Source organism: Gottfriedia luciferensis (assembly GCF_001712755.1).
Lineage (GTDB): Bacteria > Bacillota > Bacilli > Bacillales > Bacillaceae_G > Gottfriedia > Gottfriedia luciferensis_B.
The window spans coordinates 173,015-287,011 of sequence record NZ_MDKC01000035.1 but is presented as its reverse complement, the minus strand read 5'-3'; the positions used below and the strand labels follow the sequence as shown (position 1 = coordinate 287,011).

The window sequence follows — 113,997 nt, the reverse complement described above, 5'->3', positions numbered from 1 at the left end:
GCTCAGGTCTCGCCCCATGGAAAGCGAGCATCCTGTAGTGGAAATCAACATCACTCTACTCCTTTTACGAAAATTTGTAATATAATTGACAAGGTTGTTTTTCAACAACGTGAAAATCCTCTATTTTTATAATAGAGGATTTTTTTTATTTAACCAATATAACTAAAAATGATTGACTTTATTTTCTGGGAAATATGACGAAATTTGCAAAAACATACTTCATAAAATTTTTTTTATAGGATAAATCCAGGAAATAGCGAACTTATATGAAGGATGTCTTTTCAGTTATTTAGTCTTAATAAAATACATAGTTATGATAAGAGGTGATGCAGTTGGATAATCAGAATCAAGATCTTCAAAAAAAGGTAGAAAAGCTTGAAGAAGAAGTCAAAGAAATGAAGAAACAAATTGAATTTCTCTTAATCACGAAAGAAACTTCAAACGAAATTAAACAAATAAGTCAAACTAAAGTAAATAATCCTAAACCACAAAAAACAGCTAGTCGACAGGTTAAAGTAACAGTTGAAAATGAAAAGGTTGACTATGAAGCACTTATTTTCCAAAAGTGGTTACCTAGATTTTTTATATTTATTTTCATTCTTGGCGTAATGTGGGGATTTAAAGCAGCATCAGATTATGGGGTATTAAATAAGTATGCAAAAGTAGGAATTGGATTTGTTATAGCCATTGCTTTATTCTGGTACGGTAATCGTCAAATGAAAGCTAAACGATCAACACTTGGCCAATCATTAATTGGTGGTGTGTTACCTGTATTGTTTTTAACTACGTTTGCCATGCACCATCTATATCACATGGTTGGATCAACGCTTGCATTTACCCTTTTAACAATTTGGGTATGTTTTGGCTTTTATTCTATGAATAGATACAAATCAGAAGTAATTGGATTAATAAGTATAATAGGAGCCGTTTTTGTACCATTTCTAGTTAAAAGTAATTCGCCAAACTATCTATTTTTCTCTATCTATGAAACAGTGATTTACTTATGCTTTATGTATTATGCAGCATTTGAAAAATATAAATTTATCTATCTTTCGTCTGCAATATTATTGCATTTATCATATTTAATTGTTGCTTTAGTTAATTTTAATACGAATGGAATTAAATATTTCGCACTAAGTATTATCGTGCAACATATTAGTTTGCTAGCTATATTGATTAAATCTAAGCTTGCTATTAAAAAGCAAGTATTAATTCTTCACACTAGTTTTATTTTAACAATTGGTTGGATCTTTAGTGCATTTGAAGATCAGATTAGAACAATGTTTTTAATCTTTTTATGTGCAGGATATTTATTCCTTACTTTTTATTATAAAAAGAAATCGGATTTTTTCTTTGGATTTTCGACTAATTTTATATTGGCCATTTCATTCCTTTGTTTAGATAGTGTTTCAGAAAACTTATTATGTACTGTATTAATAATTCAAGCGGTATCAACTTATTTATTTTATTTAAGATATCGAGATTTACTGAAATTAATTATAGCTGCCCTTACATTTATTCCTGTAGGGATATCCATTTTATCAGTTGGAATAGATTCTTTTTGGTCATTTGAAACGATGAATTGGTTTATGTTAATTCTAGCTCTAATTACGATTGCAATTTTGGCTTATAAGAATGAAGATGAAAAACAATTTATCTTACTAAGCAGTTCTTTATTAATTACGGTTATTTTGATTGCTTTTATAACACAAATTGTTCAAATACTTGCAGTAGATCAGTCTGACAATATGATTCGATTATTAATTAATATAAGTTGGATCTTGCTTTCAATTTTAACTATGATACTTGGTAACATTAAGAAGTTCAAAGTTTGGACATATACTGGGATAGGTTTATTATTACTGACACTAGGAAAACTTGTGTTAATAGATTTACCAAATATTACATTGATGGTTAGAGCTGGTTTATTTATACTGCTTGGCTTGATTGGATTAGTGATTTCTAGAATCTTTTTTAAGGGAAGTAGTAGTCAAAAAAATTATAAAATTTAATATACAGGAGTCAGTTAATGCTAATCACTGAAACTAAAAACTTACTATTAATGACTTTTACAGCAGAAGCGATGGTTTCTGTTTTAAGTGGAAATAAAGAGTTAGAATTTGAAAATGAATTTTATAGTTTCGCTCAAGGGTGGCCAATTCTAGTATATAAAAATCTTTTCCCTTATAAGATTTCTCGTTTTCAAACGCATCCTGCTGAACAAAAATATGAAGGAATTATTATTCATAAAAAAGATCGAGTAATTATTGGGGACATGGGATTTAAAGGTGGTCCAGATGAAACTGGGATTATGGAGATAGGTTATAGTATTGCACCTAGTTATCAAGGTAAAGGATATGCAACTGAAATGGGTAGGGCTTTTTGTGAGTGGGGATTAAAGCAAAATCATGTTACAAAAATATCAGCTATTTGTTCCGTCTATAATCATGCCTCTATTAGAGTTTTAGAGAAAATTGGCATGATAAAAGTAAAAGAAGAAATTGAAAAGTATTATTGGATGTTAGATAAAATATAAGTTTATAATCTGCATTGACTAAAATGATTAATTTTTCTAGAAGAAGGTGGGATTATTCTTTCAACAAGAAATTCATCTATCATCTTTATGGTCATAACTAGACGGGAATTTGGTCGATTCTTTTTGTACGATCTTATGATAAGTAGCTTAGTATATGGCACCCTAAAAAAATACTACTCAAGTGACCTAATCGCAATTTTTGGTAGCTTCACAATACCAACAGTTTTAAAAAGAGTGGCTGTATTATTAGAACAGAAATAAAAAAGTTTCTCTTAAATGAGAAGTATATAGGGAATACAATATTAAGTCCAACATTATTGATGTTAAAATTCATTTTAATGATTTATCAATGATTTAAATGTTTAGACTTTATGGAACATTTAATTATGATAAATAGCATTTTTTGAATGACCTTTTTAATGGTTTTAAAAGCGAATTTATTAGAGAAATTTCATTAATTCAATCACACTCGAAATGATTTTTTAGAGGTTAATATTTTGAGCTTTTTTGAAAACAAATTCGATAGTTTAGTTTAATATATGTTCAATCTTAATTGATCTAAAATCTGATTAATATAAAACAGTTAGATTACTCTAAGTAAAGGCAATTTGATTAGGGTTTATTGCAAACTTTTTTTGATGAGCAAGTTGATTGGAATGGAGGGGTGCTCGACTCCTATGGGATTAGCGGGAAGGCTGAGACCCCGCAGGCTTGCCGAGGAGGCTAAAGAATCCCGCCCCATGGAAAGCGAGCATCCTGTAATGGAAATCAACATCACTCTACTCCTTTTACGAAAATTTGGTAATTTAATTGACAAATTTGTTTTTCAACAACGTGAAAAGGATGCTCTTAAATGAGCATCCTTTTATATATTAACCCTGTTGTACTGGACTTTTAGGTTCAGTGTCTAAATTCATTGCTGGTCCGAAGAATTCGAAATGAATTTGTCTATCTTTAATTCCTAATCCCTTTAAACTTGTTATAATCGCTTTTAAAAATGGTACTGGTCCACATACGTAATAATCTGCATTGTCTGATTTAACATTTTTATTTAACCATTCTGCGTCAATATAACCTTGCTTTTTAAAGTTGTTATTTTGAAGATCTTCCTCAGAAGGATTTTCATAAACAAATGATAAATCGTAATTTGTTAATTGCTCTTTTAATTGGTTTAGTTCATTTTCAAATGCTTGTAATTTACCATTTCTTGAAGCGCTTATGAAGCTGACTTGACGATTTGGTTGAATACTTGCAATTGACTTAGCCATACTGATTAATGGTGTAATTCCAACACCACCACTTAAGAAAACAACATCTGAATCAATTTCAGTATTTAAAGTAAACTCACCTGCTGGTGCAGTTATTTCCAATGTATCACCAACATTTACTTGATTGTGCAGGTAGTTTGAAAATTTACCAAGTGGTTGGTTTTCTTCAGCTTCTCTTTTTACTGAAATTCTAAAGTGATTTTTACCTGATGCATCAGATAAACTATATTGTCTGTTTGATAAATATTCTTCACCTGGAATTTGTGAACGAACAGTAATATATTGGCCAGGCAAGAAAGTAGGAACTGAAGAACCATCTTTAGGAACTAAGTAGAATGATGTTATTACATCACTTTCTTCAACTTTTTCGATGACTTTAAACTCTTTAAATTCAGACCAACCGCCTTCTTGAGAAGATGCTTCCTCATACATTTCTTTTTCAATATCGATAAATACTTGTGCAATAACTCCATATGCTTCTGCCCAAGCACCTAGTATTTCATCAGTTGCAGCATCACCAAGTACTTCTTTAATTGCCCCTAGTAAATGTTGCCCTACGATTGGATAGTGCTCTGGTTTAACTTGAAGACTGCGGTGCTTTTGCGCAATTTGTTTTACAACAGGAATAATTGTTGCAAGTTTATCAATGTTCTGTGCAGCAGCTAAAACAGTATTTGCAAGTGCAGTTTGTTGTCTACCTTGTTGTTGATTTGTATGATTAAATACATTTAATAGTTCAGGATGATTAGTAAATAAATTTTTATAGAATACTTTAGTGATCTCTGTACCCTTTACTTCTAAGACTGGAACTGTTGACTTAATAATATCAATTGTTTTTTGAGATAGCATGATAAATCCCCCTAATCACGTTTTAAAGTAGTATTATAAATACATCTTTATCTTAGACCTAGAATTTACTTAAAGCAATATGTAAAATACATCTTTTGTGAATTTTTTCGCAAAAATCCATAAAAATTTAAAAAAAGTTCACAATTATGCTATGATTAATCTTAAATAAAACAGTGAGGACAAGTTATGCGTTTAACAACTTATTCGGATTACTCTCTTCGTGTACTAATATTTCTAAGCTCTGAGCCACGTGAAAAATTAGTTAATATTAAGGACATTGCTGAAGCTTACGATATTTCTAAAAATCATTTAATGAAAATAATTTATAATTTAGGTAAGATGGGTTACATCGAAACAGTTCGTGGTAGAAACGGTGGAATCCGTTTAGCTAAATTGCCAACAGAAATAAATATTGGTGAAATAATTCGTAAAACTGAAGAAGACTTTAATATTGTAGAATGTTTTGAACACGGTAATACTTGTGTTATTACACCTGTTTGTTCTTTAAAACATATATTTAATAATGCATTAGAACAATTTTTACAAGTTTTAGATCAATATACATTAGATGATATTGTAAAGAACAATGCAATGCTTAAAGATTATTTTTCAAGTAATGCCAAAGAATAAATTTTATTAAATAGAAGAGCGTTCGCAATTTAAAAACACAAAAACCAACAAAGGCTTACTTTGTTGGTTTTCTTCATTTTATGTGGTCTATGACCGTTATAGTTTAATATATTTTACGTTTTCCATTGGTTCTTGGAATAAGGATGAAGCTATTTTACTAAAAATGGTTGGATCCCCAGTTGTAAAAAATTCATGTGTAGTGATTTCAGAGTTAGATAATATATTTTGTTGATCTAGAATTGCACTTACTTCTAAAGCTGTTTCATCACCAGAGCTGATAAGTTGGATTGATGGTCCCATCACTTTTTGGATGATTGGACTTAATAATGGATAATGCGTGCAACCTAGTATTAGTGTATCAATATTTGAATCAATAAGCGGTGCAAGAGTGTGTTTAACTATCTCAAATATTTCAGGTTTATTGTAGTCCCCATTTTCAACAATTCCAGCAAACTCTGGGCACGCCAACCCTTCAATTATGACTTTGTCATTAATCCGTTTTAGTGCGGAATGATATGCTTTACTATTAATAGTAGCATTCGTTCCTATGACACCGATTTGGTCATTTTGAGTTAACTTTATTGCTGCTCTAGCACCTGGGCGGACAACTCCAATGACTGGGATTTGAAGTTTTTCACGCATTTCATTTAAGACTACTGAAGTTGCTGTATTACAGGCGATGACTAACATTTTTATATCTTTCTCCATTAGAAAATTAGTCATTTCCCAAGTGAAATCTCTGATTTCCGTATATGGTCGTGATCCGTATGGACATCTTGCGGTATCACCTAAGTATAAAATGTCCTCTTTAGGTAATTGTCTTATTATTTGTTTGGCAACTGTTAAGCCCCCAACACCTGAGTCAATGACTCCGATTGGTTTATTCAAAAAATCCCCTCATTTTACTTAATAATTTGTTGATGTAGTATATTCTTTATTCATTTAAGATTTTACTATAAGAAATGATATTTTTGTTTATTATTCTCTTTTTAAAAATGTTAAAATTTCATAGTTTTATTTGCACCTATTAACAGAGTATTAAAACATTTGAACACAGGTTAAAAATAATTCGTAAATTCAATCATTATCTGTTATATTAATGAGGAAAAGTTTATATATGAGAAAAATGTGGAGGAGCCAGTGTTGCTGGCTGAGATATCATCCTTAAGATGTTGACTCTTAGAACCTGATCTGGGTGATGCCAGCGTAGGGAACAGTATCTCTTTTTAGATATGTTTTTTACAGCGCATTAACGTCCGGGTTCTTATCCGGACGTTTTCTTTTTGTATAAACCAAAAACAAAAAGGAGATATAGATAATGAAAAAACTAGTAGTATTTTTAGTAGCTATTTGTTTAATGTTAACCGGGTGTGGTCAAAACAAAACTGCTACTACTAAAAAGACAAAGAAATTAAAAAAGGTGACTGTCGTACTAGACTGGACGCCAAATACAAATCATACGGGGCTATTTGTTGCTAAGGAAAAAGGTTACTTTAAGGAACAAGGACTTGATGTAGATATAATCAGCCCGGGAGAAACAGGTGCAGACCAATTGGTGGCATCAGGTAAAGCGGACTTTGGTGTTTCTTATCAAGAGTCAATTACACAAGCAAGAGTTCAAAATGTACCGATTGTTTCAATTGCAGCAATTATTCAACATAATACTTCTGGGTTTGCATCACCAGTGAAAAAAGGAATTAAGTCACCAAAAGATTTCGTTGGAAAAACATATGGTGGATGGGGTTCACCTGTTGAAAAGGCTATTTTAAAATCACTTATGTCAGAAGAAAATGCTAATGTTAATAAGTTAAATATCGTTAATATGGGTGATGCTGATTTCTTTACAGCGGTAAAAAGAGATATTGATTTTGCATGGATTTATCAAGGATGGACAGGGATTCAAGCAGAGCTACGTGGAGAAAAATTAAACATGATTTATTTAACTGATTATAGTAAAAAGCTAGATTACTATACTCCAGTTTTAGCAACGAACGAAAAAATGATTAGTAAAAACCCTAAAATAGTAAAAGCGTTTGTGGCTGCAGCATCAAAAGGATATAATTTTGCGATTGAGAACCCAAAAGAAGCTGCATCGATTTTAATAAAGGATAATCCAGATTTAGATAAAAAATTAGTGGAAAAAAGCCAAGAATGGTTAGCATCTAAGTATAAAGATGATGCAGACCGTTGGGGTGAGCAAAAGTTATCAGTTTGGAAAAACTATGCTGATTTCTTAGCTGAAAATAAATTATTAGAAGGAAACTTTAAGCCAAAAGAAGCATTTACGAATGATTTCTTACCAGCGAAATAAGGAGGAGCAAAAATGCAAACTACTTTAATGAGTGTCCAAATTATACCGAAAACAAATAATATTGAGGATGTTATTCCAGCAGTTGATGAAGCAATTAAAATTATTGATGAATCAGGTGTAAAATATCAGGTCCAACCATTGGAAACAACTATGGAAGGCGACTTGAATCAATTATTAATGGTTGTTCAAAAAATGAATGAAAGAATGATTGAAATAGGTTGCCACAATGTAATAACACAAATGAAAATACTTTATCAACCACAAGGTATTACGATGGATGTGTTAACGGAGAAGTACCGTTAATGAAATCTAAAAATATAAAAGGATGGCAACCAATCGTTGTCATCCTGCTTTTTTTAATTTGCTGGCAGCTAAGTATTAAAATTTGGAGAATCGAATCTTGGTTATTACCAGGACCAATCGCAATCTTTAAAGAAGGAATGAGATCAACTGATTCACTACTTCCTCATATTTCTTCTACAATTCAATTAACGATTATTGGTTTGTTAATTGGTAGTTTATTAGGATTTTTAATCGCATTTCTATTGCATTTAATTCCAGGTGTAAGGGAAGCTTTTTACCCATTATTAATTCTTTCGCAAAATGTACCAATTATCGTATTGGCACCTCTTTTAATTATTTGGTTTGGATTTGGTGTATTACCAAAATTAATTATTATTTCTCTCGTTTGTTTCTTTCCAGTTACAGTTTCAGCGTTGGATGGTTTTCGACAAACACCAAGTGAACTAATAAATTATATGAAAATGGCGGGAGCATCTAAATCACAAGTTTTTTGGAAAGTTGAATTGCCTTTTTCTCTACCTTCCATTTTTTCTGGCTTAAAGATTTCTGCAACTTATAGTGTTATGGGAGCAGTTATATCTGAATGGTTAGGAGCGAAATCTGGAATTGGGGTTTATATGACTTTAGCTTCATCTTCATTTAGAACAGATCGAGTATTTGTTTCAATTTTTATCATTATGTTTTTAAGTATGCTTTTCTTCTTCCTAATAGTTGTAATTGAACGTTTTACTGTTAAATGGAAAGTTAAAGGGGTGAAGCGGAAATGACATTACAAGTGGAACAATTATCAATGAGTTATAGCGGTCATCAGGTGTTAGATAATATATCCCTTTATGTAAACGAGGGTGAATTTGTATCGATTCTAGGTCCATCTGGTAGTGGGAAAAGTACTTTGTTTCATCTTATAGGTGGCTTAGTAAAACCAGATTCTGGAGAAGTAAAGTTAAATGGGTCGATAATAAATGGAGAACTTGGTCATGTTAGTTTTATGCCTCAGGATCATTCATTACTACCTTGGAGAACAGTATTAAAAAATATTGTTTTGTCACAGGAATTAAAACATAAACCTGATGAAAAATTGGCAAGAGACTGGCTTAAAAGAACTGGTTTAGAAAACTATGAGAATGCTTACCCTCATGAATTATCTGGTGGTATGAAACAAAGAGTTTCATTTTTAAGGTCTCTACTAGCACCGCAGTCGTTCATGTGTATGGATGAGCCGTTTTCAGCTTTAGATGAGTTCACTAGACTTGAAATGCAACAATGGCTCTTATCAATTTGGGAAGAGCAACGTCGATCAATATTATTAGTTACGCATAATATTGATGAAGCGTTGTTAATGTCTGATCGAATCTATCTATTTTCTGACAAACCTGCCAAAATCAAAGAAGAAATCATAGTGCCATTTCCAAGACCACGTAAAAAAGAATTATTATTAAGTGATGAATTTACGGAATATAAAAGAAAAATCTATTTGGCTTTAGAGAAGGAGTAATACGATGAAAATGATAGATGCTCATATTCATTTAGATTCTTATGATACTAGTCAAAGAGAAGAAATAGTAACTAATTTAGAAAGACAAGAAATCGAGGCGCTCATTTCGGTATCGATGGATTTAAAATCTAGTAAGAAGAATTTAGCGTTAAAAAATCAAAATAATAGTGTATATCCAGCATTCGGATTTCATCCTGAACAACAAATCCCTTCTGATGAAGAGGTTGATAAATTAATTGAATGGATTAAGAACCATCAGGATGAAATGGTCGCAATCGGAGAGGTTGGATTACCATATTATAAGAATTTAGAAGAACAGCTTGATTACGTACCGTATATTCAATTACTAGAAAAATTTATCTCACTTGCAAAAGAGTTAAATAAACCGATCATATTACACGCAGTGTATGAGGACGCCGAAACAGTATGTAATCTATTAGAAAAATATTTTATTAAAAAAGCCCATTTTCATTGGTTTAAAGGAGACGAACATACAATTAACCGGATGATAGAAAATGAGTATTTTATCTCAATTACACCTGATGTACTATATGAAAATGAGATTCAAGACTTAGTGAAAAAGTATCCTTTAGAATTAATGATGATCGAAACAGATGGTCCTTGGCCATTTGAAGGGCCTTTTGAAAATGAGTGGACACATCCTAAATTTATGCATCAATCGGTTGCAAAGATAGCTGAGTTAAAAGACATAAATCTATCAAGTGCATATAAAACTTTATATGAAAATACTAAGAAATTTTATAGTATATAAAATAAGAAAATCGTTTTCCAACAGGAAACGATTTTTTTTTCAAAGTGCTTGAAATACAAAACGCTCTATAGGGAAAACGAAATTAAATGAAACATTATTGAAATTAAAATTCATTTTTTTATTTATTAACGATTTTAACTGTTAAAATGTTTCAATAATTTTGATATACAATACAAACAAACTATAGTAATTGTTTTTTTGGAACTAAGAGAAAAATTTAGATTTATCGTTTTAAATGATAGGTTTATAATTTGAGGTTCAAACTCAATTGACCTACAAACTGATTTATAAACAACTGTTAGATTACTCTAAGTAAAGGCTACTTGATTAGAATTTATTGCAGACTTTTTTTGATGAATAAGTTGATTGGAACAGAGGGATGCTCGACTCCTATGGGATTAGCGGGAAGGCTGAGACCCCGCAGGCTTGCCGAGGAGGCTAAAGAATCTCGCCCCATGGAAAGCGAGCATCCTGTAGTGGAAATCAACATCACTCTACTCCTTTACGAAGATTTGGTAATTTATTTGACAAGGATGTTTTTCAACAGCTAAATCGTTTTCCAACAGGAAACGATTTTTTTATTTTAGTTTTAGATAGGTAAAAAGAGCTAAAATAAAATCCCCCTATAGCAGAGCATCTATCCAAATTTACAGATAGGCTTTTTATCTACTATAAGTAGGATATAAAGTAATACTTTCAATTTAGATAATCAGATTCTTTACAAGCAAGAAAATAGTGAAATGTAAAACTTAAGTTTCAATGTAAATACCAAAACCGGCATGTCGATTAGAATGCCGGCAGTATGTTGGTTTGTAGAACTGTTTCTACAAAAGAACTACAGTTCAAGCTCTCCCATACGAAGAAGCTCAATAACTGCTTGTGATCGCCCCTTAACCCCAAGCTTCTGCATTGCATTTGAAATATGATTTCTCACAGTTTTTTCACTTATAAAAAGTTCTTCAGCAATTTCTCTTGTAGTCTTATCTTGAACAAGAAGCTCGAATACTTCTTTTTCACGCTTTGTGAGTGTGTGCTTTGTTTGATAGTCTCTATCCTTCAACTGTGCTAACCCTCCTTGCTTGACCGAGCTGTTCTTCGGATGGGTATTCATTTAGTCTTTTTATCATATGAACGATAGGTCTTTTAGGTGAATATTTCCAGTAAATTTAGAGCTAGATTTAAATTATTTATTTTTTTCTATTTAGCTTGTTCTAAAAAATGTACAGGCTCGTATAAATAATAAAAAAGCGTGGGGGGAGTATGGTGATGAAAAAAAGATTGTTAGTAACAGCGGCAGCAGTATGTGGAATTGCAACAATGAGTGGATGTAGTTTACTTCCAACAAAATCTTCAACTGATATTGATCCACCTAAAACTGTAGTTTATAAAAGTGATCAACCTTCAAAGGAAGTAGCAAAGAAAGAGGAAACTGTAAAAAGGGAATTATATTTAATTGACCGTAACGGTTATGTTGTACCGCAAACATTCCAATTACCTAAGTCTACTAGCTTGGCTAAACAAGCGTTAGAGTACTTAGTAAAAGACGGTCCTGTTACAGATGAATTACCAAATGGTTTCCAAGCAGTTTTACCTCCGAATACTGAAGTTTTAGGTGTTCAAACTCAAAAGGATGGTACGATTATTGCTGATTTTTCACCAGAATTTAAGCAATATCGTGCTGAAGATGAATTAAAAGTGTTTCAAGCTGTTACTTGGACGTTAACTCAATTTGATAATGTGACAAAGGTGAAAATTCGAGTAAACGGAAAAGAGCTTGCATCGATGCCAATCAATAAAGCTCAGATTGGTGATGGGTTAACAAGAGATGACGGAATTAACTTTGATAAAGGTGACATTGTAGATATTATGAACTCCAGACCAGTTACGCTATATTATGTTTCTCAAGGGGAAATGGGAGACACTTATTATGTACCTGTAACGACTAGGATTTCAAATGCTCAAACAGATTCATATTCGGCAATCGTAAATGAACTAGTAAAAGGTCCTTCTGAATATTCAAATTTAGTATCTGATTTTGGAACTGATACGAAACTAGTTAGTCAACCTGTTTTCAAAGGCGGTAAGCTAGTACTTAATTTTAACGATGGTATCTATGGAAATATTGCAAAAAATATGATCAATAATGATGTATTACAGCCGCTTGTACTTTCTCTAACTGAGCAAAAAGGTGTTAAGTCTATTGAAATCCAAATCAATGGTAAATTAACTGCGTTGGACCAACAAGGTAAGCCTTTAAGCCAACCTGTTTCAAGACCTAAGGATGTAAATACGAAGAAATTGTAAGCCAGTCGTTAAGAAAAGATAATGATTGCCTATTAATAAAATGTTTTAAATATCAACCTTGTACAAAAATTGTGCCGATTTTTGTACAAGGTTTTTAATTTTATCTTTAAATTATACTTAATAAGTAGAAATGAAATCACATTTTTGTCTATACTAGTATTTGGAAGATTTTGTAGGAGGAACAATCATGACAAGAACAGATGGAAGATTAAATAATGAACTTAGACCAATAGAGATTATTACTCACTATACAAAGCATGCAGAAGGTTCTGTGCTTATTAGTATTGGTGATACGAAGGTAATTTGTAATGCAACTGTTGAGGACCGTGTACCACCATTTTTGAGAAATAGTGGAAAAGGTTGGATTTCAGCTGAATATTCAATGTTACCGAGGGCTACTCAAGAGCGTACGATCCGTGAATCATCAAAAGGTAAAGTTACTGGTCGAACAATGGAAATTCAACGATTAATAGGAAGAGCGTTAAGAGCAGTAGTTGATTTAGAAGCACTTGGTGAAAAGACAATTTGGATCGATTGTGATGTCATTCAAGCAGATGGAGGAACACGAACTACTTCAATTACTGGTGCATTTGTTGCAATGATGCTTGCTTTTGATAAATTAATTAAAATGGATAAATTGAAATCGTATCCTGTAAAAGATTATTTAGCCGCAACTTCGGTTGGTATTTTAGAAGACCTTGGACCAGTACTAGATTTATATTATGTAGAAGATTCGGCTGCAAGTGTTGATATGAATATTATTATGACTGGAAAAGGACAGTTTGTTGAACTTCAAGGAACTGGTGAAGAAGCAACATTTTCTAGAGAAGAATTAAATGAGTTACTATCTTTAGGTGAATTAGGAATTAAATCTCTAATTGAAAAACAAAAAGAAGTGTTATTACAAGAAGGTATTAAATTTCAATAATCATTTCGAGGAGAGACTTTAAGGATGGATACAATCATTATTGCTACAAATAATCAAGGCAAAGTGAAGGATTTTGAAGCACTTTTTAACCCGATGGGATTTCAAATTAAATCTTTAAAAGACTTTCCTGAAATTCAAGAAGTTGAAGAAACAGGAACTACATTTGAAGAAAATGCGATTTTAAAAGCTGAGTATTTAGCGGGTGAGTTAAAAACGCCAGTTATTGCAGATGATTCTGGTTTAATAGTGGATGCACTTGAAGGTAGACCAGGCGTTTATTCTGCTCGATATGCCGGATTACATAAAAGTGATGAAGATAATTTACAAAAAGTATTAAGCGAACTAGAAGGCGTTTTTCCTGGAAAAAGAACTGCGCGATTTTATTGTGCTTTAGCTTTAGCGGTTCCAGGTAAAGAAACAATCACTGTTTATGGTACAGTTGAAGGGTTTATTGCCAATGAAAAAAGAGGAACAAACGGTTTTGGCTACGATCCAATATTCTTTTTGCCAGAATTAGATAAAACGATGGCTGAATTAACAACAGATGAAAAAGGTGGCTTAAGTCATCGCGCAAATGCAATTAAATCATTAATGGATGTAATAAATAAAGAAGATAAAGACTTTTTATTTAGAGGATCAAATTAATGAAAGTACTAATTGTAAGTGATAGCCATGGATTGACAAAACCATTACAAGAAATCGCCGAACGATATCGTGATAGTGTAGATTTAATGATCCACTGTGGAGATTCGGAATTAGAAGTGAATGCTAAGGAACTAAGTGATTATAATGTAGTAAGAGGAAATTGTGATTTCAGAGGAGAATTCCCTGAAGAATTTATTCACCGTGGAAATGAATATACAATCTATGCAACACATGGTCATTTACATGGAATAAAACAGTCATTGCAAAAGCTGTATTATCGTTGTAAAGAAGTTGGAGCAACAATTGCTTGTTTCGGTCACTCACATGTATTAGGAGCCGAAGTAATTGATGATGTGCTTTTTATTAACCCTGGTAGCATTTTATTACCGAGAATGCGAAAAGAAAAGACTTATGCTATTCTTGAAATAATTGATAAGAAAGCTAATGTTACTTTTTATAATACAGATGGAACGGTGCTTACTACTACTTCATTTGAATTATCATGAATGAATGGAGGTTAGTAGCTTATATGCTACTAACCTTATCTAAAACAAAAAAATTCAGAGTACTAAAAGCCCGAAAACCCTAATAAACTAAGGTAATTATACAACTTTAAACTTTTTTTCTTTATTTTGGAAAAAAGTTTTAAAAAAGTGTTGACTTTAATTTGCTTAACGACTATACTAAATTATGTCGACAGGGTGATGTCGCAAAGAAATAAAAAAGAAATAACAAATATGCGGGTGTAGTTTAATGGTAAAATAGAAGCCTTCCAAGCTTCGGTCGTGGGTTCGATTCCCATCACCCGCTCCATATGTCCTGGTAGCTCAGCAGGATAGAGCAACGGCCTTCTAAGCCGTCGGTCGGGGGTTCGAATCCCTCTCAGGACGTCCAAAAGACACTTGTTTTACTTAATGTAAAATAAGTGTCTTTTTTTGTGTTTAACTACTTTTAATTGAAGTACTAAAGAAATAAAATGATGAATTACGTTTACTCTATAAATTAGGACCGATTTATATGAATTAATAGAGGTTTTATTCATCATGAAATTTATACTAGATATGTTATTCTAGTATAAATAAAAGAGTGGAGTGATATAAATGAACGAAAAAGAATTTTGGAGCTTAATATCCAAAATGCATATTGTTGAAGAACCTTATGAATGGGTAATAAATCATTTAGCTAAACAATCAGAGGAAGAGATAGCTAGTTTTGAAATTCTTTTTGAAACTTATTTTTCCGAAGCGTATGCCGTAAATCTTTTAGGAGCTGCATGGATCATCATGGATGGCTGTTCTGAGGATTCGTTTGCACATTTTAGAGCTTGGTTAATCGGACAAGGAGAACAAGTTTACAAGAAAACGTTAGATGACCCAGATTATTTAGCTGAATACATCTTTCCTATTTATGAAGAAGAAGGACTTACGCCAGAATTGGAAGATATGTTAGATCTAGCTTTACAAGCGTATACAATCAAGCGTAAAGGCGATGATGATTGGAATGATCAATTGTGGAATGAGTTTAATTCCCTTATTGAAAGCAAAGGCTATGACTATCCTCAACAACAATTAACGATCGATTGGAAGTCAAAAGACGAACTAAAAGCTAAGTTTCCAAAGCTATGGAAAAGATTTGGCAATAAACCGTTAGGGTACTAAACCTAAAACCAGATTCATCCATACATGTATCTTTAATATTTTAAATAATTTTAATTCATGATACACTTTTTCATAACTAGTTTGTGCAGGAAATAACAAATGTTAGGGGAGAGTAACATGGAAGACAATATTGTCTTTTTTCCTAAACTGAAGGATCGGATAATAAATTTAGGTAAAAAAGCATTAGAAGAAAAAGATTTTAGTAAAGCTTTAATGTTATGTAATCAATTAAAAGAAATAAATGAGCATAATTCACAAACAGAGCTTGCGGCAGTCGCGTGTCTTTTAGAAGGAAATCGGGCTAGGGAAGCTAAGGAAAGATGTGAGGATTTAGTTTTCGGGCCATTTGAGAGTGATGAAGCAATTGAAGTGTACATAAGCATTTTATTTCAATTAAAAGAATATGAAGAATTACAAAAAAATATAAAAAAATTACTCACTCAAAAACGGATTGATGAAAATCAGATGGATAAGTTTCAAGCGATGCTCTCATTATCAAAGAAAGTAATTTCAGATCGTGAAGGCATTAAGGGTGAAGTTCTTAATTTACATATGATCGTTGAAAATTCTGAACCGATTGATAAGCAACTTGAATTAATTAATGAATTAAGAAGTTTAGATTGTAATTTTGTCATCGATCAAATTAGCGAAATATTAAAAAGCACCAAAGCAAATCCGTTAATTCAAAGTTTTATTTTGTTTATTCTACAAGAACAATCAATCGATAAAGATTTTGAACTTAACAAAGTAAACCAAAGGATGATTTGGAATACATCTGTTTCAGTCGATGAACATAAAATCTTTGTAGATGCTATATTGAAAAAATTAAGTGATGTATTAGAAAGTGAAGACCCTTCTGCTTTCGAAATCGCAAAAACACACTTCCAACACTTTATAACAATTTACTTCCCGTTTATCCCAATACCAGCGGATATAAATACATGGGCAGCCTGTTTTTATTGCATCGTCCAACAATTTTTTGATCGCAGTGTAGATGAAGAGGAATTAAAAGACTTATTTAATGTAGAATATTTTCCTGTGAAAAGTGCAATTGCTTTAGTAAAACGGTTTGAAGATGAAGGATACTTTAACATAAAATAAAATGTCAGAATGCCGGCTAAACGCTCGCTTTCTTCGTTGCTTAGCATGCCTGCGCGGTGCTCATTACCGCTTAAGGGTAACTCTGCTCCTCACCAGGCTTCACGCTCGAAAGACAAGCGCTTGCAATCAGTCTGACAATCAAGTTTGTAGAAATTTTCTATACGCTAAAATTAATTTAAAATGAAATAGTTGGAAAAAACATAGATGTTCTATTTGAGTTTCTATGTTTTTTTATGTAAAAAAGTATTTTAATGAGATGGAAGTGGCGATAAAACCGAGTTGTAATTGGAGTGAATGCGATGAGGGGCTTAGGTCACGGCATACGGAAAGCAAGCAATAGTGACAGGAAGTCATCGTTCTTATTTTTATTGGTACTAAAACTGATTTAAAATTCGAAATTAAAAATCTCTAATATTTTCTCCTTATAAAATTAGGAAATATTGAAACAAAAAAGGAATGTGTTATAATAGAATGGTTGTAACGACTATTTACTTAATTATACATGCATTTTCTTTATTAAAAATGGACAGGCATGTATAGTACGAAAATACGTAAACACATATATTTTTTTAGATAATTTTGGAGGGAACTAACAATGACTGCTAAATGGGAAAAATTAGAAGCTAACGTTGGTCTATTAACTGTAGAAGTTGAAGCTTCTGAAGTAGATAAAGGTTTAGATGCAGCTTTCAAAAAAGTTGTTAAAACTATCAATGTACCGGGATTCCGTAAAGGTAAATTACCTCGCCCGATTTTCGAACAAAAATTTGGTATTGAAGCACTTTATAATGATGCTTTAGACGTAATTTTACCAGAAGCTTACAGCAAAGCTGTTGTAGAGGTTGGTATTGAGCCAGTTGACCGTCCAGAAGTTGACGTTGAGCAAATGGAAAAAGGTAAAACTTTAATCTTCAAAGCAAAAGTTACTGTAAAGCCAGAAGTAAAATTAGGCGAATACAAAGGCTTAGAAGTTGAAGAAATGGATGCAACTGTAACTGACGAAGACGTACAAGCTGAATTAACTACATTACAAGAGCGTCAAGCTGAGTTAGTAGTTAAAGAAGATGGTACTGTTGAAAACGGTAATACAGCTGTAATTGATTTCGAAGGTTTCGTTGATGGCGTAGCTTTCGAAGGTGGAAAAGGTGAAAACTATCCACTAGAAATCGGTTCAGGTTCTTTCATTCCTGGATTTGAAGAAGCTTTAATCGGTACTAAATCTGGTGTAGAAACAGATGTTAATGTAACATTCCCAGAAGAATACCACAGTGCTGAATTAGCAGGAAAAGCTGCTACTTTCAAAGTAACTGTTCATGAAATTAAAGCTAAAGAACTTCCTGAGTTAAACGACGAGTTTGCGAAAGACGTAAATGACGAAGTAGAAACTTTAGAAGATCTTAAAGCTAAAATCAAAAATGACTTAGTTGAATCTAAAAAATCTCAAGCTGAAGGTAGCTTACGTGATGCTTTAGTTCAAAAAGCAGCTGAAAATGCTGAAATTGAAATCCCAGACGTAATGTTCGAAAGCCAAGTTGACCGTATGGTTAAAGACTTTGAACAACGTATTGCACAACAAGGATTAAACTTAGAGCTTTACTACCAATTCACTGGTACTAAAGAAGAAGATCTTCGTGCTCAAATGCGTCAAGATGCTGAAGCTCGTGTAAGAATCGACTTAACAATCGATGCGATCATCGAAGCTGAAAAAATCGATGCAACTGAAGAAGAAATGAACGAAGAATTAACTCGTTTATCTGCAATGTACAACATTCCTTCTGAGCAATTAGTAACTATGCTAGGTGGAACTGACGCTGTACGTGATGATATTCAAATCCGTAAAGCTGTTGAATTATTAGTAGATAGCAGAAAAAAATAAGCGTTAAATAAACATATATTGACTTAAACAAGGCGCGAGATTTTTCGTGCCTTGTTTTTAAATAATGAAATATTTGGTAAAGTGAACTGATTCCTTTAAAATACACATATACATATGTTAGAATCTGTTATACAGATTTTAAAAAATTATTGTGGCTATACTAAAAATAATTCTTCAAAAGAAGGATTATTAGCTTAAGATTAGAATATATATATTCTAAAAATTTAAACAATTTTAGAGTAGTAATTAATTGCTTTGTTTATTTTGTATGCTATTATATAGCTACAAGATACATATTTTTGGGATTACATACATATTGAGTGTTTTTAGAAATTTTTAGAGGGAGTGAACATATGTTCAAATTTAACGAAGAAAAAGGACAGCTAAAATGTTCGTTCTGTGGGAAGTCACAGTCTCAGGTTAGAAAATTAGTTGCAGGACCTGGTGTATATATTTGTGACGAGTGTATTGAGCTTTGTACTGAAATAGTTCAAGAAGAGCTAGCAAAAGAAGAGGAAGTAGAGTTTAAAGACGTTCCGAAACCGAAAGAAATTTGCGAAATTCTTGATGAATACGTTATTGGTCAGGACAATGCGAAAAAAGCGTTATCTGTTGCTGTATATAACCACTACAAACGTATTAATTCAAATAGCAAAATTGATGAGGTTGAGTTATCAAAAAGTAATATTGCAATGATTGGGCCAACTGGTAGTGGTAAAACATTATTAGCTCAAACTTTAGCACGAATTTTAAATGTACCATTTGCGATTGCAGATGCAACTTCATTAACTGAAGCTGGATATGTTGGGGAAGATGTTGAAAACATTCTTTTAAAATTAATCCAAGCAGCAGATTATGATGTAGAACGCGCTGAAAAAGGTATTATTTATATCGATGAAATTGATAAAGTTGCACGTAAGTCTGAAAACCCTTCAATTACACGTGATGTGTCAGGTGAAGGTGTTCAGCAAGCACTTTTAAAAATTCTTGAAGGAACTGTGGCAAGCGTACCTCCTCAAGGTGGTCGTAAGCATCCACATCAAGAATTCATTCAAATTGATACAACAAATATTTTATTTATTTGTGGTGGAGCATTTGATGGCATCGAACAAATTATCAAACGCCGTTTAGGTAAAAAGGTAATTGGTTTCAGTGGTGATTCTGAAAAGAGCGATTTAAACTCAAAAGAAATCTTAAACCATGTATTACCAGAAGACTTATTACGCTTTGGTTTAATTCCAGAGTTCATTGGTCGTTTACCTGTTTTAGCTAATTTAGAGCAACTTGATGAAGCATCATTAGTTGAAATTTTAACTAAACCAAAAAATGCTTTAATTAAGCAATATCAAAAATTACTAGAGCTTGACCAAGTTGAACTTGAGTTTGAGGATAACGCTTTAACTGAAATTGCTAAAAAAGCAATTGAGCGTAAAACTGGAGCTCGTGGACTACGTTCGATCATTGAAGGGCTTATGTTAGATATTATGTTTGAATTACCTTCACGTGAGGATATTCAAAAATGTATTATCTCAGCAGAAACCGTTAAAACTGGTGCAGCTCCTAAGCTTGTACTTGAAGATGGAACAGAATTAGAGTTAAAGAAAAAAGCAAATAAATTAGCTTAAGTACGGAACCAAATGCATTTGCATTTGGTTTTTTATTTTGACTTTTTTTAAGTGGTTTTTTATCTTTCTTTAAATACATAGGAACTTTAATCGGTAAACCTTGCCTTTAATTTTTAAAATTTGGTTTATCCTTCCATATAGAGGGCGATACTAAAATTAATTTCTACTTCAGTGGAGGGGTAAAGAATGAGTTTAACAACAATTATATTATTAGCTCAATTAGCATTAGGAACAATCGTTGCTTTGTATTTTATTCATTTATTAAAGGGTCAACGAACAACAAAAGTTTCGATTGACAGGGAATCTAAAAAAGAAATGGAGCAGTTACGTAAATTAAAGTCAATCTCTTTAACGGTTCCGTTAGCAGAGAGAGTTAGACCAACCACTTTTGATGATATAGTTGGCCAAGAGGATGGAATAAAAGCGTTAAAAGCTTCACTTTGCAGTGCTAATCCTCAACATGTAATTATTTATGGGCCGCCTGGTGTCGGAAAAACTGCAGCGGCTAGACTAGTATTAGAAGAAGCAAAAAAGAGCCCGAATACACCTTTTAAACAAGATGCAGTATTTATTGAATTAGACGCTACAACTGCCAGGTTTGATGAAAGAGGAATTGCGGATCCTTTAATCGGTTCCGTTCATGATCCAATCTATCAAGGTGCAGGTGCGATGGGGCAAGCAGGTGTTCCTCAACCTAAAAAAGGAGCAGTAACCGATGCGCATGGTGGGATTTTATTTATTGATGAAATTGGCGAACTTCATCCAATTCAAATGAATAAAATGCTGAAAGTACTTGAAGATCGTAAAGTTAAATTTGAGAGTGCTTATTACCAAGAAGAAAATCCTTCTATACCAGCACATATTCATGAAATTTTTAAACACGGTTTACCAGCAGATTTCAGATTAGTTGGTGCAACAACAAGATCACCAGAAGATATCCCACCGGCAATTCGTTCTCGTTGTTTAGAGATATTTTTTAGAGAATTAGAACAGGATGAAATTCAAGCAGTAGCTAAACGATCTGCTGAAAAAATAGAATTGAGCCTATCGGATAAAGCCTTAGAATTAGTAGGTACATATGCAAAAAATGGTCGTGAAGCGATTAACTTAATTCAGTTAGCTGGCGGTATGGTTTTAACTTCTGGTCGAAAAGAATTAATAGAAGATGATATTGGGTGGGTTGTTTCTGTAAGTCGTTTATCACCAAGACTTGTTAACAAAATTCCAGAAGCTCCAACTGTAGGATTGGTGAACGGTTTAGCCGTCTATGGAGCAAATATTGGAGCGTTATTACCGATTGAAGTAAGTGCAATGAAGGCAAAAGAAAGCGGTAAAGGATCAATTACAATTACTGGAATTGTTGAGGAAGAAAGCTTAGGTAATCAAGCTAAATCCATTCGTAGAAAAAGTATGGCAAAAGGCTCTTTAGAAAATGTTACGACAATCTTACGAAAAATTGGTGTACCAATCGATGACTTTACGATTCACATTAATTTTCCAAGTGGCGCATTAATTGACGGACCATCTGCAGGGATTGCCATGGTAGTTGGTATTTTTTCAGCAGTTAATAATGTTCCAGTATTAAATACAATCGCTATGACTGGTGAAATGAGCATTCAAGGTGATGTAAAACCAGTTGGCGGTGTACCAGAAAAAGTAAAAGCAGCTGTAAAAGCAGGGGCAACTAAAATTATTGTTCCGAAAGAAAACGATCAGGCTACATTACATCAATATAAAGATGTAGAAATATTAGTAGTAGATCGCATAGAAAAAGTTCTCCATGAGGTCTTTAAAGATAATTGGAAATTTGAACTACCAGCTCAAACAAAAACTGATTTCCAACAATTAACTTTGTTTGAAGAAAATCAATCGCAATCTATGTAGATAAAAATAAGTGTTCGAATCATTTCATTTTGAATAAATAAAGAATACAAACTATTTTTGCATTCTTTTTTCAATGAAGTGAGCGAACACTTTTTATTTTGTAGAAATACATTCTATATGATTTAATCTTATTACAAGTCTTACTTCTTATTTTTAGTTAAAATCAAGATTATCGAAAAAACTTATTATATATGTTATGTTCTAGTCAGTTTTTGATTGATTGTGCTGCTTCTTTATTTCTTTTAATGCATATCATTGTAAATGATATATATGTTAAGGTAAAATAACTAAATAGAATGAAAAACATGGAGGTGTAACGTAATGAATGTTACAAAAGAAAAAGTTGTACCCCTCCTACCTTTAAGAGGAATTAGTGTATTTCCTGCCACTATTGCACATCTAGATGTAGGAAGAACGAAATCGATAAAAGCTATACAAGAAGCTGATGAGTTAGATCAGTTAATTTTTGTTGTTACTCAAATAGATGCAGATACTGAAAATCCAAAGTTAGACGAATTGTACCATTTTGGGACTTTAGCTAAATTAACACAAAAAATTACACTTCCAAACGGCACTGTTCGTATTACTGTTGAAGGATTACACAGAGGAAAAATCAAATCAATTATTGATCAAAATGATTTCTTAACTGCAAAGGTAGAAGAATATCCAGATGTAGAAGATGAATCTAAAGAGCTACGTGCTTTAATGAGAACTTTATTGCAGCATTTTAAACAATACAGTAAATTGTCAAAGCGAATTTTGCCAGAGACAATTGCTTCAATCGTTAAGCAAGACCGCCCAGGTAAACTTGCAGATGCAATGATCGATTCAATTCCATTAAGAGAAGAAGAAAAACAAAAAATATTAGCAACAATTGATGTTACTGAACGAATACATATTATCTTAAATTTTCTTCAAGATGAAAAAGAATTATTAAAGCTTGAGGAAAAGATTGGTCTACAAGTTAAGAAAAATATTGATAAAACTCAAAAAGAATATTTCTTAAGAGAGCAATTAAAGGTTATTCAACGAGAACTAGGTGATCGTGAAGGTAAGACTGAAGAAGTTGATAAGTTTTTAACAAAAATTGAAGAGGCAAATATGCCTGAAGAAACAAAGGAAGTAGTACTAAAAGAGTTAGCTAGATATGAGAAACTACCTCCTAATGCTGCAGAAGCAGGTGTAGTTCGTACATATTTAGATTGGATGGTAGCTCTACCATGGTCTAAGCAAACTGAAGACACACTGGATATACACCGTTCCGAAAAGATACTGAATAATGAACACGAAGGTCTTGAAAAAGTAAAAGAAAGAATATTAGAATATCTAGCTGTTCAACAACTTACGAATTCATTACGTGGTCCAATTCTATGTTTAGCTGGTCCTCCTGGAGTTGGTAAAACTTCTTTAGCGAAATCAATCGCAAACGCTTTGTCTAGAAACTTTGTACGCGTTTCTCTAGGTGGCGTAAGAGATGAATCAGAAATAAGAGGACATAGAAGAACATACATCGGAGCTATGCCAGGTCGAATTATCCAAGGTATGAAGAAAGCAGGAACAAATAACCCTGTATTCTTACTTGATGAAATTGATAAAATGTCTAGCGATTTTAGAGGGGATCCAGCATCAGCAATGTTAGAAGTATTGGACCCAGAACAAAATCATACATTTAGTGATCATTACATCGAAGAACCATTTGATTTATCTCAAGTTTTATTTGTAGCAACTGCAAATGATTTATCAACTATACCAGGTCCATTACGTGATCGTATGGAGATTATTACTTTATCTGGATATACTGAACTTGAAAAAGTTAATATAGCTAAAAAACATTTATTCCCTAAAAAATTAGCAGAGCATGGCTTAAATAAATCTACTGTACAAATTCGTGAAAGTGCATTAAGTGCAATTATTCGTCATTATACACGTGAAGCAGGAGTAAGATCATTAGAGCGAGTTCTAGCGACACTATGTAGAAAAGCTGCTAAGTTGATCGTTTCAAACGAAAGACAAAAAATAATATTTACCGATAAAAATATTGAAGAATTTTTAGGTAAGAAAACATTCTCTTATGGTCAAATGGAAAGTGAAGATCAAATAGGTGTAGCTACAGGTTTAGCTTATACTGCATTTGGTGGAGACACACTTTCTATTGAAGTATCACTATATCCTGGAAAGGGTAAGCTAACTTTAACTGGTAAGCTAGGGGATGTAATGAAGGAGTCAGCACAGGCTGCGTTCAGCTATATTCGCTCAAAAGCAGAAGAGCTGAATATTGACCAAAATTTCCACGAGAAGTATGATATTCATATTCATGTTCCAGAAGGTGCGGTTCCAAAAGATGGCCCTTCAGCAGGTATAACGATGGCAACAGCATTGATTTCAGCATTAACAAATAAACCAATCCGTAAAGAGGTTGGAATGACTGGTGAAATCACTTTACGTGGTCGCGTATTACCAATTGGTGGATTAAAAGAAAAAATGCTTAGTGCGCATCGTGCAGGTTTAACGACTGTTATCATACCTAAAGAAAACGAAAAAGATTTAGAAGATGTACCACCAATGGTGAAAGAAGGTTTAACTGTTATACCTGTTTCCCATTTAGATGAAGTGCTTGCGCATGCAATAGTAGGAGTGAAAAAATGAAAGTAACAACAGCGGATATTGTCATTAGTGCAGTCCGACCAAATCAATATCCAGATACACAATTTCCTGAAATCGCTTTGGCAGGTCGTTCAAATGTTGGGAAATCTTCATTTATTAATAAAATGTTAAATCGTAAAGCATTAGCCCGAACATCATCAAAACCTGGAAAAACGCAAACATTAAATTTCTTTCTAATTAATGAACAGCTTTTCTACGTTGACGTACCAGGTTATGGATATGCTAAAGTTTCCAAAAAGGAACGAGAAGCATGGGGGAAAATGATCGAAACATATATTACAACTCGTGAGCAATTAAGAGCTGTTATTTTATTAGTTGATCTACGTCATTCACCAACAGAAGATGATGTAATGATGTATGATTTCTTAAAGCATTACCAAATCCCAGTCATTATAGTAGCAACAAAAGCAGATAAAATTCCTAAAGGGAAATGGGATAAACATGCAAAAGTAGTTCGTGAAAAGTTACAGATTGAAGAAGGGGATGAATTAATTTTATTCTCATCTGAAACTGGTATGGGTAAAGAAAAAGCTTGGTCAGTAATTGATCGTATGTGTAAATAAAAAATGCTGGTGGCTAAAAGGCCACCAGCATTTTTTTTAGGTCTTCTTCCCTCAAACAACGATGATACTTGAAAAGGAATTACCGTAGCCTTCTGTCGTCAAGGGAGTCATTGTCCACCACAAACCATCAAATAAAGTTGGAAAGGTTTGTGGTTCTAAACTATGTATAGTTATTGAATCAAAAGAAACAATTAGAATAGATAGAGTTAAAATTGAAACATAATTAAATGATACAATTTTCTATAGTGTTAGGAAGCCTCCATTTAAAACTGCTAGTTATGTATAAAAAAATATGTTTATTTTTTAGAAAATAGAAAATATAAACCGATAACAGCAATCAATATTGGCCAATAGTTCTGGAAATAAGAGACTTGTGATTGGATCGAACTAAGCATTGTTGCAAGCTTTTCATTAAAAAGGAAAAATAAAGACATAATAAATAATAGTAAACCAGGCAATAGCTCACCTTTTCCTTTTCGAGATTGTAGTAACATTCCGATTGAAATGATGAGTGTTAGAACGGACCAATGGCTTGGCCAATTTTTAAAATGTTCGATGGCATAAAAATGAATTCCAAATCCAAGCACGACAATTCCCGGGAATACATAATGAGTTTCTCTTCCTTTAAAGGCTTGAACGAGAAGTGCAATACCAGTTACCAAGATGGGAGTCGTCCAAAAGGTGAAAATATGTAAAGCTGGGACATGCCATTTTGAAATAAGATAATAAATGCCAAAGCCAATTAATAAGATTCCAATAAATAATCGATTTTTTTTCATAGCAACTCCTGTTTAACATTATTTGTAATCACTTTTATTTTAAAATTATTGTATAATAAAATTTGTGTACATTTAATAGTATAAGTCGGTTTAAAAATTCTACAAAATACTACATTTATGATAGCATATTGATGTAGAACATAGATATGATATTTTGCAAAGCAAAGATAGATATAAAACACAAGTTTGTACAAAGTTTTTTAGGGGGGCTTTAGGGCATGCACATCATTACAATAGGGATTAATTATAAAACTGCCCCAGTTGAAGTGCGAGAAAGGGTAGCGTTTGCTCCAAATGAACTACAGGACGCAATGAACTCATTAAAAAAAGAAAAAAGCATTTTGGAAAACATTATTGTTTCTACTTGTAATCGTACGGAGATTTATGCAGTTGTCGATCAAGTTCATACTGGTCAATATTATATGAAACGCTTTTTATTACAACGTTTTGACTTGAAAGACGAGGAATTATCACCATATTTAATCATTAAAACTGGGAATGATGCAATCAACCATTTATTCACTGTAGCTAGTGGTTTAGATTCAATGGTAATTGGTGAGACTCAGATTCTTGGACAAGTAAAAGATAGTTATTTACTTGCTCAAGAGAATAATGTAATTGGTACGATTTTTAATCAATTATTTAAGCAAGCAATTACATTTGCAAAAAAAGTTCACTCAGAAACTGGAATCGGTGAAAATGCTGTTTCTGTAAGTTATGCTGCTGTAGAGCTATCAAAAAAGATTTTTAGCAATTTAAAAGGCTGCAATGTACTGATTGTTGGAGCAGGGAAAATGAGTAACTTAGCTTTACAAAACTTGTATTCACAAGGCGTTGGAAAAGTTACAGTTATTAACCGAACAGTTGAAAATGCTGTTAGACTTGCAGACCAATTTAATGGAATCGGAAAAGGGTTAGAATCACTTGAAAATGCTTTGAAAGAAGCAGATATCGTTATTAGTTCAACTGGATCAAAAGAATACGTTATTACGGAAAAAATGATTCGTCGAATTGAAAAATCAAGAAAAGGTAACCCATTATTCTTAGTTGATATCGCTGTTCCAAGAGATATTGAACCATCTATTCATCATATTGATAGTGCTTTCTTGTATGATATTGATGATCTTCAAGGAATTGTTGCTGAGAATTTAGCAGAACGTGAACGTGAGGCAGTAAAAATTAAGAAGGCAATAACAGAAGAAATTGATATTTTCCAATCTTGGTTATCAATGCTAGGTGTTGTTCCAGTAATCTCTGCATTACGTGAAAAAGCGTTAGATATTCAAGCAGATACAATGAGTAGTCTAGAAAGAAAACTCCCTCATTTATCTGAAAGAGATTTAAAAATTATCCAAAAGCACACAAAAAGTATCGTAAACCAACTTTTACGAGATCCAATTATGAAAGCAAAAGAAATGGGTACATCTAAACACTCAGAAGCACAAATTGCCCTTTTTAAAGAAATATTTAGTCTAGATGAAATTTTACAAGAACCTAAAGATGAAAAACTCATGCAAACTAATCAAGAAAAAGAGACTATTTCTTTAAAACAAAACTTAGGTTTTTTATGAGGTTTAGCTAGTGGCGCTTTTGGAAAGTAGTTTTATCTATCACTTATTAATCTTATTGTTTGCATGGAGTATCGTTTTTTCTTTTATAGATTTTATAGATACAAATAGGATGGCAAGTCGGGTAGCATTTTATTTGCTAGCAATTGTTTGGGTGTTTTCTTCTGTTTTAATGATTTACACCATTAGCCAATACAGTTTATATTCCTTTATTACTTCCAGAGAAGGGCTATATATTTATGTATGGATTATTATATCGCTATCATTGTTTATTAATTGGGTAGTAAAACTAGAGTACTTAGTTTTCTTTACAAATGTTGTTTCATTTTTAGTATTTTCATTATCAATTTTAATTCCGAAGGCGGGTAAAACAGCAACATTAGTCGATCAGTTAAAATCGGAATTATTATATATCCATATTGGACTTGCTTTCTTAGCATACGGTGCATTTACCCTGTCCTTTATTTTTTCGGTTATGTACATTTTTCAATATGTTTTATTAAAAAAGAAGAAATGGTCTACTCATTTAAAGAAATTGGGGAGTTTAGGTAAGTTGGAAAAAATGTTTATTACATTTAACTTATTTGGGGTTCCACTAATGCTAACTTCCCTTATTTTAGGTGTAATTTGGGCAAGTATTCGATTACACACATTTGTTTGGTATGATATGAAAGTAATAGGCTCATTTTTCGTTTTAATCATGTATAGTACATTTATGTATTTAAAGGTAAGCAACCGTTTCTATGGCAAATCTCTTTGCATATTTAACATCTGTTGCTTCTTAGTTTTGTTCGGAAATTATGTTGTTTCAAATCTATATTCAAAGTTTCATTTATGGAGTACGTAAGGAGATGTAACAATGCGTAAAATTATAGTTGGTACAAGAAGAAGTAAACTAGCACTAACACAAACTAAATGGTTTGTAGAAAAATTAAAAGAAGTAGCACCCGATTATAAATTTGAGTTAAAGGAAATCGTTACAAAAGGTGATGTAATACTTGATGTAACGCTTTCAAAAGTTGGAGGAAAAGGTTTATTCGTTAAAGAAATTGAACATGCGATGTTAACGAGTGAAATAGATTTAGCTGTACATAGTATGAAGGATATGCCAGCTATTTTACCTGAAGGTTTAATGATTGGATGTACTCCAAAACGCGTTGATCCTAGAGATGCACTACTTTCAAATAGTGGAAAAGGATTAATGGAACTTGAAGAAGGATCAATTGTCGGTACAAGTAGTTTAAGAAGAAGTGCTCAAATTAAAGCAGTTCGTCCAGATCTACAAATCAAATGGATTCGTGGAAATATCGATACACGTATTCAAAAGCTTAAGGATAATGAATACGATGCAATTATTCTAGCAGCAGCTGGTTTAACTAGAATGGGTTGGGCTGAAGAAAGTATTACTGAATACATTGACGAAACAATCTGTGTCCCAGCAGTAGGTCAAGGTTCGCTTGCTATCGAATGTCGTGAAAATGATACTGAAATCCGTGAATTACTAAATAGACTGAATGATGAATTAACATATACAACAGTAGAAACTGAACGTGTATTTCTTCATAAAATGGAAGGTGGTTGCCAAGTTCCGATTGCTGGATTTGCAACGATCGACGACAAAGATGAAATCTCGTTAACTGCATTAGTAGCTAAACCAGATGGAACAATCATCTTAAAAGAAACTGTTAAAGGTACTGATCCAATTGAAATTGGAGAAAAAGCTGCAAATCTATTAATTGAACGTGGAGCAAAGGATATTATTGATTCTGTAAAAGAGGCAGCGGATGAATAATTCCTTAAATGGAATGAAAATATTAGTGACAAGGGCAGAGCAACAAGCTGATGAATTCAATCAATTAATTCATCAGTTTGGTGGATGTCCTATTAATCTTCCACTTCAAAAAATAGTTAAAAGTGATATTTCAATTCATGAATTGGAAAAATTAGTTCTTGATTCAGAATGGATTTTATTCACAAGTGTTAATTCAGTAAATTATTTTGTGCAAAAGATTACAAAGGATCTTAAACAAAAAATTCTTCAAAAAAAAATTGGTGCTGTTGGAGAAAAAACAAAGAATCGATTAGTTGAAGAAGGATTTGAAGTAACTTTCATTCCAAGTCAATTTACTGGTAAAACATTTGCTTCTGAGTTAAGTTACATAGTAGAAAAAGGAACAAAATTTTTATTTTTACGTGGCTCTTTAGCGAGTGATAATGTAACAAAAATATTAGGTGATAATGGTCATATCGTTAACTCATTAACTGTTTATGAGACCATTGCAAATCTAGGAATTAAAAATGAACTGTTAAATTTATTAATAAATAAAAAACTGGATGTGATTACATTTTTGAATCCATTTAGTGTAGAACAGTTTTGTTTTTTGATTGGAAATACAATTAGTATGGAAGATTTAAAAAACATTCAGATTGCTTGTATCGGTGAAGTAACCGCACAAAAAGCTAGAGAAAAAGGTTTGAATAATATTATTGTTCCTAGTAAATTTACAACAGAGGCTTTAATTAAAAAAATAGTAGATGATATTGATTAATCAGATCGTCTTTAAAAAGAAGGAGAAAAAAATGACTTATTCTATTCCGTTTGATCGTCACCGTCGTTTAAGAAGTACACAAGCATTACGCTCTATGGTTAGAGAGACTCATTTACATAAAGAAGATTTTATTTATCCTCTTTTTGTTGTTGAAGGACAAGGCGTAAAGAACCCTATTAGTTCAATGCCGGGTGTATTTCAATTTTCGTTAGATGAATTAAAAAAAGAAATGGATGAAATTGTATCATTAGGTATAAAATCTGTCATATTCTTTGGTATTCCTGATGTAAAAGACGCAGTAGGTTCTGAAGCTTACTGTGCAACTGGAATCGTTCAACGTGCGATTTCACAAACGAAAGAACAATATCCTGAAATGGTTGTTATTGCAGATACATGTTTATGTGAGTATACAGATCATGGACATTGTGGAGTTTTAGAAGATGGGTATGTTAATAATGATGAATCGTTAATACTATTAGCAAAAACAGCAGTAAGTCAAGCACAGGCTGGTGCAGATATTATTGCTCCTTCAAATATGATGGATGGATTCGTAGCAACAATTCGCCATGCTTTAGATGAAGCTGGATTTGATAATATTCCAATTATGTCATATGCAGTAAAATATGCTTCAGCATTTTATGGACCATTCCGCGAGGCAGCTCAAAGCGCTCCAGGACAAGGTGATCGTAAGGCATATCAAATGGACCCTGCAAATCGTTTAGAAGCGTTCCGTGAAGCAGAATCAGATACAGTTGAGGGTGCGGATTTCTTAATCATTAAACCAGCTCTTTCGTATTTAGATATCATTCGTGATATCAGAAATAACTATCACCAACCAATCGTTGCCTATAATGTTAGTGGAGAATATGCAATGGTTAAAGCTGCTGCTTTGAACGGTTGGATTGAAGAAGAAAAGGTTGTAATGGAAAAATTAATTAGTATGAAACGTGCTGGTGCAGATATGATTATGACTTATCATGCTAAAGATGCTTGCAGATGGTTATCAGAAGGGAAGTAATAATAAATGAGATCATATAACAAGTCAATTGAAGCTTTTGAAGAGGCAAAACAAGTACTTCCTGGTGGAGTAAATAGTCCGGTACGTGCATTTAAAAGTGTTAATATGTCACCAATTTTTATGAGTCATGGAAAAGGTTCTAAAATATATGATATAGACGGAAATGAGTATATTGATTATGTATTATCTTGGGGACCTCTAATTTTAGGACATTCAAATGAGCGTGTAGTTGAAGGCTTAAAGCGAACTGCAGAAACCGGAACTAGCTTTGGGGCACCAACATTAAAAGAAACAGAATTAGCTAAACTTGTTATCGAAAGAGTGCCTTCGATTGAAGTTGTACGAATGGTTAACTCAGGAACAGAAGCGACAATGAGTGCTTTACGTCTTGCTCGTGGATTTACTGGTCGAAACAAAATCTTAAAATTTGAAGGTTGCTACCACGGACATGGTGATTCTTTATTAATTAAAGCAGGTTCTGGTGTAGCTACACTTGGATTACCTGATAGCCCTGGTGTACCTGAAGGTGTTGCATCAAATACAATCACTGTTCCTTATAATGATTTAGAAAGTATAAGATATGCTTTTGAACAATATGGAGATGACCTAGCAGCGGTTATTGTTGAGCCGGTTGCAGGTAATATGGGTGTTGTTCCACCAGTTGAAGGTTTCTTAGAAGGCTTAAGAGAAATTACGACTCAATATGGTACATTATTGATTTTTGATGAAGTTATGACTGGCTTCCGTGTAGGATATAATTGTGCTCAAGGTCATTTTGGTGTAACACCTGATATCACTTGCTTAGGAAAAGTGATCGGTGGAGGTTTACCAGTAGGTGCATATGGTGGTAAAGCTGAAATCATGAATCAAATTGCTCCAAGTGGCCCAATTTATCAAGCTGGAACTCTTTCAGGAAATCCTTTAGCGATGACAGCTGGTTATGAAACATTAAGTCAGCTATCTAAAGAAGATTATGTAGAATTTAACCGTAAAGCTGATATGCTAGAAGCTGGTTATAAAGCTGCAGCTGAAAAATACAATATTCCACATTGTATTAATCGTGCAGGTTCAATGGTTGGTTTCTTCTTCACAAACGAAAAAGTTGAAAATTACGAAACAGCAAAAACTTCTAATTTAGAAATGTTTGCTAAATACTATCAACTAATGGCTGAACAAGGTGTCTTCTTACCACCATCACAATTTGAAGGTCTATTCCTATCAACTTCACATACAGACGAAGATATTCAAAAAACGATTGCAGCTGCTGAATACGCATTTTCGCAATTAGTTTAATTTAAAGTGGTGTCCTATTTTTAGGGCACCATTTTTTGTTATAGCAAATGAAGATGATAAAGTTTCAGTAGAACTGATTGTACTAAAAAAATAGAGAAGTTCAATGAAAAACACCCTCAATTTTCCTATTCTCCTAATTAGTAAATAATTTCAATGACATAGTTGCTCATTTTTACTTCAGTTTTTTCTGATACGATTCGTCCAGTGCTTCTAAAATACCACTTTTGATTTTACTTTTTCTATTCCCTTATTACTGTTTTTCTTAAATTCTATGATTATTAAACCTTTCTTAATATAAAATAACAATCTTTTCTTCATAAATTTTTCGTTTCTTTCATAAAAATGTAATGTCATAGACCAAATTGGACGATGAGAGGAGGACATTAAGGTGTCTTCAGAAAATCAAACAAATATTCGCTTTTCATTGAAAGAAACTGTCTGGTTCCAAAAAGGACAGGAAGTTAAAGAGGTAAGGTCACTCTCGTTAAATCCAGACATTACTATACAGCAATTTGAAGAATATGTTCAAGTGAAGGGTGTCTTAACCTTAGAAGGTAATTACACACCTGATTTATCAAATCAAGGTGATTATTACTCATTAAGAGAATTAGCACCTTCAAGAATGATTGAAAATGTAATCCCTCTTGAAGATGGTAGTTGTGAAATGAATCATCAGTTCCCTGTAGATATTTCAATACCATTAACTAGGATTACTGATCTTGAAAATCTATGTGTTTCAGTAGAGACATTTGATTATCAAATAGCTGAAAAAGGTAGTATTCAAATTGCTGCTGATTTATGCATTTCTGGTTTACATGACCATAATAGAGCAGTAGAAACTTATCAAGAACAAAGAGGCTATGAGCAATATAATAGCTACGCATACGAAAACGAATATCGCTCAAGTAATGAAGGAAATGAAGGATATGAAGGATATGAGTATCAGCAGTATCAGGAAGAAAGAGAACAAGAAGAACAATTCCAGTTCTTTCATCAGCCAACTTCGGAACAGGAAACAAGTGCACAAGATAATCTTTACGGCAGTGATTGGATTCAATCCCTTGAAGAGAATGATGAGCAAGAAGAACAAGACACATATCCTGGGCAACCTACTTACTTAGAGGTTTTTCAGCCTGAAGAAGTAGTTGAAGATCGAGTCGAAGCAGTTGAAAATGAAGTGGAACATTATTTTGAGTTAGAGGAAAGCAATGAACAAAGTTATGAAGAGGAACAACAAGTAGAAGAACAATCTAATTTTGAAATTATGGCTCAGTCAGAGCAGTCAGAACAGTTAGAAGAACAATCAGAGGCTCAAGAGGAAGAAGAATATGAAGAAGTATTTAGAGGCTTTAATATATCAGCTGAAGCAATAGAGCCGCAAGCAATAGAGCCGCAAGCAATGGAACCGCAAGCAATGGAACCACAAGCAATGGAACCACAAGCAATGGAACCACAAGCAGTGGATACAACCCCGAGATTCTTAATGAATAATAATGATGCAGAAGCTAGTCAAAGTGAAAATGATACACAGGTATCTAACAATGTAAATAATACGTATAATGAACGACCAAGTTTCTTGAATAATGATTTTAATGTACACAGTTATTTAAACAATTCATTAAATAGTAGACCTAGCTTCTTAGATAATGATTTTAGCACTTTGCAAAATGCTACTAATGAAAACAATGCACAAAAAGAAATAGAAAAATATGAAGAACTATATAATCGAACTTTAGAGCAAAACTATCAACCATATGTTAACCAACAATATCAGCAAGCGCCATTTGCATATAATCAAAATCAAGAACAATTCTATCAAAATCCATTCCCTCAAGTAAATCAAGAAAATAATTTCGAAAGTCCAAATGATGCTCGTCAAACACCACCATATTATGCGGATTATTACCAAGCACAAGTGGAGCAGCAAGAAGCACCACCACCACCACCACCACCTGAATTACCAATAGTTGAAATAAAAGCTGATCCAGTTGGTAAAAAGGAAGTAAAAGAAGAAGTAAGCGAAGCAAGAAGCGTTAAAAGTGACAATCTACTTTCAAGTTTGTTTACTGGCGAAGGAAGAGAAGATTCTTATACTAAATTAAAATTATATTTAGCTCAAAATGGAGATACAATTGAATCTGTAGCTAAAAAATATAATCTACAAACTCAGCAGTTGAATCGGGTTAATAACTTGAATGATGAATTTTTATCAGAAGGGCAAATCATTTATATTCCTGTAACTGCTATAAAACAATAACAATATGGTGAGAGCTTTGTATTAGTTAAGACACTTGTCTACTAATACAAGGCTTTTACGCATTTAGAAAGTGAGAGTGACGCATCTTGTATAGAAAACCTAAAGATGAAATAAGCGTCATTTTAGCCCAGTATCATATTGTACCAAATTATTTTGAAACTGTTGGTAAGGTAGTTAAAATCTATACGAATCAAGGTGTATTCGCACTAAAAGAGGCAAACGTAAATCGAGTTTATAGAAATAATTTGATTGAAAATGTGCGTTCTTTACAAGATAAAGGCTTTCGAAATGTTGTACCAATCTATCATACCCAGAGTGGAGATTATATTGTTGAATTTAATACGAAGCATTACTATTTAATGCCGTGGATTGAAAGTGTTGATGAAAAGTCAGATGAGAATTTACATTTTCAACGAATGTTTACTTCACTAGGTAAGATGCACAACAGTACACAAAAAGAGAAAAAGGTAGATAAAGATCAATTACAAATCCATTATGATACGTTAACAAAAAGGTGGAGTAAAGATAAAGAAGTATTAGAAAATTTTATTGAAGTTGCAGAAGATAATTGGTATATGTCACCTTATGAACTAAGCTATTGTACTTATTTTCATAAAATATTAAGTGCACATCAATTTGCTAAGGGACAGTTAGATGAATGGTTTAAAAAAATGAAGGAAACTGAAAATACTAGAGTTGTCATGAACCATGGAAATTTATCTATTTCCCACTTTCTTGTAAATAAAAGAGGTGAAGGAGTCTTTATCAATCTAGAAAATGCACAAGAAACTACACCAATTCAAGATTTAACGAATTATTATAAGAATTCTTTTAAAACATATCCTATTCAGCAATCTGATCGTAATACTTGGCTTAAAATGTATGAAAAGAATTTTTCATTAAGAGAAGAGGAAAGAATGTTATTTTTAAGTTATATGGCATATCCAACTCAGTTTTCTTCCAAAATTTCTAAATATTTAAAGCGATCTGGGGTTAATAATGAAAAAGACAATGTAAGAGATTTATTAAATGCATACTGGCATATGATTAATATTGAATATTTTGTCTCTAAAATACAAGAGGATATTGAAGCAGAGAAATCTATAGATGGTTTATGAGTTCAAACTGATAATTAAAAGAAAATATAAAAACATCTATCCAATAAAAGTATCACTGCAATGGATAGATGTTTTTTTGTTTATTATTTTACATGACGTTTAATTGCATTTACTACACTTTTACGTACAAAATCCTTGTCCGTAATATGATCCTTTGAAAAAGAGATTCGAACATTATTTTCATCTGTTCCAAATAACTTTGAAAACTTACTAGTTGTTTCTTTTTGATTTTGATTAAGTTGAAGGATTAAGTCGACTGTTTTGTCAAAGCTTAAATAGTTCACTTCAACCTCTTCTAATTTACCACGGAATTCGCCATTCATTGGGTAAAATTCAAATTCTTGAATGATCTTTCCATATTTCTTTTTGTTTTCACTATCTCTTAATACAAATCCTTCTTCTTGAAGTGCCTGGATAACTGTTTTTAAGCCTACTGAAGGAACAACCTGAACGCCATCAGCATCATATTGGTCAACAGCTTTTTCTATTTCTAAATGAGTTTTAATCCAAATATGGGATTTGTGAAGTGATACTGGTGTATTTTCAGATAAAGTGAAAAAGAAAGGAATAACAACTTCTTCATTTGCATTTATTATACGATCAACTGATACGATAAATTTTTGTAAAGTACCATTCTTGTTAATAATTTTATCATTTGATTCAATTTGATATTCAGTCATTACATGTAAAAAGACGGAATCTAGTTCTTGTTTAACTCGACCACCTTTTATATATAATTCACCTTTTACTCGTTCACCAGCTTGATATTCTGTTTTTTCAAGCTTTGTATCAATTCTCGTTCCACCGATTCCGAGAACACGAGCTAATGTATTTTTAAATAAACCCATGAATATCCCCCTAAAAATTATATCTACATACTATATAATTATCGCATAATTAAATAAGTACTAGTATACCAGAATGTTAAATAATCATTACAATTATTTTTCGTATTTTTTTTATGTATTAAAAAATGTGGTACTATATTGACACTTATTGAATAATCTAGAAAGAAATTAGAAATAATGTTGACTAAGCTTAAGAAAATTTTGTAGACTATTACATATATTCATAATGAAATGCAATGATAGGGAAGAGTACAACGAACTAGTTCTTCAGAGAGGAAACCATTTGGTGGGAGGTTTCTAGAAAATAGAGTTGGAATGTCGCCCTTGAGCAGTGACTTCGAAAGCAAAGCTTTTGGTGATTAGAAGTTACCGGATGATCCGTTATCTTTTTTAAGTGTGTCAGTTAAACACAAGTTTTTTCTGACAAAAAAAGGTGGTACCGCGAATTCAACTCCATTCGTCCTTTTCAAGGATGAGTGGAGTTTTTTTATTTTTCAATAATTATTAGAGGAGATGAATCCGAATGGAAACTACAAAAAAATCATTACCAACAAAATATGATCCGAATTTAGTTGAAAAAGATCGTTACCAATTTTGGTTAGATGGGAAATTCTTTGAAGCACAAGTGGAATCAGAAAAGCCGAAATATACAATCGTAATTCCTCCACCAAACGTAACTGGAAAATTACACTTAGGTCATGCTTGGGATACAACATTACAAGATATCTTAACTCGTACTAAACGAATGCAAGGTTATGACGTACTTTATTTACCAGGTATGGACCATGCTGGTATTGCTACACAAGCAAAAGTTGAAGCGAAATTAAGAGAAGAAGGCTTATCAAGATATGATTTAGGACGTGAAAAGTTCCTAGAAAAAGCTTGGGAGTGGAAAGAAGAATATGCTTCTCACATTCGTTCTCAATGGGAAAAAATCGGTTTAGGTTTAGACTACTCCCGTGAACGATTCACATTAGACGAGGGTCTATCTGATGCAGTAAAAGAAGTATTCGTTAAGCTATACAACAAAGGCTTAATCTATCGTGGTGAATATATCATCAACTGGGATCCAGCAACAAAAACAGCTTTATCAGATATCGAAGTTATTTATAAGGATGTTCAAGGTGCATTCTACCATATGCAATATCCATTAACAGACGGAACTGGAAAAATTCAAATAGCAACTACTCGTCCTGAAACAATGCTTGGAGATACTGCTATTGCGGTTCATCCAGAAGACGAAAGATATAAATCAATGGTTGGTAAAACAGTTACACTTCCTATCGTTAATCGTGAAATTCCAATTATTGCTGACGATTATGTTGATATGGAATTTGGTACTGGAGTTGTAAAAATTACTCCTGCCCATGACCCGAATGATTTTGAAGTTGGAAACCGTCATGACTTACCTCGTATTCTTGTAATGAATGAAGATGGTACGATGAATGAAAAAGCAGGAAAATACAATGGTATGGATCGCTTTGAATGCCGAAAACAAATCGTTAAAGATTTACAAGAGATGGGTGTTCTTGTTGAAATCGAAGAACATATGCATTCTGTAGGTCATAGTGAACGTAGCGGAGCGGTTGTTGAGCCATATTTATCAACTCAATGGTTTGTTAAAATGCAACCACTAGCTGATGCTGCTGTAGCATTACAAAATTCTGATGATAGCGTAAAATTTGTACCAGATCGTTTTGAAAAGACGTATCTACGTTGGATGGAAAATATCCGTGACTGGTGTATTTCACGTCAATTATGGTGGGGACATCGTATTCCGGCTTGGTACCATAAAGAAACTGGTGAGATTTATGTAAATCAAGAGCCACCAGCTGATATTGAAAATTGGAATCAAGATAACGACGTTTTAGATACTTGGTTCAGTTCAGCATTATGGCCATTCTCAACATTAGGTTGGCCAAATGAAGAAAGTAAGGATTTCCAAGCTTACTTCCCAACAAATGTATTAGTAACTGGTTATGATATTATTTTCTTCTGGGTATCTCGAATGATTTTCCAAGGAATTGAATTTACTGGTAAACGCCCATTTAACGATGTTTTAATTCATGGTTTGGTACGTGACGAGCAAGGACGTAAAATGAGTAAATCACTTGGTAATGGTGTTGACCCAATGGATGTTATTGAGAAATATGGAGCAGATTCATTACGTTACTTCTTAACAACAGGAAGTTCACCAGGTCAAGATTTACGTTTCAGTATTGAGAAAGTTGAGGCTACTTGGAACTTTGTAAACAAAATTTGGAATGCTTCTCGTTTTGCTTTAATGAATATGGAAGGCTTCACATATGAAAATATCGATTTAACGAAAGAAAAATCTGTTGCTGATGAATGGATTTTAACTCGTTTAAATGAAACAATTGAAAGTGTAACATCTTTAATCGATCGTTATGAATTTGGTGAAGTTGGCCGTGTACTTTATAACTTCATTTGGGACGATGTTTGTGACTGGTATATTGAAATGGCAAAGATTCCTTTATACGGTGACAATGAAGATGCAAAAAATATGACACGTTCAGTTCTTGCACACGTACTAGAAAGCACAATGAAACTTTTACATCCATTTATGCCTTTCGTAACTGAAGAAATTTGGCAATCTCTACCTCACAAAGGGGAGTCTATTACAGTTTCTGCTTGGCCAACAGTTAAAGAGGAATTAACAAATAAAGAAGCTTCTGAAACGATGAAAATATTAGTTGAGTTAATTCGTTCAGTACGTAATATTCGTGCAGAAGTAAACACACCAATGAGCAAAAAAGTTCAACTAATGATCTCTGCAAAGGATGAAACGATTGCAGCTGCATTAGAAGAAAATCGTTCATATATTGAGCGCTTCTGTAATCCAGAAGAATTAACAATTTCTACTAACCTAACTGCACCAGAGAAATCGATGTCAGCAGTAATTAGTGGCGCAGAGCTTTATCTTCCTCTAGAAGGTTTAATTAATCTTGAAGAAGAGAAAAAACGTTTAGAGAAAGAATTAGAAAAATGGACTAGTGAAGTTGAACGAGTTCAAAAGAAATTAAGTAACCAAGGATTTGTAGCGAAAGCTCCTGAATCAGTTATTGAAGAAGAGCGTCGTAAAGAGAAAGATTATCTTGAAAAACAAGAATCTGTAAGAGCTCGAATTGCAGAACTAAGTAAATAAGTAATTTAAGCAGTTAATCTGCAATAGAAATTAGTTAAATAAAAACGACGAATTGAGTTAATGATTCGTCGTTTTTTACTATAAAGGTAGGGTTAAGATGGTTAATACATATGAGGAAGCACTGAAATGGATGTATAACAGAACAAAATTTGGCATTGTACCTGGACTACAAAGAATGGAAGAAATGCTAGTTAGACTAGGTAATCCTCAGCTAAGTGTCAAAGCAATTCATGTCGCAGGAACGAATGGAAAAGGCTCTACAATTACTTTTCTTCAAAGTATTTTATTAGATGCAGGGTATACAGTAGGAACTTTTACATCACCATATATATTAGATTATCGTGAACAAATCATGTTCTGCGGTGAAATGATCAGTAAACAAGAATTTATCCAACTAGTAAACTGTATGATTCCAGTTGTTGAAGAAGTTGAACAATTACCATGTGGTGCGCCAACTGAATTTGAAATCATTACAACTATGGCTTTTTACTTCTTCGGAAAAATAAAAGAACATGACATGTTTTTAATTGAAGCTGGTTTAGGTGGGTTAGAGGATTGCACAAATGTAATGACACCTCTAATTAGTGTCATTACTAGTATTGGCCACGATCATCAACAAATTCTTGGTGAAACAATAGAAGAAATCACTAAGCATAAGGCAGGAATTATTAAAAAGGGAATTCCAATTGTTACAGCAGAATTGAAAGAAAAAGCTTTAACGATTATTCAAAATGCCGCAATCAAAAATGAAGCTGATTATTTTGAGTATGGTAATCATTTTTTTGCTTCTCCATTGAAAGATTCACTTTATGAAATGTTTAATTACAAAGGCAATGGTAGGTTAATTGAAAATATTGAGTTATCAATGCTAGGGCACCATCAAATTAGGAATGCTTCTTGCGCAATCTGTGTTGTTCAATTATTACAAAATCAATATGGAATGAAGTTTAGTGAAGATAATATAAAAAGAGGATTAAAAATAGCACTAAAAGCAGGAAGATTAGAACGAATAGCTTCAAATCCTATCATTTATATTGATGGCGCACATAATGTTGAAGGAATTAAAAGTTTAGTGGAGACGATGAATAACCGTTTTCTTGATAAGGAAATAAAGATTCTGTTCTCTGCCCTGAAAGATAAAAATACTCGAGAGATGTTAAAAGAATTACGAGAAATAACAAATAATATTGTCATGACTACTTTTGATTTTCCTAGAGCGATGAATAAGGAAGAATTAATTTCGAATGCTAGTACACTTAATATAAAATATGAAAGTGATTTATCTGTTGCAATCGATAAGAATATAAAGGAAATGCAGGAAAACGAGATATTGTTAATAACCGGTTCTTTATATTTTATCTCGGTAGTAAGAAGATATTTACTAAAAAAATTCGCTTAGAATTGTAAAGGAGGGCCCATAATCTTGATTAGTAAGCTTAGTAATAGGTTGATTTGGATCGCATGGATTGTTCTAATGCCAATCATAATTTATTATGCTAATATGGCTAGCCCTCTTAGACAAATAGATCGTTCAAATTTTTTAATTATAATCGCGTTATTTCTAATTGTAGCCAATATGCCGATTAAAATTAATGATGCTACATTTTCTTTTATTTTCGGAATCTCAATATTGGTGTTTTTATCGTATGGTTTAGTTGCAGAACTTTTAATAAGTCAATTGGCCTATTCGATTCTGTATATAAGATTAAGTATTACAAAAAATACTCTCTACCGAATGCCGCTTAATTCGTTAATGTTTGCATTATGTTCTATTGGTAGTGCACTACTTTATTATTTAGTTGGGGGAAAGATTGAACCTACTGGAACTAAAGAAATATTGAATAGCTTATTTCCAATCCTCATATACACACTAGCATCTTTTTGGATTAATCAAATCGTTATTTATTTTATTACGATTTATTTATATAAAAGAGAAATGAAATTGATAAATAGGGAATTTAAGTGGGATTTGTTTATCTATTTATTAATGTATCCAATTGGAATAAGTCTTTATTTAATGCTAGAGACAAAAGGATATATTACGATAATCTACATAACGATTTACTATATCATTTTAATGATTATTCTAAACTCTTTATCCTCTGCTTTAAATATGAACAAATATTTAAGGCAAACAATGAAAATCAGTCAAAAACTTTCTCAAAGAATGGAAGAAGAGCAAGTAATCGATGAGTTTTTTGAACAATTAACTACTTTAATTCCAGTTTCATATGGGAATTTATTTATAGTCGAAGATAAATCACTTAAATTAATAAGATATTTTCAAAATAAATGTGATGAAAAAATATTTAGTTGTCCTTACTTTGATACGCTTGAAGGGTCAATCTCTCAAAAAGTATTTTTTGAAAAAAGAAGATATAGTTTTAACAGACGATCACAATGGTACACCAATGATCATTTGAAATTTTTAGAAGCAGAAAGTTTATTATCAATCCCAATTATAAAAAATCAAGAAGTAGTTGGTGTACTCACAATTGCATCGGAACAAAAAAATGCATTTGAAAAATACCAAGTAGTTTTGATCGAAATCCTTGCATTATATCTCGCAATTGCAGTTGAAAATGCAAGGTTTTACTTACAAACAAAAATCAGAAGTGAAACTGATGCTTTAACCGGCTTATATAATTTTGAATATCTCGAATCTAAAATTAAAGAAGAATTTGAACGGTTGAAAACATTCAAGATAAAGACAATTTCATTACTTCTTATTGATTTAGATTATTTTAAAAGAGTGAATGACAGGTACGGTCATCAAGCAGGTAATGAAGTATTATTTGAAGTTGCAAGTCGGATTAAAATGGTAGTGAAGAAAAGTGGTTTAGTTGCTCGTTTTGGTGGAGAAGAATTTTCAGTACTGCTTGTAAATCATAGTGACAGAGAAACATATGATTTAGCAGAAGAAATTAGAAAATCGCTAGAAACTATTCCATTTTACATTACAAATCATCTGACTAACGAAGATCAAAAGATTAAGTTAACAGTAACAGCAAGTATAGGTGCAGCAGTTGCACCATTTGTGGCGATAGAACCGTCAGACTTAATTCGATGTGCAGACAGAGCTATGTATTCAAAAGCAAAAAATGCTGGAAGAAATAAAGTGGCAATGTATAGCAAATAACCACCGGGAATCCTACGGTGGTTATTTATTTATGTAGATAAGAAATGAGCAAGTTTTTGTAATTTTTTGTTGCACGATACCTGTTTGTCCTCGACAAATGTCGGCGTGTTTTTCTGGGATTATATGTTAGTATTTTTTTACGTTTTAAAATAAAGTAGTAGGAGGATTCATATGGACAAGTCCTCAAAGATATCAATTAAAATTAATGGCGAGGAAAAAGCGTTTAAAGAAGGTTCCGTTAATTCCCAAAATCAGGTAGAGGAGAAGAACGGGGAATTTGGATGGGTTTTACCAACTCCTGATGGGTTAGGTAAAAAAGTAATCGTTTTAGATGATGTTAAAAAGAAGAAAAAGATTAAGCCAGAGCAAAAGGTGAAGGAGAAAAGGAAGATTTCTTTTTTCACAAAGAAGTCACCATCAAAAAGTATTATTATTTCTATAATAGGAGCAAGTTTAATAGGACTATGTTTTGGGTTTGTATTTTTAGGGATATTTAAACAATCAAAGCCAGATGCACTTAACAAAACTAAAAATAGTGTATCGGTTTCTGGTACAGCAACGAACCAAGTCCAAATGAAGATTCCAGCAGTGAAGTTTGATCTAGCACAAGTTGGAATGTATAAAAGCATGGAATCAGCGAAGAAAAATGAAAAAGAAGTATCTACAAATGGCTTTACCCCCGTCATTTATGAAAAAAATAATAATTTTTTCGTCGTTATTGCCTTGAGCGGGAAAGATAGCACGTTTCTAGCAGATGAAGTTAAGAAAAAATTTAAAAGTACTTATTTAAAAGAAGAAACAGTTGGAGGGCAAATATACAAAGGCCCAAAACAATCAGTAGATATGTATAAAGCTGAAGTGGAAACATTTAATTTTATGTTATCGTATTTAACAGATAATAACTTTAATAATGAAAAACAACTTGAACAAATAAGCTCAACGATGTTAATTCTAAGTAAGCAAAAAGATTATATTAAAAATAAACAATTACTAAGTGGACTTAAGCACTTACAAAACATCGAAAAAGTAATGTCCTCAAGCAGTAAACAAAATCTAAATAAAGTAACCCAATCAGTCCAATACGACATGTTATCCTTATTTAAAATATTAAAAGAACAAAAAAATACACTAACAAATTAAATTTTTGTTAGTGTATTTTTAGTTTGTTGAAATATAAAATAGTCAATAGAGTAAACGTACTCTAAGTGATCAGTTATTATTGATTAAATTATCATTTTTTGATGATTTATTCTTGATTTTAAATTTTAAAATGTTTGAGCAATTTTTTATTTCAACAACACTAGTAATGTTTTTTTTGAAGTTGAAAATATTATGAGCTAATTCAAAAAACAAATTCGATTTATTAGATTGTAAATTAATTAGTTATTATTTGACTACAAACAGTTTATTAAACAGCCGTTATATTACTTTAAGTAAAGGCTATTTGATTAGGTTTTTATTGCAAACTTTTTTTGATGAAAAAGTTGATTGGAACGGAAGGGTGCTCGACTCCTATGGGATTAGCGGGAAGGCTGAGACCCCGCAGGCTTGCCGAGGAGGCTCAGGTCTCGCCCCATGGAAAGCGAGCATCCTGTAGTGGAAATCAACATCACTCTACTCCTTTACGTAAATTTGATAATAAGTTTGAAGATTATTTTTTAGCAGCGTGAATGCACTGACAAATTATTTTTGTTAGTGTATTTTATATTACAAATTGAATGAAAGAAATTAATATTTATCATTAAAAATTTCTTATTGTAATTTATATCTATTCAAATTTTAAGCAAAATTTATTCTGAAAAGACTGGATTTAGACATAAAATATATAAAAATGAAATTTTAATATTAGGGTATTTTAATACTTAACAAAACTTTCATTTTTATTACATTTTAATAACGAATAGACAACGAAAAGTGTTTTTTACTAATTTGTGTTATAGTGATTACTTGGGTAGGATAGTCATGTATCCTTCCTTTTAAAAAAAAATAATAGGTGAATGAAATGAAAAAACTTATATTAGCCTCTGCATCTCCTCGAAGAAAAGAACTTCTTAGCATGTTAAATATCCCTTTTATCATTGAAACTAGTGATGTTGAAGAAGTAATGGAGCAGAACTTGCAGTCTTCTGAGATTGTATTGAAATTGGCGGAAGAAAAAGCTATAGATGTATCTAATAAATTTCCAAATGCAGTAGTAATCGGTGCTGATACGATCGTTACTTATAATGATAAAAAACTAGGTAAACCTACCTCAAAAGAAGATGCATTTGCCATGTTAAAAATGCTATCTGGAAAAACACACGAGGTTTTTACTGGAGTTTCAATTATTAATGAAGGTAAAAGTAGTAGCTTTTATCAATGTACAAAAATTACCTTTAGTGAACTAAGTGATCAAGAAATAATTGATTATATCAATACGAATGAACCGATGGATAAAGCTGGTTCTTACGGCATACAAGGATATGGCGGAACATTTGTAGAGAAAATAGACGGCGACTATTATTCTGTTGTTGGACTTCCGATCAATAAAGTTAAGAAAAAACTAAGAGAACTAAATTTTTAACTTTTGATTTGAGGTGATACTTTGTCAAATTCGGTTCTCATTAAAGATTTTCCGAAAGATGAAAGGCCAAGAGAGCGATTGTTAACATTTGGTCCCGGTAGTTTGTCTAACCAGGATTTACTTGCGATCTTATTAAGAACTGGGACAAAAAATGAATCGGTTTTAAAAGTTTCAAACGAACTTTTATTGAAATTTGATGGACTAAGATTATTAATGAATGCGTCTGTTGAAGAAATATCTGATATTAAAGGTATCGGTGAAGCAAAAGCTGTACAGCTAATTGCTGCCTTTGAATTAGGAAAAAGAATTAATCGACTTCAATATGACGAAAGATTTATTATTAAAAGTCCAGATGATTGTGCAAAATTTATGATGGATGAAATGCGATTTCTTGAACAAGAACATTTTGTATGTTTATACTTAAATACGAAAAATCAAGTTATTGCCCGCGAAACTATTTTTAAAGGTAGTTTAAATGCATCGATTGTTCATCCTCGTGAAGTTTTTAAAGAAGCTTTTCGTAGATCTGCAAGCTCGATTATTTGCTTACACAATCATCCGAGTGGGGATCCTACTCCAAGTCGAGAAGATATCGAAGTAACAAAACGATTAGTTGAATGTGGAAAAATAATTGGAATCGAATTACTAGACCACATCATAATTGGTGAACATAAGTATGTCAGTTTAAAAGAAAAAGGTTGCGTTTAAGGGTGTTCATTAGTAACTAATTGTTTTATAATGTAAGTTATGGATAAAAACCTGTTATTTACTAACGATAAGAGAATATAGTATAGATACTTTAAATATGAATTTAAGTTGTAAGTTTTAGAAAGGGAGATACATATGTTTGGATTAGGTGGATTTACTCGTGATTTAGGAATAGACTTAGGTACGGCAAATACTTTAGTCTTTGTAAAAGGAAAAGGAATAGTGGTTAGAGAACCTTCTGTTGTTGCTTTAAGGACGGATACGAAACAAATTGTTGCTGTAGGTGGCTCAGCAAAACTAATGATTGGTCGTACTCCAGGAAATGTTGTTGCAACTAGACCAATGAAAGATGGTGTAATTGCTGATTTTGAAACAACAGCAACAATGATGAAGCATTATATTGATCAAGCTCAAAAAAGTAACGGATTTTTCTCACGTAAACCTTACGTAATGGTATGTGTACCATCAGGTATTACTGCTGTTGAAAAAAGAGCCGTTATCGATGCAACAAGACAAGCTGGTGCACGCGATGCATTCTTAATTGAAGAACCGTTTGCTGCTGCAATTGGTGCTAATTTACCGGTTATGGAACCGACAGGTAGTATGGTTGTTGATATCGGTGGAGGAACAACTGAAGTTGCAATTATCTCATTAGGTGGTATCGTTACAAGTCAATCGATTCGTACTGCCGGTGATGATATGGACGAAGCGATCATTCAATATATTAAAAAGAACTATAACTTATCAATCGGTGAACGAACTGCCGAACAGTTAAAGCTTGAAATTGGTTCAGCTATTAAAAGTGAATCAGATGAACAAATGGATATTCGTGGTCGTGATTTAATTTCAGGTTTACCTAAAACAATTACAATCCATGGAGAAGAAATTGCAACAGCATTAAGTGATACAGTTGCGGCAATTGTTGAATCTGTAAAAAATACATTAGAGAAAACGCCACCTGAGTTATCAGCAGACATTATTGATCGTGGAATCGTACTTACAGGCGGTGGAGCACTTCTTCGTAATATTGATAAAGTAATTGCTCAAGAAACAAATATGCCTGTAATAGTTGCAGAAGACCCTCTTGACTGTGTTGCAATGGGGACAGGTAAAGCGTTAGATAATATCGATATTTTCAAAAAGAATTTCGGTGCAAATTCAAATCAATATCGATAAAATTGAATTGAAAATGTTTTAAAAAATAAGCTAGTTTTCTAAAAAAAGTGAACTACTATATAAGTTCTTTAATAAGAAGATTAGTTGGAATTTGTAATCCTCACTATAATTAGTGAGGATTACATTCATGAAATCGTTAGAACAAAAAGTTGAATTGTTATAAGAGGGTGTAAGAATGCCACAATTTTTTCAAAATAAACGTTTAATGATTGTCTTAGCTGCTATTATCTTACTAGTGGCACTTCTAGGTTATTCTTTAAGAAGTAATAGAAACCTTTCAATTCCTGAGCAGTTTATTAAAGATACAGTAAGTCTGACTGAAAAAGTATTTAATAAGCCCGCACAACTTATTGCGGGTTTATTTAATAATATTGCGGACTTAAAAGATACATATGATGAAAATCAAGTTTTGAAAAGTAAGCTCGATAAATATGTTGAATTATCTGTACGTGAGAAAGCATTAGAAAAAGAAAATAAAGAATTAAAAGACATGATTGGAATTAAAAAAAGCTTAAGTGATTATGATACATTTCAAGCTACAGTAACGATAAGAGATCCGGATAAATGGCAACAAATTATTACCATTGATAAAGGATCGATAAGTGGTATTGAAAAAGAAATGGCAGTTATCACTTCTAAAGGCTTAATTGGTAAAGTTAAAAATGTTTCTAAATTTTCATCCACTGTACAATTATTAAGTTCTTCAGATCGCACAAATCGAATTTCTGCTAAAATTCAGCAAAAAGATACGGTTTTTGGTTTGATAGAAGGTTATGATGTTGAGAAACAAGCTTTATTATTCAAACGAATTCCTTCAAATGCAAAAGTAAAAAAAGGACAAATTGTTGTGACTTCAGGTCTTGGTGGTGTTTTCCCAGCTAATCTTCCAATAGGTAAAGTTGAGGAAGTTGTGCCTGATGAACATGGGCTAACACAAACAGCTTATATTAAACCGCAAGCAGATTTTAATGACATAAATCATGTGCTAGCTGTAAAGCGTTCAATTGATCAGCCACAGAAAGGAGAGTAATTAGTAAATGAGTAAGTATGGTTTACCTCTCCTTTTAACATTTCTGTTTATATTAGAAAACATTTATGTATCAACTGTATCGCCAAACATTCTTGGTCATAATGCGATTATTGTTCCACATTTTTTATTTTTTGGTTTATTATTTATTACATTATATTACGATCCGAAGAAGGCACTTTTTTATGGTGTTATCTTTGGATTCATTTATGATATTGTTTATACAGAGATTATAGGTATATATTTAGCTGCTTTTCCGTTATTTATCTTTTTAATAAGTCAAGCAATTAAAATACTTTATGCGAATTTATTCGTTCGAAGTATTCTTGTTTTAATATGGACTGTAGCCTTAGAATATTTAGTATACGGATTAAATGCGTTGTTCGGATTTACTAATATGAATAATCTATACTTTTTGAATCATCGATTATTGCCGACATTATTACTGAATGCACTATTTATATTAATTTTTGCATATCCTTTTTCATCATTATTAAGAACAATTAGTGAAAATAATGAGGAAAAATAAAGGATTTTTCGGGTGCATGTCGAATTATACAATCGGGGTGAACACTTATCATGGAACAGAGGCAACAATATGTTACAATAAAAGGAACGAAAGATGGTCTAACACTGCACCTCGATGATACATGTTCTTTTCAAATTTTAGTAGATGAAATTGAAGAAAGACTGTCTACCCACTTGTTTGAGAGCAATGATCGTCCCTTACTTGCAGTTCGTTTAAAAATAGGAAATCGTTTTTTATCTCCCGAACAAGATGAAATTATTCGTTCAATTGTTCGTAAAAAGAATAATCTTGTGGTTGAAACAATCGAAAGTAATGTGATTTCGAAACAAGATGCTATTGAATGGATGAAAAGGGAGGAAATTGTACCTATTTGTAGAATGGTAAGATCCGGTCAGATTCTCCAAGTGAAAGGTGATTTACTGTTAATCGGTGATGTTAACCCAGGTGGAACTGTTATTGCGGGTGGAAATATCTTTATTATGGGTGCACTAAGAGGTACTGCTCATGCCGGTTTTAATGGTAATAAGGAGGCAGTTATTGCGGCATCAATAATGAGACCAATGCAGTTGAGAATTTGCAGCATAATGAACAGAGCACCGGATCATTATGGTGATGAAGGCAATGAGATGGAATGCGCGTATATAAACGAAGACAGCCAAATCATTGTCGATCGCATACAATTTCTGACTCATCTTAGACCTAGTTTGACAAGGTTAGAAAGGGGCATGATGTAACTGTGGGAGAGGCTATAGTAATTACATCTGGTAAAGGTGGAGTTGGTAAAACAACTACATCAGCAAATTTAGGAACAGCATTAGCGATGTTTGGAAAAAAAGTGTGCTTAATTGACACTGATATCGGCCTACGTAACTTAGACGTTGTCATGGGATTAGAAAATCGCATCGTCTATGATTTAGTGGACGTTGTTGAAGGGCGCTGTAAAACGCATCAGGCATTAATAAAGGATAAGCGTTTTGAATGTTTATATTTATTACCTGCTGCACAAACAAGCGATAAAACTGCTGTTTCTCCTGAACAAATGAGAGAGCTTGTTGATGAATTAAAAAAAGACTATGATTATATATTAATAGACTGCCCTGCTGGTATTGAACAAGGATATAAAAATGCAGTAGCAGGTGCAGATAAAGCGATCGTTGTCACAACTCCTGAAGTTTCTTCAATTCGTGATGCAGATCGTATTATTGGATTATTAGATCAAGAGGATATTGAACCTCCTAAACTAGTAATCAATCGTATTAGAAGTCATATGATGGAAAATAGAGATAGCTTAGATGTTGATGAAATTACTTCAATGTTAGCTGTAGATTTAATTGGTATTGTCCAAGATGATGAAAACGTTATTAAGGCAACTAATAGTGGTGAACCTGTAGCGATGAATCCAAATTCAAAAGCTTCTATCGCATATAGAAATATTGCAAGAAGAGTGCTAGGGGAATCTGTACCATTACAATCATTAGAGACTGAAAAGAGTATTTTCTTTAAAGTGAAAAAATTATTTGGCATCCGATAACACTTCGTAAAAAGCGAAGTGTTTTTCTTTTTTATTTCTCAAATTTCCTCTTTAATCACTTCCAAAATCCTGTCTAATACCTTGGTCCACTTTTCAAATTATCTACTCATAAGTTGTCCTATCGATTCATATAAATTAAATAACTAGGTTGCGAGGAGAGGTGACACTTTGAGTAAGCGCGTAGATGATATAAGAAAGCGGATCGCTAAACGTCGTGAACAAGAAGAAAAATGGGGAAATCCGAATCAATTGATGAGCAAATTTCCGGTAAAAGAAGTGCAAAATACTGAGGGTGGATACACTTATACTTATGATGACTTGGTAGAAGAGCAAGGTAAGAAAATAATGAATAACTCTAACTTTATGTTTAGAAGTTTATTATGTGCGATTATTGTACTAGCTTTAGCCATCATCTTAAAAAGTAACTCACCTATGGCATCTCAAGTTCGGCATGGTCTTTCACAAGTTTATGAAAGTGAATTTCAGTTTGCTTCCTTACAGAAATGGTATGAAGATCGGTTTGGGAGTCCTATCGCTTTTTTACCACAATTAAATGATCACAAAGAGAATGTAGGAAATGATAATTATGCTGTTCCTGCAAGTGGTAAAGTACTGCAAAGTTTTAAAACGGACGGTCAAGGTATATTGATTCAAACTGAAGCTAACCAAAAAGTAGAGTCAATCAAAAAAGGTCGAGTACTTTTTGTAGGAAAGAAAGATAATTTAGGGAATACGGTCATTATTCAACACGCAGATGGTTCTGAATCTTGGTACGGAAAATTAGGAACAACTAATGTAAAAGTTTATGACGAAGTAGATAGTAAAAAGGTTATCGGAACGGTATCATCCAATGATGAAGGGAATCTAGGAACTTATTATTTCGCAATTAAAATGGGGGAAAAATTTATAGATCCGAAACAGGTGATTCCATTTGAATAAATGGCTAATTCTTCCTTCCAAAATTTCTGTTCATCCACTGTATTTATTAATTGCATGTATTGGCATTATGACAGCTAATTTTTGGTCAGTATTGTTTGTATCAATTATTATTTTCTGCCACGAATTAGGTCACGCCATTGCTGCTACTTCATTTAATTGGAGAATAAATAAAATTACGCTACTTCCGTTTGGGGGAGTAGTAGATCTTGATGAACATGGGAATCGACCAACTTACGAGGAGTTTATTGTTACAATTTCTGGCCCCATTCAACATTTAACTTTATATATAATCGCTAACTTCCTATTTCAAATGAATTTAATGCCTGAAAACCTCTATACACTTTTTATCAATTATAATCTTAGTATTCTTTGTTTTAATTTATTACCAATATGGCCATTAGACGGAGGAAAATTAATCTATCAGTTATTTTCATTGATCTTTCCGTTCGTTAGAGCTCATATATATAGCTTGTACTCATCTTTTGTATTTTTATTGTTATCCTCATTACTTACAATCATAATTCAGCCTATGAATATTACAATTTGGGTTTGTCTTTTATTTTTAATCGTTTCCTTATGGGGTGAGTGGAAAAATAGGCATTTTGTTGTTATACGTTTTTTAATGGAACGGTTTTATGGAAACGAACAATATATCCAAAAAATCAAATCGATCTCCTTGAATAAAGAAACAAAATTATTTCAAGTTTTTTCTAACTTTCAAAAAGGCTATAAATACAATGTTGTCTTCTCTCTTGATAAAAAAAATCAACAAATGTTAGATGAAAATGAATTATTACATGCTTACTTTACTGAGAAGAAAGCAACCTACTCGCTTGAAGAATTAATTAGTTAGATTTCATTATTTTATACATTTTTATAAACTGAGATAGCTTGATATGAAGCCAGCTTTATAGTGTTGAAGCCAGTACAATTTCAGCTCAGAATAGAGTTTAATATTAAGTTTGCAAACAAAAAGATGGTCTCTAGTGAGGCCATTTTTTGTTGTTTTTATTCAAACATACCACGAAGAATCTTTTGGAATATAGTCATAGTAATACAATATTGAAGGTATCCTTTTTTGAATTATTATATCGTTTGAAACTCGTCTGCCCCATTCATCATCTTCTCCAAAACTGATATTAAGAAATTTATGTGCAGAGGCAATCTTTTTTGAATAGCACATTAAATGATTTGGTTTTCGATAATAATAATTTTCATCTTCCCCATGTGCAAACTCTTTCCCATATTTACAAACTTTAGAATATTGGTTATTAAAATTTACTAAAACGTCAAATACAATACAGTCAACATTTGGCGTTTCATTGATTGCTGAGCAGAGTGTTTCGATATAATTCGGTTCTATCCGATCATCGTCATCTATAAAAACTACATAATCTCCTTTTGCTTGCTCAATTAGAACATTTCTTTTTTCACCAATGCTTCTTTTTTTATTTTCCAAAAGTACTAATATTTCAACTGGATATGTTTTACTTTGTTTATCTAATTCATTAATAATTTTATTTAAATACCCCATTCTTTCGGGGACGGTTGGAATAAGAATTGATAGAATTATATCCATATAATCGCTCCTATCTATATCAGGATTAAGTAAAAGAAAGGGTAAAATAAGGTTTCTTTAAAGAAGAATGTAACAGAAATCTTAATCTAATATTCAATTTCTAATATTCATGTGAGTAGACTAACTAATTAGATTATATTAACTAGCTTTTTTCTATTTAAATGAATAAAATGTGATAGATACTATACATAGTTAGGAAGATGAATTTGAAGAAAGTTATTATGAATGTAAAACATTCTGAGAAAAGAATTGCTGTAACTGAAAATGAACAGCTAGTTGAATGGTTTTCTTCTGCAGACCAAAATACATATGTAGGAAATATATATGTAGGACAAATCCAAGAAGTAATGCCTAAATTAAATGCAATTTTTGTAAATATAGGTTTAAATAAAAATGGCTTTATGAGATTCGAAGATACAATTGAGGGTAAAGAATCAGAAATCAATAAAGACGAATTAATAAGAAAAAAGTTCCAAAAAGGACAATATATTTTGGTTCAAGTCATAAAGGATGCGTTTGATGAGAAAGGTCCTAAGCTTACAAATAATCTAGAGTTCTCTGGTGATTACGTTGTATACTTCCCTCTTACAAAACAAGTTGCTGTTTCAAATAAAATAAAAAAAGAATCGAAACGAAATAAATTATACGCATTTGGCCGAGATCACACAAGTGATAATGAGGGGCTAATTTTCAGATCTTCATGTGAAAATGCTGAATCAGATGTGATTTTAAATGAGTTAAAAGGCTTTCAAACATTTTATGATTCATTAAAAAATCAAAGCTTTAAAAAAATCACTTGTGTATGGGAAGCGAATTCCTTGTTTACTAAGTTTTTTAAATTACATCCTAAAGATACAATTAGTGAATTAATTATTGATGATTTAGCTTCTTATAAAAATTATTTGCCTGAAGATCTTCAAATCATTAGTTACAGAGGAAATGAAAATATTTTTGTGGCATTTAAAATTGAAGAACAAATAGAAAAATCTTTTAAACAAATTGTATGGTTAAAAAATGGTTCATTTCTACTGATCGAGCAAACTGAAGCGATGACAGTGATTGATGTAAATACAGGTAAATTTAGCGGGAAAAATAATCGTGAAGAAACTGTGTATCATACTAATCAATTAGCTGCAATTGAGATTGTTCGTCAATTAAGACTTCGTGATATTGGTGGAATGATTATTATTGATTTTATAAATATGAAGTCCGTTGAACAGCAAAAAAGTATAGGTGATCAATTAAAGGAAGCCTTTAAAAATGATCGAGCATATACAAAGCTATTTGGATTTTCTGACCTTGGTTTATTTGAACTTACACGTAAAAGAACAGCTCATTCACATATCGAAGCAACACATCAAAAATGCCCAGAGTGTAATGGTAGTGGGCTTGTAAAAAACACAGTTCAGACAGTTTTCGAGCTTGAAAGGACGCTTTGGGAGCTCTCAACAAGTCGTGATATTGAGGCTTTACTTGTTGAATGTAGTGAAGATGTCGCAAAAGCATTAAATGGAGATCAGAATAATCATGTACAAAGACTAGAAAAAGCAATGTTTATAAAAATTTGTTTGAAAATTATAGCTTCAAAAACACCATTTTATAATATCGTTAGAACTGGTACGACAAAGGAAATAACAAGCTATTTAGAAACAGTCATTAACTGAAGTAGTTGTTGACATTCGACATGCCCCGTGGTAACATCATAATGTTATTGTTTGTAGCGCACCCGTGCTACAACCGCACATAATAGGTATTAAATTGCTTTTTTAGCATGCCTATTTGTGGCGAGTCTTAGACTATTGAGGAGGTGCAATTATGTACGCAATTATTGAAACTGGTGGTAAACAAATCAAAGTTGAAGAAGGTCAAGCAATCTACATCGAGAAACTTGATACTAACGCAGGTGAAACTGTAACATTCGACAAAGTTTTATTCGTAGGTGGCGAAAACATCAAAGTTGGTAGCCCAACTGTTGAAGGAGCTACTGTAACTGCAAAAGTTGAAAAGAACGGTAAAGCTAAAAAGATTCTTGTATTCAAATACAAATCTAAAAAGAACTACCGTCGTAAGCAAGGTCATCGTCAACCTTACACTAAAGTTGTTATCGAAAAAATCAACGCTTAATTTTAAGTAATGACTAAAATAACAATTGAACGTTTAAAAGATGGACGTATAGGTTCCTTTAAAATAAGTGGACATGCATTTTTTTCTGATGCTGGGACTGACATTGTTTGTGCCGGTATATCAGCAGTTTCAGTAGGAACTGTAAATGCTTTGGAAGCAATTTGTCGTATAGATTCCGAATTAAATACAGTAATTGATGAAAAGAAAGGTTTCTTGAAGTATCAATTACCGATTGATTTAAATGAAGATAATATGCAAAAAGCGCAACTTATCCTTGAAGCGATGATCGTATCTTTACAAACTATCGCTGCAAGTTACGGTGACTATGTCACTATAAACGAGTAAAACAGGAGGTGTAACCATGTTAAAATTAAATCTTCAGTTATTTGCTTCTAAAAAGGGAGTAGGTTCTACAAAAAACGGTCGTGACTCAATGTCAAAACGTCTTGGCGCTAAACGTGCTGATGGACAATTCGTAACTGGTGGTTCAATTCTTTACCGTCAACGCGGCACTAAGATTTATCCAGGTGTAAACGTTGGTCGTGGTGGAGATGACACATTATTTGCGAAGGTTGATGGCGTAGTTAAATTCGAACGTTTAGGCCGTGACCGCAAACAAGTAAGTGTATACCCTGTAGCTCAAGAAGCTTAAGAAACTAACTTAGAAACTCTAACCTTTTAGGTTAGAGTTTTTCTGTACTTAAGACATTTTTATATATAATAAATTGCTATAAAAAATGTTGTTATAGCAACCTCTCAAACAATATGCTCCAAAGACTCGGCATTTTACAAGCTACACACTAGTTTGAGACTTTCAAAATGATCAATCAAAATGCCGGGTCAAACTTTTATATTACCTTCATAAATACGAAAAATGTAAACCTATAGGAGAATACAATGCAGGAAAAATGGGACGTTCTAGAGGTATTAAGACATTCACGTCATGATTGGTTAAATCGAATTCAATTAATAAAAGGATACATGGCCACAGGTCAATCTGACCAGCTAGAAGAAACGATTACGAAAATTGTTGCTGATTCTTTGAATGAAGCTAAAATCTGTTCGTTACAAATTCCAGAGTTTGCAGAATTTATCATTACCTATAACTGGAAGCCTCGTACAATTGTGCTAGATTATGAAATTTTAGGAGAACCATGTTCGCTTAAAAATTTAGACGAAGTGATGACAGTATGGATTCAAAATTTTTTAGAAAAACTAGAATCTTGGGTACATATTTATGAGGAAAATTTTGTTAGTTTAACAATTGAAATAAATGATAAAACAGTTAGTTTCTTTTTTGACTTCAGAGGTAAACTAACAAAGAAAGAAGATATGTTGAAGTGGATTGTTTCATCATCAAATGACAGCTCAAAAATCAGAATGATGTCATATTTTTGTGAGACAGAAGAGTGCAGTATCGAATTTAAAATGGAAAAATAAAAGAGTGGTGGATGTATGTTTATTGATCAAGTCAAGATATATGTAAAAGGTGGAGACGGTGGAAACGGTATGGTAGCCTTCCGTCGTGAAAAATATGTTCCAAAAGGTGGCCCTGCTGGTGGAGACGGTGGTAGGGGAGCTAATGTTGTATTTAAAGTGGATGAAGGCTTAAGAACATTAATGGATTTCCGTTATAAACGTCATTTTAAAGCTGATCGTGGTCAACATGGTATGTCTAAAAATCAACATGGTAAAAATGCAGAAGATATGATTGTAAAAGTACCACCTGGGACGATCGTAACAGATGCTGATTCAGGTGAATTAATAGCTGACCTTACAATGGATGGTCAAACAGCTATTATTGCACGAGGAGGCCGTGGAGGCCGTGGAAATAGTCGATTTGCAACGCCTGCAAATCCAGCTCCAGAAATAGCTGAAAATGGTGAGCCAGGTAAGGAAAGAAACATTAAACTAGAACTTAAAGTTTTAGCTGATGTTGGATTAGTTGGTTTCCCAAGTGTTGGTAAATCAACATTACTTTCTGTTGTAAGTTCTGCTAGACCAAAAATCGCTGAATATCATTTTACAACAATTGTTCCTAATTTAGGTGTTGTAGAAACTGAAGATAATCGTAGTTTTGTAATGGCCGATTTACCAGGGTTAATTGAAGGAGCACATCAAGGTGTTGGACTTGGGCATCAATTCCTACGTCATATTGAAAGAACACGTGTAATTGTTCATGTAATAGATATGTCAGGTCTTGAAGGCAGAGACCCATATGATGATTACTTAACAATTAATCAAGAGCTAAAAGAATATAATTTACGTTTAACTGAACGACCTCAAGTAGTCGTTGCAAATAAAATGGATATTCCAGAAGCTGAAGAAAACTTAATTAAATTTAAAGAGCAAGTTGGAGATGAAGTTCAAATTTTCCCAATTTCTGCGGTAACACGTCAAGGTTTACGTGATTTACTATTTACAGTTGCAGATTTAGTTGAAACAACTCCAGAATTCCCACTTCATGACGAAGAGGAAGACAAACCATTACGAGTTCTTTATAAATATCAAAAAGAAGAACCTACTTTTGAGATTACTCGTGAAAGTGATGGAACGTTCGTCATTAAAGGTGAAGAGCTTGAAAAACTATTCAAAATGACTAACTTTGAACGCGAAGAGTCAATTCGTCGATTTGCACGTCAAATGCGTGGAATGGGGATTGATGAAGCACTACGTCAACGTGGCGCGAAAAACGGAGATATCGTTAAAATTTCTGAATACGAATTCGAATTTATCGATTAATAATTCCTTTATAAAAAGAGGGTGTCCAAGTGGAACACCCTCTTTCTTATTTATTCATAAATAAAATGCTGTAAATATGACTTGTAAGATCGCAATTAAGAAGTCTCTCTCGCAATCGAATAGTGAAATGCAAATAAATTTCGAGAATCGCAAATAAAATTGACACAATCGCAATTAAAATTCAAGAATCACAAATAAACTTAGCAAAACTACAAATAAATTCCCACAAATCGCAAATAAGATAAAGTTTTACCCATACTAGTAAAGGTATTTTGACTTAAAATTGAACAAAAATAAGACCCATTAAAAGGAAAAGGATCAAATTCACACAGATTTTTCTATTTCGACTAAAAAAGTGTTTAAAGCTTGCTGAAATGATCATCAACAAGACCAAAAACAAAAATACAATAAAAGCCTGAATGTGATACCCCAGATCTACAATAAAAAAAGGATGCCCATATGTCCCTTACTCTGACACATGAGACAGCCCCTTTATTGTTTAATCAAAGAAATCTACCAATTCAAACCACTTAAACCTTCACTTAAGGTATGTCTACCAAAAAACCTTCATTTTTTAATTGTAAGATCGCACTATTAAGTTGCTGTTCACTATCTGCCTCGATCGTATGAAGATGTGTTCCATTTGTTAAATTAGAAAGTGGGACGGAGCTAGTTTCTCCCATTTTTTGAAGAAATAAGCTTATATCATAACGGTTCGCAATTTGTAATTGGGCTGTGATATATCCATAGACAGGATGTTCAACCATTACATCTTTAACTGTAACACCGTGATCGACTAATATTTCTAGTTCTTTTTGCGTGTCTTCAGCTGTATGGTGACAAATAATTACTTTTCTAATTTTGTTCGTTTCCTTATTAGGATGTATATAAATATAACCTTGTGCAGTTGCTAGTATTGGCTCATTTTTCGCTTTTAAAAGTGTAATATCACCTACAACAACTTGTCGACTAACATTTGCTCTTTTAGCTAAGGAATTGCCTGATAAGGGCGACTCAGACTCCTTTAACCATTGTAATACTTTCTTTCTTCTTTCTTCCCCTAAAAGTTTTTTATTCATTTTAATTTCCTCGATTAAAAGTTTTGATTAATGATTAATTTTAACACAGATGAAAATTTGACTAAGTCTTCTTTTGTTGTTTGTTTCCCGACTGAAACTCTGAAGAATTGTTTTGCTTCATGAGGGTCTCTTCCGATTGCTAACATCGTTTCTGAAGGTTTCTGCATGCCAATTGCACAGGCACTTCCTGTTGAAATGGCAAATTGATGTCGATTGCATTCAAGCATGACAAACTGGCCTTCAAGTCCAATGATCCTCATTCCAATTATATTTGGAATACACTCTCCATCAGAACCTTCAAATTTTACAAGATGTTGAACATCTTGTAATTGTGATTTTAAAACATTTTTTAAATAGTGACATCTCTTTTGCTCTTCGTCTTGATTTTTTATGATATGACCAGTTGCTGTTACGAATGATGCAATTGCTGGGACATTAACAGTACCGGGACGAATCCCACTTTCATGAGATGTACCGGGATAGATTGGTTGACAAGTTAATTTAGGATTTAAATAAAGGGCTCCGATCCCTTTTGGTCCATATAATTTATGACCTGAAATACTAAGACTAGAAATTTCATATTTTGAGACATCTATTGCTATTTTTCCAAATGATTGTACACAATCGCAATGAAGTAAAATATTTGATGAATTAAATAAATTTGCAATCTCGTTAATCGGTTGAATAGCTCCAATTTCAGAATTGACATGTTGAAAAATGCCCAATACAGTATCTTCGCGAATTGCATTTTCAATTACTTCTAAGGATATAATCCCGCTATTTGTAACTGGTAAATAAGAAACTTCATAACCTTGTTCTTCCAGTACTTTTAAATAATTGCTAATTGAAGAATGCTCTAATGTTGTGGTTAATATGTGTTTTCCGACTTTTTTTGTACTCTTTAAGAGGGTTTGAATAGCAATTAAATTTGATTCAGTTCCTCCACTTGTAAAGTAAATTGAAGCGGGGCTAGCATTTATAAATCCTGCTAATTGCTTGCGGCATGCTTCAAGTAACAGTGATGCCTTTGAGCCAATATCATGTAAACTTCGCTCATTTCCAAAGTAATTTTTAGAGGCAGTGACAAATGTCTCAATGGCTTCTTCACTCATTGGAGTTGTAGCAGCATAGTCTAAATAAATCAAATTAAAGTCTCCTTTTTTACTCATTAAAAAAAAATTTCTTGTCATTAGTTTAAATATATGTAAATATAGGTGTCAAGACAGCTTTTTTATCTATAAGATAAAATTTAAATAGATGAACTGTAAATGGAGGGGGCAACTATGCGAACTGCAGACGTTGTCATTATTGGCAGTGGGATTGCTGCATTAATGGCTGCTGAGGAAATTTGTCAGTCTAAAAATGTGATTCTATTCACAAAGAAAAAAATTTGGGACAGCAATTCGATGCTTGCACAAGGTGGAATTGCAGCTGTAATGTCTGATGATGATTCTTGGGAACTTCATAAACAAGATACGCTCGAAGCGGGTTGTAATGTAAATAATATAGAAGCAGTAGAAGAACTAGTAAAGAACGGAACAACATCTATGAAGGATCTTGTTTCTATTGGCATGGAATTTGATAAAGATGAATTAGGTCAGTTTCATCTTGGTAGAGAAGGAGCGCATCGGAAAAATAGAATATTACATTCTGGCGGAGATGCCACTGGAAAGCATTTAGTTGAAACTGTTTTTGCACGGATAAAAGAGAAAATAACGATTATTGAAAATGAAATGGTAATTGATTTAATCATACAAGATGGAAAATGTAAAGGTGTTTATATACTTAATGAAAATGGGGAATTAGAATCCTGTTTTGCAAACACAACACTTCTGGCGACTGGCGGTATTGGGGCAATGTATCAATTTAGTTCTAATAATAAGGCCATAACCGGAGATGGAATTGCTATGGCATATCGAGCAGGTTGTGAGATGGCTGATTTGGAATTTATTCAATTTCATCCTACCATGCTTTATATTAATGGGGCATGTAAGGGTCTAGTATCAGAAGCTGTTAGAGGTGAAGGAGCTTTTTTAGTAACGAAAACTGGTCGTCGCATTATGAAAGGAATTCATCCATTTGAAGATTTAGCACCAAGAGATGTTGTTAGTAGGGCGATTTTTAATGAAATGCAAAACGGGGAAGAAATCTATGTATCGATCGAAATGATTGATGGATTTGAAAAACGTTTCCCAACAATTACTGCCAATCTTATTAATAATGGAATTGATTTACAAAAAGGATTGATTCCTGTTGTTCCAGGTGCACATTTCCACATGGGTGGGGTAAAGACATCTGCAAATGGAGAAACGACTATTCCAGGATTGTATGCAGTAGGAGAGGTTGCTTGTACAGGTGTACATGGTGCAAACCGACTTGCTAGTAATTCTTTATTAGAAGGGATTGTGTTTGGTAAAAAGGTTGCGAAATTTATAGCTGACCTTCCTTTATCTAAAATAAATGAGAACCCACCAAAATACATGATACCAAGATTTAGAATCTTACCTAAAAAAGATGAAATTAAAGAAATAATGATGAAATATATCGGTATTGTAAGAAATGAAGAAGATCTAAATAAAGCAATCACATATTTTTCTTATTTCTTAGAGTCTAAAACAGTTGATTCACGCCCGATGAACAAAGAGGAACTAGAAAGATACAATATGTTAATGACTGGAAAACTAATTGCAGAAGCTGCTATAAGAAGAAAAGAAAGCATCGGCTCACATTTTATAGAATATATAGATCAACCAGCTAATATTTGAGGAGAGAAATTCATGAATACATTAAAAGCTAAAAAAATGATTGAGCAATTTTTACTAGAGGATATTGGGGAAGGGGATCTATCCTCAATTCATATTTTTCCAATGCATGAAAGAACAACTGGAAAAGTACTTGCTAAGGCAGATGGAGTAATTGCGGGTACGGAATTAATCGAAATAACGTATAAATTACTTCATGATGATATAAAAGTAACACTGCACGTTAAAGATGGTGAATCTGTTCAGGCAGGGCAGCTAATTGCAGAAGTAGAAGGACCAGTTCAAGTGTTATTATCAGGTGAAAGAGTTATGCTTAATCTTTTACAACGAATGAGTGGGATTGCAACGCTTACTTCAAAAGCAGTTGAAACATTAAACGACGAAAAAATCAAACTTGTCGATACAAGAAAAACGATGCCAGGTTTACGTTTGTTTGATAAGTATGCAGTTACTTGTGGTGGAGGAGCGAACCATCGTTTCGGTTTATATGATGCAGTGATGCTGAAAGATAATCATATTGCTTACGCAGGTTCAATTAAAAATGCTGTTGATTCATTACGAAATAAATTAGGTCATATGGTCAAAATTGAAGTCGAGACTGAAAACAAAGATCAAGTTCTTCAAGCTATTGAAGCGGGTGCCGATGTCATTATGTTTGATAATCGTACGCCAGATGAAATAAAAGAATTCGTTAAGCTTGTTCCAGAAACGATTGTAACTGAAGCTTCTGGTGGAATTACTTTAGATAATTTAGCAAGTTTTCAAAACTGTGGTGTAAATGTTATTTCTTTAGGCTGTTTAACACATTCGGCAAAAGCATTAGATATAAGCTTCTACTTGTAATAAAGAGGGATTGGAGTGGGGAAAATGAACGTTTTAGATATGATACAAAAAAATGAAGGATATCAAATTCCTGATGAGTATTATACATTATCAACTGAAGAAATGGAAAAAAGAGTAAAAGATATAAAAGAGAGATTAGGTGATGCTCTTTTCATTCCAGGTCATCATTATCAAAAGGAAGAAGTTGTCGTTTTTTCAGATTCGACTGGAGATTCTCTACAACTTGCTCAAGTTGCTGCTAATAATAAAAAGGCGAAGTATATTGTATTCTGTGGAGTTCATTTTATGGCAGAGACCGCAGATATTTTAACGGAAGACGAACAGATCGTTATTTTACCTGATATGAGAGCAGGCTGTTCAATGGCAGATATGGCAGATCACCATCAAACTGATCGTGCATGGGTAGAGTTACAAAAGCTTTTTGGAGACACGATTTTACCGTTAACATATGTTAATTCAACTGCTGCTATTAAAGCGTTTGTCGGTAGAAATGATGGAGCAACCGTAACTTCATCTAATGCTAAAAAGGTTGTTTCATGGGCTTTTACACAAAAAGAACGTATTTTATTCCTACCTGATCAACATTTAGGTAGAAACACAGCATTTGAATTAGGTGTACCATTAGAGCATATGGCAATTTGGAATCCAATAACGGATACTTTAGAATATGAGGGCGATCTAAATAACATTAAAGTAATACTTTGGAAAGGTCACTGCTCGGTTCATGAAAATTTTACAGTGAAAAATATTGAGAATGTACGAAAAAATCATCCAGATATGAGAATTATTGTGCATCCAGAATGTTCAAGAGAAGTTGTAGCAGCAAGTGATGACAATGGATCTACGAAATATATTATTGACCAAATTGAAGCTGCACCTGCAGGAAGTAAATGGGCAATTGGAACTGAGATGAATCTGGTTCAAAGAATTATTAAAAATCATCCTGATAAGGAGATTATTTCATTAAATCCATTTATGTGTCCTTGTTTAACGATGAATCGTATCGATTTACCACATTTATTGTGGTCTTTAGAAAATATCGAAAAAGGTAATATCCAAAATATTATTACAGTTGATAAACAAACTGCAAAAGATGCAATTAAGGCATTAGATAAAATGCTTGAGCTTGCTTAAAAATTAAATAGCAAAAAAATAAAATCATTTAGTACAATATGAGCTAAATGATTTTTTTATAGAAAAAACAAGAATAAAGTAAATACTTATACAAGCTTACTCGTCATAAATTAAAATACCTTCTATCATAAATACAAATATTCAGACATACATTGTTGTGAGGTACTAATGTACAATCCAACGTAGAGGCAATTGGTCAGGAGGGGAAAAGGTGAGAATTCACATAGTAATAAAGGGCGATACCCTTAAGAGCATTGCTCAAAAATATAACATCGACTACGAAGAGATCGTTAAATTAAATGCCCAACTAAGTAATCCAGATATGATCTATCCTGGCATGAAAATAAAAGTGCCAGAAAGGGGAGAAAAGCCAGCCCCATTAGGTTCTAAAAAGGAGGTACAGCAACCTAAGCCAAGTGTTGCTTTGGAGGTAGAAGAAGGAAATGTTCAACCTGTAGCTCAGACACAACCTGCTGTCATGCCGAATACAAAGCCAGTTGATAATAATTTGAATATTAATGTAGAGGTTACACCGACAGTAAAACCTGTAATTCAGGTACCTATTCCACCTGCGAAACCGACTGTATCACCTGCGACAAATAATGCGAATCAACAAGTATCTCCTGTTCAAACTGGAAAACCAAATGCGAACATACCGCAAGTTGTTTCGCCAGTGGCAGTTAAAAATCCGATAAATGAAAATAAATCAAATGTGAACACCAAGGGAGGACAAAGCATGTCAGAGAAAAAGAACTACTTCCCAGGATCATTGGTTTCTCCGTCAACACCAAATCCGCAAGTATCACCAGCGGAAACAGGTAAACCAAATCAACAAGTATCGCCAGTAGCAACAGGAAAACCAAATCAACAAGTATCACCAGTAGCAACAGGAAAACCAAATGTGCAAGTATCACCAGTAGCAACAGGAAAACCAAATGTGCAAGTATCACCAGTATCAACTGGAAAACCGAAAGAGCAAGTCTTACCAGTAGCAACAGGAAAACCGAATATGCAAGTATCACCGGTATCAACAGGAAAACCAAATATGCAAGTATCACCAGTATCAACAGGAAAGCCAAATATGCAAGTATCACCAGTATCAACAGGGAAACCAAATATGCAAGTTTCACCTGCAGCAACAGGAAAACCAAATATGCAAGTGTCACCAGTGGCAACGGGAAAACCGAATATGCAAGTATCGCCAGTATCAACAGGAAAACCAAATGCGCAAGTATCACCAGTAGCTACTAACAAAGCACAAACATTACCAGCATATATGGGGCCAAATAATGCAGCACAAACTTTACCAGCTTATATGGGACCAAATGCACCACAAACACTACCAGCATACTCAGGACCGAATGTACCGCAAACATTACCAGCATATATGGGGCCAAATCCAAACGCAGCTCAAACGCTACCAGCATATGTAGGACCAAACCCAAACGCAGCCCAAACTTTACCAGCATATGCAGGACCAAATCCAAACGCAGCCCAAACTTTACCAGCATACATGGGACCGAACGGAAATTTCCCACAAACATTACCAGCATATATGGGACCAAATGAAAACTTCCCACAAACAATGCCGGCCTATATGGGACCAAACGCAAACTTCCCACAAACAATGCCAGCATATATGGGACCAAACGCAAACTTCCCTCAAACATTACCGGCCTATATGGGACCAAACGCTGGCTTCCCATATTATCCACGAGGTGAGGGAGGGGCATTACCAACATTACCGAGTTTTGGAGCTATGCCGATGTTGCCAGGAGGAGAAGTAACAGGAGCGACTGGAGGAGTGCCAGTAGCACCAGTTCCGCCAACTGCGATGCCAATGCCATTACCTGCACCTGTTCCAACACCTTTACCAGCACCAATGCCAGGAAATACTGGGCAAACAATGCCATCGTATATGGGACCGAATCCAAATACAGGCCAAACGCTACCAGCATATATGGGACCGAATCCGAATTTAGCTCAAACATTACCGGCATACATGGGACCGAACGGAAATTTCCCACAAACATTACCAGCATATATGGGACCAAATGAAAATTTCCCAGCAACAATGCCGGCATATATGGGACCAAATGAAAACTTCCCAGCAACAATGCCAGCATATATGGGACCAAATGAAAACTTCCCAGCAACAATGCCAGCTTATATGGGACCAAACGCAAACTTCCCAGCGACAATGCCAGCGTATATGGGGCCAAACGCAAACTTCCCAGCAACAATGCCGGCATATATGGGACCAAATGAAAACTTCCCAGCAACAATGCCAGCATACATGGGACCAAACGCAAACTTCCCAGCAACAATGCCAGCATACATGGGACCAAACGCAAACTTCCCACAAACATTACCGGCATATATGGGACCAAATGAAAACTTCCCACAAACATTGCCAGCTATGGACTATCCAAAGTTCCAAGGCGGACCAGTTGTTTCACCGTATGCGACTGGACCGACACCAATGTATCGTGATGCATCAGAACCTTATTTTGATCCAAATTCGCAATTATTTACTCCTTATGCACAAAATCAGTCTTCATACGGAGTGCCATATTTTGAGGAAGACGAACAATAAAGAATTTTATTTAAAAAGGCGATTATTTTCTAATCGTCTTTTTTTTATTTTAACTATTTCATACAGGAATTAATTGGAGTAGAAATTGAGTTAACATGTAATAGCCTATAAAGGCTACTTTTTTACTTAAAATGAGTTTCAAACCATCTATTAACAATTTAAAATCCACCTAAAAAGGTCAACCTAACTTTGTAATACAACTTTGGTATTACAATTGGGTGTAAATAAAGGGAGGGTTTTATATTGAATAAAAAAGGTCTTATCGTTGCTACAGGTACGGTGCTAACAGCTTTAACATTATCTGCTTGTGGAACAAACAATAATGCCATGAATGACCATAAAAGAAATGTTGGTTATGAAAAAGTAAACTTCAATAGACCGACAAACCCTTATGCTGTTAATTATCGTTATGAAAACGTAAACTATCCTAATAACCAAGATTATTTCACAAAGAAAAATAATCACTACGGAAATGATCGTATAAATGAAGGTTTAAGTAGTGAGTATTCTAATGATGGCGTTATCCATGACGGAACGTATGGAAGAAATGTCAACAATATGAATAGAAACTACAACATGGATCAAGTTCGCTATAATAACGATCTAAATACAGCTCCTCTTGTACCATATACAAATATTAGTACAAACACTAATATGAATGCGGGTGAACGAAAGTTTGCTGACCAAATTTCTAAACGAGTAGAACAAATGTCAAATGTATCCAAAGCAAGCACGGTTGCTGTTGGTGATCAGGTTCTTGTTGCAGTAGATTTGGTAAATAAAAATGTTGATGAAAGCGCATTTAGATCAAAAATTAAAGACGCTTTATCACCATACACTAGTGGTAAAAAAGTATATGTAACATTCGATGGAACAATTAGAAATAATTTAAATAACATTACAAATAATGTTCCAAATGCCACTAAAAATGTATTATACGATACAAAACAAAATGTTAAACATATGTATCGTAATGTAAAAAATGATGTGAAGGATGCAACCAATCCAAACCGATAAATATTAATTTTTTACATTGAAAAGGAAGAAGCTCATGCTTCTTCCTTTTTAAAGTTTCAGTTTAGGGATACAATTCCCAAAGATTAGTTACTTTTAGTTCTTAGAATAGTTAAATAATTCGTTTGATGAGGGTTCAACAATATGGTAAAGTGATTTTTATATTGACCAAAAGTTTGAAGTGGTCAATTGGGTAACAAGAGAAGTTGAGGTGAGTTTTTTGAAAAAGCAAAATATTTTACAAGCTGCCACAAAGTCATTTACCATTTTTGGCTATAAAGCAACTACAATGAGTCAAATCGCAAAACAGGCAAATGTTGGAAAGGGAACGATTTATACTTTCTTTAAAAATAAAGAAGAATTGTTTGATGAAATCATCAATAATTTGATTACTGAAATGAAATTTTTAGCTGAACAATCCATTCGTGATGAAGATTCATTCATTGAAAAAGCACATAAAGGAATTGAAGTTTTTATAGCCTTTCATAATGAACATGAATTAACAATAAAGTTACTTCAGGAACAAAAAGAAATTGGAACGACTATAGTACATGACGCTTTAAAACGATTGAATCATTCAATCATTCTATACATACAGAAAAAAATTGAAGAAGCAATAGAAAAGAAAGAAATTGTTGAATGTGATCCCGAAATCACCGCTTTAGTCATGTTTCGACTTTATACAACACTTAAAATCGAATGGGAGAAAGAGCATGAAGCACTAAGTCCTAAAAAAATTACAGAGTTATTTAACTTTTATATCCTAAATGGCTTATCAAAAGCGTAGGAGTAAGGTCAGAGGATTAGGAGGAGAAAATTTTTGATTTTAAAACTAGACAATAAAGATAAAAAAATGGCAAATTCAATTTTAAATGTACAGTTACCTGCATATATGGTAGAGGCAAAGTTAATCAATTTTGAAGGAATACCACAATTAAAGGACAATGTCGAAAGTATTAGAGATTCCAAAGAAGTCTTTATCGGTTATGTGATTGAACATGATTTAAAAGGATTTTTGGCCTATTCAGAAGGCGATAATGAATATCAAATATGTAGATTGGTAGTACATCCTAGTTGCTTTAAGCAGGGAATTGCAAGAAAATTAGTTCATTATTTTTTAAATGAAATTGCAAAAAAGAAAAAGGTAATTGTTTCAACAGGATCAGATAACCTACCAGCCATTAACTTATATAAAACTTTTGGTTTTAAATTTCATAAGAAAATTGAAGTGGCACCTAATTTTTTTATATCTCTATTTGAAAATCTATCTGATCATTAAAGATAAAATTACAAAGTTAAAAAGATAAGATTCTTTCATTAGAAAAGATGAAGATCATTAGCTTTCATCCCCCTTCCCTAAAGACAACGCTTTAGGGTTTTTTGTTTAGATATTTATGGCCATTTACTATAAAAATTTTAAACAGTTTGGATAAAGATAAAAGGAATGGTCAAACTAAAAAAGCTTGTATGATTTTGTCTAAAGGAGTGGATGTTTGTGAAAAAGTTCATTTTAATATTTGTTTGTTTACTAGCTTTATTAATACCGGCACAAACTGAAACATTGGCAGCTCATAATGATATTCATCCTAGTTCGAACAAAAAGGGGATTACAATCATTTTACATAAAGTCTATATAAACGGTGAAGTGATTGAAGAAATTTATATTAATCAACACAAAACCCTGGGGCAAGTCAAAAAAGAATTTAAGGGTTGGAAAGTCATAGAAGAAAATGATGATCAAATCGTATTAATGAAAAAAATTAATGATCTTTCTCCTACTTTAAAATCGAAAGGTTATTTAGGAATAAATTCAAATGGAGTTTTGAATTTATATATTGGAGCGCCAAGTGGTAATAATATTATTGAATCTTTTTTTCAAATAGATACGAATAAATTAGAAGTAAATAAACAAAAGCAGCTTGAGAAAGGGATTAAAATTTCGACCAAAAATCATTACGATTATCTATTACATTACTTAAAAGAGTATGAAAGGATCGTAAATTGAATTTCGTATTTCGACTGTGGTCAATCGGTAACGACTAACTAAATATAAAAAATAATCCACAAAGATGATTTATTTTCCTTGTGGATTTTTTGTATTTTTATGGTTCAAGTCATTTTTCCGATCGCGAACTTCCTTTTCCTGAGCTCTTTCCCATTCGTTTCGCAAAATTGAATAAACATACGTATCATGGGCTGTACTACCTTGTATTAAATACTCACGTAGTAGACCTTCATTCGTAAATCCTATTTTTTCAAGGAGTTTTTGGGAAGGGAGATTTTCTGGATAAACGATTGCTCCAATTCGATTTAGTTGAAGAATATCAAATCCATATGATAATAATGCTTTTAAAGCTTCTGTCGCAAAACCTTTTCTCCAATAGTCTGGGTGTAGCTCATAGCCAACTTCTGCCCTTTTGTTTCGTTCTTGGTAGGCTGTAAATCCACAAGTTCCAATTAATTTGTTTGTTTCATTATCAATCATCCCCCAACGGATGCCATTGCGCGTTTCATACATTTCTCTAAAATAGTGAATTACGTCCAATACTTCACTACTATTTTTTAGTGCATCTAGTCCATAATATTTGGTGACATCTTCTCTTGATAAAATATTGAACATTCGATTAAGATCAGTGACTTTGATTTCTCTTAAATAAAGTCTCTCTGTAGTTAGAACTGGAAACATGTTCAAATCGAATAGCCTCCCTATGTATTTTCTTAAGTATCGAGCTTTTAAAAATTTGCTATATTTTTTAGTCATTCTTATATGAACTTTTTAGTTAAATCATATGTATAAAATTTTTATTTTCGACAGCCGACTATTTTTCTCCTTCTTCTATCTATGGTACAATGGAATACATGTAAAAAGGGGAGAAAACCATGTACGAATACATAATTGGAAAGATAGAATGGGTTGGACCAGAATATATTGTAGTTGATCATAATGGAATGGGCTATCAATTATTTACACCTAATCCGTATGTTTTTAGACCTTCAAACGAAATCTTAAAAGTTTATACTCATCATTATGTAAGAGAAGATGTTATGATGTTATATGGTTTTAAAACACTAGATGAACGTACTTTATTTCAAAAATTGTTAAGTGTGTCAGGAATCGGACCTAAAGGTGCCTTGGCAATTGTTGCGACTGGAGAGCCAAATCAAATTGTTCATGCGATAGAAGAAGAGGACGAGGCATTTTTAACAAAATTTCCTGGTGTTGGTAAAAAGACAGCAAGACAGATGATCCTTGATTTAAAAGGTAAACTTGAAAAAGTCTTTGGAGCAGTTCAAGTCGATTTATTTACTGACCTAGATGCTATTGAAGAGAAAGAAAGTGCAGCATCTTCATTAGATGATGCAATTGAAGCTTTAAAAGCATTAGGCTATGCAGAAAAAGAAGTTAAAAAGATCGTACCATTATTAAAGAATGAAAAACTTTCAACTGATGAATATATTAAAAAAGCACTTCAATTACTTTTGCAAGCTAAGAGGTGATGAATATGGATGACCGAATTTTATCAAGTGAAAGTAGTGGCGAGGAATTTGATCAAGAACTTTCACTACGGCCTCAATCATTAAGGGAATATATAGGGCAAGATAAAGTTAAAAAGAATTTGCAAGTTTTTATTGAAGCTGCAAAAATGCGAAATGAGTCTCTAGATCATGTTTTATTATACGGTCCTCCTGGATTAGGTAAAACTACTTTAGCAGCGATTATTGCAAATGAACTAGGTGTTGGATTCAAAACGACTTCAGGTCCAGCAATTGAGCGTCCTGGAGATTTAGCAGCTATTTTGACTTCACTTCAACCAGGTGATGTATTATTTATCGATGAAATTCACCGACTGCCTCGAACAGTAGAAGAAGTACTTTATCCAGCAATGGAAGACTTTTTCTTTGACATTGTAATTGGCAAGGATGCAACTGCTAGGTCGGTAAGGATTGATTTGCCACCATTTACATTAATAGGTGCAACAACTAGAGCAGGACTTCTTTCTTCACCACTTAGAGATCGTTTTGGAGTATTAAATCGGTTAGAGTTTTATACAGTTGAACAGCTAGCATTGATCGTTAAAAGAACAGCAGAGTTATTTGGAATGGAAATTGAAAATGACGCTGCTTTAGAGGTAGCTAGAAGGTCTCGAGGCACACCTCGAATTGCAAACCGTTTATTACGAAGAGTTAGAGATTTTGCTCAAGTTCAAGGAAGTGGAATCATTACCTTTGAAATAGCAAAAGACTCTTTAATTCAAATGCAGGTAGATGAAGCAGGTCTAGACCATATCGATCATAAATTGTTATTAGCTATTATTGAGCGATTTAAGGGCGGTCCTGTTGGGGTTGATACGATTGCAGCTTCAATTGGCGAAGAGTCACAAACGATTGAAGATGTATATGAGCCATATTTACTTCAAATTGGATTTCTTCAGCGGACTCCTAGGGGACGAATTGTTACGGATTTAACATACAAACATTTTGGGTTGCAGGTGCCGGAGCAATGATTGATTTGTCAAAAATTTTAATTACGTTAGGAATTATCTTATTAGTTGTTGGATTGTTTATTCGATTTGTAGGGAAACTTCCAGGCGATATTTTTATAAAAAAAGGAAATGTATCGTTTTACTTTCCGATTGTAACATGTATTATCATAAGTATTTTACTTTCACTTATTTTTTCACTATTTGGGAGAAAATAAATGAGTACGAATATAAATAGAGTTTGGAAAAGGGGATTATGATAATCTTCCTTTCTCCATACTCCTGAAATTTATGAGGTGTATAGAAATGGATGTAAATTTATTTGATTTTGATTTACCTGAAGAATTGATTGCTCAGACGCCTTTGTTGGACCGAGAAGCATCGAGACTAATGGTATTACATAAAGAGTCTGGAAATGTAGAGCATAAACAGTTTCCTGATGTGTTAGATTATTTACAAGAGGGCGATTGTTTAGTTTTAAATGAAACAAAAGTCATGCCTGCTAGATTATTTGGTGTGAAAGAAGATACAGGTGCCCAAATTGAAGTATTATTACTTCAACAAGAAGAGCAGGATGTATGGGAAACATTAGTTAAGCCTGCTAAAAGAGTAAAAGAAGGTACAATCATTTTATTTGGAGATGGAAGATTAAAGGCAGAATGTGTAGGTTCTAGTGATCAAGGTGGAAGAAAATTAAAATTCCAATACGATGGGATATTTTATGAAATCTTAGACCAACTAGGTGAAATGCCGCTTCCCCCATATATTAAAGAAAAATTAGAAGATAAAGATCGTTATCAGACTGTATTCGCAAAAGAAATTGGTTCAGCGGCAGCACCAACGGCAGGTTTACATTTTACAAAAGAACTCTTAGCTAAAGTTCAAGAAAAAGGTGTAAAGTTAGCATTTATTACGTTACATGTAGGTTTAGGTACATTTAGACCGGTAAGTGTAGAATCTATTGAAGAACATGATATGCACTCGGAATACTACTATATGTCTGAAGAAACGGCTGAACTATTAAATGAAACGAAAGCAAACGGTGGTAAAATCATTACTGTTGGAACTACTTCTACTCGCACAGTTGAAACGATTGCTACAGCTAATAACGGTAAGTTTGAAGGGGCTAGTGGTTGGACGTCTATCTTCATTTTCCCAGGATATAAATTTATGGGAATTGACGGGATGATTACGAACTTCCATTTACCAAAATCAACTCTAATTATGCTAATTAGTGCCTTAGCTGGTAGAGAACCAGTTTTAGCTGCTTATAAAGAAGCAGTAGAACAAAAATATCGCTTTTTTAGCTTTGGCGATGCCATGTTAATACTTTAAGAATTGAAAGGAATCGAAAAATGACAGCAATTCGTTATGAACATATTAAAACTTGTAAGCAAACAGGTGCGAGATTAGGAATTGTCCATACTCCACATGGTTCATTTGAAACTCCCGCATTTATGCCTGTTGGAACTTTAGCCACTGTTAAAACAATGGCTCCTGAAGATTTAAAAGCAATGGGATCAGGTATTATTTTAAGTAATACTTACCATTTATGGTTAAGACCTGGTCATGAGATTATTAAAAAAGCTGGTGGCTTACATAAATTTATGAACTGGGATCGTGCAATCTTAACAGATTCAGGAGGATTCCAAGTATTTAGCTTAAGTCAATTCCGAAAAATAGAAGAAGAAGGCGTACACTTCAGAAATCACTTAAATGGCGATAAATTATTCCTTTCACCAGAAAAGGCGATGGAAATTCAAAATGCATTAGGTTCTGATATCATGATGGCGTTTGATGAGTGTCCACCATACCCTGCTGAGTATGATTATATGAAACGTTCAGTTGAGAGAACTAGCAGATGGGCAGAGCGTTGTTTAAATTCACACCAAAGACCAGAGGATCAAGGATTATTTGGTATTGTACAAGGTGGAGAATACGAAGACCTTCGTAAACAATCTGCAAAAGACTTAGTTTCTTTAGATTTCCCAGGCTATGCAATTGGTGGATTATCAGTTGGTGAACCAAAGGATGTAATGAATAGAGTTTTAGAGTTTACGACACCTTTCCTACCAACTGATAAACCAAGATATTTAATGGGAGTAGGTTCTCCTGACTCATTAATTGATGGCGCAATTCGAGGAGTGGATATGTTTGACTGTGTACTTCCAACGCGTATCGCTCGAAATGGTACATGTATGACTAGTGAAGGTCGATTAGTAATTAAGAATGCAAAATATGCAGAGGACTATTCTCCACTTGATCCTAATTGTGATTGTTATGCATGTAAAAACTATACAAGAGCATATATCCGTCATTTAATCCGATGTGAAGAGACGTTTGGAATGCGTTTGACTACTTACCATAACTTACATTTTCTGTTACAATTAATGGAACAAGTTCGCCAAGCAATCCGCGAAGACCGTTTAGGTGATTTCCGAGAAGAGTTTTTTGAACAATACGGTTTTAATAAGCCGAACGCTAGGAACTTCTAAAATTTACATATTGAAAGGAAGATTAAGATGGGTAATGGTTTAATGGGGATTTTACCTCTAATATTAATGTTCATAGTTTTCTACTTCTTACTAATCCGTCCACAACAAAAGCGTCAAAAGCAAACAGCTGCTATGCAAGCTGGAATTAGCAAAGGCGATATGGTTGTAACAATCGGTGGATTACATGGTTTAGTTGATGCTGTTAACGAAGAAAATAATACAATCACTTTAAAAACTGCTGATGGATCACGTATGGTATTTGAAAAAAACGCAATTCGTGAAACAAGAACACAAGCTTAATTTTTTATTAATTGTATCGTAAGAAACGCTAGTTCCATTTTGGAAACTAGCGTTTTATTTATTTTGTAAGAAATTTAAATTAAGTCTGTAGTGGAAAAACTCAAAAAAAGTTGATTATCAGTCTGATTATTTATTATAAGATTTATTACTCGCAGCATTCACTCCAAAAATTGACCCTAACATACAAACACCTAAGAAAATACCATGATACATTATTTGTTCCTGTGAAAAAGTTCGGTCATAGCCAAGAAACTGTACAAAAAATACAAAAATAGAATACGCTCCACTCGTTAATAATCCTAGAATCCAACCTTTTTCTTTCCCTTTAGCTCCTGTAACAAAACCACCAATTAACATTACGATAAATGATAGGATAAGAGTTGTCGTTGTAACACTTGCTTCTGTAAGAGAAGTTAGTTTAAGTAATAATGATAAAATCAAACTAATTGACAATACTAATAATAGAATAGTTAAAAAGCCAAAAGAGACAGCTACAGCTGTTTTTTTCATTCATATTCCCCCTTGTACACTCTTTTAATACAAGCATATTCATGAGATGAATTTTTAGAATACTTATAGAGCAATTACAAATAGTAAAATTATGAACAAAATTCTACTATTATTTTCTTTATGGAAAATTAGTTGTATTTGGACTCATATTTACAGGTTTTAAGCGCTAGCTAAAGAACATGTTTTTTAAAATCAACAAGTTTTGGATGTGAGGGTAAGTAAAATGGAATTAGGTTCTATGACGGTTCGTACCATTTTAATTTATTTAATTATTGCATTTTTCTTTCGGTTAATGGGTAAGAGAGAAATAGGAGAGTTAAGTTTATTAGATTTAGTCGTCTATATATTATTAACTGAAATAGCAGCCATCGGAATTGAAACCCACAATGAACCGATTATAAAAGTGATTTATCCAATGTTTTTAATTGTTGTTATCCAAATAATTTTTTCCTTAATTTCGCTAAAAAGTGTTAAATTTAGAAAAATATTAGATGGACATCCTGTATTAATCATTAGTAAAGGTAAAGTTTTAGAAAAAGAGATGAAAAAACAGAGATATACGTTTGACGACTTATTACTCCAACTTAGAGAGAAGGATATAGGAGACGTACGAGATGTTGATTATGCACTACTAGAGCCTACAGGGAAATTATCAATATTCAAAAAGGAAATAAACGGTGATATAAATTATAGTTCACTCACATTTCCATTAATATTAGATGGCATCGTACAAGAAGATAATTTAAATCAGTATCATAAAGATAAACAATGGTTACTAGAACAGTTAAAAAAACATGGTTATGATGAATTTAAACAAGTATCATATTGCAGCTTACGAGGCGGAGAAATATTTTTTGATAAAAAAGACGAATAATGCAGGAGTAAGAGATAACTGTATCCTGAAGTGGAAAATAACATTAAATATTGTGGTCAGAGTGTTGAAATACTTTAGAGTCAATATGAAAAGTATGAACACTATGTTCCATGGTACATAAGGTTTCTGATTCTCATTGATAAAATAGTTTTTTTACGTTTTTAATTAAATTAATGTTATTTCGCTAAAAAAAAATTATTTAAACCTTTTTTCTACTAAAATAGTCTATAAGGGCATTACCTATAAATAATTATTCTTATTATTTTAAGAGTAATTTTTAAACTTGAAGAGTTGATTGGAACGAAGGGATGCTCGACTCCTATGGGAGATGCAGGAAGGGTGAGACCCCGCAGGAACGAGGAGACTCAGCTCATGCCCCATGGAAAGCGAGCAACCCGTAGTGGAAATCAACAAGACATTACATATTTAATTGACAACTTTTTTTCAACAACAACAAAACCACAAAGTACATTAATTACTTTGTGGTTTTGTTATGATCTATTCTATTATCAATCATCTTGTAATCAGCTTTTTAAAGAATGGGATTCGGATGATCTCATCTTTCTTAACTAGGTTAAATAATAAAATTAATAAGATATACATCAATGTAACAACAGAAATACTTACTAAGGTTTGTACTAATAAAGAAGATGAAAAAACTACATATTCTTTGATGAACTTTCCGACATAAATACAAATACCTAAAATGATTAAACAATAAACATAATCTTTAACAAAAATCGAAAAGTTAATGGCCTTTAATACAGTGAAATAGTGAAGAACTGTTATTGTTACAATACTAATATTCATAGCTAAGGCAACACCGTTAATACCGAACTTTGGATTTGTAGCTAGTAATAAAATACTAGCGATTTTAACGACTGAACCGACAAAGCTATTAATCATAGCTGAATTTGCCAGATTAAGTGCCTGCAATACAGCTTGTAGTGGTCCTTGGAAATAGTAAAAAATAAAGCAAGGTGCTAAAAGTAATATAAAATTCGTAGCTTGGTCACTTTTGTACATTAGTGTTAAAATCGGTGAAGCAAATACGTATAAAATGACAACGGACCAACCACCAGCAATCATTGAGTAACGTAGTGCTTGCTGCAATCTTCTTTCAACAGTTACACGATCCTTTTTGGCCATTGCTTCACTAATCGCTGGCACAAGTGAAGTAGATAATGCATAAGTAATAAACGCTGGTAAAAGTAATAGAGGTAAAGCGTATCCTGCAAGTAATCCATATTGTTTAGTTGCAACAGCTGCACTTACACCTGCAATCGCTAAACTTTGTGAGACAACGATTGGTTCTAAAAACATTGATATTGAACCAATTAAACGACTTCCAGTTGTTGGTAATGCAATACTTAGTAGGTCACTAAGTGTTTTTCTTCCATCTTTAATATTGTTCTTAAATCCTGAAATGAACTTTGCATTTTTTTCTTTCTTAAATACATACAGCATATAAATTAATGAAGCTAATTCTCCTAATACAGAAGAGATAATGGCGCCACTAGCGGCAAATTCAACGCCATATGGTAAAAAAGTTTTAGTACAAACTGCAACTAGTACTATACGAACAACTTGTTCAATAACTTGGGAAAAGGAGGAAGGTCGCATATTCTGTACGCCTTGAAAATATCCTCGTAAAACTGATGAGATTGCTATAATTGGAACAACAGGAGCGATGGCAATTAGTGGGTACATAGTCCTTGCATCCGTTAATAAGTTTTTCGCAATGAAAGGGGATAAAAAAATCATTGCTGTTGTAAAAATAATGCTTAATATGCCAGTTATTGACATTGAAACAGCTAAAATCTTTTTTATCCGATCTTGTCTATTTTGAGCAACTGCTTCTGCAATTAATTTTGAGATGGCAATTGGGAGGCCGAGCTGTGTAAGCGTCATGACCAAAAATAGTGTCGGGACTGCCATCATAAATAATCCTACGCCCTCTTCACCCATAATTCTTGCTACAACAATTCGATTAAAAAATCCTAATATTCTTGTGATAAGCCCTGCAATAAGTAAAAAAAACGTTCCTCTTAAAAACGTTTGCTTTGTCATTACTTTTACCACCTTCTCAAACAGCCTAGAATGATTTACAATTATATATATGCTAGAAATGTAGGCAAGCATGACAAGTTAGTTCAACATCTAGGAAATGAATGTGAAGGTCTAAAATCATTTTTCTAAAAATACAGAAAATTAGGGGGGAAGAGTATGTCGACTTTTCATCAACAAGCTGCAGAATTTAAACCTAAGCTACAGGTGGTAATTGAAAGTAAACTGGATGAATTTAGAATGCTTGGATTCGATACTGTCAGTGAGGATGATTTATGGGAATGCCTCGAAAGAACCTTATGGCGAAAGAAAGAGGATGAACCAAAGCTTTTTCAACTGGTAGAAGACATACTCTCATTAACTGTAAACGATTATATGAATTACATTCGAATCGAAGCATTTAAATCACCTACTTGGCAGTTTGGAGAGTCAGTTTAACCATTAATTGACAATAAAAAAATTGCATTTGTATAATATAAGAATGAAAACATACCATTTTCGTACTAGAACTTGAACTAGTTAGAGGAGGAAATTCACAACATGGTGAAGCGTAACAGAATTGTTGCCTTCTTCTTAATTATTGCTGTATTAGCAGCAGTAATCGGCACAACTGTATTTGGTACCGCGAAAAATATTAAGCTTGGTCTGGATTTACAGGGCGGGTTTGAGGTACTTTACAAAGTTAAGCCGATTAAGAAAGGCGACAAAATTAACAAAAATGTTTTAGTAAGTACAGCAAAAGCTCTTGAAAAACGTGTAAACGTATTAGGAGTAAGTGAACCTAACATTCAAATCGAAGGGAAAGATCGTATTCGTGTACAATTAGCTGGTGTAAAAGATCAAGCTAAAGCACGTGATATTCTTTCTACTGAAGCGAACTTAACAATTCGTGACGTAAATGATAAGGTTCTAATGACTGGGGCGGATTTAAAAGAAGGCGCTTCAAAGCAAACATTTGACCAAATGGGTAAACCTAGTGTATCAATCACATTTAAGGATGCTTCTAAGGTTAAAGATGTTACAAGTAAAGTATTAAAAATGGGTGCTCCAAATAATATGATGGTTATTTGGTTAGATTTCAAAGAAGGACAAGACTCTTTCAAAAAGGAATCTGCAAAAGCAAAACCTAAATTCTTATCTGCAGCTAGTGTAAATCAAGTATTTACAGACGATTCACTTTCTATTGTAGGCTCTACATTTACGGTTGAAAGTGCAAAAGAACTTTCAGATTTATTAAATGCAGGGGCTCTTCCAGTACACCTTGAAGAAATGTATTCAACATCAATCGGTGCAAAATTTGGTACAGATGCTCTGCATGAAACAATTTTTGCTGGAATTATTGGTGTATCAGTTATTTTCTTATTTATGCTTTATTTCTATCGCTTACCAGGTTTAATCGCAAGCATCATGTTAATGGCTTATACTTACGTAACATTACTTGTATTTGACGGCATGAATGCGGTATTAACACTTCCAGGTATTGCGGCATTAATCCTTGGTGTTGGTATTGCGGTCGATAACAATATTATTACTTTTGAGAGATTGAAGGACGAGCTTAAACTAGGAAAATCAGTAGCATCTGCTTATCGTGCAGGTAATCAGCGTTCATTTGGAACGATCTTTGATGCTAATATTACAACTTTACTTGCTGCTGTGGTATTGTTCTCATTCGGTACAAGCTCAGTAAAAGGTTTTGCAACAAGTTTAATTGTTAGTATTTTAGTAAGCTTTTTAACTGCAGTATTCGGTACTCGTTTATTACTTTCTTTATTAGTTCAAAGTCGTTACTTAAATAATAAGAAAACATGGTTTGGTATTAAACAAAGTGAAATTCTTGGTTTAAATCATAACTTAGCACATCCTCCTACAAAATATGATAAAGTCGATTTTGTAAGCGTTGGTCGAAAATTTGTTTATTTTTCAATCGTTACAGTAGTTGTAGGGGTTATTATACTTTCTATTTTCCGATTGAATTTAGGAATTGATTTTGCAAGTGGTACACGTGTAACATTTGAATCAAAAACAGCAGTTACAAAACAAATTGTTAATGATGAAATTTCAAAAATGAACTTGAAGCCTGAAAGTATTACTGTTTCTACAAATGATGCAAAAACAGGTTCAATCGTATTTAAAGGTGTATTAACGAAAGATCAAATTAATGATTTGAAAAAGGATTTTACAGGTAAATTTGGGGTAGAACCAAACGTAAGTACTGTTGATCCAGTTGTTGGTAGAGAATTAGCAGCTAATGCCATTAAAGCATTAATTATCGCATCAGCAGGTATTATTCTTTACGTATCATTACGTTTCCAATTCTCATATGCAATTGCTTCAGTAATTGCCCTACTACATGATGCATTCTTCATTGTTGTAGTATTTAGTATCTTTAGATTAGAAGTAGATATCACATTCATCGCAGCGGTTCTAACGATTGTTGGTTATTCGATTAATGACTCGATCGTTACATTTGACCGAGTTCGTGAAAATATGAAGCTTAAGAAGAAAATTCGTTCTAGAGAAGAATTGAAACAGGTTGTTAACGAATCAATTCGTCAAACTTTAGGTCGATCTGTTAAAACAGTTCTTACTGTACTATTAGCAGTACTTGCATTGCTTTTATTCGGAAGTCATGCAATTCTTAACTTCTCACTTGCATTATTAATAGGTTTAGTTGTTGGAACATATTCTTCAATCTTTATCGCTTCACAAATTTGGTTATTTATTAAAGGTCGCCAACTTGATAAAAACCAAGTAATCGATGTTGAAGAAGCTAAATAAATTTAAAAGAGTATAAGCTCATGCTTATACTCTTTTTTGTATTAAATTCATTATGATTTGAAGATACTAATATAATGTGTTAATAATGATAAGTGTATTTTTTACAGTTAGAAAAAGGGAAGTAGGTAAAGTATATGGAACAGGAAGAGCGTTATAAGGAAGCCAAGAAAGGGGCTTATATCGGAATATATGGAAATTTACTTCTAGCAATTGTTAAAGCGATTATCGGATATATTGGAAATAGTAAAGCTTTAATGGCCGATGCAGTACATTCAGCGTCAGATGTGGTCGGTTCGATAGCGGTTTTATTTGGTTTAAGAGCTGCAAAAATGCCACCGGACGAGGACCATCCTTATGGCCATGGTAAAGCTGAATCAATCGCTGCTATTATTGTTGCCGTACTTTTATTTATCGTTGGAATTGAAATAACTAAATCATCTATAACCGCGTTTTTTAAGCCAGTTCATCCACCAGAGTTAATTGCTTTATTAGCAGCTTTTATATCTATCTTTTTAAAAGAATGGATGTTTCGCTATAAATATGCTTTAGGGAAAAGGTTAAATAGTGACGCAATCATCGCTAATGCATATGAACATCGCTCTGATGTATACTCATCTGCTGCAGCTATGGTTGGTATTGGTATTGCAATTCTTGGTACTAAATTTAATATGCCAGTACTTTTATATGCAGACCCTGCGGCTGGGCTTATTGTAGCAATTATGATTTTAAAAATGGCGTGGGATATTGGAGCAGAATCAATACATACAACAATGGATCATGTCCTTCATGAAGAAGATATTGAACCATATAAAGAAGTAGTTAGGAATGTAGAAGGAGTTAAAGAGATAAATTCTCTCTATGCAAGAGAACACGGCTATTACGTCATCATCGATATAAAAGTCTCAGTAGATCCATATATAACCGTTGAAGAAGGACATAAGATTGGTAAAAATGTTAAAGCAAAGTTGATGGAACAAAAAGATGTGGAAAATGTTTTTGTCCATATTAATCCATATAATGATAAAAATAACTCTTTCATCCAATAAGTTTACTTTAGTATAATAGTACAGTTAGGGGTGAGAGTATTGTTAAAGTCAAAAGCACGTTGGAAACCGAAATTATCGAATCACCAAGAAGAGCAATTATTAAGTAAAGAATTACAGATTTCCCCTCTATTAGCTAAGCTACTTGTTACTCGTGGATTTAATACAGTAGATGCAGCAAGTAAGTTTTTATATGAAGATCAAATGAGCTTTCATGACCCGTTTTTATTAGAGGGTATGGATCTTGCAATTGACAGAGTGTTTCAAGCAATTGAAGAAGATGAAAAAATATTAATTTTTGGCGATTATGATGCAGATGGAGTTAGCAGTACTTCAGTATTGTATTTAACATTAATCGAACTAGAAGCAAAAGTAGATTTTTATATACCAAATCGTTTTACTGAAGGGTATGGTCCAAATAAGAATGCATTTAAATGGGCAAATGAACAAGGTTATTCATTAATCATTACTGTAGATACAGGTATTTCTGCAGCTGAGGAAGTTAATTTTGCAAATGAACTAGGTATGGATGTAATTATTACGGATCATCATGAACCACCAGAAGTATTACCAAACGCTATTGCAATTATTCATCCAAAGCTAAGTCCTAGCTATCCTTTTAAAGAATTAGCAGGTGTAGGAGTTGTGTTTAAATTCGCTTCCGCATTATTAGGTAGGGAGCCAGAGGAATATTTGGAACTAGTTTCGATTGGGACAGTTGCTGATTTAGTACCATTAGTTGATGAAAATCGTTTAATCGTAAAAAAAGGTGTAAGGCAACTAAAGCAAACTCAGCGTGAAGGACTAAGAGCTCTTTTAGAAATTAGTGGAACTACAACAGATTCAATTACGGAAGAAACAATTGGATTTGCAATTGGTCCTAGAATTAACGCAGTTGGTAGACTTGGTGATGCTAAACCTGCAGTAGATTTAGTTTTAGAAAATGATAGAGCAGTTGCTAAAAAAAGAGCAGAGCAAATTGAAATCCTAAATAAGGAACGACAAGAATTAGTTTCACGTATGACAGAAGAGGCAATTAAGCAAGTTAACGAACTTGATTCATCTTGTTCAAATAAAGTGATTATTGTCGCAAAAGAAGGCTGGAATGCAGGAGTAGTTGGAATCGTTGCTTCGAAATTAGTTGATCGCTTTTACAAACCAGTAATTGTTCTAAGTATTGATCATGAAAAAGGAATAGCAAAAGGTTCTGCAAGGAGCATTGAAGGTTTTTCTTTATTTGAAAACTTAACAAAGTGTAAAGATATTTTACCTCATTTTGGAGGCCATACACTTGCTGCTGGTATGACATTGGCTATTGAAGATGTCGAGCTATTAAGACATCGTTTAAATGAATTTGCAGATCAAATTATGACAGATGAAGATTTTATCCCATTAAAAGAAGTCGATTTAAAATGTCAGGCTAGTGAAGTTTCAATCTCATTTATTAATGAATTAAATATGCTGGCACCTTTTGGGATGCATAATCCAAAACCTGTTTTAGAAATAAATGAGGTTGATGCTCTAAATATTAAACAAATCGGTAATGAAGGTGCACATCTTAAAGTACAACTAAAAGATGACGTTACATTCCTTGATGCTGTAGGGTTCGGATTTGGACATGTTGCTAATGAAATTGCAGGTGGGTCAAAAGTATCCTGCTTAGGAATGGCTTCTATCAATGAATGGAATGGTAAACGAAAGCCACAGTTAATGATTCATGATATTAAAGTAAATCATTGGCAGTTATTTGACTTAAGAGGTCAAGAGCCACATCGATTAACTTTACCTCATACCGAAGAAAAATTCATATTTTTACATCAATCATCAAATGAATATGAAAATTTAAAGACTAAATATCCTATTTCTACGTTTGTTGCATATGAAGATGTACTAAACTTAGATATTAATATACAAAATAATTATGTGATCCTACTTGATTTACCTAGTTCTGAAAATGATTTGAAAGAGGTATTTCGAAAAGGATTATCAGAACGTATCTACTTAATTTTTAATCAAGAAGAATTACATTTCTTCTCACCAATTCCGAGTAGAGAAAGTTTTAAAAAATTCTATTCAATCTTAGCGAATACTAATCCATTTGACATGAACATGTATGAAGTGGCATTATGTCGTAAGATGGGATGGAAAAAAGAACAAGTCGATTTTATGACAAAGGTGTTTTTTGATTTAGAATTTGTTACAATAGAGGATGGAAAAATTCGTTTGTTGCCACAAACTGAGAAGAAAGATCTCTCTTTATCTAATACCTATGCAAGAAAATTAGCTAGTATTGAACTAGAACGTTTGTTTCTGTACTCAAAATGTGATGAATTAACTACATTTTTTCAAAATATGAAAAGTCATTTTTCCGAAAATGGGGAGGCACTTATTTAATGAATTTAAAAGATTATATAACGATCGTACCAGACTGGCCAAAAGAAGGCGTTCAGTTTAAAGATATTTCATCATTAATGAATGATGGAAAAGCTTATAAAGAAGCAACTGATCAAATCGTAGCTTATGCGAAAGAAAAAGATGTTGATTTAGTAGTTGGACCAGAAGCTCGTGGATTTATCGTTGGTTGTCCAATTTCTTACGCTTTAGAAATAGGTTTTGCACCTGTTCGTAAACCAGGTAAATTACCTCGTGAAGTTATTAGCTACAACTACGATTTAGAATATGGTACAAATACGTTAACAATGCATAAAGATGCTATTAAACCAGGTCAACGTATTCTGATCACTGATGATTTATTAGCTACTGGTGGTACGATTGAAGCTACAATCAAACTAGTTGAAGAATTAGGTGGAATTGTAGTAGGTATTGCTTTCTTAATTGAGCTTTCTTACTTAGAAGGTCGTAAAAAATTAGAAGGTTATGATATATTTACACTAATGACATATTAATTTTTAACATATGATAATGTTATCCAAACGGGGTACTCTGATTAATCAGAGTGCTCTTTTTCTATCAAAGATCTGCAAAAAAAAATGAAATTTGACGACTCCTGCTTTACAAAAAACGAAATTTTCATGATAATAAAAGAAATAATGATTTAAGGTGATTAGATGGCTACTGAGCAAGTTTTGACAGCAGAACAGGTTTTAGAGCAAGCGACCCATTATTTAAAAGAGGATGATGTGGCGTTTATTAAACGTGCTTATGAATATGCTCGTGACGCACATAGTGAGCAATTTCGTAAGTCAGGTGAACCATATATTATACATCCGGTTCAAGTAGCAGGTATCCTTGTTGGCTTAGAGATGGATGCTACAACCATTAGTGCTGGGTTTCTTCATGATGTAGTAGAGGATACTGAAGTATCTAAAGAGGACTTAGAGACCCATTTTGGCAAAGAAGTATCTATGCTTGTAGATGGTGTAACAAAGTTAGGTAAAATCAAGTTTAAATCGAAGGAAGAACAGCAAGCTGAAAATCATCGCAAAATGTTTGTAGCGATGGCACAGGACTTGAGAGTTATATTAATTAAATTAGCCGATCGCCTTCACAATATGAGAACGTTAAAACACTTACCTCAAGAAAAACGTATGCGAATTGCAAATGAAACGTTAGAAATATTTGCACCGCTAGCTCATCGACTAGGGATTAGTAAAGTAAAGTGGGAGCTTGAAGATACAGCATTACGCTATTTAAATCCACAACAATACTATCGAATCGTTAACTTAATGAAGCGAAAAAGAGCAGAGCGCGAGCAATATTTAGAAGAGGTTATAAACGAAATTTCAACTCAACTTGAAGATGTAGAAATCAAAACAGAAATTTCTGGACGTCCTAAGCATATTTATAGCATTTATCATAAAATGGCTAAGCAGAATAAACAATTTAACGAGATCTATGACTTATTAGCCGTACGTGTAATTGTTAATAGTATTAAAGATTGCTACGCTGTTTTAGGCGTAATTCATACAAGCTGGAAACCAATGCCAGGTCGTTTTAAAGATTATATTGCCATGCCAAAGGCAAATCTGTATCAATCTCTTCATACGACTGTAATCGGACCAAAAGGTGAACCACTAGAAGTACAAATTCGTACACAAGAAATGCACCAAATTGCTGAATATGGTGTTGCAGCACACTGGGCATATAAAGAAGATAATGGAAATCTTACTTCACAAAAAACGTTAGAAAATAAATTAAGTTGGTTCCGTGAAATTATCGAATGGCAAGATAATTCAACAAATGCAGAAGAGTTCATGGAATCAGTAAAAATGGATTTATTCTCTGATATGGTTTTTGTATTTACTCCAAAAGGTGATGTTTTTGAATTACCACTAGGATCTGTTCCAATCGATTTTGCTTACCGAATTCACTCTGAAATTGGAAATAAAACAATTGGTTCAAAAGTAAATGGAAAAATGGTACCACTTGATTATAAACTTAAAACCGGTGATATCGTTGAGATTATGACATCGAAGCATTCGTATGGACCTAGCCAAGACTGGTTAAAGGTCGCTCAGTCTTCACATGCTAAAAATAAAATACGTCAATATTTTAAAAAGCAAAGAAGAGAAGAGAATGTTGAAAAGGGCAAGGAATTAGTTGAAAAAGAAATTAAGGCTTTAGAATGTGATTTAAAAGAAGTATTAACATCTGAAAATTTAAAACGCGTCGCAGAGAAATTTAATTTCTCTAATGCAGAAGATATGTATGCAGCCGTTGGATACAATGGAATTACTGCAACACAGATTGCTCACCGTTTAACAGATAGATTCCGTAAACGTACAGAAATTGAGCTAGAAGACCGATTAAAAGAACTTTCCTCGGATCTTAAAAAAGCTCCATCACGTCGAAAAGATGCTGGAATTTCTGTAAAAGGTGTAGATAATTTATTAATCCGTTTATCAAAATGCTGTAATCCTGTACCAGGTGATGATATTGTTGGCTATATTACAAAAGGCAGAGGAATCTCAGTTCATAGAAGCGATTGTGTAAACATGTTAAATGATAGTGAAGAAGATCGCTTTATTGAAGTTGATTGGGAAGAAAGCCCAACGTTTGAACGTGATTATAACGTTGATATAGAAATTTTTGGTTACGATCGTCGTGGTCTTTTAAATGAAGTTCTTTCAGTTGTAAATGAAACAAAAACTAATATCTCTTCAGTAACAGGAAAAAATGATCGAAATAAAATGGCAACTATTACAATGAGTTTGTCTATTCGTAATATAAACCACCTGCAAAAAGTAGTGGATAAGGTTAAACAAATTCCAGACATTTACTCTGTGAGACGTATTTTCCACTAATAGGAGGTGCCGCTTATGAAAGTATTATTACAGCGCACAAAAGAAGCAAAAGTCGTAGTGGACGGACAAGTAGTAGGTCAAATACCTAAAGGGTTATTATTGTTAGTCGGAATAACGCATGAAGACACTATAGAAGATGTTAAATATTGTGCTGACAAAGCAGTTAACCTAAGGATTTTTGAAGATGAACTCGGAAAAATGAATTTAGCATTAAATGATGTTGGAGGCCAGATTCTATCCGTTTCTCAATTCACCTTATATGGCGATACGAGAAAAGGTAGACGCCCAAGCTTCACAGATGCAGCTAAACCAGAAATCGCAAATGAATTATACGAATATTTTAATTCATATTTACGAGAACAAGGATACGAAGTACAAACGGGCATATTTGGTGCAGATATGGAAGTAACCTTTACAAACTGGGGACCAATTACCATTATGATTGAAAGTAAATAAGCTAATCTTTAACCTCCTTTTCCAAAAAGGAGGCATTTTTTTTTGATAGACTTAATTATTAAAATAATAACTTCATTTAACGAATATACTGAAGTACACGGGTTCTTACAAAGAATTCAGAGGAGGTAACTATATGGACATAATTACAATCGTGTTAATTCTAATCGCTGGTGTAATTTTGTTTACAATCCTCAAAAGTTTCTTTAAAGCACTTTTATTTGTTATTTTAATCATCCTAGTTTATTACGGATTAATGTATTTCATAGACGGATCAGTTGAAAGTGTTCAATCTAGTTTAAGAATATTTCATTAGACCATGGTATGTACCATGGTTTTTTTAGTTGAGAGGAAGATTTGTTGGATATAGTCAGTAATGACTAGAATGGCAATAAAAATAGGGAATCGCAGATAAAACCCTGGAATGGCAAATAAAAACTAAGAATGGTAAATAAAATTCGGGAATCGCAAATAAAATTTGGGAAACGCAAATAAAAACTGGGAATGGCAAATAAAATTCGGGAATCGCAAATAAAAACTAGGAATGGCAAATAAAATTTGGGAATGGCAAATAAAACCTGGAATGGCAAATAAAAATAGGGAATCGCAAATAAAACCCTGGGATTGCAAATAAAAACTAGGAATGGCAAATAAAATTCGGGAATCGCAAATAAAAACTGGGAATGGCAAATAAAATTTGGGAATGGCAAATAAAAACTAGGAATCGCAAATAAAAATAGAGAATCGCAATTAAAAATCAGAAATCGCAAATAAAACTCTGATAAACACAATTAATCTCAATAGATTTATGTAATTATCAATAAAAACATCAAATTTTACTAAATAAAATCTACTTTCAAGAATATCCACATTAAATACTACTCAAAATTGATTAGATTCCATTTCGTTTTCTCTGAATCCATAGAACTATATAAGTGATGTACAAAAAATATTAATTCAATTAAAAGCTTCCCAAAGTATTCAGGTAATATTTTGATTGTTTAATCCATTAATTAATTGGACATCCTATATAACAACATACTTGGAAGGAGACTGCAGCATGAGAATAAATAATCGTAATAGTCTAGGATCCGGTAGAAAAGGTGTCTTGAATATGGATTTTCATGAGTTTCAAAATAGGGGGCAAGAATCGAATTCATTAGAGATGGCAAGTGAGTTTGGTTTAACTTTAAGAGAAGTGCGTGATTTAAAAAGACAGTTGGAGCGTTCGTAAAAAATATTTAACTGTTCTTGACATTTGTTGTATCCGAACGTAAGATATAAAATAACATATTGATACATAGTAACATTCCATAGACGGAGAAAAGTAGGATAGGATCTCTTGTATAGAGAGGAAGTGCCGTGGCTGAGAGCATTTCCACAAGTAGACTATTTGAAAGACACTCCTGAGGCTTTATTCTGAACGATTTCTAGTAAGGATAAACGTAATCGGCGTTAACGATGAAAGTGGGAGAACAGTTTATTGTTCTTCAATTAGGGTGGCACCACGGGCTTATAACTCTCGTCCCTACTGTTTTTATTTCAGTAGGCACGAGGGTTTTTTGTATTTATAAAGGTTTATTATTTAGGAGGATTTAAAATGTCGATTAATATCCCAAGAGGTACGCAGGATCTTTTACCTGGTACAGTTGAAAAATGGCAGTATATTGAAAAGTTTGCAAGAGACTTATGCAAACGATATAACTATAACGAAATTCGTACACCAATCTTTGAACATACTGAATTATTCCAACGTGGTGTTGGAGATACAACGGATATTGTTCAAAAAGAAATGTATACATTTACTGATCGTGGAGATCGTCAATTAACATTACGTCCAGAAGGAACTGCATCAATCGCTCGTTCTTATGTTGAAAATAAAATGTACGGAAATGGCAATCAACCTACAAAGTTGTACTATATCGGTCCTATGTTCCGTTATGAACGTCCACAGGCTGGTCGCTATCGTCAGTTCGTACAATTCGGTATCGAAGCTTTAGGTAGTAATGATCCTTCGATCGATGCAGAAGTATTAGCTCTATCAATGGATTTATATCGTGGTCTTGGATTGAAAAATGTTAAGTTAGTACTTAATAGTTTAGGTGACTTAGAAAGCCGTAAAGCACACCGTGAAGCGCTTGTGAAGCATTTTAAACCGGTAGCACATGAGTTATGTAGTGATTGTAATAATCGTTTAGAAACTAATCCATTACGTGTTTTAGATTGTAAAAAGGATCACGATCACCCTTCGATGAAGACAGCACCATCCATTTTAGAATATTTAAATGAAGAATCTATGAACTATTTCGAAGCTGTACAATCTTATTTAACAGCTATGAAAATTCCGTTTGAGATCGATTCAAATTTAGTACGTGGTTTAGATTATTATAATCACACTGTATTTGAAATCATGTTAGAAGGTAAAGGATTCGGTACAATTTCAACTTTAAGTGGTGGTGGTCGTTATAACGGATTAGTTGAAGAAATCGGTGGTCCTAATACTCCTGGTATTGGTTTCGCATTAAGTATAGAGCGTTTATTATTAGCTCTTGAAACAGAAGGAATCGAGCTTCCAATCCAACAAGAAATGGATGTATTCCTAATTGGACTTGGAGAAGAAGTGAAAAAAGAAGCGACGGCTATTTTATATCAATTGCGTAAAGCTGGTCTTGTTTGTGAAAAAGATTACCAAGATCGTAAAATAAAAGGGCAATTCAAAGCAGCGGAGCGTTATAAAGCAAAATATGTAGCGGTTCTAGGTGAAGAAGAATTATCTCGAGGAGTCATTAATTTAAAAGACCAAGAGACTGGTGTACAAGAAGAAGTTGCATTAGACATCTTTGTAAAATACGTAAGCTCTAAATAAACAAATGGGGGAATTGAAAATGGAACAACGAACGCATTTATGTGGAGAACTAAGAGAATCACATATTGGTCAAAGTATAACACTTAAAGGATGGGTACAAAAAAGACGTGATTTAGGTGGATTAATTTTTATTGATTTACGTGACCGTTCTGGACTTGTACAAATCGTTTTTAATCCTGAAACTTCAGGTGAAGCTTTAGCTCTAGCTGAAACTGTTCGTAATGAATTTATTCTTCACGTTCACGGGAAAGTAGTATCTCGTGGTGAAGGTACAGCTAATACAAATCTTGAAACGGGAGCAATTGAAGTTTCTGTTGAAAAGCTTGAGATTATTAATAAAGCTAAGAATCCTCCATTTGCAATTGAAAATAAAACGGAAGTAGCAGAAGACCTTCGTTTAAAATATCGTTATTTAGATCTACGTCGTCCAGTTATGTATGACACTTTTAAATTACGTTCAAAAATTACAAAATCAATTCGTGATTTCTTAGATGGTGAAGACTTCTTAGAAGTTGAAACGCCAATTTTAACAAAGAGTACACCAGAAGGAGCTCGTGACTATTTAGTTCCTAGCCGAGTACATCCTGGTGAGTTTTATGCATTACCACAATCACCTCAAATTTTTAAACAATTATTAATGGTTTCAGGGTTTGAACGCTATTTCCAAATTGCACGTTGCTTCCGTGACGAAGATTTACGTGCTGACCGTCAACCAGAATTTACTCAAATAGACATTGAAACGAGCTTCCTTTCTCAAGAGGAAATAATGGAAATGTCTGAAAGAATGATGGTTAAAATGATGAAGGAAACAAAAGGTGTTGAACTAGTTACACCACTTCCTCGTATGAGCTATGATGAAGCGATGAATCGCTATGGATCTGATAAGCCTGATACTCGTTTCGGATTAGAGTTAATTGATGTATCTTCTTTCGCTAAAGAAAGTGGATTCAAAGTATTTACATCAGCTGTTGAAAACGGTGGCCAAGTAAAATGTTTAAATGTAAAAGGTCAAGCAGCAAATTATTCTCGTAAAGACATCGATGGTCTTCAAGAATATGCTGGTCGTTATGGAGCAAAAGGTCTTGCTTGGTTAAAACTTGAAGAAGATGGTTTCAAAGGTCCAATTGCTAAATTTTTTAGTGAAGAAGAATTTGCTACATTAAAATTAGCTGTAGAGGCACAAGCAGGAGACTTAATCTTATTTGTAGCTTCAGATGCTTCAGTAGTTGCAAATAGCTTAGGTGCACTTCGATTAAAACTAGGTAAAGACTTAGATTTAATTGATCAATCTAAATTCAATTTCTTATGGGTTACTGACTGGCCATTACTTGAATATGATGCAGATTTAAATCGTTATTTTGCTGCTCATCATCCATTCACTTCACCTGTTCGTGAAGATATTGATAAATTAGATACAGATCCAGGTAGTGTTAAAGCTCAAGCTTATGACTTAGTGCTAAATGGTTACGAGCTTGGTGGAGGATCAGTTCGAATTTACGAAAGAGACATACAAGAGAAAATGTTCAAATGCTTAGGATTTTCTGAAGAAGAAGCACAAGCGCAATTTGGTTTCTTAATGGAAGCATTCGAATACGGAACTCCACCACACGGCGGAATTGCCTTAGGTTTAGACCGTATTGTTATGTTACTTGCAGGTCGTTCAAATTTACGTGACACAATTGCATTCCCTAAAACAGCATCAGCAAGTTGCTTATTAACAAATGCACCAAGTCCAGTTTCTTCTGCACAATTAGAAGAATTAGCGTTAAAAACAACTGTAGAAGAGTAAAATAAAAAGGAAGGGTGAAGGAATTAATTTTCTTAATCCTTTCCTTTTTCTTGTTGAAGGATTAAGAAAAATTCGGTTTTTCTTTAATTCAAGCTTGATGTAAATAGCTTGTATCATGTATATTTAAATCATTGTAATCTGATTAAGATAGTGGGAGTTGAATAAATGTTACACCAATTTTCTCGTAATGAGCTTGCTTTTGGTAAAGCAGGTTTAGAGCGATTACAAAACAGTACGGTAGCTATTTTAGGTATTGGAGGCGTTGGCTCATTTTCTGCCGAAGCTTTAGCGCGTTCTGGAGTCGGACGTTTAATACTAGTGGATAAAGATGTTATTGATATTACAAATGTGAATAGACAAATTCATGCTTTATTATCAACTGTTGGAGAGCCTAAAGTAGAAATGATGAAGCAACGTATTCTTGAGATTAATCCTGAGTGCGAAGTAATTACACATAGAATGTTTTATACAGAAGAAACATTTGAAAAGTTTTTCGAAATTCCATTAGATTATGTAATTGATGCTTCTGATACAATTACATATAAAATTCACTTAATTAAAGAGTGTCGTCGTCGTGGAATTCCACTTATTTCAAGTATGGGTGCTGCTAATAAGATGGATCCAACTCGATTTAAAATTGCTGATATATCAAAAACAACTCACGATCCTATTGCAAAGGTTATTCGAACTAAACTTCGCAAAGAAGGTATTCAAAAAGGAGTAACAGTTGTCTATTCAGATGAAAGTCCTATTGTTATTCGTGAAGATGTACGTAAAGAAATCGTACCAGATGAAAATACAAAAATTCGTAAAGCAAAAATGCCACCTTCTTCAAACGCCTTTGTACCATCAGTTGCTGGCTTAATCGCAGCTAGTCATGCAGTACGTGAATTAATAAAGGATATTGAAATTCAGCGTGTAGGTAAAGAATAACTAATAATACTAGCTGTAGGAATTAATTTCCTACAGTTTTTTTATTTATTAATGTAAAAACTACCTTCAATAGGAGGTGTTTGATATTGAATAGAGCATTGAAAGTATTTTGTACTTTCGGATTATCATTATCAATATTAACTGCTTGTAATAGTACAAGTGACGTGGAAAAAGATTCAAAACAGCATAGTGTAGATAATTTATCCAATCATTTAAATGTTAAGTATAACAGGAAAAATAATGTAGTTGAGAAAAACGGTAAGGTTGGCAAAGATGGCGTTGTAAACGATATGGAATCGATTGAAATGAATAAACGTAAGCCTAATAAATAAAAAAGACCCCCAAATTTCTTGGGGGTTTCAGACTGCCCGAAAACGCTCGCTTTCTTCGTTGCTTCACCAGTCTGCGGTGTTCATTACCGTCTAGGGTAACTCCGCTCCTCACTAGGCTTCACGCCACGAAAGACTAGCGCTTTCAATCAGTCTGCTCGGACACATTACTTTATAGGCTAAGGGGTTACATATTTAAGTCCTTCTCATTTTTAGCATTATTTTTCCGTCTTCTCACAAATTGACGTCCAATTAGTGAAATAACTAATAGTCCAACTACAAGAAGTAGAATTTGGAGATATGATAAGTTAAAGTATTTGGCACCGGTAACTATTAATAATGTAGATAACGTACCTTTAATAATAAAAAATATAATAATCCATAAACCGCCTTTTTTCCAATTCATTTCATTATACTCCTTACTATTGCTTTGCATATTGTTACTTCATTATACAATAGTACAAGTGATGATATACTGTGAATGTTTTACATTATTTTGTCCAAATTTATTCTGTTAGATTGAGCAAAACATTTTGTTTCTTTTGGATTAATGTTTTTAGATTAACAATTTGTTTGTTTAAATTTTCATTGTCAATTTTTAATTTAACTACTCTTTCTTTTAACTGTATATTTTCCTTCGAAGCTTGATTGTTTTGTTCGAAATTCATTAAGAATTGGATGACCATTTCAATATTGATTGAAGGAGGATTTATAAGCATATTTAACTTGCTAACTTCTTTAGGTTTGTTTATTTCTCTAAATTGATCTTTTGATAGTTTTCGGTATCTAGAAGCACATGCTGTCTTTGTCCGATTGATAATATTTGCTACCATTTCAAATGCTTCTTGCTTCGATTTACCTTTACTTTCGTATTTTTCAACTAGTTCAATTAATGTGTTTTCATCTTCAAGTGACCATTTTGTTTTTGGGGCATTCATTTTTTCACCTTCTTTATTTCATCTATTATTATCTTCACCAAATAAATTGTTAGTCAAAAGAAATATTTGCTAGGTGCAGATGAAAAATGTTTCCAATTCAATTACAATAGTAAAAAGAGTTATAAAGGAGGGAGAAAAATGAGTCATGAACCTCTAGCATACCGTATGAGACCAAGAACGATTGATGAATTAATTGGTCAGGAAAAAATTATCGGAAAAGAATCAGCGTTATATCGATTAATACATAACGGACGAGTTCCTTCAATGTTAATACACGGGGAACCTGGAATAGGTAAGACATCGTTTGCCCATGCAATTGCTGGTACTGTTGATAAACGTTTTGTAACTGTAAATGCGACTACTTCTGGTAAAAAAGAACTTGAGGATATCGTTCATGAGGCGAAAATGTTCGGTGAGATCATTCTTTTTGCAGATGAAATTCATCGTTGGTCAAAGTTGCAACAGGATTATTTATTATCATATGTAGAAAGCGGGTTTATCACGTTAATTGGGGCAACAACTGAGAACCCATACCACGATGTTAACAGTGCAATACGATCTCGATGTAACCACATTTTAAAATTAGAACCGCTCTTACCAAAACATATTTATAAATTATTAGATAAAGCATTAAGAGATGAGGATAGAGGATTAGGAAATTTGCAAATCCAAATTTCAGAGGAACAAATTTTAAAAATTGCTCATGGAGTAAACGGAGATGCAAGATCATCATTAAATATTTTGGAATCAATTGTATACGGTTCAACAAAAGAGTCAGACGGAACGATTGTAGTACAAGATGAAATTATTGATGAATTTCTTCGTTCAAAAGGTTTTAATCATGATAAAAATGGAGATTTTCATTATGACACATTGTCTGGTTTCCAAAAGAGTATTCGTGGAAGTGATGTAAATGCAGCACTTTATTATTTGGCCAGGCTCATTGAAGCGGGCGATTTAACTAGCATTATTCGAAGATTATTAGTGATTGCTTATGAGGATATCGGATTAGCCGGCGATCCATGGAAGGTTGTCCTGGCTTGTGAAGCCGCAAAGCAAGTTGGATTTCCTGAAGCAAGAATTATTCTTTCTAATGCAGTAATTGAACTTTGTTTGTCATCCAAATCGAATTCTAGTGTCACATCAATTGATCGAGCATTAAATGATGTGAGAAGTGGGCTACATAATGATATTCCAGCACATTTAAAAGATGCGCACTATGCTGGAGCAAAGGATATGGGGCATGGGGTTGGTTATATTTATCCGCATGATCATCCTTTAGGTAATTTTGGTGGTTGGGTAAATCAACAATATCTTCCAGATCGACTAGTAAATCAAGTTTACTATAAACCAAAAGAAGCAGGTAACGAAAAACGCTACGGGGCTATTTTTGAAAAACTACAGCAGTTTAAGAAAAATCGTAATTAAAGAGAAGGTAGATATAAAGCGAAATTGGTCGCTTAATCTACCTTTCTTTTTAATATAATCCACTCAATTATGATTAAATTTATTAATAAACCTACCCAAATATTAACATTTAGGGCTTCCTCGACCATTCGTTCTCTTCCACCAGGTAGATGCAATCCATTTAGCAAAAAGTAGGCTAATAATATAAATGGCACTAAAACTCGACCACTTACTGCTACTAAAGTGATTCCAAAACTTCGAGTCATCCAGATTTGATGAGCATTGTAGTTTTTCTTCTTAGCGCTATGAATACCTTTTATGGTAGTGAAAATCCAAAGTATAGCTAAAACAAGAAAAGACATTACCTTTGAAAAATTTTCAATATAAAATATTACGATCAATGACAAAATTCCACTAATAAAAACGCTAGTATAGTAAATAGTTCCAATCATTCGATGGATTCTTGGATAACGAGATCTAATCTTTTTTACAAATTGTAAAAATCCAGCAATTAAAGCAATAAACGCAAAAAAGATATGTGAAATTAAAGTAGGATATTGAATTGAAGTTGAACTAATTTGGATACGACTTTTCTCAGGATCAATAAGAAAATAAGGAGCCATAAATGGAACAATGACACATAACGATATAATAAATAAAATCCACCAACTTTTTCTAGAATTCATAAATTAACCTGTCCCCCGATATTTAGTTGATAATATGTATAAAATCTTTAAGTAATATCATAACAACCTATTATGAACGGAACATGAATAAAAAAAGTCGAGATTCGAGTCCCGACTTTACATTTAAGCACTAACATCATTTTCAAAAACTTCAATAGTTGGAGAATCAACTAAATGACTAGTTAATAATTTTATCTCAAGGAAAAGTAAATCGGGTTTAATAAAAGTTGAAGGGATTGATAAAATCTCTTCATCATCTTTATCATAGAAAACAATATAATTTACTTTTCGTTGATATGCTGCCATTTTGCCTTCGTTTTTACCCCATTTTCGGAGTTCGATTGTCATCCGATTTATCTTATGAAGCTCGATCGACTTCAATTCATTACCTTTTTTTAAAGTTAGCTGTCTACTTGTTAAAATTAACTTAGACTCTTTGCGAAGTTGAATCGTTGCATACACTTTATATAAGAAAATAATCCATAGTAAAGCTAGTAATAAAAAATAAATAGGATCGTGATTTCCAAAAGCAGTACCTGTTCTAACAGCAGTTAGAAATCCGAGGAAATAAGTACCAAAATGCCAGTTAGGCTTTGATTCCAAAATGACTTCTTGACCTAATTTATCGTTTTCTTCTTTATTTAATAATTCAAGTTGAGCTTTATGTTCATCCTCAGTATATTTATCCCATTTTGTAAATGCCGTAATTGTTTCATCATAAAATCGTGGACTAGGAATTTGTTCAGAAATATAAGCCCCTACATATGCAGCCATCCAATCATTTTCTGCCCAGTTTTCTTGCTGACTACGGAATTTAGTTAAATAATAAGTTACTTCTTGTTCATAATAGTTGGAAGTATCATAGCGTTTTATAATTTCTATCTCGTCGGGAATCACACCAAAATCTTCATGAGTAATTAAATAAAGAAACAGTCTGTTTTTCACAAAACTATGTTGATGTTCTTCTGTAAATGTGTACATATCTTTCTTTGAAAATTCATTTAATTTTGTATAAAACCATACCGCAGATTCAATATTATGAGCACAATAATCAAGGATTTCTTTTTCAATTTGTACGCCATGTTCCATCAGTGAAATAACAGCATCCACTTTTAAGTAAGGATCTTTATACTCAAGTGCTTCTTTTAAATATTCATGCATGCTATCGTCAAAATAATATTGCATTAATTGAAGGTAAATACCCATTTCTGTGCGAACGATGAGGTAAGATTCTTTCCAAGCTTGGTACACATATTTTAAGTTGTAATCTTGATCATAATTTAAATATGAATCTCGTTTAAGCTTATATAAAACTTTAATTTGTTCGATTATATAATCATTCTCAGCGGATGAAAATGGTAAAGAAATTGAATTTCTTTTACACAATAGAATCAGATGGAAAATTGAAACTGCAGTTTCTTCATTTTCGATTAAATGTAATAGTTTTTTTACAAGTTCTGGAGCCCAATTTGTCTCTTCGAAAATGAATTGAACATCGATATCAAGCGAGTACCGTTTACTATTTTTTTCAATGATTCGTATATAAGCATCTCTAGCTAACTCTGATTTTAGACTTATTAATAAATAAAGAGCTTGAAGTTTTGCTCGTTCACTATATGCTTCAAAATTCTTTTCGATTGGAGTTATTAATTCTTGGAGTGCAAACTCTGAACAAAACCCAACTAAGTGATAGCTTCCATCATCCCAATCTTCTATTGATTTCGGGAAATTGCTTCCCGCTTCTTCTAATAAATATTTTAATGATTCAATAGAAGCACCTGATTGAAGAGACTTTCTAAGTTGGTCTATGCCTTTTGCACGCTGATATAGATCTTGGTGGCGTAATTGATTTACTATTTTCTTGAATTTTCTTTGTACAGCCAACTTAAAACCTCCTCTAGCTTCTTTTTAATTCCAATATATCATAATAAGGGTAATGAGAAATAGTTAAATAGTCTTGTAGTGTATTTGTTTAAATGAAAACTCAGGTCTTTTACCTTATTTTTTGTCATAATTGGATAAATTTTACAAATTGTTTTGATAATTTATTTTTAAGCTTTTATAATAATAAGAACAAGCTGTTCATATTTTATATAGAACTTGTCCAATCCTAGCGATCATTTCGATTAACTAATTCTCGAAACGAAAGTAGGAATTTTTTTTGTACCTAAAAATAGAGGAGGATGAACATGGTTAAGCTCTATGTCCTGGCGGTTGTCATTGGTGGAGTGACCGGATTTATTTTTCACATCCTGTTTAACAAAGGTACGATTATGCTTCCGGTGAGACGAAAGAAAGGCTTTTATTTAGGTTTTCTTGCAGATATTTTATTTGGAGCAACAGCCGCGACACTATTTGTTTCTTTATTTATACCAGAAAACATGTTAAAAGATATGCGTATGGTAATCGGATACTGTATATTAGCTGGTCTCTCATCTCAAAGCTTTCTTTTAAGCAGAGCACTTAACACTGAACGGGAAAGGGTAAGTTCACTGCATAATATTTCTAAGCAAATTGTGTAGTATTTTCAATAATTTACTTGGCAAAAGATGAAGGAGGCATGTAATGAGGCTAGTGCTAACACCCGAAGAGAAAGCAATTTATTTAGATTTATTAGAAGATTTATTAAATGCTGATACTGAATACGAAATTAAAAGTATCGAATTCCAAGTCATAAGCTTTTTAAACAACATAAAAGAATCTAGAAAAAATGTTGAAGATTTCGATGAAAAAGCGGCAGCCGCTCAATTCGTACGTGCTGGTAAATTGAAAAGTTAAGCAAGCATTTAATTGACTTTATTTAGCAACTAAAAACTGGAACTCAAAATTAGAGTTCCAGTTCTTTATTTTAGTTAATTCCTAGTTTTGCTTTAATTGTTTGGATTGTTTGACCATTAAGCTCTTGGACTGGACTCGGTGTATCTAAAACATAATCATTTTCTTTTAAATAATTGGTTTCTAGTAATTTAAAATCTTTTGCATCGGTAATGCCATCAAAGTTAATGTCAGTATTTCGATTGTTTTTATTCCAGTTTGCTTCTAGCAAAATTGCATCATTTAGATCGACCACGTTGTCTTTATTGATATCTCCAGCTTTCGATTTAGCAGTGTAGTAATAAATGCTTTCTCCATTACTTATATTTCCAGCTTTTCTTCCAACTTCAAGCGGAGTGTAAGTAGTAAAATGTCCTGGAACATCTACAATAACAGTGTAAAGAAGTTCGTTCGAAGGCAGGTTGTTAATAAAGATTTGGCCGTTTTTTTGTATTTCACCTATATATAAGTTACCTTTAGAATCTTGTACTTTAACACTTGCACCAACAGTTGTGTAATCCGTTGAATAATTGTAAGTGCCATCTTCTTTGTATAGGCCTTGTGCTCCAAGCTGAGCTTGTACTTTTGAATAGGGTGCAAAGATTGGAAGTAGACCTGTTTGCATCAGTGGTCTAACAGTTGCTCCACTAAAATCTTTGTATGCCCCTCCGTAAATATTAAATAGTTGACTAAGTACATTTACATATTCATCTGCTTTAGTATCAAATACTAGATCGATTAATGGCACATCCCCTGAAATACCATCGTTAGGCATTTTCAATGTAATGTTTGAAGTTAAGCTAGTTGTACCGCTAGTAGTAGTAGTAAGATCAGAACCATCTGGTAATGTTTTGTTTTTTTCTATCTCAACAGAATCAAAATATTTATTCAAGTAATTTATTGAAAAGCTCATTTCTTTAGCGTTCTTTAATCCATGGCTAAACAAAGTATAGGTTACTTTATCACCCATAGTTATTGATTCTTTATTGGGCTTAGCATAAATGTATTGCGAACCAGCTTTTACATAGTAAATTACCTTTGGTGCAACAGATGAATTACCAGCTCGATCAGCACCTACAAATTGAAGCATTGTAGCAGACGAAGAGCCAGTTACAGAAATTTCTTTCGAGAATTTACCATTTTCATCTACGCTTATACTTAATGCTGGTCCATTAGAGCCGTAATATACCTTGTTAGTAGATTGTGTTATATTCATTCCGTTCTTTTGCATTTCACTTACTTCGTTATCGATTACCGTGCCCGATAACGTAACTGTTTTTTGATCTGGTGCTAATTCAACAAATGGAAGATCTCCTTTTGGTATAGCATTTGTTTGATCTAATGAGAGCGTTGCACCGTTATTATCGATATAGACTTTATCAGTTTTGACAAATTGTTTACCAGCTTGATTTGTTCCAATGGCTTTAATTTTATAAACGCCATCTGGAGCTGAAATAGAAGTAAATCCAATCGGCTTTTTAGCATTTCCAGTAAAGGGGAAATATCTACCTGCAAATCCATCTTGTAAATAATAATCATAGTCTACAGCAGCACCTGTCGTGTTGATTGAAGTGATTAACCCTAAATCTTTATCTGTTTTTGGATCAACTAAAACAAAATCGATGGTTTTCATAGGTGAATTTAAATTGAAATCTAAATCAGTATCTTTAATACTATATTGTGCGATTACACGATTATTTGAGATAGATGGAGAGTGGGTCGCAAAATATTTAAATCCTTCTTCAACAACACGTGCGCCAAATGGAATTTGATAATTCTCTTCAGGATTTTTTTCATTTTCAATACGAATGTATCCTTCATACGTTCCTTTTTCAGCTGTTTTTGGAACTGTTAATAAGACAGAAAGTTCTTTTTGAGTACCTGATTTTACCTTAAAAGAATCCTCAGATAATTTTACATTTACACCGTTTTTTTCAGCATCCAATGAACCTTGCGCGCCTACATTATATTCTACAGAAATAACGTATTTTTTCATTTTTTTGCTTGAGTTAGAGATTACAAGTTTCTTTGACTCGTTGAAAGAAGTTTCATTATTCATAGGAATAAAACCATAGCTAAGACCACCTGTTTGCTCTTGAATCATATGCTCTTGTCCATTTTCAATATAAGGTGTTTCATCTAAAACTGATATTTCTGTATCAGAATGAATAGCTTCATAAGGGTCAACCCTGCCTGCGCCTATCTCAAATACGCTATTCTTACCGTTTAATGGGTCCGCTGTATTCATTAATACTGTTTTAATATCAGCAGGTTTATAGCTTGGGTTTGCTTGCAGTAAAAGTGCTGCAATACCTGCAACATGGGGAGTCGCCATTGATGTACCTGACATTCTTTCATATGCAGATGAATAATCATTCTTATCATTTTTATTATTGATATAGGAAGGTACTGTTGAAAGTACATTTACGCCTGGCGCTGTTATTTCTGGTTTTATATCGTATAAAGTTCCTGATGGACCTTTTGAACTGAAGTCTGCTAATACATCACCGGGAATTTCACTCTCTCCTAATGCACCTAATGAAACAGTTAATGGACCAGTTGGTAATAAATCCCTAACTGCCGAGCCAGTATTATTATCCAACGAAAAGACTGGAATATTGTCATTACTCTCTCCTAAAAAGTATGGAATTTGCCCCTCGTTACTATTGTTGTTATATATAATAATTCCTGTTGCACCGTTTGGTTTTGCATACTTCATTTTATCGATTAAAGCATATGTGCCACGTATAACAAATGCTATTTTCCCTTTTACATCTTTTCCGGAATAATCATTTGGACCACCTTCTCCAACATTTACAATATCAAATGATTTTCCAGAAAGATTGCTAAAGTCATCGGTCCATTTTTTAGTCATTAACTGTAATGTTCCGTTTATTTTTCTTTTTCCAACTTTAAAACTACTTTTAAAGGTTGTTACTTTAGTAGATGCTGAGCTTGCACCAACGGTTAATGCAAGTGCAGCTGCACCCGGCGAGCCTAATGTAGATATTCCGTACTCGCCTGAATTTCCTGCTGCAACAACTGCTGTGACACCACTTAATACAGCATTATCAATTGCTAGGCTTGTAGGGTCTAATGGGTCATTATAATCGCTTCCTAATGATAGGTTTATTACATCCATGCCATCTTCTACGGACTTATCAATTCCAGCAATTACCGAAGAATTTGCGCCGCTACCATAGGGACCTAGAACACGATATACATATAAATCAGCATCAGGCGCTATGCCTGTTACTTTGAAATCTGAATCGTTTTTAGCTTGTCCAGCGATCGTACCTGAAACGTGCGTACCGTGCTCGGTATAATAAGCATTACCATTATAGAATTCAGGTTTTCCAGATTTCTTCCAATCATCGTAAGTCGTTTCCATTGGATTGTTGTCGTTGTCTACGAAGTCATATCCACCTTTATACGCATCCTTTAAATCAGGATGATTAAAATCAATACCAGTATCAATTACGCCAATCTTTATTCCTTTTCCAGTAATGCCTTCTTTATGAAGCTGATCTACTTTTAAAAATGGTATACTGTCAACGTTTGTTTTGTCCTTTGTTTCATCAATCAGTTTTGGAGGATTTACTCGAACTTGAGAATCACTGAAAATTGCTTTCACATCATTAAATTTTAATAATTTTTTAATTTGATTTGCAGGGAGAGTTAATGAGACTCCATTAAGTGAATGTTTATAAGTATGTTTAATTTGATAAATAGTTCGATTCGATTTCGTATCTTTACCTATTTTTTCTTGTAAATCTTTTTTAAATTGAATGTGAGATTTCTCTACTTTGGCCTTAGCGGTATCAAGTGAAATGTTTTTTCCTTTAGCAGCTGCCGTTAACTGTTCAGTTTTCGCGGGAAGAACATTAAATTCAACAATTACGGAAACTTCTTTTGAACTATTTAAATCTACATCTGATGAAAGATGCAATCCCGTTTTGAATTCGTTCGAATTTAATGTTTGAAGTGCCACTCTTTGTTCTGATGTCAATGTAGCTAATATCGCTTCACTTGAAGAAATTGTTTCAGCATTTGCATTAAAATGATCAGTAATAGGTGCAAAGGTTCCAAACAGTAGACAAGTACTTAATCCAATGGTTGTAAGGTGATTCGTTTTACTTTTCTTTGATTTTCGCATTTTTTCCCCACTTCTTTCTCAATTAATAAACTACTAGTATTTATTTTACAGAATATTCTTTGAATAAAAGGCGGGTTATTTTTGATGCATTTTTGTTAATTTTAACTGATTAAAGTGTAAGCAATTTAGTGAAACCTTGAATTAACAACATTTCGTGTAGAAAGAAATTGGGCGGATTTTTAGGACAGTAGATTATTTGTGAAAATGGAGGAGTAAGACTAAACGTTTTTATTCTACGGTTTGTTAAAAAGTTAGACTAGTAAACTAAAAAATCTTACTTACTGTTTTTTAGATCGATATTGCACTTTTCCAATTGGTATAGTGCATTTTTTACCTGGTATGTGAATTTATAGGATAAATAGTGTACAATAATTGTATTACTACAGTTTAAAAATAGGATAAATCTGATAAAAATAAGAGATACAGTTTATTGAACGGAGTGAATTAATGAAGATTTCAACTAAGGGAAGATACGGACTGACAGTTATGATTGAATTAGCTAAAAGATATTGTGATAAACCAATTTCACTCAAGAGTATTGCGAAAGCACAAAATCTTTCAGAGCATTATTTAGAACAAATTATTTCATTATTACGTAATGCAGGATTAGTTAAAAGTATTCGCGGGGCATATGGTGGGTATATTTTAACAAAGGAACCGAATGAAATTTCTGCAGGTGAAGTAATAACTGCACTTGAAGGTTCACTATCTCCAATCGAAAATCTTGAAGATGAAAATCCTGCACAAAGAGAGTTATGGACACGTGTTCAAAAAGCGATTAATGAAGTGTTAGACCATACGAGTCTTGAGGATTTAGCAAAATTAGAATCTGATGATTTAAATGGATATATGTTTTATATTTAATTTTAGTGCGTTCAAAATAGTTGAACGCTTCATAAAGAAAGGATTTAATAAAAATGGAACGTATTTATGTAGATCATGCTGCGACTTCTCCAATGCATCCAGAAGTAATTGAAAAGATGGTTGTAGAAATGCAAGAGACTTTTGGAAATCCATCTAGTATTCATTCATTTGGCCGACAAGCTCGTCAAAAGATTGATACTGCACGCATGATTTGTGCTAATAGTATAGGATCAAAAGTTAACGAAATTATTTTTACAAGTGGTGGAACGGAAAGTGATAACCTTGCTGTTTTAGGTGCTGCTTATGCGAATCAAAAATATGGTAAGCACATTATTACCTCTAGCATCGAGCATCATGCTATATTACATACATGCCAGGCTCTTGAAAAGAAAGGCTTTGAGGTTACGTATTTACCAGTTGATCATACAGGCCGCGTAAATGTAGAGGATGTAAAGGCTGCACTTCGTGATGATACAATTTTAGTATCAATTATGATGGTTAATAATGAAATAGGAACAGTTCAACCAATTAAAGAAATTGGTGAACTTCTTAGTGACCATAAAGCTCATTTCCATACAGATGCAGTACAAGCTTACGGTTTAATTCCAATTAATGTTGAAGAACTTGGTGTCGACTTATTATCCATTTCCTCACATAAAATTAATGGACCTAAAGGTGTAGGTTTTCTTTATGTAAGTGAAAATGCAATTTTTACACAATTACAATATGGCGGTCAGCAAGAGCGTAAACGTCGTGCGGGTACAGAAAATGTACCTGGTATTGTTGGATTAGCTAAAGCAGTAGAAGTAATTCACATCGGAAGAGATGAACGGATAGAAAGCTATTTGCGTTTCCATGAAATTTTAATGAATGTTCTAAAAGAAAATGGAATTCGTTTTGAAAAGAATGGAAATGAGTCGTTTTTTGCACCGCATGTGTTAAACTTATCCTTCGAAGATATTTCAATTGAATCATTTTTGGTAAACCTTGATTTATCAGGTATAGCAGCTTCAAGCGGGTCTGCTTGCACTGCTGGTAGTATAGATCCATCACATGTTTTAGTTGAAATGTTTGGAATAGATTCACCTAAAATACGTTCTTCGGTTCGGTTCAGCTTTGGTTATGGAAATACAGAAGAACAAATCCGTATACTTGGAGAACGTGTATCTTCAATTGTAAAACGATTAGTTAAAATATAAATTTTTATAGTGCGAGGGGATATTATTTATGAATAAAAAAGATCCAAAAGACACTCGCGTAGTAGTAGGAATGTCAGGTGGTGTAGATTCATCTGTAACAGCATATTTATTGAAACAACAAGGATATGATGTCATCGGTATTTTTATGAAAAACTGGGATGACACAGATGAATTTGGCGTATGTACAGCAACTGAGGATTATGAAGATGTAATTGCAGTTTGTAATCAAATAGGAATTCCGTATTATGCAGTGAATTTTGAAAAGCAATATTGGGATAAAGTGTTTACTTATTTCTTAGATGAATATAAAAAAGGTAGAACACCAAACCCAGACGTAATGTGTAATAAAGAAATTAAGTTTAAAGCATTTCTTGAACATGCAATGGAGCTAGGAGCAGATTACGTAGCGACAGGTCATTATGCTGGAGTTGAGTTCCGTGACGATGAATTTAAAATGTTACGAGGAATTGATAGCAATAAAGACCAAACTTATTTCTTAAATCAACTTGGCCAAGAACAACTATCGAAAGTTATGTTTCCACTTGGAGGCTATTTAAAGCCTGAAATTCGTAAAATTGCTGAAGAGGCAGATTTAGCTACAGCTAAGAAAAAAGACAGTACTGGAATTTGCTTCATAGGTGAACGTAACTTTAAAGAATTTCTAAGTAATTATTTACCTGCGCAACCTGGTGAAATGAGAACAATGAACGGGGAAGTTAAAGGTAAACATGATGGACTTATGTATTATACAATTGGTCAACGTCATGGACTTGGAATCGGTGGAAATGGAGACCCTTGGTTCGTTGTAGGAAAAGACTTAAAAAATAATATTTTATTAGTTGAACAAGGTTTTCATAATGAGTTACTTTATAGTAATGAAGTACTTGCTTCTGATATTAGTTGGACATCAGATAAACCGAAAGAAGGTTCATTTACATGTACTGCTAAATTCCGTTATCGCTCTGAAGATAACGAAGTAACAGTTCACATTTTAGATGATAACTCTGTAAGAATTCTTTGCCACGAAAAAATTCGCGCAATCACTCCTGGCCAAGCCGTTGTATTTTACGACGGTACAGACTGTCTAGGTGGAGGAACAATTGATCGTGCATTTATCGATGGTAATGAATTAACTTATTTAAGATAAATCTATTTACCCCAATCATAATGGTTGGGGTTGTTTTTTTGAATGGAAATACATAATTTTTCGCAGGAATTTTGAAGAAACGTTCCTTTGAAATGTATACTATGGTGTGATAGTGTTAAATAGATATATTAAGTTTCTTAAACTGATTAGTATAGAAAATGGAGTCTGTCAAAAATAATTGAAAGAAAATACATAGAGGTGTTATAGATGAATAATTTTGAACGTGGCGTAGCAGCCCTGCAAGAGGGGAACTTAGAGGATGCAGCTAATTTTTTAACGAAAGAAATTGAAGAAAATCCTACTAATTCATTAGCGTATGTTAATTTTGGTCAACTTTTACTATCGATGGGAGATGTAGAACGAGCTTGTCTTTTTTTTGAAAAGGCTTTAGAAATTGATCCGGAATTGGCAGCAGCGCATTATGCAGTTGGAACAGTTTATTTTGAAGATGGTAAATTTGAATTAGCTAAAAAACATTTTCAACATTGTGTGAAACTTGGCATGAATGATAGTGATGTCCATTTTATGATTGGTTTATGCTGTGTTAATAATGGCGAAGATCGTTTTGCACTTCCATTTTTTCAACGAGCGATTGAGCTAGATGATCAAGATGTAGACGCATTATTCCAATACGGCCTTACTTTAGCTAAATTGGAAATGTTAGATGAAGCAAAGGTTAATTTAGAAAAGGTTTTACAATTAGATGAACTTCATGCTGATGCACATTATAATCTAGGCATAATTGCGATGTTTAATGATCAAGTTACAACTGCAAAAGACCATTTTAATAAAGCGATTGAATGCCAAGATGATCATATGCTTGCTATGCATGCTTTAAAAGTAATTGAAAATAAAGAAGTAGAATGAAGCTAGTTTAGTTGTGTAAGTTCGGGGAGGTAGAGAAGTGCAAACCCAAAGTGAAATGGAATTGTTTGTTGATGAGACACCATATATTAAAGGGCATATCACAACAATCATCTTTTATAATGCAGAAAATTTTTATACTGTTGCAAAGATAAAAGTAGTTGATACAAATTTATCAAATTGTGAACAGGAAATGACCATTACTGGGAATATTCCAAGGATGAATGAAGATGAAACATATACATTTAAAGGGATTGTAAAAGACCATCCGAGGTATGGTAAACAATTTCAAATATCATCATTTGAAAAAGAGCTTCCATCTACTAAAAAAGGTGTTATTCAATATTTATCCTCAGATTTGTTTAAAGGAATTGGAAAAAGAACAGCTGAAAAAATCGTTGACCATTTAGGTGAAGGTGCAATTAATAAAATTTTAGATAATGCTGATAGCTTAGAAGGTGTTCCCGGGCTGGCAAAATCTAAAGCTAAAGAAATTTATGAAACAATTTTATCTCATCAAGGTCTTGAAAAAGTAATCAGCTTTTTAAGTAGCTACGGTATTGGAACGGGTTTATCGATTAAAATTTATAAGACCTATAATGAATCAACTCTAGATGTTATCAGAACAAATCCATTTAAGTTAATTGAAGATGTAGATGGGATTGGGTTTGGGAGAGCAGATGAAATTGGTCGGGCAATCGGTATTACAGGAAATCATCCAGATCGGATACGAGCGGGTTGTATTTATATCTTAGAACATTTATCGATGCAAGAAGGACATGTTTATATAACGCAAGATCAGTTTATTGATGAAACTAGACAATTATTAATGAAACAAGATAAAGAGCTTGTCGAACCAGTCGACATTTCTCGGGAAATGAAACGATTGGTAGCAGACGGAAAGCTAGTAATGGAAGACGAGAGAATCTATCTAGCCGCTCTTTATTACGCTGAGAAGGGCATTGTAAATGCGATCCAAAAATTATTAAGCAGTGCTCCAGATTTAGGTGAAATGACTGAAACTAGATTTGCAAAAGAGCTAGAAGACCTCGAATCAAAAATGAATGTAAAATATGCCCCTTCACAAGCACAAGCAATCAAAAAGGCAATGGAGTCAGCTATGATGGTCCTTACAGGTGGACCAGGGACAGGTAAAACGACAGTTATTAAAGGAATCGTTAATCTGTTTTCAACAATCCATGATTTATCATTAGATCAGCATTCTTACCCGAAAGATGATCCATTCCCTTATTTGCTTGCTGCACCTACAGGTAGAGCGGCAAAAAGAATGAGTGAAGCAACTGGATTACCGGCAGTAACAATCCATCGTTTACTCGGTTGGACAAGAGAAGGGGAGTTTAGCCATCATGAGGAAAATCCTTTAAATGGAAAGTTACTAATCATTGATGAGTTTTCAATGGTCGATGTTTGGTTAGGGAATCAATTACTCAAAAGTATTCCAGAAGGATGCCAAGTCATTTTTGTAGGGGATGAGGATCAATTACCTTCTGTTGGTCCAGGTCAAGTCTTAAAGGATTTATTAAACTCTGGTACAGTTCCAACCGTACGATTAAAAGATATTTACCGTCAATCAGAAGATTCTTCGATTATTACGCTTGCACATTATATAAAAGATGGAACAATATCTGAGGATTTATTTGAACAAAGAAAAGATCGTTCATTTATCGGTTGTTCAAGCCAACAAGTTGTTGAAGTCGTCAAAAAAGTGTGTGAAAATGCCAATAAAAAAGGTTTTCCTGTAAGAGATATCCAAGTATTAGCGCCGATGTATCGTGGTCCAGCAGGAATTGATGCTTTAAATGAAGGGCTGCAAGAAGTGTTTAACCCTAAAAGGGAAAAGCAACGTGAAATGAATTTTGGTGATACTACTTTTCGTACAGGTGACAAAGTTCTCCAACTTGTAAACGTTCCTGAAAATAATGTTTTTAATGGAGATATGGGTGAAATTGTAAACATTTTTTTCGCTAAAGAAAATGTAGAACAACAAGATATTATAATCGTTTCATTTGATGGAAATGAAGTGACTTATACTAGACCAGATTTTTCTCAATTAACTCTAGCTTACTGTTGTTCAATTCATAAGTCTCAAGGTAGTGAATTTGATATTATTGTGCTTCCAATTGTCAAAAGTTATTATCGAATGCTTCGAAGAAATTTAATTTACACTGCAGTGACAAGAAGCAAGAAGTTCTTAATCATGTGCGGTGAACAAGATGCATTTATTCAAGGTATTGGAAGAACAGATGATGGTCAAAGACAAACTACTCTATGTATGAAACTAAAAGGGATTGAAAATGGTGAAGTGCAACTAAACGAAGATTTACCATTTCAGCTTTCAGACGAATTACCAAATCTTTCACCTTATGATTTCATGTAAATGACTAAGAATATATAGTGCAAGACGATTCCTGTACTAACGTATATTTTTATGAAAATTTGGTCACAATGCTTAGAAACATTGCCTTTTTTAGGCTAAGGGAGCGAGCGTTGTGATTTGTCCAAATTGTCATAGTAAAGACTTAGGGAAAATAGGTGTAAATCAATATTATTGTTGGGGATGTTATATTGAACTAACAATTAATAAAGGGATAATTTATACCCACCAAGTTGAAGAAGATGGTACGTTAAGTTCGTTGGATGATTTATTTGACGAAGAGGATCGAAAACTTAGTATGTAGGAGTGGGTAATTGATGGCTAGAAAAAGCTCTTTATTAGGTTTAGGTTTAGGTGCAGGTGCACTTGCGATGAAGTTAATGTACGATAACAAATGGCTTACTTCAAAGAATATGAAACGTATGAGAAAGTCATTGAAAAAAATGCTTTAATTTTTTTAGCGCATGTCTATAGGGGCATGTGCTTTTTTACTGTCAAAAAAATAATCAAATTTTCGTAAAAGGAGCCGAGTGAGGTTGATTTCCACTACGGGGTGCTCGCTTTCCATGGGGCGAGATTCTTTAGCCTCCTCGGCAAGCCTGCGGGGTCTCAGCCTTCCCGCTTATCCCATAGGAGTCGAGCACCCCTCCGTTCCAATCAACTTATTCATCGAAAAAAGTTACACTAAAAAACCTAATTTAATATCCTTTTACTAGAGTAGCTTAACAGCTAATCAGTATATAGTTCAATTAAGATCGAGTATCAACTTATAATAATAATTTGAACTTGTTTTCTAATAATTAACTCTAAAAATTTTTAACTTCTCAAGAATAAAACAATTACTTAGTTTGTTGATAATATAACCATATTTACTACATGTGCTTTGTTTTTTTCAATGTATTAAATCAATATATTAAATCCAATCCTAATCATACATTCCCAATATATTTAAAATTTTTTCATTGAGAAAATGATCATCTTCTTTTATCATTTATAAAAACATGGAAAAGAGATGGTAAATATGGGAGTGGGAGTTAAGCTTGTTAAGAATGATTTAAAGTATGCAGAGCAGGTTTTTAAGTTATCATCAGATCCAGGTGTGAAAGATGTTTTGGGAATAAAAGTAGATCGTATTGAGGATACAATTGGATTTATAAGTTATATTGTTCAGCAGGAATTAGACGGTAAAGTAATAAATCGGATAATTTTAAATGAGCAAGATGAGGTTGTCGGTATAACAAGTTTAAAGCACATTGACCGAGGAGATGGAATTTGTCATATCGGCACTTGGATAGGGGTTCCATTTTGGGGACAAGGGTATAATGAAGCTTCGAAAATTGAAATTTTAAAAATTGCTTTTAACGAGTTGAAAATGGACTATGTTTTTGCTGGTGCAAAAGCGTCAAATATTAGATCTAGGCGAGCACAAGAGAAATTAGCTTTTATGACAATTGGTGTAGAGAAAGAATTTCCAAAAGAACTAGCAATCATTGAAAAAGAAGCAAAAACGAAATGTGAATTGAATGTTGTGAAGAGGGAAGACTTCGCAAATTTTTTAACGAGTCACATAATTTAATCGAAATTCTCCATACTATTACCAGTATGGAGGTTTTTTATGGACGGTTTAAAGTTAAAGTGGATATATCGACTATGTTTAATTTTGTTAATTGGATTAGTTGGAATCGTTTTTTATTATTTAAAACCGGTTTATTTACATATTGTAATTGGTGTTTTAAAATCGATGGTTCCATTTTTGATTGGGTTAATCATTGCTTATTTGCTACATCCAGCAATTGAATATATTCATAATAAAGGGATAAAACGAGTAATTGCGATTTTATTGATTTATTTATTATTTTTTGGAGGGTGTGTACTTGGGCTTTATTTATTACTCCCTATTTTTAAACAACAGTGGCAAGATATTTTAAGAGCTTTTCCTAAAGTAATGGCATTATATGATAATTTTTTATCAAAAATCGAACGAAAGACTTCGAGGATGCCAATTTTTCTTCATAATCGTATTGATTTAATGATTAATGGTGCTGAAAAATCGGGATTATCATTATTGAGTAAATCTGGTGAATGGATGAAGCAATTAGTAAATAATATTATTTCACTCTTTATCATTCCGTTTATCGTTTTTTACTTTTTAAAAGACTATAAGGTCTTATCGAATATGTTTTGGAAAATTATCCCTTACAAATGGCGATATGAAGCAAAAGGTTTGGCAAAAGAACTAAATAATACTTTTGGAAAATATATTCGTGGTCAAATATTAGTTTGCTTTTTATTGTTTGTATTAGCAACAATCTTTCTATGGATTGTTCGAATGAAATATGCTCTAGTATTAGGAGTTGTCATAGGAATAACAGATATCATTCCGTATTTCGGACCGGTTATTGGAGCTGTACCAACCTTGTTTCTAGCCGCTTCGGAAGGGACCGGTTTATTAATTAGAGTAGGTATTACTATAATTGTTTTACAATTGATTGAAGGTAACGTCCTTTCTCCGCTTATAATTGGAAAATCAATTCATACTCATCCAGTTATTATTATGTTTTCATTATTAGTTGCAGGTGAAATAGCTGGTTTTATTGGTTTGTTAATTGCAGTTCCATTATTAGTTGTCATTATTTCTGTTATTCGCTATTACAGTAATAGAAAAGAACGTCTCTCAACTTGACTTTCATTTTTGACAATGATACTATTTTTTCATACAATTTATATTTGCAAAATTTTGAAGGAACAAGTATGTCACTAAACCATTTAAGCTTATGCAAAAGAGAGAAGTTTCCTAGGCTGAAAGAAACTTTAATGAAGGGTGACAGAAAAGCTACTCCTGAATGCAGCTAATCACTGACGCGTCAGACCACGTTACGGTCTCTTGAGGTGATGAATAGACTTTGAGGCATTTTGCCTAAGCAACTAGCTTTCTATTCATAATCAGGGTGGTATCGCGAGTACATCTCGTCCCTGTTTTAGGGACGGGATTTTTTTGTTTTTATAACATTATAAATTTACTAAATGGAGGTTAATATAATGAAAAAGCTAACTGCTGCTCAAATTCGCCAAATGTACTTAGACTTCTTTAAAGAAAAAGGTCACTCTATTGAGCCAAGTGCATCTTTAGTACCAGTAGAAGATCCAACTTTATTATGGATTAATAGTGGTGTAGCGACATTAAAAAAATATTTTGATGGTCGAGTAATTCCAGAGAATCCAAGAATAACAAATTCACAAAAATCAATTCGAACAAATGATATTGAGAATGTTGGGAAAACAGCTCGTCACCATACATTTTTTGAAATGCTAGGTAATTTCTCAATCGGAGATTATTTCCGTGAAGAAGCTGTAACATGGGGTTGGGAGCTTTTAACTTCATCTGAATGGTTTGGTTTTGAAAAAGAAAAATTATACGTTACTGTTTATCCAGAAGATAAAGATACGTATGATTTATGGATTAAATTAGGATTAAATCCTGAGCATATTATCCTGTTAGAAGGTAACTTCTGGGAAATTGGTGAAGGACCATGTGGACCATGTACAGAGATTTTCTATGATCGTGGAACAAAATATGATCCAGAAAACATTGGAATTAAATTATTAAAAGAGGATTTAGAAAATGATCGATATTTAGAAATTTGGAATATTGTATTCTCTCAATTTAATTCAAAAGATGGTTTAGACCGTAAAGAATACCCTGAATTACCAAATAAAAACATTGATACTGGTATGGGCTTAGAACGTATGGCAAGTGTAATACAAGAAGTAGACACAAACTTTGATACTGATTTATTTATGCCAATTATCAATGTTGTTGAAACAATTTCTGGTAAAAAATATCGAAATGGA

Annotated in this window: 104 protein-coding genes, 2 tRNA genes, 1 riboswitch and 3 other annotated features (1 of these 110 running past the window's edge); of the genes, 90 read left to right on the top strand and 16 right to left on the bottom strand. The window is 33.2% G+C overall.

The window, feature by feature from the left end; translation table 11 throughout:
- Positions 1 to 332: 332 nt before the first annotated feature.
- The 3 genes from BED47_RS20740 (at position 333) to BED47_RS20730 (ending at position 3,393) form a co-directional block, all read left to right on the top strand.
- A complete protein-coding gene (locus tag BED47_RS20740) occupies positions 333 to 2,012 on the top strand; it encodes a DUF2339 domain-containing protein (protein WP_069035220.1) in 1,680 nt (559 codons plus the stop codon).
- Between the two features lie 17 nt (positions 2,013 to 2,029).
- Positions 2,030 to 2,536 (top strand): GNAT family N-acetyltransferase, encoded by a 507-nt coding sequence (locus BED47_RS20735; RefSeq protein ID WP_069035219.1) that lies wholly within the window; start codon positions 2,030 to 2,032, stop codon positions 2,534 to 2,536.
- A gap of 677 nt (positions 2,537 to 3,213) precedes the next feature.
- On the top strand, positions 3,214 to 3,393 hold the full coding sequence (locus tag BED47_RS20730) for a hypothetical protein (protein WP_069035218.1): 180 nt from the start codon (positions 3,214 to 3,216) through the stop codon (positions 3,391 to 3,393).
- A gap of 15 nt (positions 3,394 to 3,408) precedes the next feature.
- Here the strand turns inward: BED47_RS20730 and hmpA are convergent, their stop codons facing one another.
- Positions 3,409 to 4,653, bottom strand: a complete 1,245-nt coding sequence (gene hmpA, locus BED47_RS20725) for an NO-inducible flavohemoprotein (protein ID WP_069035217.1) — start codon at positions 4,651 to 4,653, stop codon at positions 3,409 to 3,411.
- Between the two features lie 186 nt (positions 4,654 to 4,839).
- Between hmpA and BED47_RS20720 the strand changes: the two genes are divergently transcribed.
- Entirely contained in the window at positions 4,840 to 5,283 is a 444-nt protein-coding gene (locus BED47_RS20720; protein ID WP_069035216.1) for an RrF2 family transcriptional regulator, read from the top strand.
- A gap of 96 nt (positions 5,284 to 5,379) precedes the next feature.
- Here BED47_RS20720 and racE read toward each other — a convergent pair whose 3' ends face one another.
- The gene (racE, locus tag BED47_RS20715) at positions 5,380 to 6,171 is read right to left on the bottom strand and encodes a glutamate racemase (protein WP_069035215.1); all 792 of its coding nucleotides are present in this window, start codon (positions 6,169 to 6,171) and stop codon (positions 5,380 to 5,382) included.
- A gap of 232 nt (positions 6,172 to 6,403) precedes the next feature.
- A riboswitch (TPP riboswitch) is annotated at positions 6,404 to 6,513 on the top strand.
- Between the two features lie 88 nt (positions 6,514 to 6,601).
- Here racE and BED47_RS20710 point away from each other — a divergent pair.
- The 5 genes from BED47_RS20710 to BED47_RS20690 are packed head-to-tail and all read left to right on the top strand — an operon-like array spanning position 6,602 to position 10,164.
- On the top strand, positions 6,602 to 7,594 hold the full coding sequence (locus BED47_RS20710; protein WP_069035214.1) for an ABC transporter substrate-binding protein: 993 nt from the start codon (positions 6,602 to 6,604) through the stop codon (positions 7,592 to 7,594).
- 12 nt (positions 7,595 to 7,606) lie between these two features.
- Positions 7,607 to 7,897 (top strand): thiamine-binding protein, encoded by a 291-nt coding sequence (locus BED47_RS20705; RefSeq protein ID WP_069035213.1) that lies wholly within the window; start codon positions 7,607 to 7,609, stop codon positions 7,895 to 7,897.
- Positions 7,897 to 8,664 carry an ABC transporter permease gene (locus BED47_RS20700; protein ID WP_069035212.1) on the top strand — a complete coding sequence of 256 codons (768 nt, stop codon included), beginning with the start codon at positions 7,897 to 7,899 and terminating at the stop codon, positions 8,662 to 8,664. Before BED47_RS20705 ends, BED47_RS20700 begins: the two co-directional genes overlap by 1 nt.
- Positions 8,661 to 9,392 carry an ABC transporter ATP-binding protein gene (locus tag BED47_RS20695; protein WP_069035211.1) on the top strand — a complete coding sequence of 244 codons (732 nt, stop codon included), beginning with the start codon at positions 8,661 to 8,663 and terminating at the stop codon, positions 9,390 to 9,392. Before BED47_RS20700 ends, BED47_RS20695 begins: the two co-directional genes overlap by 4 nt.
- Before the next feature lie 4 nt (positions 9,393 to 9,396).
- Complete coding sequence (locus BED47_RS20690; protein ID WP_069035210.1) at positions 9,397 to 10,164, top strand: TatD family hydrolase; 768 nt, start codon at positions 9,397 to 9,399, stop codon at positions 10,162 to 10,164.
- A gap of 835 nt (positions 10,165 to 10,999) precedes the next feature.
- On the opposite strand, the gene BED47_RS20685 is transcribed toward BED47_RS20690, so the two are convergent.
- On the bottom strand, positions 11,000 to 11,224 hold the full coding sequence (locus BED47_RS20685; protein ID WP_056472461.1) for a helix-turn-helix domain-containing protein: 225 nt from the start codon (positions 11,222 to 11,224) through the stop codon (positions 11,000 to 11,002).
- Positions 11,225 to 11,424: 200 nt separating this feature from the next.
- Here BED47_RS20685 and BED47_RS20680 point away from each other — a divergent pair, with 200 nt between their 5' ends.
- The 13 genes from BED47_RS20680 (at position 11,425) to yihA (ending at position 25,412) form a co-directional block, all read left to right on the top strand.
- Entirely contained in the window at positions 11,425 to 12,468 is a 1,044-nt protein-coding gene (locus BED47_RS20680) for a GerMN domain-containing protein (protein WP_091022773.1), read from the top strand.
- Between the two features lie 187 nt (positions 12,469 to 12,655).
- Positions 12,656 to 13,396 (top strand): ribonuclease PH, encoded by a 741-nt coding sequence (gene rph / locus BED47_RS20675; protein WP_069035208.1) that lies wholly within the window; start codon positions 12,656 to 12,658, stop codon positions 13,394 to 13,396.
- Between the two features lie 24 nt (positions 13,397 to 13,420).
- Positions 13,421 to 14,041, top strand: coding sequence for an XTP/dITP diphosphatase (locus tag BED47_RS20670; RefSeq protein WP_069035207.1), 621 nt, complete (start codon positions 13,421 to 13,423; stop codon positions 14,039 to 14,041).
- Entirely contained in the window at positions 14,041 to 14,547 is a 507-nt protein-coding gene (locus BED47_RS20665) for a metallophosphoesterase family protein (protein ID WP_069035206.1), read from the top strand. Before BED47_RS20670 ends, BED47_RS20665 begins: the two co-directional genes overlap by 1 nt.
- A 233-nt stretch (positions 14,548 to 14,780) precedes the next feature.
- Positions 14,781 to 14,854: transfer RNA gene (locus BED47_RS20660), tRNA-Gly, on the top strand.
- 3 nt (positions 14,855 to 14,857) lie between these two features.
- A tRNA-Arg gene (locus BED47_RS20655) sits at positions 14,858 to 14,931 on the top strand.
- Between the two features lie 210 nt (positions 14,932 to 15,141).
- On the top strand, positions 15,142 to 15,699 hold the full coding sequence (locus BED47_RS20650) for a DUF4240 domain-containing protein (RefSeq protein WP_069035205.1): 558 nt from the start codon (positions 15,142 to 15,144) through the stop codon (positions 15,697 to 15,699).
- Between the two features lie 117 nt (positions 15,700 to 15,816).
- On the top strand, positions 15,817 to 16,800 hold the full coding sequence (locus BED47_RS20645) for a hypothetical protein (protein WP_069035204.1): 984 nt from the start codon (positions 15,817 to 15,819) through the stop codon (positions 16,798 to 16,800).
- Positions 16,801 to 17,395: 595 nt separating this feature from the next.
- Entirely contained in the window at positions 17,396 to 18,676 is a 1,281-nt protein-coding gene (gene tig / locus BED47_RS20640; RefSeq protein ID WP_069035203.1) for a trigger factor, read from the top strand.
- Between the two features lie 353 nt (positions 18,677 to 19,029).
- Positions 19,030 to 20,301, top strand: coding sequence for an ATP-dependent protease ATP-binding subunit ClpX (clpX, locus tag BED47_RS20635; RefSeq protein WP_069035202.1), 1,272 nt, complete (start codon positions 19,030 to 19,032; stop codon positions 20,299 to 20,301).
- Positions 20,302 to 20,487: 186 nt separating this feature from the next.
- Positions 20,488 to 22,185 (top strand): ATP-dependent protease LonB, encoded by a 1,698-nt coding sequence (gene lonB, locus BED47_RS20630; protein WP_069035201.1) that lies wholly within the window; start codon positions 20,488 to 20,490, stop codon positions 22,183 to 22,185.
- 321 nt (positions 22,186 to 22,506) lie between these two features.
- The gene (gene lon / locus BED47_RS20625; RefSeq protein WP_069035200.1) at positions 22,507 to 24,831 is read left to right on the top strand and encodes an endopeptidase La; all 2,325 of its coding nucleotides are present in this window, start codon (positions 22,507 to 22,509) and stop codon (positions 24,829 to 24,831) included.
- The gene (gene yihA, locus BED47_RS20620) at positions 24,828 to 25,412 is read left to right on the top strand and encodes a ribosome biogenesis GTP-binding protein YihA/YsxC (protein WP_069035199.1); all 585 of its coding nucleotides are present in this window, start codon (positions 24,828 to 24,830) and stop codon (positions 25,410 to 25,412) included. The genes lon and yihA overlap by 4 nt, the downstream gene beginning before the upstream one ends.
- Positions 25,413 to 25,708: 296 nt before the next feature.
- Here the strand turns inward: yihA and BED47_RS20615 are convergent, their stop codons facing one another.
- Positions 25,709 to 26,191: a LiaF transmembrane domain-containing protein gene (locus tag BED47_RS20615; RefSeq protein ID WP_069035198.1), complete on the bottom strand. Its 483-nt coding sequence runs from the start codon at positions 26,189 to 26,191 to the stop codon at positions 25,709 to 25,711.
- Positions 26,192 to 26,409: 218 nt separating this feature from the next.
- On the opposite strand from BED47_RS20615, the gene hemA reads away from it, so the two are divergent.
- From hemA to ysxE, 8 genes are all read left to right on the top strand, one after another.
- Positions 26,410 to 27,762, top strand: coding sequence for a glutamyl-tRNA reductase (gene hemA / locus BED47_RS20610; protein ID WP_069035197.1), 1,353 nt, complete (start codon positions 26,410 to 26,412; stop codon positions 27,760 to 27,762).
- A 10-nt stretch (positions 27,763 to 27,772) separates the two neighbouring features.
- Positions 27,773 to 28,606 (top strand): cytochrome c biogenesis protein CcsA, encoded by an 834-nt coding sequence (gene ccsA / locus BED47_RS20605; RefSeq protein WP_069035196.1) that lies wholly within the window; start codon positions 27,773 to 27,775, stop codon positions 28,604 to 28,606.
- A 12-nt stretch (positions 28,607 to 28,618) separates the two neighbouring features.
- Positions 28,619 to 29,551: a hydroxymethylbilane synthase gene (hemC, locus tag BED47_RS20600; protein ID WP_069035195.1), complete on the top strand. Its 933-nt coding sequence runs from the start codon at positions 28,619 to 28,621 to the stop codon at positions 29,549 to 29,551.
- The gene (locus BED47_RS20595; protein ID WP_069035194.1) at positions 29,544 to 30,308 is read left to right on the top strand and encodes a uroporphyrinogen-III synthase; all 765 of its coding nucleotides are present in this window, start codon (positions 29,544 to 29,546) and stop codon (positions 30,306 to 30,308) included. Before hemC ends, BED47_RS20595 begins: the two co-directional genes overlap by 8 nt.
- 31 nt (positions 30,309 to 30,339) lie before the next feature.
- Positions 30,340 to 31,326, top strand: coding sequence for a porphobilinogen synthase (hemB, locus tag BED47_RS20590; RefSeq protein ID WP_069035193.1), 987 nt, complete (start codon positions 30,340 to 30,342; stop codon positions 31,324 to 31,326).
- 6 nt (positions 31,327 to 31,332) lie between these two features.
- Positions 31,333 to 32,619 (top strand): glutamate-1-semialdehyde 2,1-aminomutase, encoded by a 1,287-nt coding sequence (gene hemL / locus BED47_RS20585; RefSeq protein ID WP_069035192.1) that lies wholly within the window; start codon positions 31,333 to 31,335, stop codon positions 32,617 to 32,619.
- Between the two features lie 388 nt (positions 32,620 to 33,007).
- Entirely contained in the window at positions 33,008 to 34,876 is a 1,869-nt protein-coding gene (locus BED47_RS20580) for a LysM peptidoglycan-binding domain-containing protein (RefSeq protein ID WP_069035191.1), read from the top strand.
- Positions 34,877 to 34,962: 86 nt separating this feature from the next.
- Positions 34,963 to 35,994, top strand: coding sequence for a spore coat protein YsxE (ysxE, locus tag BED47_RS20575; protein ID WP_175403532.1), 1,032 nt, complete (start codon positions 34,963 to 34,965; stop codon positions 35,992 to 35,994).
- A gap of 83 nt (positions 35,995 to 36,077) precedes the next feature.
- On the opposite strand, the gene BED47_RS20570 is transcribed toward ysxE, so the two are convergent.
- The gene (locus BED47_RS20570; RefSeq protein ID WP_069035190.1) at positions 36,078 to 36,842 is read right to left on the bottom strand and encodes a sporulation protein; all 765 of its coding nucleotides are present in this window, start codon (positions 36,840 to 36,842) and stop codon (positions 36,078 to 36,080) included.
- A 227-nt stretch (positions 36,843 to 37,069) separates the two neighbouring features.
- Positions 37,070 to 37,310: a binding site (T-box leader), on the top strand.
- A 55-nt stretch (positions 37,311 to 37,365) separates the two neighbouring features.
- Between BED47_RS20570 and BED47_RS20565 the strand changes: the two genes are divergently transcribed.
- The 13 genes from BED47_RS20565 to BED47_RS20505 all read left to right on the top strand — a co-directional run bounded on the left by BED47_RS20565 (position 37,366) and on the right by BED47_RS20505 (position 52,473).
- Entirely contained in the window at positions 37,366 to 40,008 is a 2,643-nt protein-coding gene (locus tag BED47_RS20565) for a valine--tRNA ligase (RefSeq protein WP_069035189.1), read from the top strand.
- A gap of 97 nt (positions 40,009 to 40,105) precedes the next feature.
- On the top strand, positions 40,106 to 41,407 hold the full coding sequence (locus tag BED47_RS20560) for a bifunctional folylpolyglutamate synthase/dihydrofolate synthase (RefSeq protein WP_069035188.1): 1,302 nt from the start codon (positions 40,106 to 40,108) through the stop codon (positions 41,405 to 41,407).
- A gap of 24 nt (positions 41,408 to 41,431) precedes the next feature.
- Positions 41,432 to 43,147, top strand: a complete 1,716-nt coding sequence (locus BED47_RS20555) for a sensor domain-containing diguanylate cyclase (protein ID WP_069035187.1) — start codon at positions 41,432 to 41,434, stop codon at positions 43,145 to 43,147.
- Between the two features lie 171 nt (positions 43,148 to 43,318).
- Positions 43,319 to 44,287: a hypothetical protein gene (locus tag BED47_RS20550; RefSeq protein ID WP_069035186.1), complete on the top strand. Its 969-nt coding sequence runs from the start codon at positions 43,319 to 43,321 to the stop codon at positions 44,285 to 44,287.
- A gap of 862 nt (positions 44,288 to 45,149) precedes the next feature.
- The gene (locus BED47_RS20545; RefSeq protein ID WP_069035185.1) at positions 45,150 to 45,710 is read left to right on the top strand and encodes a Maf family protein; all 561 of its coding nucleotides are present in this window, start codon (positions 45,150 to 45,152) and stop codon (positions 45,708 to 45,710) included.
- Positions 45,711 to 45,731: 21 nt separating this feature from the next.
- Positions 45,732 to 46,418, top strand: a complete 687-nt coding sequence (gene radC / locus BED47_RS20540) for a RadC family protein (protein ID WP_069035184.1) — start codon at positions 45,732 to 45,734, stop codon at positions 46,416 to 46,418.
- 135 nt (positions 46,419 to 46,553) lie between these two features.
- Positions 46,554 to 47,594: a rod shape-determining protein gene (locus BED47_RS20535; protein WP_069035183.1), complete on the top strand. Its 1,041-nt coding sequence runs from the start codon at positions 46,554 to 46,556 to the stop codon at positions 47,592 to 47,594.
- A gap of 175 nt (positions 47,595 to 47,769) precedes the next feature.
- Complete coding sequence (gene mreC / locus BED47_RS20530; protein ID WP_069035182.1) at positions 47,770 to 48,624, top strand: rod shape-determining protein MreC; 855 nt, start codon at positions 47,770 to 47,772, stop codon at positions 48,622 to 48,624.
- A gap of 7 nt (positions 48,625 to 48,631) precedes the next feature.
- Positions 48,632 to 49,150, top strand: coding sequence for a rod shape-determining protein MreD (gene mreD, locus BED47_RS20525; RefSeq protein WP_069035181.1), 519 nt, complete (start codon positions 48,632 to 48,634; stop codon positions 49,148 to 49,150).
- A 47-nt stretch (positions 49,151 to 49,197) separates the two neighbouring features.
- Complete coding sequence (gene minC / locus BED47_RS20520) at positions 49,198 to 49,884, top strand: septum site-determining protein MinC (RefSeq protein ID WP_056472554.1); 687 nt, start codon at positions 49,198 to 49,200, stop codon at positions 49,882 to 49,884.
- 2 nt (positions 49,885 to 49,886) lie between these two features.
- On the top strand, positions 49,887 to 50,681 hold the full coding sequence (gene minD, locus BED47_RS20515; RefSeq protein ID WP_056472557.1) for a septum site-determining protein MinD: 795 nt from the start codon (positions 49,887 to 49,889) through the stop codon (positions 50,679 to 50,681).
- Positions 50,682 to 50,849: 168 nt separating this feature from the next.
- A complete protein-coding gene (locus BED47_RS20510) occupies positions 50,850 to 51,620 on the top strand; it encodes a M23 family metallopeptidase (RefSeq protein ID WP_069035180.1) in 771 nt (256 codons plus the stop codon).
- Positions 51,613 to 52,473 (top strand): site-2 protease family protein, encoded by an 861-nt coding sequence (locus BED47_RS20505; protein WP_069035179.1) that lies wholly within the window; start codon positions 51,613 to 51,615, stop codon positions 52,471 to 52,473. The genes BED47_RS20510 and BED47_RS20505 overlap by 8 nt, the downstream gene beginning before the upstream one ends.
- 159 nt (positions 52,474 to 52,632) lie before the next feature.
- Here BED47_RS20505 and BED47_RS20500 read toward each other — a convergent pair whose 3' ends face one another.
- Positions 52,633 to 53,199, bottom strand: coding sequence for a glycosyltransferase family A protein (locus BED47_RS20500; RefSeq protein ID WP_069035178.1), 567 nt, complete (start codon positions 53,197 to 53,199; stop codon positions 52,633 to 52,635).
- Positions 53,200 to 53,405: 206 nt separating this feature from the next.
- Between BED47_RS20500 and BED47_RS20495 the strand changes: the two genes are divergently transcribed.
- The 6 genes from BED47_RS20495 (at position 53,406) to obgE (ending at position 58,065) form a co-directional block, all read left to right on the top strand.
- The gene (locus tag BED47_RS20495) at positions 53,406 to 54,863 is read left to right on the top strand and encodes an Rne/Rng family ribonuclease (protein ID WP_069035177.1); all 1,458 of its coding nucleotides are present in this window, start codon (positions 53,406 to 53,408) and stop codon (positions 54,861 to 54,863) included.
- A 61-nt stretch (positions 54,864 to 54,924) separates the two neighbouring features.
- Positions 54,925 to 55,001: a sequence feature (ribosomal protein L21 leader region), on the top strand.
- Positions 55,002 to 55,014: 13 nt separating this feature from the next.
- Positions 55,015 to 55,323, top strand: coding sequence for a 50S ribosomal protein L21 (gene rplU / locus BED47_RS20490; RefSeq protein WP_025672164.1), 309 nt, complete (start codon positions 55,015 to 55,017; stop codon positions 55,321 to 55,323).
- Between the two features lie 9 nt (positions 55,324 to 55,332).
- The gene (locus tag BED47_RS20485; protein WP_056472574.1) at positions 55,333 to 55,668 is read left to right on the top strand and encodes a ribosomal-processing cysteine protease Prp; all 336 of its coding nucleotides are present in this window, start codon (positions 55,333 to 55,335) and stop codon (positions 55,666 to 55,668) included.
- A 16-nt stretch (positions 55,669 to 55,684) separates the two neighbouring features.
- On the top strand, positions 55,685 to 55,975 hold the full coding sequence (rpmA, locus tag BED47_RS20480; RefSeq protein WP_025672162.1) for a 50S ribosomal protein L27: 291 nt from the start codon (positions 55,685 to 55,687) through the stop codon (positions 55,973 to 55,975).
- 245 nt (positions 55,976 to 56,220) lie between these two features.
- Entirely contained in the window at positions 56,221 to 56,763 is a 543-nt protein-coding gene (locus BED47_RS20475) for a Spo0B C-terminal domain-containing protein (protein WP_069035176.1), read from the top strand.
- 15 nt (positions 56,764 to 56,778) lie between these two features.
- Positions 56,779 to 58,065 carry a GTPase ObgE gene (gene obgE / locus BED47_RS20470; protein ID WP_069035175.1) on the top strand — a complete coding sequence of 429 codons (1,287 nt, stop codon included), beginning with the start codon at positions 56,779 to 56,781 and terminating at the stop codon, positions 58,063 to 58,065.
- A 542-nt stretch (positions 58,066 to 58,607) separates the two neighbouring features.
- Here obgE and BED47_RS20465 read toward each other — a convergent pair.
- Positions 58,608 to 59,150, bottom strand: a complete 543-nt coding sequence (locus BED47_RS20465; RefSeq protein ID WP_069035174.1) for a transcription repressor NadR — start codon at positions 59,148 to 59,150, stop codon at positions 58,608 to 58,610.
- An 8-nt stretch (positions 59,151 to 59,158) separates the two neighbouring features.
- Positions 59,159 to 60,313, bottom strand: a complete 1,155-nt coding sequence (locus BED47_RS20460; RefSeq protein WP_439097799.1) for an IscS subfamily cysteine desulfurase — start codon at positions 60,311 to 60,313, stop codon at positions 59,159 to 59,161.
- Between the two features lie 114 nt (positions 60,314 to 60,427).
- Here BED47_RS20460 and nadB point away from each other — a divergent pair, with 114 nt between their 5' ends.
- The 8 genes from nadB to BED47_RS20420 all read left to right on the top strand — a co-directional run bounded on the left by nadB (position 60,428) and on the right by BED47_RS20420 (position 69,498).
- Positions 60,428 to 61,909 (top strand): L-aspartate oxidase, encoded by a 1,482-nt coding sequence (nadB, locus tag BED47_RS20455; RefSeq protein ID WP_069035172.1) that lies wholly within the window; start codon positions 60,428 to 60,430, stop codon positions 61,907 to 61,909.
- A 12-nt stretch (positions 61,910 to 61,921) separates the two neighbouring features.
- On the top strand, positions 61,922 to 62,749 hold the full coding sequence (gene nadC, locus BED47_RS20450; RefSeq protein WP_025569223.1) for a carboxylating nicotinate-nucleotide diphosphorylase: 828 nt from the start codon (positions 61,922 to 61,924) through the stop codon (positions 62,747 to 62,749).
- A 24-nt stretch (positions 62,750 to 62,773) separates the two neighbouring features.
- The gene (nadA, locus tag BED47_RS20445; protein ID WP_025569222.1) at positions 62,774 to 63,883 is read left to right on the top strand and encodes a quinolinate synthase NadA; all 1,110 of its coding nucleotides are present in this window, start codon (positions 62,774 to 62,776) and stop codon (positions 63,881 to 63,883) included.
- 211 nt (positions 63,884 to 64,094) lie between these two features.
- A complete protein-coding gene (locus BED47_RS24460; RefSeq protein ID WP_069035171.1) occupies positions 64,095 to 66,479 on the top strand; it encodes a LysM peptidoglycan-binding domain-containing protein in 2,385 nt (794 codons plus the stop codon).
- Between the two features lie 243 nt (positions 66,480 to 66,722).
- The gene (locus BED47_RS20435) at positions 66,723 to 67,496 is read left to right on the top strand and encodes a YhcN/YlaJ family sporulation lipoprotein (RefSeq protein WP_069035170.1); all 774 of its coding nucleotides are present in this window, start codon (positions 66,723 to 66,725) and stop codon (positions 67,494 to 67,496) included.
- 208 nt (positions 67,497 to 67,704) lie between these two features.
- Complete coding sequence (locus BED47_RS20430) at positions 67,705 to 68,280, top strand: TetR/AcrR family transcriptional regulator (RefSeq protein WP_069035169.1); 576 nt, start codon at positions 67,705 to 67,707, stop codon at positions 68,278 to 68,280.
- 33 nt (positions 68,281 to 68,313) lie between these two features.
- Entirely contained in the window at positions 68,314 to 68,772 is a 459-nt protein-coding gene (locus tag BED47_RS20425; RefSeq protein ID WP_069035168.1) for a GNAT family N-acetyltransferase, read from the top strand.
- Between the two features lie 216 nt (positions 68,773 to 68,988).
- On the top strand, positions 68,989 to 69,498 hold the full coding sequence (locus BED47_RS20420) for a BofC C-terminal domain-containing protein (RefSeq protein ID WP_069035167.1): 510 nt from the start codon (positions 68,989 to 68,991) through the stop codon (positions 69,496 to 69,498).
- A gap of 69 nt (positions 69,499 to 69,567) precedes the next feature.
- Here the strand turns inward: BED47_RS20420 and BED47_RS20415 are convergent, their stop codons facing one another.
- Complete coding sequence (locus tag BED47_RS20415) at positions 69,568 to 70,179, bottom strand: GNAT family N-acetyltransferase (RefSeq protein ID WP_084007019.1); 612 nt, start codon at positions 70,177 to 70,179, stop codon at positions 69,568 to 69,570.
- A gap of 194 nt (positions 70,180 to 70,373) precedes the next feature.
- Between BED47_RS20415 and ruvA the strand changes: the two genes are divergently transcribed.
- The 6 genes from ruvA (at position 70,374) to yajC (ending at position 74,769) form a co-directional block, all read left to right on the top strand.
- Positions 70,374 to 70,991 carry a Holliday junction branch migration protein RuvA gene (ruvA, locus tag BED47_RS20410; protein WP_069035165.1) on the top strand — a complete coding sequence of 206 codons (618 nt, stop codon included), beginning with the start codon at positions 70,374 to 70,376 and terminating at the stop codon, positions 70,989 to 70,991.
- Positions 70,992 to 70,996: 5 nt separating this feature from the next.
- Complete coding sequence (ruvB, locus tag BED47_RS20405; protein ID WP_069035164.1) at positions 70,997 to 71,998, top strand: Holliday junction branch migration DNA helicase RuvB; 1,002 nt, start codon at positions 70,997 to 70,999, stop codon at positions 71,996 to 71,998.
- Complete coding sequence (locus BED47_RS20400; protein WP_056472616.1) at positions 71,995 to 72,192, top strand: DUF2905 domain-containing protein; 198 nt, start codon at positions 71,995 to 71,997, stop codon at positions 72,190 to 72,192. The genes ruvB and BED47_RS20400 overlap by 4 nt, the downstream gene beginning before the upstream one ends.
- Before the next feature lie 88 nt (positions 72,193 to 72,280).
- On the top strand, positions 72,281 to 73,309 hold the full coding sequence (gene queA, locus BED47_RS20395) for a tRNA preQ1(34) S-adenosylmethionine ribosyltransferase-isomerase QueA (RefSeq protein ID WP_069035163.1): 1,029 nt from the start codon (positions 72,281 to 72,283) through the stop codon (positions 73,307 to 73,309).
- Between the two features lie 20 nt (positions 73,310 to 73,329).
- Positions 73,330 to 74,469: a tRNA guanosine(34) transglycosylase Tgt gene (tgt, locus tag BED47_RS20390; protein ID WP_069035162.1), complete on the top strand. Its 1,140-nt coding sequence runs from the start codon at positions 73,330 to 73,332 to the stop codon at positions 74,467 to 74,469.
- Between the two features lie 27 nt (positions 74,470 to 74,496).
- Positions 74,497 to 74,769 carry a preprotein translocase subunit YajC gene (yajC, locus tag BED47_RS20385; protein ID WP_254664636.1) on the top strand — a complete coding sequence of 91 codons (273 nt, stop codon included), beginning with the start codon at positions 74,497 to 74,499 and terminating at the stop codon, positions 74,767 to 74,769.
- 126 nt (positions 74,770 to 74,895) lie between these two features.
- On the opposite strand, the gene BED47_RS20380 is transcribed toward yajC, so the two are convergent.
- Positions 74,896 to 75,279, bottom strand: coding sequence for a TIGR04086 family membrane protein (locus BED47_RS20380; protein ID WP_069035161.1), 384 nt, complete (start codon positions 75,277 to 75,279; stop codon positions 74,896 to 74,898).
- 223 nt (positions 75,280 to 75,502) lie between these two features.
- On the opposite strand from BED47_RS20380, the gene BED47_RS20375 reads away from it, so the two are divergent.
- Positions 75,503 to 76,153 (top strand): DUF421 domain-containing protein, encoded by a 651-nt coding sequence (locus BED47_RS20375; RefSeq protein WP_069035160.1) that lies wholly within the window; start codon positions 75,503 to 75,505, stop codon positions 76,151 to 76,153.
- 513 nt (positions 76,154 to 76,666) lie between these two features.
- Here the strand turns inward: BED47_RS20375 and spoVB are convergent.
- Positions 76,667 to 78,223, bottom strand: a complete 1,557-nt coding sequence (gene spoVB / locus BED47_RS20370; RefSeq protein WP_069035159.1) for a stage V sporulation protein B — start codon at positions 78,221 to 78,223, stop codon at positions 76,667 to 76,669.
- Positions 78,224 to 78,379: 156 nt separating this feature from the next.
- Between spoVB and BED47_RS20365 the strand changes: the two genes are divergently transcribed.
- The 13 genes from BED47_RS20365 (at position 78,380) to BED47_RS20310 (ending at position 93,678) form a co-directional block, all read left to right on the top strand.
- On the top strand, positions 78,380 to 78,658 hold the full coding sequence (locus BED47_RS20365; protein WP_069035158.1) for a post-transcriptional regulator: 279 nt from the start codon (positions 78,380 to 78,382) through the stop codon (positions 78,656 to 78,658).
- Positions 78,659 to 78,760: 102 nt separating this feature from the next.
- Positions 78,761 to 80,998 (top strand): protein translocase subunit SecDF, encoded by a 2,238-nt coding sequence (secDF, locus tag BED47_RS20360; RefSeq protein ID WP_069035157.1) that lies wholly within the window; start codon positions 78,761 to 78,763, stop codon positions 80,996 to 80,998.
- A gap of 134 nt (positions 80,999 to 81,132) precedes the next feature.
- Positions 81,133 to 82,044 carry a cation diffusion facilitator family transporter gene (locus BED47_RS20355; RefSeq protein ID WP_069035156.1) on the top strand — a complete coding sequence of 304 codons (912 nt, stop codon included), beginning with the start codon at positions 81,133 to 81,135 and terminating at the stop codon, positions 82,042 to 82,044.
- A gap of 39 nt (positions 82,045 to 82,083) precedes the next feature.
- A complete protein-coding gene (recJ, locus tag BED47_RS20350; RefSeq protein ID WP_069035155.1) occupies positions 82,084 to 84,435 on the top strand; it encodes a single-stranded-DNA-specific exonuclease RecJ in 2,352 nt (783 codons plus the stop codon).
- Positions 84,435 to 84,947: an adenine phosphoribosyltransferase gene (locus BED47_RS20345; RefSeq protein ID WP_069035154.1), complete on the top strand. Its 513-nt coding sequence runs from the start codon at positions 84,435 to 84,437 to the stop codon at positions 84,945 to 84,947. Before recJ ends, BED47_RS20345 begins: the two co-directional genes overlap by 1 nt.
- A gap of 162 nt (positions 84,948 to 85,109) precedes the next feature.
- Positions 85,110 to 87,305, top strand: coding sequence for a RelA/SpoT family protein (locus tag BED47_RS20340; RefSeq protein WP_069035153.1), 2,196 nt, complete (start codon positions 85,110 to 85,112; stop codon positions 87,303 to 87,305).
- A 15-nt stretch (positions 87,306 to 87,320) separates the two neighbouring features.
- The gene (dtd, locus tag BED47_RS20335) at positions 87,321 to 87,761 is read left to right on the top strand and encodes a D-aminoacyl-tRNA deacylase (RefSeq protein WP_069035152.1); all 441 of its coding nucleotides are present in this window, start codon (positions 87,321 to 87,323) and stop codon (positions 87,759 to 87,761) included.
- Positions 87,762 to 87,894: 133 nt separating this feature from the next.
- The gene (locus tag BED47_RS20330; protein WP_069035151.1) at positions 87,895 to 88,074 is read left to right on the top strand and encodes a hypothetical protein; all 180 of its coding nucleotides are present in this window, start codon (positions 87,895 to 87,897) and stop codon (positions 88,072 to 88,074) included.
- Positions 88,075 to 88,818: 744 nt separating this feature from the next.
- Positions 88,819 to 88,992 carry a hypothetical protein gene (locus BED47_RS23830; protein ID WP_088013656.1) on the top strand — a complete coding sequence of 58 codons (174 nt, stop codon included), beginning with the start codon at positions 88,819 to 88,821 and terminating at the stop codon, positions 88,990 to 88,992.
- A gap of 71 nt (positions 88,993 to 89,063) precedes the next feature.
- Positions 89,064 to 89,291: a binding site (T-box leader), on the top strand.
- A gap of 67 nt (positions 89,292 to 89,358) precedes the next feature.
- A complete protein-coding gene (gene hisS, locus BED47_RS20325) occupies positions 89,359 to 90,624 on the top strand; it encodes a histidine--tRNA ligase (RefSeq protein WP_069035150.1) in 1,266 nt (421 codons plus the stop codon).
- Between the two features lie 19 nt (positions 90,625 to 90,643).
- Positions 90,644 to 92,413, top strand: a complete 1,770-nt coding sequence (gene aspS / locus BED47_RS20320) for an aspartate--tRNA ligase (protein ID WP_069035149.1) — start codon at positions 90,644 to 90,646, stop codon at positions 92,411 to 92,413.
- A gap of 165 nt (positions 92,414 to 92,578) precedes the next feature.
- On the top strand, positions 92,579 to 93,346 hold the full coding sequence (locus BED47_RS20315) for a tRNA threonylcarbamoyladenosine dehydratase (protein WP_069035148.1): 768 nt from the start codon (positions 92,579 to 92,581) through the stop codon (positions 93,344 to 93,346).
- 86 nt (positions 93,347 to 93,432) lie between these two features.
- Positions 93,433 to 93,678, top strand: a complete 246-nt coding sequence (locus BED47_RS20310) for a hypothetical protein (RefSeq protein WP_069035147.1) — start codon at positions 93,433 to 93,435, stop codon at positions 93,676 to 93,678.
- Between the two features lie 184 nt (positions 93,679 to 93,862).
- On the opposite strand, the gene BED47_RS20305 is transcribed toward BED47_RS20310, so the two are convergent.
- Positions 93,863 to 94,081, bottom strand: a complete 219-nt coding sequence (locus BED47_RS20305; RefSeq protein ID WP_069035146.1) for a hypothetical protein — start codon at positions 94,079 to 94,081, stop codon at positions 93,863 to 93,865.
- Between the two features lie 100 nt (positions 94,082 to 94,181).
- The gene (locus BED47_RS20300; RefSeq protein ID WP_069035145.1) at positions 94,182 to 94,613 is read right to left on the bottom strand and encodes an SANT/Myb-like DNA-binding domain-containing protein; all 432 of its coding nucleotides are present in this window, start codon (positions 94,611 to 94,613) and stop codon (positions 94,182 to 94,184) included.
- A gap of 138 nt (positions 94,614 to 94,751) precedes the next feature.
- On the opposite strand from BED47_RS20300, the gene BED47_RS20295 reads away from it, so the two are divergent.
- Positions 94,752 to 96,041, top strand: coding sequence for a replication-associated recombination protein A (locus BED47_RS20295; protein WP_069035144.1), 1,290 nt, complete (start codon positions 94,752 to 94,754; stop codon positions 96,039 to 96,041).
- A 32-nt stretch (positions 96,042 to 96,073) separates the two neighbouring features.
- Here BED47_RS20295 and BED47_RS20290 read toward each other — a convergent pair whose 3' ends face one another.
- Positions 96,074 to 96,706 (bottom strand): DUF2306 domain-containing protein, encoded by a 633-nt coding sequence (locus tag BED47_RS20290; protein ID WP_069035143.1) that lies wholly within the window; start codon positions 96,704 to 96,706, stop codon positions 96,074 to 96,076.
- A gap of 123 nt (positions 96,707 to 96,829) precedes the next feature.
- The gene (locus tag BED47_RS20285; protein WP_069035142.1) at positions 96,830 to 98,590 is read right to left on the bottom strand and encodes a hypothetical protein; all 1,761 of its coding nucleotides are present in this window, start codon (positions 98,588 to 98,590) and stop codon (positions 96,830 to 96,832) included.
- Positions 98,591 to 98,895: 305 nt separating this feature from the next.
- On the opposite strand from BED47_RS20285, the gene BED47_RS20280 reads away from it, so the two are divergent.
- On the top strand, positions 98,896 to 99,228 hold the full coding sequence (locus BED47_RS20280; protein ID WP_056472677.1) for a DUF4257 domain-containing protein: 333 nt from the start codon (positions 98,896 to 98,898) through the stop codon (positions 99,226 to 99,228).
- 43 nt (positions 99,229 to 99,271) lie between these two features.
- Positions 99,272 to 99,484: a hypothetical protein gene (locus BED47_RS20275; protein WP_056472680.1), complete on the top strand. Its 213-nt coding sequence runs from the start codon at positions 99,272 to 99,274 to the stop codon at positions 99,482 to 99,484.
- A 70-nt stretch (positions 99,485 to 99,554) separates the two neighbouring features.
- On the opposite strand, the gene BED47_RS24455 is transcribed toward BED47_RS20275, so the two are convergent.
- Positions 99,555 to 103,676 carry a S8 family serine peptidase gene (locus tag BED47_RS24455; RefSeq protein WP_069035141.1) on the bottom strand — a complete coding sequence of 1,374 codons (4,122 nt, stop codon included), beginning with the start codon at positions 103,674 to 103,676 and terminating at the stop codon, positions 99,555 to 99,557.
- Positions 103,677 to 104,123: 447 nt separating this feature from the next.
- Between BED47_RS24455 and cymR the strand changes: the two genes are divergently transcribed.
- The 10 genes from cymR to alaS all read left to right on the top strand — a co-directional run.
- Positions 104,124 to 104,540, top strand: coding sequence for a cysteine metabolism transcriptional regulator CymR (gene cymR / locus BED47_RS20265; protein ID WP_056472685.1), 417 nt, complete (start codon positions 104,124 to 104,126; stop codon positions 104,538 to 104,540).
- Between the two features lie 53 nt (positions 104,541 to 104,593).
- Positions 104,594 to 105,739: a cysteine desulfurase family protein gene (locus BED47_RS20260; RefSeq protein WP_069035140.1), complete on the top strand. Its 1,146-nt coding sequence runs from the start codon at positions 104,594 to 104,596 to the stop codon at positions 105,737 to 105,739.
- Positions 105,740 to 105,767: 28 nt separating this feature from the next.
- Positions 105,768 to 106,886, top strand: a complete 1,119-nt coding sequence (gene mnmA, locus BED47_RS20255; RefSeq protein WP_069035139.1) for a tRNA 2-thiouridine(34) synthase MnmA — start codon at positions 105,768 to 105,770, stop codon at positions 106,884 to 106,886.
- 207 nt (positions 106,887 to 107,093) lie between these two features.
- The gene (locus BED47_RS20250) at positions 107,094 to 107,753 is read left to right on the top strand and encodes a tetratricopeptide repeat protein (protein WP_069035138.1); all 660 of its coding nucleotides are present in this window, start codon (positions 107,094 to 107,096) and stop codon (positions 107,751 to 107,753) included.
- A 37-nt stretch (positions 107,754 to 107,790) separates the two neighbouring features.
- On the top strand, positions 107,791 to 110,148 hold the full coding sequence (recD2, locus tag BED47_RS20245; protein ID WP_439097798.1) for an SF1B family DNA helicase RecD2: 2,358 nt from the start codon (positions 107,791 to 107,793) through the stop codon (positions 110,146 to 110,148).
- A 112-nt stretch (positions 110,149 to 110,260) separates the two neighbouring features.
- A complete protein-coding gene (locus BED47_RS20240) occupies positions 110,261 to 110,449 on the top strand; it encodes a hypothetical protein (protein ID WP_069035137.1) in 189 nt (62 codons plus the stop codon).
- 13 nt (positions 110,450 to 110,462) lie between these two features.
- On the top strand, positions 110,463 to 110,597 hold the full coding sequence (locus BED47_RS23350) for a DUF3918 family protein (RefSeq protein WP_082459514.1): 135 nt from the start codon (positions 110,463 to 110,465) through the stop codon (positions 110,595 to 110,597).
- Between the two features lie 569 nt (positions 110,598 to 111,166).
- Positions 111,167 to 111,721 (top strand): GNAT family N-acetyltransferase, encoded by a 555-nt coding sequence (locus BED47_RS20235; RefSeq protein WP_069035136.1) that lies wholly within the window; start codon positions 111,167 to 111,169, stop codon positions 111,719 to 111,721.
- A gap of 39 nt (positions 111,722 to 111,760) precedes the next feature.
- Positions 111,761 to 112,828 carry an AI-2E family transporter gene (locus tag BED47_RS20230; protein WP_069035135.1) on the top strand — a complete coding sequence of 356 codons (1,068 nt, stop codon included), beginning with the start codon at positions 111,761 to 111,763 and terminating at the stop codon, positions 112,826 to 112,828.
- A 356-nt stretch (positions 112,829 to 113,184) separates the two neighbouring features.
- Positions 113,185 to 113,997, top strand: partial view of an alanine--tRNA ligase gene (gene alaS / locus BED47_RS20225; RefSeq protein WP_069035134.1) — the start only. 1,839 nt of this gene lie beyond the right edge of the window; the window shows 813 of its 2,652 coding nt (coding positions 1-813); its start codon is at positions 113,185 to 113,187; the stop codon falls past the right edge of the window.

Bases quoted from the DNA above. Each gene is read 5' to 3' on its own strand.
- obgE (WP_069035175.1), top strand. From the start codon at position 56,779: ATGTTTATTGATCAAGTCAAGATATATGTAAAAGGTGGAGACGGTGGA.
- nadB (WP_069035172.1), top strand. From the start codon at position 60,428: ATGCGAACTGCAGACGTTGTCATTATTGGCAGTGGGATTGCTGCATTA.
- BED47_RS24455 (WP_069035141.1), bottom strand. From the start codon at position 103,676: ATGCGAAAATCAAAGAAAAGTAAAACGAATCACCTTACAACCATTGGA.
- nadA (WP_025569222.1), top strand. From the start codon at position 62,774: ATGAACGTTTTAGATATGATACAAAAAAATGAAGGATATCAAATTCCT.
- BED47_RS20375 (WP_069035160.1), top strand. From the start codon at position 75,503: ATGGAATTAGGTTCTATGACGGTTCGTACCATTTTAATTTATTTAATT.
- BED47_RS20330 (WP_069035151.1), top strand. From the start codon at position 87,895: ATGGACATAATTACAATCGTGTTAATTCTAATCGCTGGTGTAATTTTG.
- BED47_RS20230 (WP_069035135.1), top strand. From the start codon at position 111,761: ATGGACGGTTTAAAGTTAAAGTGGATATATCGACTATGTTTAATTTTG.
- lonB (WP_069035201.1), top strand. From the start codon at position 20,488: ATGAGTTTAACAACAATTATATTATTAGCTCAATTAGCATTAGGAACA.
- tig (WP_069035203.1), top strand. From the start codon at position 17,396: ATGACTGCTAAATGGGAAAAATTAGAAGCTAACGTTGGTCTATTAACT.
- BED47_RS20315 (WP_069035148.1), top strand. From the start codon at position 92,579: ATGTTACACCAATTTTCTCGTAATGAGCTTGCTTTTGGTAAAGCAGGT.
- BED47_RS20650 (WP_069035205.1), top strand. From the start codon at position 15,142: ATGAACGAAAAAGAATTTTGGAGCTTAATATCCAAAATGCATATTGTT.
- BED47_RS20705 (WP_069035213.1), top strand. From the start codon at position 7,607: ATGCAAACTACTTTAATGAGTGTCCAAATTATACCGAAAACAAATAAT.
- hisS (WP_069035150.1), top strand. From the start codon at position 89,359: ATGTCGATTAATATCCCAAGAGGTACGCAGGATCTTTTACCTGGTACA.
- BED47_RS20485 (WP_056472574.1), top strand. From the start codon at position 55,333: ATGACTAAAATAACAATTGAACGTTTAAAAGATGGACGTATAGGTTCC.
- yajC (WP_254664636.1), top strand. From the start codon at position 74,497: ATGGGTAATGGTTTAATGGGGATTTTACCTCTAATATTAATGTTCATA.
- spoVB (WP_069035159.1), bottom strand. From the start codon at position 78,223: ATGACAAAGCAAACGTTTTTAAGAGGAACGTTTTTTTTACTTATTGCA.
- BED47_RS20345 (WP_069035154.1), top strand. From the start codon at position 84,435: ATGAATTTAAAAGATTATATAACGATCGTACCAGACTGGCCAAAAGAA.
- BED47_RS20570 (WP_069035190.1), bottom strand. From the start codon at position 36,842: ATGGGTTTATTTAAAAATACATTAGCTCGTGTTCTCGGAATCGGTGGA.
- aspS (WP_069035149.1), top strand. From the start codon at position 90,644: ATGGAACAACGAACGCATTTATGTGGAGAACTAAGAGAATCACATATT.
- BED47_RS20340 (WP_069035153.1), top strand. From the start codon at position 85,110: ATGGCTACTGAGCAAGTTTTGACAGCAGAACAGGTTTTAGAGCAAGCG.
- BED47_RS20290 (WP_069035143.1), bottom strand. From the start codon at position 96,706: ATGAATTCTAGAAAAAGTTGGTGGATTTTATTTATTATATCGTTATGT.
- BED47_RS20415 (WP_084007019.1), bottom strand. From the start codon at position 70,179: ATGTTTCCAGTTCTAACTACAGAGAGACTTTATTTAAGAGAAATCAAA.
- BED47_RS20735 (WP_069035219.1), top strand. From the start codon at position 2,030: ATGCTAATCACTGAAACTAAAAACTTACTATTAATGACTTTTACAGCA.
- nadC (WP_025569223.1), top strand. From the start codon at position 61,922: ATGAATACATTAAAAGCTAAAAAAATGATTGAGCAATTTTTACTAGAG.
- BED47_RS20365 (WP_069035158.1), top strand. From the start codon at position 78,380: ATGTCGACTTTTCATCAACAAGCTGCAGAATTTAAACCTAAGCTACAG.
- dtd (WP_069035152.1), top strand. From the start codon at position 87,321: ATGAAAGTATTATTACAGCGCACAAAAGAAGCAAAAGTCGTAGTGGAC.
- yihA (WP_069035199.1), top strand. From the start codon at position 24,828: ATGAAAGTAACAACAGCGGATATTGTCATTAGTGCAGTCCGACCAAAT.
- BED47_RS20710 (WP_069035214.1), top strand. From the start codon at position 6,602: ATGAAAAAACTAGTAGTATTTTTAGTAGCTATTTGTTTAATGTTAACC.
- hemB (WP_069035193.1), top strand. From the start codon at position 30,340: ATGACTTATTCTATTCCGTTTGATCGTCACCGTCGTTTAAGAAGTACA.
- BED47_RS20460 (WP_439097799.1), bottom strand. From the start codon at position 60,313: ATGAGTAAAAAAGGAGACTTTAATTTGATTTATTTAGACTATGCTGCT.
- BED47_RS20275 (WP_056472680.1), top strand. From the start codon at position 99,272: ATGAGGCTAGTGCTAACACCCGAAGAGAAAGCAATTTATTTAGATTTA.
- BED47_RS20595 (WP_069035194.1), top strand. From the start codon at position 29,544: ATGAATAATTCCTTAAATGGAATGAAAATATTAGTGACAAGGGCAGAG.
- secDF (WP_069035157.1), top strand. From the start codon at position 78,761: ATGGTGAAGCGTAACAGAATTGTTGCCTTCTTCTTAATTATTGCTGTA.
- BED47_RS20550 (WP_069035186.1), top strand. From the start codon at position 43,319: ATGGACAAGTCCTCAAAGATATCAATTAAAATTAATGGCGAGGAAAAA.
- hemA (WP_069035197.1), top strand. From the start codon at position 26,410: ATGCACATCATTACAATAGGGATTAATTATAAAACTGCCCCAGTTGAA.
- BED47_RS20250 (WP_069035138.1), top strand. From the start codon at position 107,094: ATGAATAATTTTGAACGTGGCGTAGCAGCCCTGCAAGAGGGGAACTTA.
- mreD (WP_069035181.1), top strand. From the start codon at position 48,632: ATGAGTAAGTATGGTTTACCTCTCCTTTTAACATTTCTGTTTATATTA.
- BED47_RS20355 (WP_069035156.1), top strand. From the start codon at position 81,133: ATGGAACAGGAAGAGCGTTATAAGGAAGCCAAGAAAGGGGCTTATATC.
- BED47_RS20695 (WP_069035211.1), top strand. From the start codon at position 8,661: ATGACATTACAAGTGGAACAATTATCAATGAGTTATAGCGGTCATCAG.
- queA (WP_069035163.1), top strand. From the start codon at position 72,281: ATGGATGTAAATTTATTTGATTTTGATTTACCTGAAGAATTGATTGCT.
- BED47_RS20560 (WP_069035188.1), top strand. From the start codon at position 40,106: ATGGTTAATACATATGAGGAAGCACTGAAATGGATGTATAACAGAACA.
- hmpA (WP_069035217.1), bottom strand. From the start codon at position 4,653: ATGCTATCTCAAAAAACAATTGATATTATTAAGTCAACAGTTCCAGTC.
- BED47_RS20400 (WP_056472616.1), top strand. From the start codon at position 71,995: ATGATTGATTTGTCAAAAATTTTAATTACGTTAGGAATTATCTTATTA.
- ruvB (WP_069035164.1), top strand. From the start codon at position 70,997: ATGGATGACCGAATTTTATCAAGTGAAAGTAGTGGCGAGGAATTTGAT.
- BED47_RS20235 (WP_069035136.1), top strand. From the start codon at position 111,167: ATGGGAGTGGGAGTTAAGCTTGTTAAGAATGATTTAAAGTATGCAGAG.
- tgt (WP_069035162.1), top strand. From the start codon at position 73,330: ATGACAGCAATTCGTTATGAACATATTAAAACTTGTAAGCAAACAGGT.
- BED47_RS20295 (WP_069035144.1), top strand. From the start codon at position 94,752: ATGAGTCATGAACCTCTAGCATACCGTATGAGACCAAGAACGATTGAT.
- clpX (WP_069035202.1), top strand. From the start codon at position 19,030: ATGTTCAAATTTAACGAAGAAAAAGGACAGCTAAAATGTTCGTTCTGT.
- rpmA (WP_025672162.1), top strand. From the start codon at position 55,685: ATGTTAAAATTAAATCTTCAGTTATTTGCTTCTAAAAAGGGAGTAGGT.
- BED47_RS20260 (WP_069035140.1), top strand. From the start codon at position 104,594: ATGGAACGTATTTATGTAGATCATGCTGCGACTTCTCCAATGCATCCA.
- BED47_RS20730 (WP_069035218.1), top strand. From the start codon at position 3,214: ATGGGATTAGCGGGAAGGCTGAGACCCCGCAGGCTTGCCGAGGAGGCT.
- BED47_RS20475 (WP_069035176.1), top strand. From the start codon at position 56,221: ATGCAGGAAAAATGGGACGTTCTAGAGGTATTAAGACATTCACGTCAT.
- rph (WP_069035208.1), top strand. From the start codon at position 12,656: ATGACAAGAACAGATGGAAGATTAAATAATGAACTTAGACCAATAGAG.
- BED47_RS20535 (WP_069035183.1), top strand. From the start codon at position 46,554: ATGTTTGGATTAGGTGGATTTACTCGTGATTTAGGAATAGACTTAGGT.
- hemL (WP_069035192.1), top strand. From the start codon at position 31,333: ATGAGATCATATAACAAGTCAATTGAAGCTTTTGAAGAGGCAAAACAA.
- mreC (WP_069035182.1), top strand. From the start codon at position 47,770: ATGCCACAATTTTTTCAAAATAAACGTTTAATGATTGTCTTAGCTGCT.
- rplU (WP_025672164.1), top strand. From the start codon at position 55,015: ATGTACGCAATTATTGAAACTGGTGGTAAACAAATCAAAGTTGAAGAA.
- BED47_RS20300 (WP_069035145.1), bottom strand. From the start codon at position 94,613: ATGAATGCCCCAAAAACAAAATGGTCACTTGAAGATGAAAACACATTA.
- BED47_RS20720 (WP_069035216.1), top strand. From the start codon at position 4,840: ATGCGTTTAACAACTTATTCGGATTACTCTCTTCGTGTACTAATATTT.
- BED47_RS20565 (WP_069035189.1), top strand. From the start codon at position 37,366: ATGGAAACTACAAAAAAATCATTACCAACAAAATATGATCCGAATTTA.
- BED47_RS20615 (WP_069035198.1), bottom strand. From the start codon at position 26,191: ATGAAAAAAAATCGATTATTTATTGGAATCTTATTAATTGGCTTTGGC.
- BED47_RS20305 (WP_069035146.1), bottom strand. From the start codon at position 94,081: ATGAATTGGAAAAAAGGCGGTTTATGGATTATTATATTTTTTATTATT.
- BED47_RS20690 (WP_069035210.1), top strand. From the start codon at position 9,397: ATGAAAATGATAGATGCTCATATTCATTTAGATTCTTATGATACTAGT.
- BED47_RS20670 (WP_069035207.1), top strand. From the start codon at position 13,421: ATGGATACAATCATTATTGCTACAAATAATCAAGGCAAAGTGAAGGAT.
- BED47_RS20700 (WP_069035212.1), top strand. From the start codon at position 7,897: ATGAAATCTAAAAATATAAAAGGATGGCAACCAATCGTTGTCATCCTG.
- BED47_RS20545 (WP_069035185.1), top strand. From the start codon at position 45,150: ATGAAAAAACTTATATTAGCCTCTGCATCTCCTCGAAGAAAAGAACTT.
- BED47_RS20380 (WP_069035161.1), bottom strand. From the start codon at position 75,279: ATGAAAAAAACAGCTGTAGCTGTCTCTTTTGGCTTTTTAACTATTCTA.
- BED47_RS23830 (WP_088013656.1), top strand. From the start codon at position 88,819: ATGAGAATAAATAATCGTAATAGTCTAGGATCCGGTAGAAAAGGTGTC.
- BED47_RS20665 (WP_069035206.1), top strand. From the start codon at position 14,041: ATGAAAGTACTAATTGTAAGTGATAGCCATGGATTGACAAAACCATTA.
- cymR (WP_056472685.1), top strand. From the start codon at position 104,124: ATGAAGATTTCAACTAAGGGAAGATACGGACTGACAGTTATGATTGAA.
- ruvA (WP_069035165.1), top strand. From the start codon at position 70,374: ATGTACGAATACATAATTGGAAAGATAGAATGGGTTGGACCAGAATAT.
- mnmA (WP_069035139.1), top strand. From the start codon at position 105,768: ATGAATAAAAAAGATCCAAAAGACACTCGCGTAGTAGTAGGAATGTCA.
- lon (WP_069035200.1), top strand. From the start codon at position 22,507: ATGAATGTTACAAAAGAAAAAGTTGTACCCCTCCTACCTTTAAGAGGA.
- BED47_RS23350 (WP_082459514.1), top strand. From the start codon at position 110,463: ATGGCTAGAAAAAGCTCTTTATTAGGTTTAGGTTTAGGTGCAGGTGCA.
- BED47_RS20500 (WP_069035178.1), bottom strand. From the start codon at position 53,199: ATGGATATAATTCTATCAATTCTTATTCCAACCGTCCCCGAAAGAATG.
- BED47_RS20680 (WP_091022773.1), top strand. From the start codon at position 11,425: ATGGTGATGAAAAAAAGATTGTTAGTAACAGCGGCAGCAGTATGTGGA.
- BED47_RS20280 (WP_056472677.1), top strand. From the start codon at position 98,896: ATGGTTAAGCTCTATGTCCTGGCGGTTGTCATTGGTGGAGTGACCGGA.
- BED47_RS20645 (WP_069035204.1), top strand. From the start codon at position 15,817: ATGGAAGACAATATTGTCTTTTTTCCTAAACTGAAGGATCGGATAATA.
- hemC (WP_069035195.1), top strand. From the start codon at position 28,619: ATGCGTAAAATTATAGTTGGTACAAGAAGAAGTAAACTAGCACTAACA.